81 protein-coding genes are annotated in these 86,838 nt (G+C 54.4%); 35 read left to right on the top strand and 46 right to left on the bottom strand.

Translation table 11 applies throughout. From position 1 onward, the window contains the following. The first annotated feature begins 102 nt into the window (after positions 1–102). On the top strand, positions 103–3,702 hold the full coding sequence (gene uca / locus SPV1_RS12145; protein WP_009851516.1) for an urea carboxylase: 3,600 nt from the start codon (positions 103–105) through the stop codon (positions 3,700–3,702). After that, positions 3,699–5,033 carry an allophanate hydrolase gene (gene atzF, locus SPV1_RS12140; protein ID WP_009851515.1) on the top strand — a complete coding sequence of 445 codons (1,335 nt, stop codon included), beginning with the start codon at positions 3,699–3,701 and terminating at the stop codon, positions 5,031–5,033. Before uca ends, atzF begins: the two co-directional genes overlap by 4 nt. Positions 5,034–5,086: 53 nt before the next feature. Here atzF and SPV1_RS12135 read toward each other — a convergent pair whose 3' ends face one another. After that, positions 5,087–5,491: an allophanate hydrolase-related protein gene (locus tag SPV1_RS12135; RefSeq protein WP_009851514.1), complete on the bottom strand. Its 405-nt coding sequence runs from the start codon at positions 5,489–5,491 to the stop codon at positions 5,087–5,089. A 299-nt stretch (positions 5,492–5,790) separates the two neighbouring features. Between SPV1_RS12135 and SPV1_RS12130 the strand changes: the two genes are divergently transcribed. The 7 genes from SPV1_RS12130 (at position 5,791) to SPV1_RS12100 (ending at position 12,501) form a co-directional block, all read left to right on the top strand. Continuing rightward, a complete protein-coding gene (locus SPV1_RS12130; protein WP_009851513.1) occupies positions 5,791–6,495 on the top strand; it encodes a phosphatase PAP2 family protein in 705 nt (234 codons plus the stop codon). Further along, positions 6,485–6,925, top strand: coding sequence for a DNA polymerase III subunit chi (locus SPV1_RS12125; RefSeq protein ID WP_009851512.1), 441 nt, complete (start codon positions 6,485–6,487; stop codon positions 6,923–6,925). Before SPV1_RS12130 ends, SPV1_RS12125 begins: the two co-directional genes overlap by 11 nt. 2 nt (positions 6,926–6,927) lie before the next feature. Continuing rightward, a complete protein-coding gene (locus SPV1_RS12120) occupies positions 6,928–7,353 on the top strand; it encodes a PilZ domain-containing protein (RefSeq protein ID WP_152909266.1) in 426 nt (141 codons plus the stop codon). After that, positions 7,353–8,036: a DUF2461 domain-containing protein gene (locus SPV1_RS12115; protein WP_009851510.1), complete on the top strand. Its 684-nt coding sequence runs from the start codon at positions 7,353–7,355 to the stop codon at positions 8,034–8,036. The genes SPV1_RS12120 and SPV1_RS12115 overlap by 1 nt, the downstream gene beginning before the upstream one ends. A gap of 265 nt (positions 8,037–8,301) precedes the next feature. Further along, positions 8,302–10,950, top strand: coding sequence for a valine--tRNA ligase (locus SPV1_RS12110; protein WP_009851509.1), 2,649 nt, complete (start codon positions 8,302–8,304; stop codon positions 10,948–10,950). A gap of 136 nt (positions 10,951–11,086) precedes the next feature. Then, positions 11,087–11,683 (top strand): porin family protein, encoded by a 597-nt coding sequence (locus SPV1_RS12105; protein WP_040881981.1) that lies wholly within the window; start codon positions 11,087–11,089, stop codon positions 11,681–11,683. A 227-nt stretch (positions 11,684–11,910) separates the two neighbouring features. Next, positions 11,911–12,501, top strand: coding sequence for a porin family protein (locus tag SPV1_RS12100; RefSeq protein WP_009851507.1), 591 nt, complete (start codon positions 11,911–11,913; stop codon positions 12,499–12,501). A 65-nt stretch (positions 12,502–12,566) separates the two neighbouring features. Here the strand turns inward: SPV1_RS12100 and SPV1_RS12095 are convergent, their stop codons facing one another. The 3 genes from SPV1_RS12095 to SPV1_RS12085 all read right to left on the bottom strand — a co-directional run bounded on the left by SPV1_RS12095 (position 12,567) and on the right by SPV1_RS12085 (position 15,230). Next, positions 12,567–13,091 (bottom strand): glycine zipper domain-containing protein, encoded by a 525-nt coding sequence (locus tag SPV1_RS12095; RefSeq protein WP_040881870.1) that lies wholly within the window; start codon positions 13,089–13,091, stop codon positions 12,567–12,569. 118 nt (positions 13,092–13,209) lie between these two features. Next, positions 13,210–14,511, bottom strand: coding sequence for an ATP-binding protein (locus tag SPV1_RS12090; protein WP_231288395.1), 1,302 nt, complete (start codon positions 14,509–14,511; stop codon positions 13,210–13,212). Between the two features lie 35 nt (positions 14,512–14,546). Continuing rightward, entirely contained in the window at positions 14,547–15,230 is a 684-nt protein-coding gene (locus SPV1_RS12085) for a response regulator transcription factor (protein ID WP_009851504.1), read from the bottom strand. Between the two features lie 167 nt (positions 15,231–15,397). On the opposite strand from SPV1_RS12085, the gene SPV1_RS12080 reads away from it, so the two are divergent. Continuing rightward, on the top strand, positions 15,398–15,898 hold the full coding sequence (locus tag SPV1_RS12080; RefSeq protein ID WP_018294929.1) for a Spy/CpxP family protein refolding chaperone: 501 nt from the start codon (positions 15,398–15,400) through the stop codon (positions 15,896–15,898). Between the two features lie 91 nt (positions 15,899–15,989). Next, positions 15,990–17,924 carry an ATP-binding cassette domain-containing protein gene (locus SPV1_RS12075; RefSeq protein WP_009851502.1) on the top strand — a complete coding sequence of 645 codons (1,935 nt, stop codon included), beginning with the start codon at positions 15,990–15,992 and terminating at the stop codon, positions 17,922–17,924. Positions 17,925–17,965: 41 nt separating this feature from the next. Here SPV1_RS12075 and SPV1_RS12070 read toward each other — a convergent pair whose 3' ends face one another. From SPV1_RS12070 to rpsF, 8 genes are all read right to left on the bottom strand, one after another. Beyond that, positions 17,966–18,877 carry a hypothetical protein gene (locus SPV1_RS12070; RefSeq protein WP_009851501.1) on the bottom strand — a complete coding sequence of 304 codons (912 nt, stop codon included), beginning with the start codon at positions 18,875–18,877 and terminating at the stop codon, positions 17,966–17,968. 5 nt (positions 18,878–18,882) lie between these two features. Next, positions 18,883–19,803 (bottom strand): hypothetical protein, encoded by a 921-nt coding sequence (locus SPV1_RS12065; protein ID WP_231288394.1) that lies wholly within the window; start codon positions 19,801–19,803, stop codon positions 18,883–18,885. 160 nt (positions 19,804–19,963) lie between these two features. After that, positions 19,964–21,346 carry a replicative DNA helicase gene (gene dnaB / locus SPV1_RS12060; protein WP_018294925.1) on the bottom strand — a complete coding sequence of 461 codons (1,383 nt, stop codon included), beginning with the start codon at positions 21,344–21,346 and terminating at the stop codon, positions 19,964–19,966. Then, the gene (gene rplI / locus SPV1_RS12055; protein WP_009851498.1) at positions 21,343–21,792 is read right to left on the bottom strand and encodes a 50S ribosomal protein L9; all 450 of its coding nucleotides are present in this window, start codon (positions 21,790–21,792) and stop codon (positions 21,343–21,345) included. Before rplI ends, dnaB begins: the two co-directional genes overlap by 4 nt. 2 nt (positions 21,793–21,794) lie before the next feature. Further along, positions 21,795–22,796: a DUF2232 domain-containing protein gene (locus SPV1_RS12050; protein WP_009851497.1), complete on the bottom strand. Its 1,002-nt coding sequence runs from the start codon at positions 22,794–22,796 to the stop codon at positions 21,795–21,797. A 19-nt stretch (positions 22,797–22,815) separates the two neighbouring features. Beyond that, on the bottom strand, positions 22,816–23,175 hold the full coding sequence (rpsR, locus tag SPV1_RS14820) for a 30S ribosomal protein S18 (protein ID WP_009851496.1): 360 nt from the start codon (positions 23,173–23,175) through the stop codon (positions 22,816–22,818). A gap of 12 nt (positions 23,176–23,187) precedes the next feature. Next, on the bottom strand, positions 23,188–23,553 hold the full coding sequence (locus SPV1_RS12040; RefSeq protein WP_009851495.1) for a hypothetical protein: 366 nt from the start codon (positions 23,551–23,553) through the stop codon (positions 23,188–23,190). Then, positions 23,528–23,995: a 30S ribosomal protein S6 gene (rpsF, locus tag SPV1_RS12035; RefSeq protein WP_018294924.1), complete on the bottom strand. Its 468-nt coding sequence runs from the start codon at positions 23,993–23,995 to the stop codon at positions 23,528–23,530. The genes SPV1_RS12040 and rpsF overlap by 26 nt, the downstream gene beginning before the upstream one ends. Positions 23,996–24,208: 213 nt before the next feature. Here rpsF and SPV1_RS12030 point away from each other — a divergent pair, with 213 nt between their 5' ends. After that, positions 24,209–25,498 (top strand): chloride channel protein, encoded by a 1,290-nt coding sequence (locus SPV1_RS12030; protein WP_152909299.1) that lies wholly within the window; start codon positions 24,209–24,211, stop codon positions 25,496–25,498. Between the two features lie 174 nt (positions 25,499–25,672). On the opposite strand, the gene SPV1_RS12025 is transcribed toward SPV1_RS12030, so the two are convergent. Continuing rightward, the gene (locus tag SPV1_RS12025) at positions 25,673–26,920 is read right to left on the bottom strand and encodes a hypothetical protein (protein ID WP_009851492.1); all 1,248 of its coding nucleotides are present in this window, start codon (positions 26,918–26,920) and stop codon (positions 25,673–25,675) included. A 404-nt stretch (positions 26,921–27,324) separates the two neighbouring features. Between SPV1_RS12025 and SPV1_RS12020 the strand changes: the two genes are divergently transcribed. The 5 genes from SPV1_RS12020 (at position 27,325) to pepN (ending at position 33,428) form a co-directional block, all read left to right on the top strand. Beyond that, complete coding sequence (locus tag SPV1_RS12020; RefSeq protein ID WP_009851491.1) at positions 27,325–27,621, top strand: hypothetical protein; 297 nt, start codon at positions 27,325–27,327, stop codon at positions 27,619–27,621. Further along, positions 27,618–28,493, top strand: a complete 876-nt coding sequence (locus tag SPV1_RS12015; protein WP_009851490.1) for an NAD(+)/NADH kinase — start codon at positions 27,618–27,620, stop codon at positions 28,491–28,493. The genes SPV1_RS12020 and SPV1_RS12015 overlap by 4 nt, the downstream gene beginning before the upstream one ends. Positions 28,494–28,504: 11 nt before the next feature. Then, positions 28,505–30,181 (top strand): DNA repair protein RecN, encoded by a 1,677-nt coding sequence (locus SPV1_RS12010; protein ID WP_009851489.1) that lies wholly within the window; start codon positions 28,505–28,507, stop codon positions 30,179–30,181. A 56-nt stretch (positions 30,182–30,237) separates the two neighbouring features. Further along, positions 30,238–30,759: an N-acetyltransferase gene (locus SPV1_RS12005; RefSeq protein ID WP_009851488.1), complete on the top strand. Its 522-nt coding sequence runs from the start codon at positions 30,238–30,240 to the stop codon at positions 30,757–30,759. A 65-nt stretch (positions 30,760–30,824) separates the two neighbouring features. Next, complete coding sequence (pepN, locus tag SPV1_RS12000; RefSeq protein ID WP_009851487.1) at positions 30,825–33,428, top strand: aminopeptidase N; 2,604 nt, start codon at positions 30,825–30,827, stop codon at positions 33,426–33,428. A 12-nt stretch (positions 33,429–33,440) separates the two neighbouring features. Here the strand turns inward: pepN and SPV1_RS11995 are convergent, their stop codons facing one another. From SPV1_RS11995 to SPV1_RS11930, 14 genes are all read right to left on the bottom strand, one after another. After that, a complete protein-coding gene (locus SPV1_RS11995) occupies positions 33,441–33,632 on the bottom strand; it encodes a hypothetical protein (protein ID WP_040881869.1) in 192 nt (63 codons plus the stop codon). Between the two features lie 237 nt (positions 33,633–33,869). Beyond that, positions 33,870–34,310 (bottom strand): alternative ribosome rescue aminoacyl-tRNA hydrolase ArfB, encoded by a 441-nt coding sequence (gene arfB / locus SPV1_RS11990; protein ID WP_009851485.1) that lies wholly within the window; start codon positions 34,308–34,310, stop codon positions 33,870–33,872. Beyond that, a complete protein-coding gene (locus SPV1_RS11985; RefSeq protein ID WP_009851484.1) occupies positions 34,285–35,796 on the bottom strand; it encodes a bifunctional aminoglycoside phosphotransferase/ATP-binding protein in 1,512 nt (503 codons plus the stop codon). The genes arfB and SPV1_RS11985 overlap by 26 nt, the downstream gene beginning before the upstream one ends. A 70-nt stretch (positions 35,797–35,866) precedes the next feature. Then, complete coding sequence (locus SPV1_RS11980) at positions 35,867–36,316, bottom strand: CBS domain-containing protein (RefSeq protein ID WP_018294917.1); 450 nt, start codon at positions 36,314–36,316, stop codon at positions 35,867–35,869. A 142-nt stretch (positions 36,317–36,458) separates the two neighbouring features. Then, positions 36,459–36,746 (bottom strand): EscU/YscU/HrcU family type III secretion system export apparatus switch protein, encoded by a 288-nt coding sequence (locus SPV1_RS11975; protein WP_009851482.1) that lies wholly within the window; start codon positions 36,744–36,746, stop codon positions 36,459–36,461. Next, positions 36,743–38,434, bottom strand: a complete 1,692-nt coding sequence (fliK, locus tag SPV1_RS11970) for a flagellar hook-length control protein FliK (RefSeq protein WP_009851481.1) — start codon at positions 38,432–38,434, stop codon at positions 36,743–36,745. Before fliK ends, SPV1_RS11975 begins: the two co-directional genes overlap by 4 nt. Positions 38,435–38,527: 93 nt before the next feature. Continuing rightward, positions 38,528–40,810 carry a hybrid sensor histidine kinase/response regulator gene (locus SPV1_RS11965; protein WP_009851480.1) on the bottom strand — a complete coding sequence of 761 codons (2,283 nt, stop codon included), beginning with the start codon at positions 40,808–40,810 and terminating at the stop codon, positions 38,528–38,530. A gap of 161 nt (positions 40,811–40,971) precedes the next feature. After that, entirely contained in the window at positions 40,972–42,009 is a 1,038-nt protein-coding gene (gene fba, locus SPV1_RS11960; protein WP_009851479.1) for a class II fructose-bisphosphate aldolase, read from the bottom strand. Between the two features lie 75 nt (positions 42,010–42,084). Continuing rightward, positions 42,085–43,536: a pyruvate kinase gene (gene pyk, locus SPV1_RS11955; RefSeq protein ID WP_040881979.1), complete on the bottom strand. Its 1,452-nt coding sequence runs from the start codon at positions 43,534–43,536 to the stop codon at positions 42,085–42,087. A 9-nt stretch (positions 43,537–43,545) separates the two neighbouring features. Continuing rightward, on the bottom strand, positions 43,546–44,724 hold the full coding sequence (locus SPV1_RS11950) for a phosphoglycerate kinase (protein ID WP_009851477.1): 1,179 nt from the start codon (positions 44,722–44,724) through the stop codon (positions 43,546–43,548). Positions 44,725–44,909: 185 nt separating this feature from the next. Continuing rightward, positions 44,910–45,914, bottom strand: a complete 1,005-nt coding sequence (gap, locus tag SPV1_RS11945; protein ID WP_009851476.1) for a type I glyceraldehyde-3-phosphate dehydrogenase — start codon at positions 45,912–45,914, stop codon at positions 44,910–44,912. A gap of 35 nt (positions 45,915–45,949) precedes the next feature. Next, a complete protein-coding gene (tkt, locus tag SPV1_RS11940; protein WP_009851475.1) occupies positions 45,950–47,938 on the bottom strand; it encodes a transketolase in 1,989 nt (662 codons plus the stop codon). A 119-nt stretch (positions 47,939–48,057) separates the two neighbouring features. Then, the gene (gene glpX, locus SPV1_RS11935) at positions 48,058–49,011 is read right to left on the bottom strand and encodes a class II fructose-bisphosphatase (protein WP_009851474.1); all 954 of its coding nucleotides are present in this window, start codon (positions 49,009–49,011) and stop codon (positions 48,058–48,060) included. A 120-nt stretch (positions 49,012–49,131) separates the two neighbouring features. Continuing rightward, entirely contained in the window at positions 49,132–49,938 is an 807-nt protein-coding gene (locus SPV1_RS11930; protein ID WP_009851473.1) for an inositol monophosphatase family protein, read from the bottom strand. A gap of 258 nt (positions 49,939–50,196) precedes the next feature. Between SPV1_RS11930 and carA the strand changes: the two genes are divergently transcribed. From carA to SPV1_RS11910, 4 genes are all read left to right on the top strand, one after another. Next, positions 50,197–51,321, top strand: a complete 1,125-nt coding sequence (gene carA, locus SPV1_RS11925) for a glutamine-hydrolyzing carbamoyl-phosphate synthase small subunit (protein WP_009851472.1) — start codon at positions 50,197–50,199, stop codon at positions 51,319–51,321. Between the two features lie 593 nt (positions 51,322–51,914). After that, entirely contained in the window at positions 51,915–53,117 is a 1,203-nt protein-coding gene (locus SPV1_RS11920) for a hypothetical protein (protein ID WP_009851471.1), read from the top strand. A 195-nt stretch (positions 53,118–53,312) separates the two neighbouring features. Further along, the gene (locus SPV1_RS11915) at positions 53,313–53,591 is read left to right on the top strand and encodes a hypothetical protein (protein WP_009851469.1); all 279 of its coding nucleotides are present in this window, start codon (positions 53,313–53,315) and stop codon (positions 53,589–53,591) included. 70 nt (positions 53,592–53,661) lie between these two features. Further along, on the top strand, positions 53,662–54,153 hold the full coding sequence (locus SPV1_RS11910; RefSeq protein WP_009851468.1) for an asparaginase domain-containing protein: 492 nt from the start codon (positions 53,662–53,664) through the stop codon (positions 54,151–54,153). Between the two features lie 262 nt (positions 54,154–54,415). Here the strand turns inward: SPV1_RS11910 and SPV1_RS11905 are convergent, their stop codons facing one another. The 3 genes from SPV1_RS11905 to SPV1_RS14030 form a co-directional block, all read right to left on the bottom strand. Next, on the bottom strand, positions 54,416–55,690 hold the full coding sequence (locus SPV1_RS11905; protein WP_009851467.1) for an O-acetylhomoserine aminocarboxypropyltransferase/cysteine synthase family protein: 1,275 nt from the start codon (positions 55,688–55,690) through the stop codon (positions 54,416–54,418). 68 nt (positions 55,691–55,758) lie between these two features. Next, positions 55,759–56,790: a homoserine O-succinyltransferase MetA gene (gene metA, locus SPV1_RS11900; RefSeq protein WP_009851466.1), complete on the bottom strand. Its 1,032-nt coding sequence runs from the start codon at positions 56,788–56,790 to the stop codon at positions 55,759–55,761. Between the two features lie 89 nt (positions 56,791–56,879). Further along, complete coding sequence (locus tag SPV1_RS14030; protein ID WP_009851465.1) at positions 56,880–57,437, bottom strand: GNAT family N-acetyltransferase; 558 nt, start codon at positions 57,435–57,437, stop codon at positions 56,880–56,882. 321 nt (positions 57,438–57,758) lie between these two features. Between SPV1_RS14030 and SPV1_RS11890 the strand changes: the two genes are divergently transcribed. Both SPV1_RS11890 and hrpB read left to right on the top strand, forming a co-directional pair. Continuing rightward, on the top strand, positions 57,759–59,456 hold the full coding sequence (locus SPV1_RS11890; RefSeq protein ID WP_009851463.1) for a cation:proton antiporter domain-containing protein: 1,698 nt from the start codon (positions 57,759–57,761) through the stop codon (positions 59,454–59,456). A 194-nt stretch (positions 59,457–59,650) separates the two neighbouring features. Next, positions 59,651–62,236 (top strand): ATP-dependent helicase HrpB, encoded by a 2,586-nt coding sequence (gene hrpB / locus SPV1_RS11885; RefSeq protein ID WP_009851462.1) that lies wholly within the window; start codon positions 59,651–59,653, stop codon positions 62,234–62,236. A gap of 560 nt (positions 62,237–62,796) precedes the next feature. Here the strand turns inward: hrpB and SPV1_RS14540 are convergent. The 16 genes from SPV1_RS14540 to SPV1_RS11810 form a co-directional block, all read right to left on the bottom strand. Further along, positions 62,797–62,946 (bottom strand): hypothetical protein, encoded by a 150-nt coding sequence (locus SPV1_RS14540; protein ID WP_009851461.1) that lies wholly within the window; start codon positions 62,944–62,946, stop codon positions 62,797–62,799. A 9-nt stretch (positions 62,947–62,955) separates the two neighbouring features. After that, the gene (locus tag SPV1_RS11880) at positions 62,956–63,489 is read right to left on the bottom strand and encodes a gamma-glutamylcyclotransferase family protein (RefSeq protein WP_009851460.1); all 534 of its coding nucleotides are present in this window, start codon (positions 63,487–63,489) and stop codon (positions 62,956–62,958) included. Positions 63,490–63,629: 140 nt separating this feature from the next. Continuing rightward, the gene (locus SPV1_RS11875; RefSeq protein WP_009851459.1) at positions 63,630–64,757 is read right to left on the bottom strand and encodes a M24 family metallopeptidase; all 1,128 of its coding nucleotides are present in this window, start codon (positions 64,755–64,757) and stop codon (positions 63,630–63,632) included. A 12-nt stretch (positions 64,758–64,769) separates the two neighbouring features. Further along, positions 64,770–66,122: a YihY family inner membrane protein gene (locus SPV1_RS11870; protein WP_040881868.1), complete on the bottom strand. Its 1,353-nt coding sequence runs from the start codon at positions 66,120–66,122 to the stop codon at positions 64,770–64,772. 147 nt (positions 66,123–66,269) lie between these two features. Next, a complete protein-coding gene (fliW, locus tag SPV1_RS11865; RefSeq protein WP_231288393.1) occupies positions 66,270–66,710 on the bottom strand; it encodes a flagellar assembly protein FliW in 441 nt (146 codons plus the stop codon). Further along, positions 66,670–66,927: a carbon storage regulator gene (locus SPV1_RS11860; RefSeq protein ID WP_009851456.1), complete on the bottom strand. Its 258-nt coding sequence runs from the start codon at positions 66,925–66,927 to the stop codon at positions 66,670–66,672. Before SPV1_RS11860 ends, fliW begins: the two co-directional genes overlap by 41 nt. 4 nt (positions 66,928–66,931) lie before the next feature. Further along, positions 66,932–67,813, bottom strand: a complete 882-nt coding sequence (locus SPV1_RS11855) for a flagellin N-terminal helical domain-containing protein (RefSeq protein WP_009851455.1) — start codon at positions 67,811–67,813, stop codon at positions 66,932–66,934. Beyond that, the gene (gene flgK, locus SPV1_RS11850; protein WP_009851454.1) at positions 67,810–69,537 is read right to left on the bottom strand and encodes a flagellar hook-associated protein FlgK; all 1,728 of its coding nucleotides are present in this window, start codon (positions 69,535–69,537) and stop codon (positions 67,810–67,812) included. Before flgK ends, SPV1_RS11855 begins: the two co-directional genes overlap by 4 nt. Next, entirely contained in the window at positions 69,534–69,986 is a 453-nt protein-coding gene (flgN, locus tag SPV1_RS11845; RefSeq protein ID WP_231288392.1) for a flagellar export chaperone FlgN, read from the bottom strand. The genes flgK and flgN overlap by 4 nt, the downstream gene beginning before the upstream one ends. Further along, positions 69,983–70,276: a flagellar biosynthesis anti-sigma factor FlgM gene (gene flgM / locus SPV1_RS11840; RefSeq protein WP_009851452.1), complete on the bottom strand. Its 294-nt coding sequence runs from the start codon at positions 70,274–70,276 to the stop codon at positions 69,983–69,985. The genes flgN and flgM overlap by 4 nt, the downstream gene beginning before the upstream one ends. Then, the gene (locus SPV1_RS11835; protein ID WP_009851451.1) at positions 70,266–70,748 is read right to left on the bottom strand and encodes a rod-binding protein; all 483 of its coding nucleotides are present in this window, start codon (positions 70,746–70,748) and stop codon (positions 70,266–70,268) included. The genes flgM and SPV1_RS11835 overlap by 11 nt, the downstream gene beginning before the upstream one ends. Continuing rightward, entirely contained in the window at positions 70,748–71,866 is a 1,119-nt protein-coding gene (locus SPV1_RS11830; RefSeq protein WP_009851450.1) for a flagellar basal body P-ring protein FlgI, read from the bottom strand. The genes SPV1_RS11835 and SPV1_RS11830 overlap by 1 nt, the downstream gene beginning before the upstream one ends. Beyond that, positions 71,854–72,549: a flagellar basal body L-ring protein FlgH gene (locus SPV1_RS11825; RefSeq protein WP_009851449.1), complete on the bottom strand. Its 696-nt coding sequence runs from the start codon at positions 72,547–72,549 to the stop codon at positions 71,854–71,856. The genes SPV1_RS11830 and SPV1_RS11825 overlap by 13 nt, the downstream gene beginning before the upstream one ends. Continuing rightward, a complete protein-coding gene (gene flgA, locus SPV1_RS11820) occupies positions 72,546–73,250 on the bottom strand; it encodes a flagellar basal body P-ring formation chaperone FlgA (RefSeq protein ID WP_009851448.1) in 705 nt (234 codons plus the stop codon). Before flgA ends, SPV1_RS11825 begins: the two co-directional genes overlap by 4 nt. A 3-nt stretch (positions 73,251–73,253) precedes the next feature. Further along, positions 73,254–74,042: a flagellar basal-body rod protein FlgG gene (gene flgG, locus SPV1_RS11815; protein WP_040881867.1), complete on the bottom strand. Its 789-nt coding sequence runs from the start codon at positions 74,040–74,042 to the stop codon at positions 73,254–73,256. Between the two features lie 47 nt (positions 74,043–74,089). Continuing rightward, a complete protein-coding gene (locus SPV1_RS11810; protein ID WP_009851446.1) occupies positions 74,090–74,833 on the bottom strand; it encodes a flagellar hook-basal body protein in 744 nt (247 codons plus the stop codon). A 277-nt stretch (positions 74,834–75,110) separates the two neighbouring features. Here SPV1_RS11810 and SPV1_RS11805 point away from each other — a divergent pair, with 277 nt between their 5' ends. The 12 genes from SPV1_RS11805 to bamA all read left to right on the top strand — a co-directional run. Continuing rightward, on the top strand, positions 75,111–75,683 hold the full coding sequence (locus SPV1_RS11805) for a LexA family protein (protein ID WP_009851445.1): 573 nt from the start codon (positions 75,111–75,113) through the stop codon (positions 75,681–75,683). 51 nt (positions 75,684–75,734) lie between these two features. Beyond that, the gene (locus SPV1_RS11800) at positions 75,735–76,967 is read left to right on the top strand and encodes a DNA polymerase Y family protein (protein WP_009851444.1); all 1,233 of its coding nucleotides are present in this window, start codon (positions 75,735–75,737) and stop codon (positions 76,965–76,967) included. Positions 76,968–77,196: 229 nt separating this feature from the next. Further along, complete coding sequence (locus tag SPV1_RS11795) at positions 77,197–77,547, top strand: hypothetical protein (protein ID WP_009851443.1); 351 nt, start codon at positions 77,197–77,199, stop codon at positions 77,545–77,547. A 261-nt stretch (positions 77,548–77,808) separates the two neighbouring features. Next, positions 77,809–78,582 (top strand): 30S ribosomal protein S2, encoded by a 774-nt coding sequence (rpsB, locus tag SPV1_RS11790; protein ID WP_018294889.1) that lies wholly within the window; start codon positions 77,809–77,811, stop codon positions 78,580–78,582. Between the two features lie 96 nt (positions 78,583–78,678). Beyond that, positions 78,679–79,557, top strand: coding sequence for a translation elongation factor Ts (gene tsf / locus SPV1_RS11785; protein WP_009851441.1), 879 nt, complete (start codon positions 78,679–78,681; stop codon positions 79,555–79,557). Between the two features lie 7 nt (positions 79,558–79,564). Then, positions 79,565–80,332, top strand: coding sequence for a UMP kinase (pyrH, locus tag SPV1_RS11780; protein ID WP_009851440.1), 768 nt, complete (start codon positions 79,565–79,567; stop codon positions 80,330–80,332). Positions 80,333–80,334: 2 nt separating this feature from the next. After that, entirely contained in the window at positions 80,335–80,880 is a 546-nt protein-coding gene (frr, locus tag SPV1_RS11775) for a ribosome recycling factor (protein WP_009851439.1), read from the top strand. Continuing rightward, complete coding sequence (gene uppS / locus SPV1_RS11770; protein ID WP_009851438.1) at positions 80,880–81,629, top strand: polyprenyl diphosphate synthase; 750 nt, start codon at positions 80,880–80,882, stop codon at positions 81,627–81,629. Before frr ends, uppS begins: the two co-directional genes overlap by 1 nt. Beyond that, positions 81,626–82,411 (top strand): phosphatidate cytidylyltransferase, encoded by a 786-nt coding sequence (locus tag SPV1_RS11765; protein ID WP_009851437.1) that lies wholly within the window; start codon positions 81,626–81,628, stop codon positions 82,409–82,411. The genes uppS and SPV1_RS11765 overlap by 4 nt, the downstream gene beginning before the upstream one ends. 47 nt (positions 82,412–82,458) lie before the next feature. Continuing rightward, on the top strand, positions 82,459–83,547 hold the full coding sequence (gene dxr / locus SPV1_RS11760; protein ID WP_009851436.1) for a 1-deoxy-D-xylulose-5-phosphate reductoisomerase: 1,089 nt from the start codon (positions 82,459–82,461) through the stop codon (positions 83,545–83,547). Then, a complete protein-coding gene (gene rseP, locus SPV1_RS11755; protein WP_009851435.1) occupies positions 83,544–84,902 on the top strand; it encodes an RIP metalloprotease RseP in 1,359 nt (452 codons plus the stop codon). Before dxr ends, rseP begins: the two co-directional genes overlap by 4 nt. A gap of 1 nt (position 84,903) precedes the next feature. Then, on the top strand, positions 84,904–86,838 hold a 1,935-nt coding region (gene bamA, locus SPV1_RS11750), incomplete at its 3' end, for an outer membrane protein assembly factor BamA (protein ID WP_009851434.1).

Raw genomic sequence — 86,838 nt, 5'->3', positions numbered from 1 at the left:
TGCCGCTTCGCAGTAATCAAACCTATGGCCCGGGCGGGACGACCGACGGAGCCCCGTTGCTACCCGGGACGACCCGCAGAATAAATTTCGTGGGAGTTTCACATGTTCAGTAAAGTCCTGATTGCAAATCGCGCAGCCATAGCCTGCCGGATCGGACGCACACTCAATCAGATGGGTATTGAATCCGTCGGCCTGTATACCCGGGCCGATTCAACCTCTCGCCATGTTGCCATGCTGGATGAGGCGATCTGCATCGGTGAGAGCAGTGCCTCTGATACATATTTGAATATCGATAAGGTCATTCAGGCAGCACTGGATACAGGTGCACAAGCCATCCATCCGGGCTATGGTTTTTTAAGCGAGAATGTCGCCTTTGCCGAAGCCTGTGAGAAAAACGGTATCCGCTTTGTCGGGCCGACTCCTGAACAGCTGAGCTGTTTCGGTCTGAAGCATACGGCAAGGCAGATTGCCAAAGAGCAGCAGGTGCCGTTATTGCCCGGTACGGAGTTGCTGCTGGATCTCGATGAGGCGGTAGCGGCGGCGGAATCAATCGGTTATCCGGTGATGCTGAAAAGTACGGCAGGCGGCGGCGGAATCGGTATGCAGCTGTGCTGGAAAGCGGAGGATCTGGTCAGTGCCTTCGAGTCGGTAAAGCGGCTGGGGCGCAGCAACTTCAGCAACGACGGCGTATTCCTGGAAAAATATATAGAACATGCACGCCATATCGAGGTACAGATTTTCGGTGACGGCAAGGGTTTCGTAACAGCGCTGGGAGAACGGGATTGCTCGACGCAGCGGCGTAACCAGAAGGTGCTGGAGGAGAGTCCGGCACCCAATATCAGCGATGCTGTGCGTGCAGCGATGATGGACACGGCGGTCCGTCTCGGCGAAGCGGTAGAATACCGCTCGGCCGGCACAGTTGAATTTATTTACGATCCCAACAGCGAATCATTCTACTTTCTTGAGGTCAATACACGCCTGCAGGTGGAGCACGGTGTTACCGAAGAGGTGACAGGTGTGGATCTGGTCGAGTGGATGATACGGCTGGCAGCCGGTGAATCGGCGTTTATCAGGGATTACCGGCATGCGCCCGTGGGCCACGCCATCCAGGCGCGTATTTACGCCGAGGATCCGGGCAAGGAGTTCCGCCCTTCAGCCGGTATGATTAATCATGTGGTGCTGCCCGGGAAGACCCGATTCGATACCTGGATTGCCGCCGGAGTCGAGGTGCCGCCCTATTATGATCCGATGCTGGGCAAGCTGATCGTCAAGGCGGCATCGCGCGAGGAGGCTGTAGAGCACCTGTCCGCAGCCCTGCACCACACCGCAATTGCCGGGGTTGAAACCAATCTGAACTACCTCAGGCAGGTGGTCGTGGATGACCAGTTCATCGAAGGCCGGGCCTATACCCGTTATCTCAACAGTTTTGTTTATGAAGAACACTCCATTGAGGTGCTCAATGCAGGTACGCAGTCGATGCTGCAGGATTACCCGGGACGACTCGGTTACTGGGATGTTGGCGTGCCACCTTCCGGACCGATAGATAATTATGCCTTCAGGCTTGGAACCCGCCTGCTGGGTAACGATGAGAATGCGGCGGGGCTGGAGATTACCGTTTCCGGTCCTACCCTGAAGTTCAATGCCGATTCGGTGTTTGCCCTGACCGGAGCCCGGATGAAAGCAACGCTGAACGGGGCAGCTGTACCATTCTGGCAGGCTGTTGCAGTCAAGGCGGGGGACGTACTGAAAATCGGGGCAGTAGAGGATGCCGGGCAGCGCAGTTATCTCTGTGTGGCGCATGGCTTTCAGGTGCCGGATTATCTGGGCAGCAAGTCGACCTTTACGCTCGGCGGTTTCGGTGGCCATTGCGGCAGGGCGCTGAGGGTGGGGGACAAACTGCATATCAAGCCGGCTCTGCCTGCGGGTGATGAACCGGCACTGCCTGCCGCTCTGATTCCGGGGCAGGATGAACATCTTCATATCCGTGTGCTCTATGGACCGCACGGGGCGCCTGACTTCTTTACCGATGCCGACATCGAGATGTTTTTCGCCACCGACTGGGAGGTACACTACAACTCCAGCCGTACCGGCGTTCGTCTGGTCGGCCCGAGACCTGCATGGGCAAGAAGCGATGGCGGCGAGGCTGGCCTTCACCCATCGAACATTCACGACAATGCCTATGCCGTGGGTACGATTGACTTTACCGGCGACATGCCGATTATCCTCGGTCCGGACGGGCCCAGTCTCGGTGGCTTCGTCTGTCCTGCCACCATCATCAAGGCCGATCTGTGGAAGATGGGGCAGCTCAAGCCTGGCGACAGGGTGCGATTTATTGCTGTTGATGAGGCTACGGCCGTAGTGCTTGAAAAAGAGCAGCTGGCTCAGATCGAGCATCTGCAACCTGTTTCATCACTCTGGCAGCCGCTCGAAGAGCCGGGTACGCCGGTTTTGAGGCGGGTTGAGGGGGAAGGGGACCGCGTTGCCGTAACCTATCGTCAGGCCGGTGATGACAATATTCTGGTTGAATTCGGTGAGGCAAAACTGGATCTGGAGCTACGCTTTCGCGCTCATGCCCTGATGCAGTGGATACGGATGCGCAATGTCGAGGGGATTATCGACCTGACTCCCGGCATCCGTTCACTGCAGATCCATTTCGATAATCTGCGCCTGCCGAGGGAAAAGCTGCTGGCATTATTGCAGCAGGCAGAAGTCGAACAGACCGATATTGAAAATCTGGAACTGCCGTCACGCATTGTTCATCTGCCGCTATCCTGGGATGATGAGCAGACTCGACTGGCTATTGAGAAGTATATGCAGTCGGTGCGCAAGGATGCGCCGTGGTGCCCGAGCAATATCGAGTTTATCCGTCGTATCAACGGTCTGGACAGTATTGACGAGGTTAAGCGCATCGTTTTTGATGCCAGTTATCTGGTGCTGGGACTGGGGGATGTCTATCTGGGGGCGCCCGTGGCGACGCCGCTTGATCCGCGCCATCGGCTGGTGACGACCAAATACAATCCGGCCCGGACCTGGACGCCGGAGAATGCCGTCGGTATCGGCGGCTCTTATATGTGTGTTTATGGCATGGAGGGACCGGGTGGTTACCAGTTTGTCGGGCGTACAACCCAGGTTTGGAACACCTACCGGCAAACGGACGCCTTCATCGAACAAAAGCCATGGCTGTTGCGTTTCTTTGACCAAATCCGCTTTTATCCGGTGACACATGAAGAGCTGATGCAGATGCGCGAGGATTTTCCGCTCGGTCTCTGCCAGCTCAAAATTGAGCCGACGAGCTTCAGCCTGAAACAGTACAAGGCATTTCTGCAGGAGAATGATGCAGGTATCCGCAGCTTCAAACAGCGTCAGCAGCAGGCATTCGATGAGGAGCGCGCGCGCTGGGAGGCCAGCGGGCAGTCGAATTATGCCAGTGTTACGGCAGAAGAGGAGAAGCCGGCTGAGCAGCTGAGTCTGCAATCAGGGGAAGAGGCTGCAGCCAGCCCGGTACACGGTAATATCTGGAAGGTCGTGGTGGAAGAGGGGCAGGAAGTAGAGGAGGGGGATACGCTGATTATCGTCGAATCAATGAAGATGGAAGTACCTGTCCCGGCGCCCTGCAGCGGCACGGTGAGCCGGGTTCTGGTCAACAGCGGTCTGGTAGCGGCCGGGCAGAGCCTGATTGTTATTGCCGGGGAGGCATCATGATTGACCTCTCTATAGCCAGCCTGCTCTCCCGCTACCGTCGTGGTGAGATAACGCCTGCATCGGTGATGGCTGAAATCCGCAGGCGTAGCGAAGCGTGCCGGGGTGACAATATCTGGATTCACCCGCTCTCTGCTGACGAAGTGGAGCCCTGGCTGCAGCGGCTGGAAGGGCAGAGTCCGGATAGTCTGCCGCTTTACGGTATTCCATTTGCCATTAAGGATAATATCGATCTGGCCGGTATCCCTACCACGGCGGGCTGTCCCGAGTACGCCTATATCCCGAAAAATTCCTCGCTTGTGGTACAGCGGCTGCTTGATGCAGGTGCGATTCCGGTCGGCAAGAGCAATCTGGATCAGTTTGCTACCGGGCTGGTTGGAACGCGATCGCCCTTTGGCGCGACACGTAACAGCATGGATCCGACCTATATCTCCGGCGGCTCCAGCTCCGGTTCGGCCGTCTCAGTGGCCAAAGGTCTGGCTTCCTTTTCGCTGGGAACCGATACAGCCGGCTCCGGTCGGGTGCCGGCAGCCTTCAATAACCTGATCGGCATCAAGCCCACCAAGGGCTTACTCAGTACCAGTGGCGTCGTACCCGCATGTCGTTCGCTCGATTGCGTATCCATTTTTGCGCTGAACCTTAAGGATGGGGAAACGTTGTTGAAGATTACAGAAGGTTACGATGCCGCGGACGCTTACTCACGCAAAAATCCGGTGATTTCAGAGACCGTTGTTGATAGCGAAAGCTTTACGTTCGGTGTGCCGCAAGCTTCGACACTTGAATTCTTCGGCAACAGCCATGCCGAAGCCCTGTACTACCGGGCTGTAGAGAAACTGGAGGCCGACGGAGGCAAACGCGTCGATATCGATTTTGCTCCATTTCTTGAGACTGCCCGACTGCTCTATGAGGGTCCGTGGGTGGCCGAGCGCTATGTTGCTATCGAGGATTTCATCGAGACACATGCGGATGCGCTGTGGCCGGTCACGCGTGCGATTATCGAACCGGGCAGGGATATCGGGGCGGTCGATGCCTTCAAGGCGATGTACCGGCTTGAGGAGCTGAGGCAGGTTACGGCGGAGATTCTGGCTGCGGTGGATTGCGTGGTAACCCCGACAGCCGGCACTATCTATACTCTGGCCGAAGTTGAGGCCGATCCGATCCGTCTTAATTCAAATCTCGGTTACTATACCAATTTCATGAATCTGCTGGATCTGAGTGCTCTGGCTGTGCCGGCAGGTTTTCAGCCCGACGGTCTACCCTTCGGCATCACGTTGTTTGCACCGGCATTTCACGACAGGGCGCTACTCGCACTGGGTCGCAGAGTGCTGGAGTAATGGCGCAGGGATGAGAAAAGCCGGCACTTACGTATGCCGGCTTTCCAGGCTTGTCATTGCAGGGTGTTCAGATAGGTGCGCCAGCTTGCCATATGGGTAATCTCCGTGGCTCCCTGAATGCCGATTGGCTCGCAGAGAAAGCCCAGCGCGCTTTCTCCGCCTTGCAGGTATACGGTGCCCAGACATAGCGGCGACGGAATCAGCATGGCAAAAGCGCCGAGATTTGCTGAGGGGACCAGCCAGACCTCGACCTTGATGGCATGACCATCCTTCTCTCCCGTCCTGATCAGGCCCGGCCGTTTGGGCTCTCCTGCCAGAGCATAAAATCGGTAAACGGGAGCGGTTTCGGTGGCTGTTTCCAGCCTCGCCCCGAGGTTTGTGAGCTGACTGTTCAAGCCCATGCCACTCATATGTGCCCCGCATACAACCAGCCTGATCATCCGAGTTTCGTCCTGCATGACATGCGCCCCTGTATTTCCAAATAGTGTTGAGGTTAAAGCCTCTCTCGGGAGCATGCTTGAGGCACCAAACGATGGCAAGTCGCGGGTTTTCGGATCCATTCAAAGGCCGGAGATATGTGCGCAATCACTCTTTGCTGCCAGCCAAGCTGTTTTCTTGCAACGCGGGATGAAGCGATGGTGATGCCATTTTCGCTAGCGGGCACAGCAGTAGCATTTGCTTCTGCGTTGCATCGGCGGGGTGATTGATAGCCGGGTCTGTGTTGCCCTGCGTTCGACAGGCTTCTAGTCTCCACCCTATGCAAACTGCCAGCGATCCATATCCGTTGTTTCACATGATCAATAATGCTCATACGCCTGCCGGCGACCTCTTCTTCGGTGTGCTCAGCGGGCTGGGGGATGGTCTGGTCGTGGCACTGTTATGCTCGCTGCTCATGCTGTTTCGCCTGCGGCTGGGGATTGCCGCCCTGATTGCCTACCTGTTATCCGGCCTGATTACGCAGGTAATTAAACATATGTTTGATATGCCGCGTCCGCCTGCACTGCTGGAGCATGTACATGTATTGGGCTCAACGCTGACATCGCACAGCTTTCCATCCGGTCATGCGACCTCCGACGGAGTAATGCTGCTGGTGGCTTTTTTGCTCTGGTCGGTGAAATCGTGGCGCAGCTGGAGTGTGGGTGGGCTGTTCGTGCTGGCGGCTATCGGCAGAGTGTATGGCGGTGTTCATTTCCCGACCGATGTGATGACAGGCCTCGGCATCGGTGTAGTGACGATGTGGATACTGTGGCGCTGGTCGGGCTCCTGGCCCGTCGAACGCTGGCTGCAATCGCAGTGGGCCTGGAAGATTCCCGGTTTGATTGTGGCGGTGGAGGCGGCCGTGCTGGGGCTGGGCTACCATATGCAGCCGTCTACGGCTCAGCCGCTGGCCGTGGCGCTACCGGTGGCGGCGCTGATGGTGCTGATGCATGTGTGGAAGGAGCGGCTTGCCCATGAGCAGTGATATGCGCGTGCATTTTGAGTTGCTGGAAAATCCGGATCGGGTGGAAGGAATTGCCCGGCTGCTGCTCCGACGCAACCGTCTGACGCCATCCTTGCTGGTGCTCTGTCCGGATCCCGGTTTTGCAGCCCAGTTGGATGAGCGCCTCTGGACGATCCATCCAGAATCCTTTCTGGCCCATGCCGTGGCCGGCAATGATACTGCACAGAATGCCCGGCAACCGATCCTGCTGGCGACCTCGATCATTCGTGATAACAATCCCGCGGTGCTTATTAATGGTGGACTGGAAGTGCCGCCTGATATATCCGGCTTTGCCCATCTGGTTGATTTCGTCGATGGCTGGGACGAAGGATTGAAACAGGCGGCACGCGAGCGTTTCCGCACCTATAGCCAGATGGGGCTCGACCCGAAATATCTGGGTAGCAAAACATGACCATGACCAGGCAGGAAGATCGCCGCTCCTTTATCCGTCATCCGGTGGAGATACCGATACAAATCTATCCGCAGTCCAGTCCGTTATTATCGGATGTGCAGGTGAGGGATGTCGGTAAAGGTGGCATCTCATTCCGGACCAATGTAGCTCTGATGCCCGGTGCGATGTTGATTCTCGCCATTCCGCATGTCCATCCTCCGTTTAAAGAGACATGTACGGTGTGCTGGAGCCAGGAGGAGGCAGATGGTTTTGAAGTCGGTGTCAGCTTCAAGGATCAGCAGGGCTTGTTCAAGGCCCGGCTGGTGGAGCAGGTCTGCCAGATTGAAAACTATCGCAAGCAGGAGGTGAGCCGTGGGCGGCAAATCACACCCGAAGAGGCCGCAAGAGAGTGGATTGCTAAATATGCAGTAGAGTTCGGTTTGAACTGATGGCGGAGAGTTTCAGCCCGGACACCATTGCTTATCTGGAAGCTTTGGCGGCGAACAATAATCGCGACTGGTTCAATGAGAACAAACAACGTTATGAACAGCACGTCAGGGAGCCGGCGCTCAGTTTTATCGAAGCGGTGGGCCAACGCCTGCCTGAGTTTTCGCCGCATTTCAGAGCGGATGCCCGCAAGATGGGTGGATCCCTGATGCGGGTTTATCGCGACAGCCGCTTTTCCAAAGACAAGACACCGTACAAAACCAATATCGGTATCCAGTTCCGCCACGAAGCGGGCAAGGATGTGCATGCTCCCGGCTATTATATGCATATCAGCCCGAGCGAATGCTTTATCGGAGCCGGTATCTGGCACCCGCCGGCCGATGCCTTGTTGAAAATCCGGCAGTTTATTGCCGATGAGCCCGATCTCTGGTTGGCTGCACGCGATGATGAAGCGTTCAGCCGCTGGTTTTATCTTGATGGTGACAGTCTGAAAACGGCGCCGCGGGGATTCGATAAAACCCATCCGCTGATCGAGGATATCAGGCGCAAGGATTTTATCGGTATCAGCGATATTGCGCCGGTACTGATCGAGCAGGCGGACCTGGCCGATATCGCCTGTGACTACTTCATTGCTGCTGCACCGTTAATGCAGTTTCTCTGCCGGGCGTTGCGCCTGCCGTATTAGGCTACGTCAAATGCTGTATTTTCTTTGTTTTTATCAATTGTATAATGAAGAACCTGTGTCAGGCATTGGCATATATATAATCCGGATATTCATCATATATTTATTAGGGATAAGATTCACGCGGTTGCTGAGAGGTATCGACATTTCTGCCGGGCAGGCAATCAGCGACGGAGAAAGCAGTTGTGAGTGTTGGAACTAAGCGGTTGCCCGGCTGACGGCAGCACGTAGCATGGCGAACTCTATTTCGTTATCCAAAGGAAACCACATGAGTCAGCATGAGCTTGCCAAAACCTACGACCCACAGGCGGTTGAGCCTGCCATCAATGACCAGTGGCTTAGCTCCGACGCATTTCGGCCCAAGGCTGATGGTGATGATGCCTACTGTATTGTGATTCCGCCGCCGAATGTCACCGGCAGCCTGCATATGGGTCATGCCTTTACCTTTACCATTCAGGATACGCTCATTCGCTGGCAGCGAATGCAGGGGAAATCCACTCTTTGGCAGCCGGGTACCGATCATGCAGGTATTGCCACCCAGATGGTGGTGGAACGCATCCTGGATAAAGAGGGGGTACACAGGCGCGATCTGGGCCGCGAGCGATTCCTTGACCGGGTCTGGGAGTGGAAAGAGCACTCCGGCGGCACGATAGTCAATCAGCTCAAGCAGCTGGGCGCATCGTGCGACTGGTCGCGCGAGCGATTCACCATGGATGAGGGGCTGTCGCATTCGGTGCGTGAAGTATTTGTCCGGCTCTATGAAGAGGGGCTGATCTATCGCGGCAAGAGGTTGGTGAACTGGGACCCGGTGCTGGAAACGGCGGTTTCTGATCTGGAAGTGGAACATGTCGAGGAGCAGGGACACTTCTGGCATATGTGTTATCCGTATGCCGATGATCCGTCCAAACATGTGATTGTGGCTACCACGCGTCCGGAAACAATGTTCGGTGATGCGGCCGTGGCCGTGCATCCGGATGATGAGCGGTATCAGGCACTGATCGGTAAGGAGCTGATTCTGCCGCTTACCGGTCGCACGATCCCGGTGATTGCCGATGACTATGTCGATCCGGAGTTTGGAACCGGCTGCGTGAAAATCACGCCGGCGCATGATTTCAACGATTACGACGTCGGCAAACGGCATGATCTTCCACTGATCAATATCCTGACTGCTAAAGCGCATATGCTCGATGATGAGCATGTGCCCGAGAAATATCGCGGTATGGAGCGCTATGAAGCGCGCGAGCATGTGGTGGCTGATCTGGATGCCGAAGGGCTGCTGCACAAGGTGGAAGATCATACCCATCAGGTCGGGCGTGGCGACCGCTCGCATGCGGTGCTGGAGCCGTATCTGACCGATCAGTGGTATGTCGATATCAAGCCGCTGGCTGAGCCGGCGATCAAGGCAGTAGAAGATGGCGAGATCCGTTTCGTGCCACAGTACTGGGAAAAGACCTATTTTGAGTGGATGCGTAACATCCAGGACTGGTGCATCTCCCGCCAGCTCTGGTGGGGGCATCGGATTCCGGCATGGTATTGCAGCGATTGCGATCATATCACCGTTTCCCGCGCGACCCCCGAGTGCTGCGAGGGCTGCGGCTCGGCATCTGTTCGTCAGGATGAGGATGTGCTTGATACCTGGTTCTCATCCGGCCTGTGGCCCTTCTCCACATTGGGCTGGCCGGATAAAACGCCTGAGATGGATCAGTTTTATCCGACCAATGTGCTGGTCACAGGCTTTGATATTATCTTCTTCTGGGTTGCCCGCATGATTATGATGGGCATGAAGTTCACCGGCCAAGTGCCGTTCAGGGATATCTATATCCATGCGCTGATTCGCGATGCGGAAGGGCAGAAGATGTCCAAGTCCAAGGGCAATGTGATTGATCCGCTGGAGATGACCGGTAAATATGGTGCGGATGCGTTGCGCTTTACGCTGGCACATATGGCGACACCGGGTCGTGACGTAAAACTGGATGAGACGCGTATCGAGTCCAACCGTAATTTCATGAACAAGATCTGGAATGCAGCGCGCTTCGTCTTCATGAATCGGGCTGATGCGGTTCCGGATGCAAGCCTGCGTCCGCAGCTGGATGCAAACCGCTGGATTCTGGCCGAGCTGGATACAACTGCAGCCGAGGTGCACAAGGCGCTGGAGGAGTATCGTTTCAATGAGGCGGCCGGCGCCCTCTACAGTTTTATCTGGGGTACCTACTGCGACTGGTATGTGGAGGCGGCCAAGGTTGCTCTGTGGAGCGATGATGAAACCATGATATCAGAGACCCGCACGGCGATGCTGACGGCGCTGGAGGGGTGGTTGAAGCTGTTGCATCCGATCTGCCCGTACATCACCGAAACGCTGTGGCAGGAGCTGCACGGGGCGGATGCACGTCTGGTCACTGCCAGTTGGCATACACCGCGTTCAGATCACGATGCTGATGCCGTGCGTCGCATGACCAAGGTGATTGAAGTGGTATCGGCAATCCGATCCATTCGTGGTGAGATGAATGTGAACCCCGGCAAGCGTATTGCCGCTGTTATTGCAGCGAGTGATGCCGTACGTACGGATTTGGCAGGGCAACAGCAGTTGATGATGAGTCTGGCCAGACTAGAGAGTCTGGAGTGGTTAGCTGCCGACGGTGAACTTGACGGAGCCGCAGTGGCGCCACTGGCAGGCGCGCGCGTATTCCTGCCGCTGGCCGGACTGATTAATGTGGATGAAGAGATGGCCAGACTGGAAAAGAATATGACTCGCCTGCAGAAGGATATCGCGATGGGAGAGGGGAAGCTGAATAATCCGAAATTCCGCGATAATGCACCGGATGCGGTCGTGGCCAAGGTGCAGGCGGATCTGGATGAAAGCAGGACCAAACATGCCGATATGGCTGCCGGCCTGGAGCGCTTGCGCACGCTTGGCTGAGGCTGTGCGTAATTGACACACAATAGCTCAATAAGTGTGTGGCTTTTTTGACAAGTGTTGAATATATAGCTATAAATCAAGCCCGTAGCTGAATAGCACTTTGTTCAGGCGGATGAAGGTAAATATCGGAGGTAATATGAAAAGGGTACTTGTTGGTGCAGCAATGATCATGGCAGGTAGCGTCACTGCTCAGGCTCAGGATTTCAAACCGTATGCCGGTGTTGGTATCGGTGCATTTGGTCTTGAGATGAAGGACACTAGTATCAACTTTAAACAAAAGAACACCGTATTAGGCGGCTTTGCCAAGTTCGGTGTCGATGTCAATGACTATTTCGGCGCTGAGTTACGTGTCGGTACAACTGCCAAGGGTGATAAAACGTATGGCGTAGGTGGCGTTGCTGCTGGTTCACCAGCTGGTACAATAGGGCAGAAGGCTGATTATTTCGTTTCTTATTTGGCCAAGTTGCAGTACCCGGTATCTCAGGACTTCCGCCTCTATGCCATGCTGGGTGCTACGACGGCAAAGTCTAAAATAACAATGACACCTGCTCTCGGTACAGGTAGCTCGAAAACCAAAACGGGTTTCAGTTACGGTGCCGGTGGTGATTTTACCGTTAACGATCAGTTGTCAGTCGGTGCTGAATGGATGCAGTACTGGACTAATGTGACTGTTACGACAAACGGAAAAGTTAAGATTTGGGGCGCAGTCGGTACGTTAACGATGCACTTTTGATCAACAGGATACATTAGGTTTATCGCGAGGGGGCTTTAAAAGCCCCCTCTTTTTTTGTCTTCTACAATAACTGAGCGGCATGGCTGATGCCGAGATGTAAGCATTGCTGGTAGCCATGTCTGGATTAGAGCGAGGGTAGTTTGACAAGTCTGGTTTATCGTCTATAACCCAGCGTCAAAACTGTTAATAACAATCAGGCAGTTAATTTAATCATTTCTGGAGGGAAAATGAAAAGAGTGCTTATTGGCGCTACAATGATCATGGCAGGCGGTGTGACAGCTCAGGCGCAGGATATAAAGCCGTATGCAGGTATTGGCATAGGCGTATTTGGCTTGGAATACAAAGAGCCGGGCTTCGCTCAGAAAAATAACGTTTTTGGCGGTTTCGGAAAATTTGGAGTAGACATAAATGACTATTTCGGTGGCGAATTACGTCTTGGAGCAACTGGTCAGGGTGATAAAACCTATCCAACCGGAACACTTGGGGCACCTGCACCGTTTACGGTCGGTTTGAAGAGTGATTATTTTATTTCTTATTTGGCAAAGTTTCAATACCCTGTATCACCGGATTTTCGTTTGTATGCTCTAGCAGGTGCTACAACAGGTAAATTTTCAAGGCCGATAACATTGGGAGTCCTGACATTGCACTCTGCGGCTACGAAAACCGGCTTCAGCTACGGTTTTGGCGGTGACTTCACCGTCAACGACCAAGTATCGGTTGGCGCGGAGTGGATGCAGTATTGGACCAATGTCGAGGTCGGAGCCAATATGAAAGCCAAGCTCTGGGGTGCAGTCGGCACGCTAACCATGCACTTCTGATCAATCTGATATATTTAGATTCACCGGGAGGGGGCTTGTTTAAAGCCCCTCTTTTTTTGATGCGCTTATAACCGGGCCAGATTATCCCGTGCAATCTGATAGTCCGGATTAATACGCAAGGCGCTATTAAATTCATCACGGGCACGATCTCTGTCAAAGCGACCATTGCGCTGGTAGTAGGCTACGCCAAGGTCGTTGTGAATGCGGGCATAATCAGGGCAGAGACCGGACGCTTTCTCCAGCAGATAGATCTTGGTGTCATTATCCCGGCTGCGATCAGCCTGATCCAGCAAATCATTGGCTCTGCCGCAATTGGCAGTGGCTGGGGGGATGCTGGCAGATTTTGCAGGGCTGGCGGGTGGTTGTGCCGACTGTTCTGCGGATTTATCCATCTGGTTGCCGATGACATAACCGCCTACGGCACCAATGAGCGCACCGGTGCCTGCTCCACCTCCTCTTTTGACGGAATGACCGATAGCGGCACCGGCACCGGCGCCAATCAGGGCTCCGAGCAGAGCCTTGTCAGCGGCCTGTGCTGCCGGCATGCAGAATATCAATGATAGTAGAAGCGCTGTGAATTGCAGGAACATGATAGCCTCCTTCTTGCGTTATTCACTGTTGATTATAGATAGATTGAACCGAAGTTTCTGATCCTGCGTGTACAAATCAGCCGGATTACCTGCCTGATCTGAGTGATCCATGTATCTGCTAGACGAGAGGCAGACCGATATCCACCTGCAAACCGCCATCCGGATGATTGCGAGCCAGAATGCTTCCTCCGTGCAATTCAACCGCCCGTTTTGCGATAGCCAACCCGAGCCCGTAGCCAGAACCATCATGCTCCCGTGCCTCACTGATGCGAAAGAAGGGATCAAACAAATGAGCCAGCTGCGTTTCCGCCACCCCTTCGCCGTGATCACGGATACCGACGCATGCCCGGTTCTCCTGCACGGTTAAGGTGACCTCTATACTGCTGTTGGCAGCTGTATGCCGGATGGCATTGCGCATGACATTATCCAGAGCTCGGCTAATCCACAGTTGATCGGCCATGATATAGCAAACAGCAAAGTCGGTAGTGACAACGATTTTTCCTGCAGGCTCGGCTTCAAAGGTCGCATCGGCAGCGATTTCACGCAGCATATCATCGAGTTTCAGCCGACTCATTCTGGCCTGAACAGCGCCCTCTTCAAAACGGGCCAACGCCAGCACTTCGCCGATCAGTTCGTTCAGTCGTTCAGCCTCCATATCGATTCGGTCCAGCTCAGCACCAGCTTTACCACCGGCATCATTACGTGCCAGCTCAAGCGCAACCTGCAGACGAGCCAATGGTGAGCGCAGCTCGTGAGAGATATCCCTCAGCAGTTGTTTGTGGCTGTTGATCAACGTATCCAGCTGAACTGCCATGGCATCGAAGCTGCGGCCCAGATCGCCGAGTTCATCTTTACGTGTGGAGATATTTTCCGGCGATCTTGTTGACAGGCTACCCTGACCCAGTAGTACGGTACGCTCCTGCAGCTGTCGTATAGGGCGGGTGAACATGCGCGTCAGCAGCCAGCTGACGATGCCGATTGCCAGTAATACAATGGCAATGCGCATGTAGATCTCTTCCCGCATATGCTCAGGAGAGAGGTGGGAGGATGCAATCCAGTAATAGTGTTTTGATTCACCTTGCACAGGCGTGGCAACGGCCAGTAGTGGCGATTGCATAATTGTGACCCTCTTTTGCTGTGCTGCAACCTGTTGAGCCAGATGCTGCAACCGCGGCGGCAGCGGGCGGGAGAGCAGAGGTTTGCCTGTCGCATCAATGAGGTTACCGCGAAATTTCTGGCTTCGCATGGTATGCCTGAGCCAGCGGTGATAATCGGCAGGACTTTCCTGCTCATACAGGCTGACTGCCGTCTCACCGAGGCTCGCAAGTGTCATCAGGCGCATCTCAATCGCCTGATTTTCCAGTAACCATTTCTGACTCAGCCATGTCGACATGGCTGCAGTTAGCAGCAATGTCAGCATCAAGGCTAAAAATACCTTCCAGAACAGCCGCATTGCTATTCGGGCACAAACAGCCAGCCGACGCTGCGCACGGTTTTGATGCGCGCTTCGGTGTTGTCGGCGGCAGATATTTTTTTACGCAGATGTCCGATATGCACATCCAGCGTGCGATCGAACGGGCCGTGCCGTTTGCCCAGAGCAGCCTGACTTAATTCATATTTGCTGACGACTTCACCGGCATGTTGCATTAACACGGTCAGAATATTGTATTCTGTGGCAGTGAGATCCACCGGCTCGCCGTGTTCGGTAATGGTACGGGATTGCGGATGCCACTCGAGACTGCCAAAGCGGGTCTCCTGTTTATCATCGCTCTCCTGCTGTGTGTCGCTGCGACGCAGCACAGCCCGGATGCGTGCAGCCAGCTCTCTGGGGTTGCATGGCTTGGGCATATAATCATCGGCGCCCAACTCCAGCCCCAGAATGCGATCCATCTCCTCACCGCGCGCGGTCAGCATAATGACCGGCAGTGACGAGCTCTGGCGCAGCTCACGCAGCAGGTCCATGCCGTTTTTTCCGGGCATCATAATATCGACTACCGCCAGCTCGAACTGATCCTGTTTGAGCCTGGCCAGACCCGAGATACCATCATGCTCGCAGCAGACATCAAAGCCCTCACTGCTGAGAAAGCGGCTCATCAGTTCGCATAACTCGCGATCATCATCAATTAATAAAATTGCCATAACGGTATCTTGCCATGCAAATGGTTCAGTGGAAGTCTATTTTACGTATTCTTTACATCTTATTGCACAACTGTTGCAAAGCGCATGTTCAACTTTGCAGTGCCGTGTACAGTATTCGATCTGCGCATTGGTAGGCGTGTAAGAAGATGGAATATAAGGAGCATACGATGACTCAGGTAAACAGAGAAGTCTCAAACTGGAGAAGCACACTGATCTTTGGCGTGGCAGCGCTGTTGGCGGTTGGATGCGCGAATATCGCTACCGCGAACCCTGTCGGTGGCGAAGGCGGGCGGCACATGCAACGTATGGCCGATGATTTAAATCTGAGCGCTCAGCAGCGGCAACAGTTTAAACAGATTCACACTGACAGCCGTACTGCCGGTCAGTCGATTCATGAAGCCATGAAGAAGAATCGGGACGCATTGCGGATGCTGGATCCGGGGGCAAAGGATTACAGCGCGCAGGTCGCCAGACTGGCGGATGAGAAGGCGGAACTGGTCAAACAGATGGTGATCCATCATAGCGAAGTGCGGGCGCAGATATATGCGATCCTGACACCTGCGCAGCGGACAAAGGCTGCGGAGATGAAAAAGAACTTCCGCAAGGGCGGTAAACCCGGACGCGGAGGTATGGATCGAGGTGGTCGGGGCCACTGCGGCAGACAATAAACGGCTCAAAGCAAAGTTGTGTGATGAAGCGCCCCGCATCTGCGGGGCGTTTTTTTTGCTCTGAGCGGTTATGCTTCCGGGCATGCCTATAATGACTTTGAATCATCTGGATAAAGCTTTCGGATCGCAGGTGTTGCTGGACGATGTCAGCATCTCCATCGGACGCAGCGTGCGTATCGGTCTGATCGGCCGTAATGGTGAAGGTAAATCGACGCTGCTGAAAATTATGGCGGGTCTTGTTGAAACAGATTCCGGCAATATCGGTATACGCAGCGGGGCGACGGTTGCCTATTTGCCGCAGGATCCGCATTTTGATGCCGGCCAGAGTGTATTCCATGTTGTGGCCGAAGGACTTGGCGATGTGGCCGAAACGCTGGAATCCTATCATGCGGTGTTGCGCCGGCTTGAAGAGGATGCCGATGATGCCGCCGCATTCAAAAAGCTTGAAGTGTTGCAGGCGGAGCTGGATCGCATCAATGCCTGGCAGTTCCATAACCGGATTGAAACGGCCATTTCGAAGCTGCATTTGGATTCCGATCGCGATGTGGGCGAGCTCTCCGGCGGTTGGCTCAGGCGCGTGGCGCTGGCACGTGCCGTGGTTGCCGAGCCGGACCTGTTGCTGCTGGATGAGCCTACCAACCATCTGGATATCGAATCGATAGACTGGCTGGAAGATTTTGTTGCCGGCTTCCCAGGCTCAGTACTGTTTATTACTCATGACCGCTATTTTCTCGATGCGGTGGCTGAAGAGATTATCGAGCTTGATCGCGGCAAGCTTACGCATTTCCCCTATAGCTATGCGGAGTATCTGGACAAGAAGGCCGAGATGCTTGCCATTGAATCGTCGCAGCATCGTAAATTTGATCGTTTGCTGGCCGGTGAAGAGCGCTGGATCAGGCAGGGCATTCCGGCAAGGCGTACGCGCAATGAGGGGCGTGGTCGTGCGCTCGAGGAGCTGCGCAAGCAGCGTGCCTCACGGCGCTTGCGCAGCGGTGATGTGGAGTTGCGTGTCGCCAGTGGTATCAAGGCCGGTAAAATGCTGATGGAGGCGGTTGAGGTGTCGCATCGGTTTGGTGATACGGTGATCTGTAATAAATTCAGTCACAAAATCATGGCCGGCGACCGGGTTGGCCTGGTCGGCCCCAACGGTATCGGCAAGACCACGTTGTTAAAGATGTTGCTCGGTGAGCTTAAACCCGATAGCGGGCGGGTCCGCCACGGTGCGCGGCTGGCGCCGGCATTTCTTACCCAGATGCGCGAGCTGAATCATAAGCTGAAGCTCAGGGATGTGCTGTTGCCGATGGGCGGCGATTATGTGCATATCGGTGGCCAGGAGCCGCGCCATATTGTTTCTTATATGCAGGACTTTCTGTTCGATAAGGAGCGTTTGAATGCGCCGGTTGCCGCGCTCTCCGGTGGTGAGCGCGGGCGCCTGATGCTGGCCAAGCTGTTACTTGAGCCGGCCAATGTGCTGGTGCTGGATGAGCCGACCAATGATCTGGATATCGGCACACTGACGGTGCTGGAGCAGGCGCTCTCCCGTTATAATGGCACGGTGATTCTGGTATCCCATGATCGCGCTTTTATGGACAGGGTCGCCTCCCGTGTGCTGGCGTTTGAGGGCAATGGCGAGATTGTGCCTGTAGAGGGCGGTTATTCCGATTACCTGGCATGGAAAACCCGGCGAGTGCAGGAGGTTGAGGCGCAGAAACAGGTTGTGAAGCAGTCGCAGCCTGTAGCAACAACGTCGGTCAAAACAGAAAAAAAACAGCGCAAGCTGGCCTATAAGGATCAACGGGAGCTCGACGGTTTGCCGGCTGCTATTGAAGCAATGGAAACGGAAAAAGCGGCGATCGAAGTGCGCTTTTGCGATACGGATTACTTCTCGCGTGATGCCAAAGCTTTCCAGCAGGATCAGCAACGCCTGAGCGAGTTGGAAAATGCGCTGGCCGCAGCCTATCTGCGCTGGGAAGAGCTGGAAGCGTTGCAGGAGCAGTTACAAGTTGAACGTTCCGGTCACGAATGATGAACTCTGAAGCGCTCAAGCTGTAACTTGTTACCGCCCTGTCACTCCTGATAGTAGTAATCGTACATGCGCAGCAGTGACTCGGTCAGGTTCCATGCCTCGCTGTAGGAGAGGCCGCTGTCATCCGGGAAAATAATGCGGACATACAGTTTCTTGCCATACTTTTTCTGCAGTTCGTCCAGGCGTTTATGCAGCTCGACGCCGCTGACGGTGACATAGGCATCATCGGTCGCTGACTTGATCTCCATGATCAATTTCCCGTTCTGTTTGTGGTAGCGAACCAGTACCACCTGTTTACCCAGCGGGGAGCGGGCAGGGCGAATTAGTTTGTTATATTTGCTTTCCAGTGTGGCGTATTCACTCTCCAGCCTGCTCAGACGATCAAGTTGTGTATTGTTGCTCTCTTTCAGGCTGGCGATTTCCGCCAGGCGGAGCTGATACTGTTGCTGCTGTGCAGCCAGTTCCTGTTGACGCTGTTGCAACTCCTGCTCACGTTGCTGCAATGTGCTCTGCAGCTCCGCGCGACTGGTTTCCAGCACGCTCTTCTCCGACAGGGCGGCATCTCTCTCGCTGGTCATGCTGTGCAGACTGGCTTTTAACTGTGCATTTTCCTGCTCACTGTTTTTGAGTTGCGCCAGAGAGCGACTGTGCTCTTCACCCAGATCAATCAGGCGCATGCGCAACATCGCAGCTTCCTCTTCCAGATGCTGCAGACGCTTATTCAGCCGGGCATTGATATCGCTGGCGGAGTGAGCCTGCATGGTGGCTGCCCGCTCTGCAGCAAGCGAGGTGCGCAACTGATGCACCAGATCCATATTTTTCACCAGCAGCGTGACCATGGCCAGCATAAAGATCAGCACAATCACCATCATGATATCGGTAAACGAGGGCCAGAAGCTCTCGTCGCCGGAGTGCTCGCCGTTCAAGCGCAGATCGACAAATCCCTGTTGCATGCCAGTCAGTCTTTCGGCAACCGGAAGCCGTCTTTGAGTAGTGCCGAGAGTACGCGTAGCTGACCGAGCATCTCTTCATGCTGTAGCCGTCCCTGAGCAGCTGTCTTCTCAATGCTCTCATTGATCGATTGCAGATCAAAGGCGTTTACTTTCTCATTGAGCGACTGCACCAGCAGATGAGCCTCCCTGACCAGATCCAGCGCATGCCCGGTAATCGCCTCTTCGGTCACCTGATACAGCGGCATCAGGCGGGTGGTTGTCAGCTGTTCGATGCGTCCGAGTATGCGGGTTTGCAGGTTTTGCAGAGCTGAAAAGAAATAGGTGATAAACAGATAGCAGATGACAGCCGTCATGGTGGTGGAGAGGGCCGTAGACATGCCGTGAATCACCATGCCCATGCCGGTTGATGAAACAGCCTGCTCCAGCAGGGTGGATGCGCCTAACAAGGCGATGGAGAGTGAAATAATCGTACCCAGTACGCCGCACAGAATCATGATATTGTGAATAAAGCGGATCAGGGCTGTGCGCGTACTCTCATGTGCAACCAGTGTCGCTGCCAGTGCCTGATGATGAATCTCGGTACGTTGCTGACGCATACTTTCCAGCATCTCCACCCGAATGGCGATCATGGATGAGGGCGAGACAAATTCCAGCAAATCCTGCCGGTTCTGATTCAGATTCGTCTGGAAGTGGGAGAGCGCCTGCTCTTCACGATCATAGGAGATGAGCAGCACAACCATGCGGATCAGGGCAAGCAGAAACAGGGCGACAATTAACCCGTTGATGGCATAGCCGGCCGTAGTCTGCTGGTTGGAGAAATAAATCATGCGCAACAGATCGGAGAAGTAGGTGCCGAGTATGAGGACCAGCAGCGTAGCTATAGTCAGTTGAATAAGGATATTCCGGCTTTGACGCAATCCCTGCATGTACATTGCTTGCCCCCGTCAATCTGTTATTGCATAAGAACAGGCTCAGCAGAATGACGTTTCGTTATACAATCATCAAGTGACAGTAGAGAGCCGGTTTCAACCCGGCAACAGGATAAGGCGTTGGCAATGATGAGAAGGGCGGTTTAAGCCCCGGATATCAGTGGTCGAAGTCGCCGCGGGCCAAATTTTCGAAACGCGTATATTTGTTCAGGAAAGCCAGCTTTACGATACCGGTCGGGCCGTTACGTTGCTTGGCGACAATGATCTCGGCAATGCCTTCGGTTTCCGGCTTTTTGTTGTAGACCTCATCACGATAGATGAACATGATCACGTCGGCATCCTGCTCAATGGCGCCTGACTCGCGCAGATCCGACATCATCGGTCGCTTGTCAGCGCGTTGCTCCAGTGAGCGGTTAAGCTGGGAGAGAATAATCACCGGGACATCCATCTCTTTGGCAAGACCCTTCAGCGAGCGGGTGATTTCCGAGATCTCCTGCTCACGACGTTCGGAGTCGGAGCGGCCGCTCATCAGCTGCAGATAATCGATGACAACCAGATCCAGCTTTTTCTCCTCGCGTTTCAGGCGGCGGCATTTTGAGCGCACCTCCATCACCGAGATAGAGGGGGTGTCATCCACGAAGATAGCAGACTCAGCCAGTGAGCCGCTGGCACCGGCCAGGCGACTCCAGTCGCTGGCGGAAAAGCTACCGGTACGCAGGTGCGACATGTCCACCCGCGCTTCCACGGCCAGCATACGCATGGCGATCTGCTGGGCTGACATTTCCAGTGAGAAGATAGCAACGACACCGGTATCATCAGAGCGGATGGATGCATTCTGGGCCACATTCATGGAGAAGGCTGTTTTGCCCATACTGGGGCGACCGGCTACGACAATCAGGTCTCCGCGCTGCATGCCGGCCATCATGACATCGAGGTCATCAAAACCGGTGGAGACGCCGGTTACCGCTTTCTTTTCAGCGTAGCGGGCCTCCAACTCCTTGTAGCTCTGCACCATCAACTCGCCCATCTTGTTGAAGGCGGGGCGGGCGCGGTTGAAGTTTTCAGCTACAGCCAGGATGTTTTTTTCGGCCAGATCGAGGTGTTCATTGACTTCGCGGCCGCTTTCATCATAAACATCACGGCTGATTTTACTGCATGCGGAAAGCAGTTCACGCAGTACCGAACGCTCGCGCACGATATCGGCGTAATGGCGTACATTGGCTGATGTCGGAACGGCATTGATCAGCTCGGCCAGATAGGCTTCACCGCCACTTCCAGCCAGCTCATCACGTTGTTCAAGGTAATCCTTGACCGTCAGTGCATCAATCGGCTGCCCTTTGGTGGAAAGGTCCAGAATCGCATGGAATATATGACTGTTGGCGCCGACATAGAAATGTTCGGGCCTCAGAGAGCCTTCCAGGCGTTCCAGTGCTTCGGGATCAAGCATGACTCCCCCGAGCACTGCCCGTTCCGCATCATGAGCATGCGGCGGCATACGCTCGCGGAGCGTATCAGTGCGCAGGGGAGTCAGTTGACTCAATGCTGTTCAGCGGAAACCTGAATGGATACTTCAGCCGTAACATCCGGATGCAGGCGTACGCGGAATACCTGTTCGCCGACTTCCTTGATAGACTCATCCAGCAGGATGTGGCGACGCTCAACTTCGTAACCGTTTTCAGCCAGCAGTGTGGCCAGCTCAGCTGTGCCGACAGAGCCGTACAGGTGCTTGCCGTCGGAGGTGGCGCGAACCACTTCCAGGCTCAGGCCTGCGAGTTTGTCGGCAGTCTCTTTCGCTGCGGCCAGAATCTCAGCCTGCTTCTGCTCAAGCTGTGCACGGCGACGCTCGAAAATTCTGCGGTTGCCGTTTGTCGCCGGAGAGGCTTTTCCACGGGGGATCAGAAAGTTGCGGCCATAACCCGGGCGGACGCTGACTTCATCACCGACGTTTCCAAGTCCTTCAACGCGTTCCAGTAAAATCAATTGCATATTTATCCTCCAACAGCCGGAATTTTCCGGCGAAAATCAAACCATATATCCATCAGACCGACAATCACGAACGGAACGATCATGAACGACCAGATAAACAACATTAAATACATCATCGAGATGGACAGCATCATACCCTTGGCTTTTAACCAGCTGTGTCCAACTGCAATGCCTTGTGCCGCCATCAACCCGCCCACCATAATGGATGCATTGATAGCAACATACTGCACATCTCCTGCGGCCAAATTGGCCAGCAGCAGTAATACAAGAAACAGATATGCCGCAGATTTACCGAAGCTCAGTGCCAGCGGACTGGTCGCATCACCACGGTAAAAACCATAACGGCTGGCAAAATTTCTTGCCAGCACTAAATCCCCCCACCATGCAAACCACATGCTCAGGGCGACCAGGCCGGGCAACATCGATATCATCATCTGTTGCGCCTGGTTCAATACCTGCAAGGTATCCACCTCGGAGGCAGGTACCTGTTTCTGCGTTTCATCAAACACCGGCAACATCAGCTGAGCGACAAACTCGCGCAGACCTGTATGCTGCATGATTGCACCTGCAATCATGCCTGCCAGTACCGTGAGTCCCAGTCCGACAGCCAGATAACGGGCACTTTGTTGCATCCCCTGTTGCCGTGCCAGAGCCGCTGCCGCCAGTAGTGGCAGTAGCCCGTAAACAATCAATGTGACCAGACCGGGTAGCAGGGAAAACCCGGACAGGACAGACGCTCCTATGGCCGCCAGAACCACCACCTGACCGGCAAAGACAATACCGCCGCCCAGAGTAATGATGCCGACCAGTGCCGGTGTCAGTACATGCAGTGAAAGCCCTATCAGTGCCGAGAGCACGATAATGAATGAAGGCATGCCCTGTAGCAGTACCGGCATCCAGATCGCTGTCGACAGCATGACCAGTATCAATGCTGCACATGGCAGACGGTGCGTCAGCAGCAGTGATGCTACAGGTGGCAGTGTCTGCGGAGCTTGCTCCTGCATCAGATCAGCAATCTGTTAATCAGTCGTGATGCAGCGGGGTGAACGGAATCAGAGCCAGCACACGGGCGCGCTTGATAGCTGTGGTCAGTCTGCGCTGGTGTGAAGAACAGGTGCCGGTCACGCGTGAAGGCAGAATCTTGTAACGCTCAGTAATAAAGCCACGCAGCAGATCCGGGTTTTTGTAATCAATCGTTACGTTCTTTTCTGCACAGAACTTGCAGAATTTACGACGGCGCTGAAAACGACCGGCGGCGGGGCGGCGCTGCGGGCGATCACCCTGTGGACGCTGTGGACGGTCGCCCTGCGGACGATCACCCTGTGGGCGTGCTGCCTGTGGACGTGGTGCTGCTGTTGCTTCGGTTTTTGTTGCTTCAGTCATCTTGATATCTCCTCAATCTCTAGTCTGGTGCGATTCCGCGGCCTGCTCAATGCGCTGGCAACGATCCACCCAAATTTCCATCTGACCCCAGCAGGGCTGTCCTTCCCGGCTGTAAAATCTCCTGCGCAGGCAGCCTTCAATGGTCACCAGTTGACCATCGAGGGCGAGCATCTGGCTGACGATATCGCCTGCGGCGCGCAAAGGCAGTGGCTGTTCATCCTGAACACCTGCCCGAACAGGACCCAGTTCCGGGCGGCGGGTTACCAGTTCTGCAATCAGTGCTTTACTGCCATCCGGCATCCAGCGATCACGAATCTGTTGCAACCGGCCGGTGATCCGGGCCCGATTGAATTCAGGCTGCTGCTTCGGCTCCGTCACTCTTGGCTGCTCCATCATCGCTGTCAGAGGCTGCTGCTGTTACGCTATCATCGGCGGCGGTATCGGTTGCAGTATCATTAGTTGCAGCTGCTTCCGGAGTAGCTTCTTCCGACTCGGCAGGTTTCTTGCGACGTGCCAGTGGAGACGGCTCATCAGAGAGTTCGGTGAGTTTGACGGTCTGTGAACGGATGATGCGCTCTTCCAGGCTGATTGCGTGCTCGAGTGTCTTAAGGGCTTCAGGTTCACCATCGGTGACCAGCAGGACATAATTACCGCGTTTGCGATTGGCTATGGAATAGGCCAGAGGACGTGATCCCCAGTTTTCGCGTTTTACAATGCGGCCACCGGATTTTTCCACTTTGCCGATCAGTTCATCGGTCATCGCTTCGGTGTTTTCCTGAGAGATGTCAGGGTTGACTATAAAAATAGTTTCGTAATACAAACGGCGCTCCTTTCGGTGTACTTTCGTACGCCCCGGCCACTATGCGCGTCCGGAGCAAGGTATGTTACTGCAACAATGGCTGCAGTGGCGCGGCATGATAGTGATGCGGCTCTCCGTATGCAAGCGCGCCTTGTCACTCCCGGATTTGAGAGCTTTATTTGGCTGTGTTTATAAAAGCATGCATTCATAGCGTTTGCTGTCTAAACTGGTCTGATGTCCACTCCTGTTGCGCGAAGTGCGTTGATTCGGTTGACCATGCTTGGTACTTGTGCCGGGGCATTGGCTGGTTTGGGCGTATTGTTATTCCGCTGGTGTATTGAGTTGAGTCAGACCCTGTTTTTGCCCGGAGCACAGGTTGGCAATTATGAGGGCCTGTCCGGCTGGGAACAATTTTTGCTGCCGGTGGCAGGCGGTCTGCTGCTGGGGGCGGTTTTCTCACGTATTCCCAAGCATTATCTACAGATAGGCGTGGTGCATATTCTGGATCGTATCCATCTTCCCGGCAAAGAACGCTTACCTCTCGGCAATACGCTGGTGCAATTCTTTGGCGGCTTAGTTGCTATCGTCAGTGGCCAGTCCGTGGACAGGGAAGGTCCCGGCGTACATATCGGTGCGGCCAGTGCCAACCTGATCGGGTCTGTTATACCGACCAGTGCCGAGGAAAATCATACCCTGATAGCCTGTGGTGCTGCGGCATCAATTGCGGCAGCATTTAATACGCCGCTGGCGGGCGTGGTGTTCGTGATTGAGGTGTTGCAGGTCAAGTATCGCATTATCCGGTTTTTTCCGGTGATTATGGCGGCGGTCGTCGGAGCCATTATCAGTCGTGGAATCTACGGGCAGCATCCGGCCTTTACGATCCCGAGCATGAATATGGGCTCACTGCTGGAGCTGCCCTTCATCGCCGTGATGGGTTTTGTGATTGGTCTGTTTGCCATGCTGTTTGTCAGTATGAGCGAGATTATTCTGCGTACGACCCGGAGATGGCCGCTGACCCGCTGCTATGTGCTGGCCGGACTATGTACGGGAATTCTGGCGCAGTGGACACCCCAGATCATGGGCATCAGTTATGATACACTGGAATTGATGTTACACGGACAGGCCGTTGTGACGCTGGTACTGGCTCTGATCTTCACCAAACTGATTGCCACAGCTACTTGTATTGGTCTGCGCATTCCCGGTGGCCTGATCGGCCCGATGCTGGTGATTGGTGGTGCGATTGGTTCCGTCTCCGGTTTTGTCGCCGATGGTCTGTATCCGGCTTATGCCGGTTCCATTGGTTTTTATGCCATATTGGGCATGGTGGCCATGCTCGGCGCCGCCTTGCGCGCACCCTTATCCGCACTGATCGCCCTGCTGGAACTGACAGCCAACCCCAATATCATCCTGCCCGGTATGCTTGCCGTGGTCAGTGCCAACGTTGCCAATCTGCTGCTGCTCGGCAAAGACTCTGCTTTCTCCACGATGTTGCAGGTGTTTAAGGATACACCGGATAAACCATGATGCGTGGTAACATTGGCAGTGACATTTCTTTTTCCCTGCCGATCGCACGCAATTGATGCTGCTGATGCAGGAAAGGTGAAGCCTGCTCTCTCTAAACTCCCTGCGTAAATCCGAAGTATGCAAACAGCAGGCCTAGCAGTAGCGCGAGGTTAGGGGAGGATCTGTTCGTAAAGGTTACGCCTTCGAGTCGGCCTGCAGTCCGAGCAGTTCTTCCTCGACGCCGGCTGCATGAGTGAGCTCGGCAACGTTGTCCTTGGTAAAGAAGCCGTCGAAATCGCCGAATCGCTGCACGTATTCGATGATTAGCGAGGAGTGCTCCGATGCGCTGGAGAAGATCTGTTTCAGACCGTCTTCCTTGGAGCCGATGACGTCGAGCAGGAAGTTGCGTCCCTGCGATGCAATCTGGCTGACCACGAAATCGATATTGTCCAGTCCACCCTGATCCCGCTCCGATGCCTCATCACTGACCGCGACGGCAAGATGGTGCAGGCGCGGGCCGTAGTTGCGAACGAAGGTTTCAGTCGGCGAGGGCAGCTTCTCCAGGTGGTTGACGAAATAGGGCGTGTTGTTGGCAGTGAATACCTTGGCAGGGCTGTGCCTCTCGTTTTCGTAATGCACACTCTTGGTCACGTTGGTCGATGAGTTCTGATCCGCGATATTGTAGGAGCCCCAGTAGTAGTAACTCGACAGGGAGAGGTATTCGAGGATGGCAACCTCGCGATTCTGGCTGTAGACCCTTGTTGCGAGGTGGTCGATGGGCAGGATGAGCTTGTCGATGCCCAGCTCGCTCTGTGCCTGTTTGGCAGCCAGATAAGCCTCCTGCACATCATCGCGGATGGTGCTGGTGCCGAGGGCATAGGTTCGCAGCTGGCCGGGCTGGCGTTCCATGTAGCCGACGATGTTATGCGTGTAGGGTGATGGTTTGCTGATAGCGAGGTTGTCCGGCATCTCCAGCTTGCGGACTTCGTCCCGGGTGAAGAAGCGGAATTCGCGCTCCTGCTGGCACTGCACGACATTGTGCAGGTCATTGACGCGCAGAATTTCGCCCATATAGCGGCTGTTGGGCTTGTGTCGGCCTATCGGGTAGACCTCGTTGAGGCTGCGAAATATGCCTCGGGTATTCGGGTCCTTCACCTCGCGCACGAGGAAGTCGGGCGAATTCATATCGATGCGCAGGACATGCGTCCAGTGACTTTCGCTCTCCAGAGTTACCAGATAATGATAGGGCGTCATCAGGGCGAGCTCAGCGATATAGCTGATCGAGCGTCCCGGATCGACGGTGAGCATAATGGCGTCGATTTCATGGATATTGTCGGTCAGCCCCGAGCGGTCGCGCTCTTCGAGTAGTTTGACCAGATATTCTTCGAAAAATTCGGAGTTAAGTTTGTCGCCGTGCCGTGCAAATGAAAGTGACTGGCTCATGTTGATCACCACCCTGGTACATCAAAATCAATATATCGAGATATGCTGCCAGCATACATAAGTTGGAACCAGTAGTTTAATAATGAGTCTCTGCAAAAAAACAGGCATGGCAAACAGCGCGGTGCCTCCTTTTTTTTGTGCCAGGTAGTCATTTCAGCATGCTGCTGAAAGAGTCCTGTTCGACACATGCGCAGATGCAACCAACAAATAATGCAGTTCTACATCTGTACAATGGAATGGAAGTTTCCATTATCTACCCTCGGTTGTTCCTGCCTATAAGCATGGCTGGAGGGACAGTGATAGGACGTCGGTCGGGTTGAGTGGGTATCGCTGATGGCATCGGCATGGAAATTCATTCATCATTGCCGCATATGCAGAGATAACTCCGAAATTGAGGTGATATAATGAGTAACGGACAGAAGCAATCATGGCGGCCGGGTAAGCGCGATGCCGTTTTCTTGGCGATTGTTGCGACGGTTGTCCTGGTGCTGGTGCTCGGTACCAGCGAGCGCACGACCAAGGATGTGCCTAATGATGAAACTCACCTTGCTGTTGCCCACCTGAAAAAAGGTCAAACGCAGCGGTGTATGGAGTGTCACGGCGTTAAAGGCATGCGCCCGCAACCGAAGGGTCACATCAAGGGCGGCCAGTGTTTTCAGTGTCATGTCCAGCCGAAAGACTGGAAGGATGCGTCCAGATGAATCGCATTGGTATCACCGTCAAGCCTAATGACGAGCGTGCCTGTAAACTGATGTGCGAACTGCATCGCTGGCTGATTGAAAGGCAGTGTACTGTATATATTGATGAACACCTGCATCAGTGTACTCATTGCAATATAGCCAGTGAACGCTTGCCGATTGGCGAGATGGCTGACAAGGTGGAGTTGATGATTGTGCTCGGCGGTGACGGTACGCTATTGCATGCCGCCCGCCACTTTATGAATTCAGATACGCCGATTCTCGGTATCAATCTGGGACGTCTCGGTTTTCTGACCGATACGCCGGTAGGCAGTATGTTTGACGTGGTTGATGATATTCTGGCAGGCAACCTGAAGACAAAACGCCACTTCTCCCTGCATGCAGAAGTCTGGCGCGGCGATGAGAAGCGCGCTGAAGGGATCGCCATGAATGATGTAGTGCTCGAGCGCAGCGCGCATCCTCGACTGATCTGCTTCGAGATGGCTGTGCGTGAGCAGTTTGTATTCCGCATGCGGGCCGACGGTTTGATTCTGGCTACCCCTGCCGGCTCCACCGCCTATGCACTCTCTGCCGGCGGCCCGATTGTGCATCCGGAAATTCAGGCGATCAGCGTGGTACCTGTCTGCCCGCATACCTTGTCTAACAGGCCGATTATCGTGCCGGCAGATGATGTGATCCAGCTGCGTCTGGTCGAGTCACAGGTAGAAGCCGCAGTGAATCTGGACGGTATCGAATTGCTCAAGGTAGAGGAAGGGGACCGGGTTGTCGTGCGCAAGGGAGAGAGTATCTCTCTGGTCTATCTGCCTCATCGTCACTATTTTGAAGTGCTCAGAAGCAAGCTGAACTGGGCCGGTCAACCTGAAGATCGTGAGTAGGTCGTAAATCCATGCTTGTATCGCTGATTATCAAACAATTTGCTTTGATTGAACATGTGCAGCTGCAGCTGGACGCCGGCATGACGGTGTTTACCGGTGAAACAGGTGCCGGCAAATCGATGCTGGTGGATGCACTCGGTGCCGTATTCGGCACCCGTGCCAGCGCGGACTGGGTGCGCCATGGTGCGGAACGGGCCGAAGTGATGGCTGTGTGGCAGGGCGGTGAAAAGCAGATCGCAGCGCTGCTGGCCGAGCAGGATATTGATGTTGAGGATGAACTGATTTTACGTCGTATCATCAACAGCGATGGTCGTTCGCGCGCGTATATCAATGGTGTGCCGGTGCCATCCAGGGTATTGCAGCAGCTCGGTCGCGTGTGCCTGGATCTGCATGGACAGCATGAGCATCAGGCGCTGTTACAGCCGGATTTCCAGCGACGGCTGCTTGATATTCGAGTGACCGGCCCGCTGCTGAGCAATGTGAAGACCGCCTTTGCGGATTGGCAGCAGGCGCGCAGAGCCCTGCAACAGTTGCAGCAGCAGCGTGGTGATACCGAGCAGCAGGTCGACTGGATGCGTGAGGAGTTGGCACGGCTGCAGGCGCTGGAAATCGAGCCGGGTCTGACGGATCAATTGCAGGCGGAGGTGGAAGCAGGGCGTCATCATGCGCAGATTCATGCTGCGGCGGGATTGTCGATGGCGCTGCTGGATGAGGCGGAGCCGAATGCGCGTGAGCTGATCGCGCGCGCCGCTCATGAGTTGGCCGGCGTTCAGGATTACCATGCCGGTTTGAAGGGCGGTCTTGATCTGCTGGAGCAGGTGGATGCTCTGCTGGGCGAAGTGGTGCCGGAGCTCGCGGCTGCACTGGACTCCTCTTTCGATGAGCGTGAGTTGCAGGCTACAGAAGAGCGTTTGATGCGCCTGCAGGAGGCCATGCGCCGGCATGATTGCGATGAGTCCGGTCTGCAGGCTTTGATGGATGAGTGGCAACAGAGATTGTCCGCACTGGATACGGCAGGCTGGGATGAGGACGCGGCACAGAGTGCGCTGGATGATGCTGCCGAAAAATACAGAGTGCATGCGGCTGCACTGACCGAGGCGCGCAGACAGGCGGGTGAATCACTCTGCACAGCGCTACGGCCTCTGCTTGATCGTCTGGCGCTGGCAGGTATGCAGGTGCGTTTTTGTCTGACAGATGAGAGCCGTACAGGGGCGGCTGCCGAAGCCTTCTCCGCTACGGGTATGGATCAGGTACGCATGCAGGTGATGAGTAATCCCGGCGAACCGTGGCGCGATCTCTCTGCGGTTGCATCCGGTGGCGAGCTCTCTCGCATGGTGCTGGCCCTGAAGGGGTGCGGTGCGATGGAAGGGGCTCCGGGGCTGGCTGTCTTTGATGAGGTGGATACCGGTATCGGCGGAGAAACGGCATGGTGTGTGGGCGAGCTGCTGGCATCAATGGGTCGCGAGCGACAGGTGCTGGTGATCTCACATCTGCCGCAGGTGGCCGCCTGTGCGGATCGGCAGGTGGTGATCAGCAAGAACGAGCAGGACGGGCGTACGCTCAGCTCGTTGCAGCAACTGGATGCTCCGGCGCGCAAACTGGAGATCGCCCGTATGCTTGGTGATGCGCAAGGGCTGGAACATGCCGAGAGCATGCTCAATCGAGGTCAGGCACTTGCCGCAGCGTGAGACCCGGCGACACTGCACTGGGTTGTGAAGATTTTTGAGCAGTTGAGGAGCAGAGGATGAGTCACCGGATAAGCGTTCGCAACGCCGGCGTCGATGATGTTGAGGCGATTTATACACTGCTTCAGCCGTTCGTCGTCAAAAACATCATTCTTGCGCGTGATCGCGATAATATTTTTCAGCATCTGCAGGAATTTCTCGTTGCCGATTATGATGGTGAGCTGTGCGGTGTGGTCGCCGTGCATATCTATGGGGAAAATCTGGCTGAAGTCCGTTCACTGGTAGTCTCTCCGGCACATCAGAAACACGGCATCGGTCGTCTGCTGGTGGAGGGTTGCGAACAGTGGCTGGCAGCACTCGGTGTGGCACGTGTATTTGCTCTGACCTATGTGACAGGCTTTTTCGAGCGTATGGGCTATGCCGTGGTATCCAGAGAGAGCCTGCCACACAAGGTCTGGACGGTATGCGTGCACTGCACACGCTTTGCCGATTGCGATGAAGTGGCCGTAGAAAAACGTTTGAGCGATGCGCCGATCAAACCGATGCGCATATTGCCCATCATCGAAATCAACGAGGCCTGACCGGCCTGAGCCGGGAGTGAGCTTGTCTCCGCCTCTTTTTACTATCTGATCATCAAGGAGCTTCAATGCAACAGACTGTCTATCTGAAAGATTATCAGCTGCCGGCGTATCTGGTGGATACCGTGTATCTGGATTTCTCACTGCAGCCCTCGGCAACCGGGGTGGTATCCAGTGTACGCTACAGGCGCAATCCGGCGGCAGCGGCAGGTGAGAGTTTATGGCTGGACGGGCAGGATATGGAGCTGCTCAGCGTGGCGCTGGACGGGCAAGAGCTGACTACGGATGACTACAGTGTGAGTGAGAGCGGCATGCGCATTGAAAACGTGCCGGAGTGCTTTGAATTAACCATTGCAACGCGTATCAATCCCGAGGCCAACAAATCGCTGGAAGGGTTGTATCGTTCCGGAGGCAACTACTGCACCCAGTGCGAAGCCGAAGGCTTTCGAAAAATCACCTATTACCCCGACCGACCGGATGTGATGGCACCCTTCACCGTACGCATGACGGCAGATAAGGCTGAAAATCCGGTGCTGCTCTCCAATGGTAATCCGGTGGCACAGGGTGAGCTGGATGGCGGCCGCCACTGGGCCGAGTGGCGGGACCCGTTTGCCAAGCCGGGTTACCTGTTTGCGCTGGTGGCAGGGGATTTGCAATGTGTGGAGGATCAGTTCCACACATCAGACGGACGCGATATTACGCTGCGCATCTATACAGAAGCGCACCATATCGATCATTGTGCGCACGCGATGGCCTCGTTGAAACGCGCCATGCGCTGGGATGAGCAGCGTTTTGGCCTCTGCTATGATCTGGATCTGTTCATGGTTGTCGCTGTCGATGATTTCAACATGGGTGCAATGGAGAACAAAGGGCTGAATATTTTTAATTCGCGACTGGTTTTCGCCAGCCCCGAAACGGCCACCGATGATGACTATATCGCCATTGAAGCGGTGATTGGTCACGAATATTTCCATAACTGGACGGGTAACCGGGTGACCTGCCGCGACTGGTTCCAGCTCAGCCTGAAAGAGGGGCTGACTGTGTTCCGCGATCAGGAGTTTACCGCCGACCTGCACTCAAGGGCGGTCAAGCGCATTGAGGATGTGCGTCTGCTGCGCAGCCATCAGTTTGCCGAGGATGCAGGTCCCATGGCCCATCCGATACGCCCGGCCTCCTATATGGAGATTAATAACTTTTATACGGTTACCGTCTATGAGAAGGGGGCGGAGGTGGTGCGCCTGTATCATACACTGCTGGGAAGCGACGGTTTCCGGCGTGGCATGGACCTCTATTTTCGCCGTCACGACGGGCAGGCGGTCAGCACCGAGGATTTCCTCGCTGCGATGCGTGATGCTAATGATATCGACCTGGCACAGATGCAGCGCTGGTATGATCAGGCCGGTACGCCGAAGCTTGTCGTGCGCATGGCGTATGATGAGCAGGATGCAACCTGCACGCTGCATGTAAGCCAGAGTTGTCCTGCGACACCCGAATCGAGCGAGAAGCAACCGTTCCTGATTCCGCTGACGCTGGGGCTGTTGTTGCCGGATGGGAAAGCCGTGCCGCTGCAGTTGGCCGGTGAAGAGGTAGCCTCAGGCAGTAGCCGCACGCTGTTAGTACGTGAAGCAGAGCAGGAGTTTGTATTTACAGGGGTGCGTGAGCAGCCGTTGCCATCGCTGTTGCGCGGTTTTTCCGCGCCGGTGGAGCTTGATTATCCCTACACGGCTACCGATGACGCATTCCTGATGCGCCATGATGAGGACTCCTTCAATCGTTGGGCGGCGGCACAGCGCCTGGCCATGCGTACCATGCAGGCGTTGTTGGCCGGAGATACATCATCGGAGGTGGTATTGATTGATGCGCTGCATCATGTGCTGACCGATGCAGGGCTGGGTGCAGCACTGAAGGCCGAAGCCCTGCTGTTGCCGTCGGAGGCCGATATTGCCGAAGCCTGTAGCGCAGCCGATCCGGGACTGATCCATCAGCTGCGTGAGCAGCTGCGCGTCAATATTGCAGCGGCACTGCGTAGCGAGATGGAAGCGCTCTACCGACAACTCTCCACTGTTACAGGTTTCTCTGATGAGGCCATGCAGGCGCGCAAGCTAAAGAATGTCTGCCTCTCTTATCTGGTCCGGCTGGGCGACAAGGCGGCATGCGCGCTTGTCTATGCGCAGTTTGAACAGGCCGATAATATGACCGATCAGTATGCGGCGCTGGCGGCACTGGCTGATTGCGACTGCCCTGAGCGTGAGCTGGCGCTGGCTGCATTTGAGGCGCAGTGGCGGCATGAAGCTAATGTGATGGACAAGTGGTTTGGTGTGCAGGCTGCATCATCGCTGCCGGGCACATTGGAACATGTGCAGTCACTGATGGCGCACCCCTGTTTTGATGCGCGTAATCCGAACAAGGTGAGGGCGTTGATCGGTACGTTTGCCATGCGTAATCCGTCGGTATTCCATGCCGCTGACGGTAGCGGTTATGCATTTGTGGCCGAGCAGGTCTTGCTGCTGGATGCGTTTAATCCACAGGTGGCCTCGCGCATGGTGCGTGCACTGATGAACTGGAAACGGATCGAGCCAGCGCGCAGCGCACTGATGCGAGCACAACTGCAGCGTATCAACGATGCCGAGTTATCGCCCGATGTCAGGGAGATTGTCAGCAAGAGTTTATAAACTACCGCCTGCTCAGCTGTTAAAGGATTGCGGAAAGTCTGCGGCAAAGCGGGCGATCCACTCGGCAGCCGCCTCATCGCGACCGGGCATGCGACCGGTAGCAAAAAACTGCTGCAGGCGGTATTGCTCGATCAAATGCACCTGGGCTGCCATGCGATGGCTGAAAGTAACCTGCTCACTGGTCGGTTGTTCGTCCGCGTTCATATCAATCACCTCGCATACATGATGCCAGAATCGGTGAGGGCAACGTACGCTGTGAAATTCCCCCTGTGGGGCCAATTTGTACGCCTGTAAGAAAGCCGGAGACCGGGTTTGATGCTCCGGCAAGGGGAATGAATGGCAGAACTACCCGGCATATTTTACCCGATCTGATAACTGTATCCGGGAAGCGAGTTTATGTGTCGGGTCAGTGCGTTAAATTAGAAGTGGGGGCCGCTCTCCCTATTCGATCACTTTCTTTCTCAGTGATTTGATTTCGGCGCGTTTGTTTTTGCCTTCCAGGCGACGCTTGATCGAAGAGCGGGTTTTACGGGTCGGACGGCGTTTTTTTGCGACGGTGGTAGCGGCTTTAATCAGCTCCTGCAGGCGGGTGAGTGCATCGGCCCTGTTTTGCTCCTGACTGCGGAACTGCTGGGCCTTGATGATTATAATGCCTTCCTTGCTGATGCGCTGATCCTGCCGCGCCAGCAGGCGCTGCTTGTACGCATCCGGTAGCGATGATGCGTGAATATCAAAGCGCAGATGAATGGCACTGGCTACCTTGTTGACGTTCTGACCGCCGGCGCCCTGTGCGCGGATGGCGTTGATCTCGATCTCATCATCGGCGATAGAGACGGTGTTTGAAATCTCCAGCACGTTATCTCTGCCTGCCCGGCCAGGCATCGCTGGATGAGATATGCTCAATCCAGGGTTCGCTCGGGCGTTGATATGCGGCCAGCTGCAGATCCAGTACGGCCAGATCGGCATCGGAGAGATCGCTGCCGGCTTGCTGACGGCGGGCGACGCGTGAGCGCAGTACCTCTGTTTCGATCTCCAGCCAGTAGAAACAGAGCGGGGTCTCAGACGTATCGGCCAGCTTTTTGACCGCCAGACGCTGATCCGGATGCAGGAATGCCGCATCGAGTATAACCGGGCGGCCGGCGGCAAGTGCCGTAGAGGCGGCCGCCAGCACGGTGTCATAGGTGAGTTGGTTCATCTTGCTGCCGTAGAGCGCCAGCTCCGGATGAGTGTGGGCAAGACGCTTGCGTGTGGCGTCCGAGCGGATGATGACGGCATGCTCCACTCCGCAGCCCAGCAGGGCCAGATGGCTTTTACCCGAGCCGGACAGGCCGCCGATGGCAAACAGGCGCGGGGCGGGTACAGGGCAATAACCGGCAGCCAGTTCAAAGTAATGGCGGGCCTCATGCAGTGCAGCTGCATGCTTGTCCGAACCCTGCTCCAGTTCTTCCGCCAGCAGGCAGGCCACCTTGCCGCGCACGCCGGCCCGGTAGAAGAGGTAGAGGGGCAAGAGCGGCAGACCGTCGTAATCAGCGCTCTGCTCCAGATAGCGGGAGAGAAAGCGCATGCCCAGCTCACCGTGTCCATGTGCATCGCAGTCCATAACCAGAAATGCAATATCGTTCATGGTATCGATGGTGGCGAATTCATCGTTGAATTCGATGCAATCGAATACGCGGGGATGTCCGTCAATCAGTGTAATGTTTTTCAGATGCAGGTCACCATGGCAATGGCGTACATGCCCCGCAAGCTGCCGGGCGATCAGTAGCGGGGAGAGCTTGTATTGTGCGGCTGCTGCATATTCAGAAACAAGCGTCCACCTGCTTTGATCCATCACGGCAGGCATATGCGACGCGGCAATTTCAATATTGGCACGGATATGTTCATCCAGTAGATGTACATGATCGATATCTGCTGCATAGATGCTCTCTTGCTCGCGGTGAAAGCGGGCCATCTCTTCGGCCAGCGAATCCATCCAGCAGGCATCGAACCGGCCGGAGAGCAGTTTGTTTTCAAGCAGTGCCGATTGCTCGAAACGGGCCATTTTCAGACAGTAATCGATAATGGTGCCGGGAGGCGAAAGGGCGTATCTGTCACCATGCTGATAAACGGGTAACACATCCAGATAAATTTCCGGTGACAGCCTGCGATTGAGCAGCAGTTCCCGCTCACAATAGTGACGACGATCGGCCAGTGTGGAGAAGTCGAGAAAGCCGAAGTTGACCGGTTTTTTCAGTTTATAGGCATAGTCGCCGGCGAGGAATACCCACGATATATGGGTCTGGATCATATCGACAGTGGCAGAGGTATGAGGATACAGGTCCGGTGCGAAGAAGGCTTTTACATGCGGCGGAAGGAGTGAGCTGTTCATGGCGTTTTAGGCAAGGAGAGGCTCCGGCATGATGCCGGAGCCTGCTTGTAGTAAGTCATCCATGTCTGTTTTAACCCAGCTTGATAAACATACCCCTGTTGATATCACCGATACTGACCATGCCGATCAACTTGCCATCGTCAACGACAGGCATGCGGCGGAGGTTTTTCAGTCCCATGAAGGATGCAGCTTTCAATACCGGCATCTCTGAATCGACGCTCATCGGATTTGGTGTCATCACATCGCGCACTTTCATGCGCATGACGCGCTTGTAGTTCTCTTCCATATCTTCGAAATCGCGGGCGGTTTTTGCATCATGGATATATTCGCCGAAGTTGGGGTAAAGAGGCAACATCGTATCGCGGATGGTAATAACGCCCACCAGTTTGGTGCTGTCATTGTCGTCGACAACCGGCAGGGAACCGCAGCGGCGCATGACCATTTTTTGTGCAGCATCATGCAATGTATCGTCAGCTTTACAACTCAGACTGCCGTGTGACATTACTTCTGAAACTTTCATGATTCACTCCCTGAATAGCAAAATAGTGTAGTACCAGGCCGATCCATACCCTGAGCATAGCACGCGCCGTTTCTCTTTTGCATCTGTTTTTGTCGTCCGGCAGCCTTTGTTGCCACAGTGGATGCGGAATAAGGAGACAGGTTTACTTGTCGGCATCGAAAATGTCGGTGTATTGCTGATTGGTCCAGTAGATGAAGGCCAGAATCTCTGCAATAGCCGTGTGTACTTCCGGCGGAACGGAAGCTCCGATATCCAGTTGCGAGAATATCTGTACCAGATCCCTGTCCTCCCTGATCGGGATATTGTTTTCACGAGCCAGCCGAATGATTTCATCGGCCAGCTGACCGCTGCCCTTGGCTGTTATTTTTGGTGCTGCATCCAGATAGGGATCCCAGTTCAGGGCGATAGCCTGATGCTTGCGCTCGCTCATATCCGGATATCCAGCAGGGTGGATGATGCAGGTTTTGCCTGCTCCAGCTGTTCAAAACGCTCCTGGACCTGCTGCTCAGGCTGGGCCGGGGTGGCCAGCAGGTATACCTCTTTAAAGCCGAGATTCAGCAGCCGGCTTTCCAGTCGTTCAATGTGCGACTGCATCAGCGACCTTGCTTCATGGCTGGTATGATGAATGCGGGCATGCACGGACATCTCCGAGATGCTGGCATCCACGCGCAACTTGCCCAGTCCGCTCATCTCCAGTGCGATCAGTACCTTGCAGGGTGCCTGTTCACCCTGTCCACCACTGGTCTCATTCCCGGAGTGACTATGCTGTTCAAGCGATAGCTGAACATTAACCATCTGCTGATTGACGAGCATCGGCAGTTCAATGCGCGTGGCATCGGCATGTTGTGCATGGGTCAGCACATTCAGCGCCTGTGTGGATTCAATACGGGATGAAGCGCTGTGTCCCAACTCGCTGAGCAGCTGTGTCAAATGATGCATGTTGCTGATTTTCGCCTCGCCGGAAGCCATCGACAGCATAATGCTTTTGAGATCGTGCAGGGTAGCTGCGGGGCTGGCGCCTGAGTGTAGCAGGTTGCGTAACTTGTGCTCCAGCAGTTGGCCGGAGTGTTGTATCATGTTGGACAGGCGCTCACCATTTAAGGATGTATCGTGATCGACGGTCACACTGCTCAGCCAGTTCTGCAGCTGTGACAGAACCGGGATTGTGTGCAGCGATTCGGCGGGTAACGGGGCGAGCAGGTTGCGGATAGCGGTCAGGGTTTCGGTTAGCGGCATGTTACTGGCTGCCTGTTGACGTAACAGGGCGTGTGCCTTGCCGATGACATTCTGGTGGACTGACAAGACTTCCAGGGAGGTCGGCTTGTCACCCACCCTGATGATCAGCCCGTCACCGGCTGCAACAGATGGCGGGGCAGGAGTCTCAATGTGGTTGCCCTGCAGACTGAGTTGAGCACGGCCATTGCCCAATGTTTTTTCAACGATGGCGAGTGTGGTTGTACCCGGACGCGTGTTGGCCAGATTGAAGTTCTCGCTACTGGTTGCCGGCGTTAAGCGGGGAGCTTGATCGGGCAGTGAAACATGGGATTCCGATCGCACCTGCGGCCGGGACAGCAGTAATGCCGGCTTGCCGTCGACATGCTGCAATACCCCGTTGAGCATCTGTCCTGTCTTCACGTTTGCAGTCGTTGTGGTGATAAGGGGATGGTTATGTGCCGCTCCGCCTGCGATGCGCAGCTGCATTTGTCCTGCCCGAATCACTTCGACACGAGCTGAAACCCGATTGCCGGTTTGCAGCGCCTCAGGCAGAGGTGAGCGGATAGCCAGATGGGTACCTGCAGCTTTTCGACCGATGCCGGCCCGGAATAGTTGTGTAATGGTTTTTCCGCCGCTCTTGCTGTGCTGGGCAATAAAATCCACCTGTTTGCCAATCAGTGAGGCAGGCAATCCTTTGAGTGTAAATGTTTCGCCATTAAGGGTCACCTTGAATCCATTGTTCCTGGCTTTGCTGACCATCGCGGTGATGACTTCACCTGTTGGCAGATTGCCGGGCTGGCCGGTCAGAATACGTAGCGGAGCGGCTGCATTTCTGGAGGGGCCAGCCGTTGACCAGCCGGTAGCCTCGCTTCTGGCGATGCTGTCGACCCGCTGTTCAGGCATGGTGGTTTCGGCTTTTCTGTATGATTACACTCATCTGGAAATAGCCAGCAATTCTTTTGCCAGAATCAATATTTGCAGGCAATGAATAGAGGATCACTCCTGCGATTTTCCCAGATTTCCTGCGAGAGCCTGCTGAATAGAGTCACTGAGCATGGATATACGGAACGGTTTGTTGATCAGCTCGGTATTCTCGGCATAGACCTCCGGCTCCAGTGGCTGGGTACGATCATAGCCGGTCAGAAAAATGACAGGCATATCCGGTGAGAGTTTGCGGATACGGCGAGTGGCTTCAATGCCATTGATGCCGGGCATCAGGATATCCATGAATACCAGCCTGATTTCAGCCTGTCTCCGGGTGAATATTTCTACAGCCTGTTCGCCGTTTTTGGCCGGAACAGGTTGATAACCCATGCGCTCGAGAATAGAGCAGGTGGACTCCCGTACCATTTTATCGTCATCGACGACCAGAATGGTTTCGTTATGGCCGCGCAATATTGTGCTGTCCGAAGGCGATACGTCTGAGTGATTAATGATTGCAGGCAGGTAGATATGAAAGGTTGTGCCGATACCGGTGTGACTGTCAAAGTCAATGTCGCCACCAATCTGATGGATATAGCCATGTGCCATGGAGAGGCCCAGGCCGGTTCCCTCTCCGATTTCGCGGGTGGTGAAAAAGGGCTCGAATACCCGCCTTTTGATCTCGTCGGGAATGCCGTTGCCATTATCTTCAATAGTCAGGTGAAGCAGCTCTCTGGATGAGAGACCGGCGTGATGGCGCAGGAAATCATCATTCGCCACCATATATTCCAGCGCCACATCAATACGCGGTGCGATGGCGTGCCTGGTGGCCAGACGTGCATTGTCGATTAACTGAAACAGGACCTCCTGCAATTTTTGCATATCGGCCAGAATAAGCGGCCGCTCTGATCTCTGACGTTTCCTGATGGCATCCAGATGCAGTTCAAAACGGAGTGTTTCAGGCAAGGCGGGCAATACGCTTATGCGGAAGCTTTCCAGAAATTCGATCAAATCAATGGATGATGGGTGTGTGCTGCACTGCCTGGAGAAAGCGAGCATGCGCTCAATCATGGTTGCTGAGCGATTAATCAACTGCTCAATGCGGTTGATCCGGACCAGAGCTTGCTCATCGGTGACAGCCTGCCTGATCAGAAACAGGTTACCGTTCATGCCTGCCAGCGCATTGTTGAATTCATGTGCTATACCGCCGACCAGCGTGGATGTGGCCTGCAGGCGATGCTGTTCCTCAAGCGCTTCAGCCTGTTGTTGTTGACTGTTTTTGCGTTTGCTGATGTCATTGATAATGCCGTAGATGACACTCGGCTGATCCTGTTTATCGTAACAGATTGTGATGTTTTCACCGAACCAGCGTGTGTCTCCGTCGCTGGTGACCTGATAGGCAAAATCGAGTCGTGTACGTTTTTTCGCAATACCTTGTTGCAGCAGCCTGTGATTAACCGCAATCTGTTCCTGGTTGCCGGTCCACGCCCATAGTGGATGACCCATTAATTCCGACGATGGAACTCTAAGGATATCGACAGTTCTGTCAGATGCGCCCGTATAGGTTTTGCCATCATTCGAGCACCAGAAACAGCTGGGCATGGTAGCCACCATCGTTGTGATTTGAGCGCGCATATCTGTATGGGCATGCTTTAAATGATCAAAAATATCAAGAATTTCCGAGGCTTCATCGGGGAGTGTCTGCTCCAGGGCCATGATAGCCTGTTGATCCATCTGTCCATCGTTGATGGCATGACGCAATTTTTCAACGGGTATGACAAGGCTGCGTCTGAGCGAGATATGCAGTGCCTTGATGGATATCAGGACCAGAGCAAGTAGTAGCAGGGCGGTCCATGTCGTAGCCGAGAAGAGGGCGATTTCAATCGGTCGATCATCCATGATCAGAGCGAGTGTGGCATGATGGCCCGGAATTTTCCGCTTGAACAGATGCAAATGCCCATGGTTTTTCACCTGTTTCTGCAGGCTCTCCATGTTGACCGGTTGGGTCAGGACCAGGGCAGGAATGCTGTTTTTATTCATAGAGAGGTGCAGCAGTTCACCGCTGGCATCAACCATCAGAATGGCTGAAATGATATCACCCTGAGCGAGCGTATCGCCTTCCTGCTGGATGGTGCGATTATCCTGCTGGTCCAGATGTTTGGCGAATTCTCTGGTTTGATAGCTGAGCCGGTGATCGGCCACCAGCCCCAGCATATAGTGCTCGATCTGGTGAAATGAAAACAGAAACCCGACAACCAGCAGGGCAAAGAAGGCCGTACTCCAAATCAGTAGGGTATTTGTCAGATCCCGTTTCAATGTATGGTGCAGTTGATGCATAGGCCCCCACTGCTGATCCATCAGTCAAGGTTTAGAGTATAGAAGGGGAGTTTATAAAAATAAAGGCGGATAACCGATGCGCCGATTGTGGTTTTTCAGATATTTCCTCGCAAAGCTATGCGAAATAAAAAAGGCGGACTCTCACGAGCCCGCCTTTTTTGTTGTGACGTGATACTACTTAATTAGCTGTAGTAGCTGATCATGCTCTCCAGAGAGCGTGGCTTGATCTTGGAAGCATTGCCGGCAGAACCGAATGCTTCGAAGCGAGCCTTGCAGATACCCTGCATGGCTGCGGTGGAAGCCTTGAGGAACTTGCGCGGGTCGAAGTTCGATGGATTTTCAACCAGGAACTTGCGAACTGCACCGGTAGAGGCCATGCGCAGGTCGGTATCGATGTTTACCTTGCGTACGCCGGACTTGATGCCTTCAACGATCTCTTCAACAGGTACGCCGTAGGTTTCGCCCATGTCGCCGCCGTACTCATTGATGATAGCCAGCCAGTCCTGAGGTACGGATGAAGAACCGTGCATGACCAGATGGGTGTTTGGCAGTTTGGCATGGATCTCACGAATGCGATCAATACGCAGTACTGCGCCTGTCGGTGGCTTGGTGAATTTGTAAGCGCCGTGAGAGGTGCCGATGGCAATCGCCAGTGCGTCACAGCCGGTTTTCTCTACAAAGTCAGCGGCTTCGTCCACGCCGGTCAGCAGCATGTCCATATCCAGCTTGCCTTCCGCACCGTGGCCGTCTTCCTCGCCCATCATGCCGGTTTCCAGAGAACCCAGGCAGCCCAGCTCGCCTTCAACGGATACGCCGCCGGCGTGAGCCATCTCCACCACTTTTTTGGTAACTTCAACATTGTACTCGTAAGTAGCAGGTGTCTTGGCATCAGCCATCAGCGAGCCGTCCATCATGACGGAAGAAAAACCGGACTGGATAGAGCGCAGGCATACTGCAGGCTCTGAACCGTGATCCTGATGCATTACCACAGGGATATGCGGATACTGCTCAACCGCAGCTGCGATCAGGTGGCGCAGGAATGCCTCACCGGCATAACCGCGAGCACCGGCAGAACCCTGCATGATGACCGGAGAATCGGTTTCATCAGCAGCCTGCATGATTGCATGCACCTGCTCCATATTGTTTACATTGAATGCTGGCATGCCGTAGCTGTTTTCAGCTGCATGATCCAGTAGTTGTCGCAATGAAATGAGTGCCATTTCCTTCCTCCTTGAGATTTTAAAGGACTTTCGTCCGATAGTTGGCTCTTTCGAGCCTGAGTTTTCAACCTCAAATTAACTGAGGTTATCCCCGATACGAATGATCTTTAACGCATTGGTGCCGCCCGAATGGCCCATCGGCGTACCGAAGGTCATGATGATCAGGTCCTCTTCGTTCACAATACCCTTTTCGAGCATCATCTGTTTTACGTCAATGGTAGCCTGCGGTGCTTCAGTTGGTCCGTAATCCACCGGCATGCACAACGGGGTGACATTGCGGAACAGCGTTACCCGACCCAGTGTTGACTGCTTTGGTGTCAGTGCATAGATCGGCACATCACCCAGGTGACGGGACATATAGAGCACTGTGTTACCGGTGTCGGTGAATGCGGCAATCGCACGGATCGGCATGGAGTGAGCTGTTTCCATCGCCTGACGGGCAATGCATTCATCAACCGAGTGAGGAGGGAAACGCGGATCGCGGGTTGCCGATGAAGGCAGTACGCGCTGCTTTTCCGTCTCGATACAGGTGCGATGCATCGCTTCCACTGCTTCCACCGGGTATTTGCCGGCTGCAGATTCGCCGGAAAGCATGACAGCATCAGTGCCGTCGAGAACGGCATTGGCTACGTCATTTACTTCAGCACGCGTCGGGATGGGGTTGCTGCACATTGACTCCATCATCTGCGTAGCCACGATCACCGGACAGTTGTACTTGGGCGCCATACGCAGCATCTTTTTCTGAATAGGCGGTACAGCGGCATCGCCGACTTCCACACCGAGATCGCCACGGGCAACCATGACTGCATCGGATGATTCCATAATAGATTTCAGATTTTCATCTTCAACCGCTTCAGCACGTTCAACCTTGGCCACCAGACCGGCATGGCCACCTGCAGCGCGAACCAGCGAGCGGGCATAGTCCATATCCGCACCATGGCGAGGGAAGGAGATGGCGATATAATCGACGCCGATAGAGCAGGCGGTAATGATGTCTTCCTTATCCTTCTCGGTCAGGGCTGCGGCAGAGAGTCCGCCGCCTGCTTTGTTGATACCCTTGTTATTGGAGAGTTCACCACCGAGAATTACCGTGCAGTGAATTTCCTGTCCAACGACACTATCCGCATCCATGACAATCAAACCGTCATTGAGCAGTAGCCGGTCGCCCGGTTTAACATCATCAATCAATTCCTTATAGGTGATACCGACGCGCTCGTCGTTGCCGGCATCCAGATCCATTTCTGCATCAATAATGAACTTCTGACCGGGAACCAGTTCGGTTTTGCCGGTGATGAATTTGCCAACGCGGATTTTCGGGCCCTGCATGTCAGCCAGAATACCTACAACGACGCCGTTATTTTTGGCTGCAGCGCGCACACTTTCTGCCCGCTGACGGTGCTCTTCCGGTGTACCGTGGGAAAAGTTCAGGCGTACGACATTGACGCCTGCTTTGATTAATCGATCCAGTACCGCAGGAGATTCCGAGGCCGGACCCAGTGTTGCTACAATTTTGGTTCTACGAATAATTTTACTCACTTAAGCTGCTCGCTCCTCTAACATGGTTACAGCTGGCAGCTTCTTGCCTTCCAGGAACTCGAGGAAAGCGCCGCCGCCGGTTGAAATATAGGAAACTTTGTCTGCAATGCCGTATTTATCCACTGCAGCCAGAGTGTCGCCGCCGCCCGCAATGGAAAATGCGGATGATTCGGCAATGGCCAGGGAAATAGCCTTGGTGCCTTCGCCAAACTGGTCGAATTCAAATACGCCGACCGGGCCGTTCCAGACTATGGTACCTGCATTCATGATGATCTCGGCCAGTGCTGCTGCGGAATCCGGACCGATATCGAAAATCATGTCATCATCAAGCACTTCAGTAGCACCTTTCAGTGTTGCTTCAGCATCAGGTGCGAATTTCTTGGCGCAGACCACATCGGTAGGTACAGGAATGCTGCCGCCACGCGCTTCGGCATCGGCAGTCAGCTTTTTGCATGTATCCACCAGATCGGCTTCGTACAGAGACTTACCGACAGGATTGCCTGCTGCGGCAATAAAGGTGTTGGCGATACCGCCGCCGACAACCAGCTGATCCACGATGGTAGAGAGTGACTCCAGTACGGTCAGCTTGGTAGAGACCTTGGAACCACCGACGATGGCAACCATAGGACGGGCCGGATTGTGCAGTGCCTTGCCGAGTGCTTCGAGCTCACCGGCCAGCAGCGGGCCTGCACATGCAACCGGTGCGTAAACGCCGGCGCCATGGGTGGAAGCCTGTGCACGATGCGCAGTGCCGAATGCGTCCATTACGTAGATGTCGCAGAGTGCGGCATACTTTTTCGACAGCGACTCGTCGTTCTTGCCTTCGCCGGCATTAAAACGGACGTTTTCAAGCAGTACGACTTCACCGTCGGCAACATCAAAGCCGCCATCCAGATAGTCGCGAATCAGGCGTACCGGTTTACCCAGCAGGGAAGAGAGGTGATCTGCAACCGGTTTGAGAGAGTTCTCTTCGCTGAATTCACCCTCGGTTGGACGACCGACATGAGACATCAGCATTACCTTGGCTCCGGCATTCATCGCATGCTCAATCGTTGGCATGCTGGCGCGGATGCGCGCATCAGAGGTTACCTTTCCATCTTTAATCGGCACATTCAGGTCTTCGCGGATCAGTACGCGCTTGCCAGCCAGATCAAGGTCGGTCATTTTGATTACAGACATTCTCTTTCTCCTTTAGAAGTTAAATACATCTGGTGTTATGACAGTCTGCACCGGATCAGAGGCAACTGTGTGACATCAGACAAGGTCAACAACGTGTAAACGTTTGTCACTGCCGGCTTGCGTTCGTTGTTTATGCAAACGGGCAATGAAAAACGTGGGAGCTAAAAGCTCCCACGTTATGTTGCTTAGTTGGCTGCGACGTGACGCACGAAGCGCATCATGTTGCAGGTATAGCCGTACTCATTGTCATACCAGGCAACCAGTTTGACGAATGTGCCATCCAGTGCGATGCCGGCGCCGGCATCAAAGATGGATGAGTAGCTGCATCCGCGGAAGTCAGTGGAAACCACTTTATCATCGGTGTAGCCCAGTGTGTCGCCGATACCAGGCGTGCCTGAAGCTTCCTTTACCGCAGCGCAGATGTCTGCATAAGATGCGTCTTTATCCAGCTCAACAGTCAGGTCAACCACAGATACGTCGGAGGTCGGCACGCGGAATGCCATGCCGGTCAGTTTGCCATTGAGCTCAGGCAGTACAACGCCGACCGCTTTTGCAGCGCCGGTAGAGGAGGGGATGATGTTCTCCAGAATGCCGCGACCACCGCGCCAGTCTTTGTTGGACGGACCATCCACAGTCTTCTGTGTTGCAGTGGCAGCATGAACGGTTGTCATCAGGCCGCGCTTGATGCCGAACTTGTCATTGATGACCTTGGCAAGCGGTGCCAGGCAGTTGGTCGTGCATGACGCAGCGGAAACGATGGTCTGGCCGGCATAGGAGTCGTGGTTTACGCCGTAGACGAACATCGGGGTAGCATCCTTGGACGGAGCGGACTGAACAACCTTCTTTGCGCCGGCATCAATATGAGCCTGGCAGGAATCTTCAGTCAGGAAGAAGCCGGTGCATTCCAGCACGATATCGACATCCACTTCGTTCCATTTCAGGTCGGCAGGGTTGCGCTCAGCGGTCAGGCGGATGGATTTACCGTTGACTACCAGGTTGTTGCCGTCAACAGCAACATCACCGTTAAACAGGCCGTGTACGGAATCATGTTTGAGCATGTATGCCAGATAATCAGGCTCGAGCAGGTCGTTGATTGCCACGACTTCCATGTCGGTGAACTCTTTAGCTATTGCGCGAAATGCCATACGGCCAATGCGACCGAAACCATTAATACCAATTTTAATTGTCATATTTATTTAATCTCCTCTTTCCGTATTTATATGATTTAAGCTATTTCGTTTACTGCCGCGATAACTGCGTCAGTGGTGATGCCGAACAGCTTGAACAGTTCACCGGCAGGAGCCGACTCACCGAAGGTGTCGATACCGATCACCTTGCCGTTCAGGCCGACATATTTGGCCCAGAAGCCGGTAACACCGGCTTCAACAGCCACGCGTGCAGAGACAGATGCCGGCAGTACCGACTCTCTGTACGCAGCATCCTGCTTGTCGAATGTGTTGGTCGATGGCATGGAAACCACGCGAACCTTCTTGTCTGTCAGTGCAGCTGCAGCTTCCATAGCCAGTGACACTTCGGAACCTGTTGCAATAATAATTGCATCCGGTGTGCCTGCGCAGTCTTTCAGGATATAACCGCCACGCTCGATCAGTTTGATCTGCTCAGCCGTACGTGCCTGATGTGCCAGGTTCTGACGGGAGAAGATCAGTGAGGTCGGACCGGTTACATTCGTGATCGCTGCCTTCCATGACACAGCGGATTCAACCGCATCACAAGGGCGCCATACATCCATGTTCGGGATCATGCGCAGGGTTGCAGTCTGCTCTACAGGCTGATGGGTCGGGCCGTCTTCACCAAGACCGATAGAGTCATGGGTGAATACTTCGATATGACGAACCTTCATCAATGCAGCCATGCGCAGTGCATTGCGTGCATATTCGGAGAACATCAGGAAGGTAGCGCCGTAAGGTACGAAGCCGCCATGCAGGGCGATGCCGTTGATCATGGCAGCCATGCCGAATTCACGTACACCGTAGTTGACGTAGTTGCCGTCATCATTGTTGGTGACCGGTTTCGCGCCGGACCACAGGGTCAGGTTGGAGCCGGCCAGGTCGGCTGAGCCGCCCAGGAATTCAGGCGTGATCTTGGCCAGACCTTCAATGGCATTCTGTGAAGCCTTACGGGAAGCGATGGTTTCAGCTTTCGCATCAACTGCTGCAATGAATGCATCGGCATCAGCTTCCCAGTTTGCGGCCAGCTCGTTGTTAATACGACGGGTGAACTCGGCTGCTTCGGCAGGGAACTCGGCTGCGTAGGCGGCAAAGCGGGCGTCCCAGTCGGATTCTGCGGCAGCGCCGGCATCCTTGGCATCCCATCCTGCGTAGACATCTTCAGGAATAACAAACGGCTCATATTCCCAGCCCAGTTCCTTGCGAACCAGAGCAATCTCTTCGTGACCGAGGGCTGCGCCATGGCAGTCATGGGAACCGGCCATGTTCGGGGAACCGAAGCCGATAACCGTCTTGCAGCAGATCATGGTAGGCTGATCGCTGTTTGCTTTGGCAGTTTCGATAGCTGCCTTGATCTCGTCTGAATCGTGACCGTTGACGTTGCGGATCACCTGCCAGCCATAAGCTTCGAAGCGGCCCGGGGTATCGTCGGTAAACCAGCCTTCAACATGGCCGTCGATGGAGATGCCATTGTCATCCCAGAATGCAATCAGCTTACCCAGACCCAGTGTACCGGCCAGTGAGCATGCTTCGTGAGAGATGCCTTCCATCAGGCAGCCGTCGCCGAGGAATACATAGGTGTTGTGATCAACAATGGTGTGACCCGGTTTGTTGAACTGGGCAGCCAGTGTCTTTTCTGCCAGTGCCATACCAACGCCGTTGGTGATGCCCTGACCCAGCGGGCCGGTTGTGGTCTCAACGCCCGGTGCATAACCGTACTCCGGGTGACCCGGTGTGCGTGAGTGCAGCTGACGGAACTGTTTCAGATCTTCAATGCCCAGATCGTAACCGGTCAGGTGAAGCAGGGAGTAGATCAGCATGGAGCCGTGTCCGTTGGACAGAATAAAGCGATCGCGATCAGCCCATTTCGGGTTGGTCGGGTTGTGCTTCATGTAGTCGTTCCACAATACCTCGGCGATATCTGCCATGCCCATAGGCGCGCCCGGGTGTCCTGAATTGGCTTTCTGTACAGCGTCCATGGCCAGCGCACGAACGGCGTTAGCCAGATGTCTGCGATTGTTGCTCATATGCTTTTCCCCTTTTAATGGTGGTTCCGATGAACCCTATTTTTTATTACTATAAAATCTAATCACGATTAATTATAAAATCCATAAGCCCGGTTGATGAGGGCGCGCGTGGATTTCGCCTAGACGTGAATTGTAGTCTGTACGTGCCGGATGTTGCCGATGCCGCCGTCAAGGACCACGGTGTCGGTCGTCATGAACTTGCCGTAAGTGTCATGGCCGGTTTTCACATGGCGCACATAGGCGCCGGAAGTCAGGCCGGTGGCAATAAACAGGCAGTCGTCGGAGGTGACCAGCTCATCGCGTGTGATGATGCGTTTGGTGTCGATGCCTTCTTTCTTGCACAGCTCGATCTCAAAATCCTTCTGTGGAGCCATGCGGCCAAACATTTCCGCACCCATGGCGCGAGCTGCACAGGCGGTCACAATGCCTTCAGGCGTGCCGCCGATGCCGAACAGTGCATCAGAGCCCATATTCAGTACTGCCTGGATAGCGCCGTTGACGTCGCCGTCCGTAGCCAGGCGTACTTTGGCGCCTGTAGCATAGACCTCTTTCATCATTTGCTGATGGCGAGGTTTGTCGAGGATGAAGATCTTCAACTCGGCAACGTCTTTGCCGAGTGATGCAGCCAGCTGCTTCAGGCGGTCTGCAATCGGTGCTTCCGGGTCAATCCGGCCGCGCGCGGCTTTAGGATAGACCTGCTTGTCCATATAGAAGCAGGAGCCGGGACGGTACATAGAGCCGGCAGGTGCTGCCGCCAGCGTTACGATGGAGCCGGGCATATCTTTGGCGAACAGGTTGGTTCCCTCAATCGGGTCCACGGCGATATCCACGCCGATGCCTTCGCCGGTGCCGACCTTCTCATCGTCATACAGAGCAGGAGCCTCGTCCTTGGCGCCTTCGCCAATAACAATCACGCCATTCATCTTGACCTGGTTGATGCGGGTACGCATGGCGTCAACAGCCAGCCCGTCACCCTCATCTTTCTGGCCTGAACCAACGAACGGGGCACAGGCGCGCGCCGCCGCCTCGCATACTTCTACCAGGTCAATCTTCAGATTGCTAACGTTGCCCATTGGACTATCCCCTCCCTTTAAGTGGTGCACACTTTAAAGGTCATTTAATCAATTGCAGCCGCATCCTAGCGGCTTTGGCAGCAGAAATCGACCACGAACAAGTTGTGACAAAAAAAATCTTTATTTTTCCAGCCTTGCCCGTGTCAGTTGCTGTATCAATGATGCGTGCAGTGCGTTGTTGCAGGCTGCCAGTATGGGGGAAGAGAGCCGGGTGGTGGGGAAAAGATCCTCAGGCGTGAAGTCACTGACGATGCAGCCGGCTTCAGCCGCGATCAGGCTGCCGGCAGCAAAGTCCCATATTTTTTCCTTGCCGTGGATAATGAACTGGCCGCGTCCGACCGCCAGCCAGGCCCATTCCAGAGCGCATGTGCCGATATTTCGCTGGCTGCGATAGAATGGGTTGGCGGCAATATGGCTGGCAACAGCAGGGGGAAGGCGCTTGAAGTCGATAAATCCAACCGATTCAGGCAATGTGCTTACATCGGATGACTGAACAGGTTTGCCATTGAGAAACGCGCCCTGATTGCGTATCGCAGTAAATGTTTCCTGTCTGATCGGATCATGAATACAGGCGATGGAGGGCGACCCCTGTTCGATCAGAGCCAGAGATATGGCGAAACAGGGCAGGTAGGTGGCAAAGTTGGTTGTGCCGTCGAGCGGGTCAAGACACCAGAGACGTTCACTACTCTCTCCAAGCAGTGAGAGTTGTTCGCTCTCGCTCATCTCTTCGCCAAGCATGGCAATCGATGCATCCAGTTGTTGCAGGCGCTCTGTAATAAAAGCCTGGCAGGCGAGATCGGTTGCGGTGAGCACAGAGCCGTCGAGCTTTGTTTCCGATTGCACGGCCTGAGCAAACGCAGGTATGATAATTTCGCGTCCGGCCTGTTGAAGGATATCCGTCAAATCCTGCATGTCGATATGCGCCATGTGCTCTCCTGATATAAAATACTGCAAGGGGAAGACTTTAACCATAAAGGCGGGAAGGTACAAAGTCGGGCTGTCGTTCGCTTACGTGCAGACAACGCATTTTCCGTAACCGGCAAGCGCGCTGTGAAACCGCGCTTTACCGCGTGCTGTTTGTCGTATTATCTCTTTGTAATTAAACCGCCTCTGCTTTTGTAACTCGACTTTATGCGCATGATTTCGTAATCTCCGCGCCGTTCTATATGAGAGGTGCGTGCAGCGATGACAGAAGCGATATTGGCATTGGCGGATGGACGAATTTTTCGGGGGCATGCCTTTGGTGCTGTCGGCCATACTGTCGGAGAAGTCTGCTTTAACACCTCGTTAACCGGTTATCAGGAGATACTTACAGATCCCTCCTATACCGATCAGATTATGACCTTCACCTACCCGCATATCGGCAACGTCGGTATCAACGCTGACGATATGGAATCGGCTGATGTGGCTGTGCGCGGCTGCATTGTCAGGGCGCCGGCGCGGATAACCTCGAACTATCGGAGCGAGGGCGATCTGGCTGAGTGGTTGCAGCAACAGGGAATTGTCGGTTTATCCGGTATCGATACGCGAGCGCTGGTGCGTCACCTGCGTGATCACGGCGCGCAGAATGGTGTGATTGCCTCCGATGGCATGTCCGATGCCGATGCACTGGCTATGGCGCGTGCATGGGAAGGGCTGGAAGGACGCGATCTGGTCGGACAGGTCAGCTGCAAACAGGTTTCAGAGTGGCAGCAGGGTAGTTTCCATCTGGATGATGTCAGCTACCATGAGCCGCGCATGAACTCCCACGTCGTCGCATTTGATTTCGGTTGCAAACGTAATATTTTTCACAAGCTGGCTGATCGCGGCATGCAGGTGAGCATTGTGCCTGCCGGCACAACGGCTGCCGAAGTGCTGGCCATGAACCCCGATGGTATTTTCCTTTCCAACGGTCCGGGTGACCCGTCTGCTGTCGGCTATGCCGTGGATACGATTCGTGAGCTCATCGCCGGCGATATCCCGGTCTTCGGCATCTGCATGGGTCATCAGCTGCTCAGTCAGGCACTCGGTCTGTCCACCTTCAAGCTAAAATTCGGTCACCGGGGCGGCAATCATCCGGTCAAGGATGAGACGACCGGCAAGATCGAGATCACCAGTCAGAATCACGGCTTTGCCGTCTCCGACGATGCCGTCCCCGCAGGTGTGGAGATCACACATCGCTCCCTGTTTGATGGCACCGTGGAAGGATTGCGTGTAACCGGCAAGTCTGTCTTTTCGGTGCAGTATCATCCCGAGGCGAGTCCCGGTCCGCATGATTCGGACTATCTCTTCGATCGTTTTGCCGAGATGGTTAACGCCGCACGCGCCTGATACCGGCAAGCATCACGACGGCCCCGTCCATCTCCCTGAGGGAGGGCGGGGCCGTTTTTTTTGTTCATCGCGGAAGTCCGGAAACTAGTGTTAGTAAATATGAACTGATGACGCTTCCTGTCCTGGTATTGATGAGGAGGGAGGTATTTGTTCATTCTTTGTCCGTACAAAGAACGAACCAAGACAAATGGCAGGAGTCATTTGGACGCCTGAACAGGCGGGGCGTAGCCCTGAGGGCCAGGACAGCCCGAATCAAAAACGCCCCATTGTTTTGAACAAGTCCTGCCGCGCGATAGGCTCTATATTGAATTAGTTTGACGCTGTGATTCGGCACATCCATGTGCCTCACCCTTGCGGGCAAGCTAAAGCTCGTCCAAACGGCTCCTGCCTTTTTGTGCCGCAAAAGAAAGGGGGGTGCTCTGCTTTAGCAGAGTAGTATGTAGCTTTAAAAGCATCTATCGCATGCCGGGAATCAAAAAGCTTTCTTCAGCCATATTTTCCGGAATTCCGCGATGAACTTTTTTGTTGATCCGCAATTTCGACGGTTTTCTGCTACACTCTATTCCGGCTCTTGATGAATCGGGGGTAGGGTGATGTCACTTTCAGAAGTTCTCATTTTTGTCGGTGTTTTATCGGTTCCCGTTGCGATGATGCTGGCGCATGATTATCGGGTTGCCGAAGAGCACGGATTATCGATATTCCGTCTGCCAGCCTGTTTTAACCGTTACTGCACGCTGATTGCGCTGACCAGTATCTTTGGCGGCATCTTTTACGTGCTGCTTTTTTTGTTCACCAATGGTTATCTGGATAATGGTCAGTCACTCAACCTGTACGATAAGCATGACTTTTTTATGCCGACCGTGTGCATTTCAACAATAACGATGCTGCTCTTCGGCTATATCCTGCAAGCGGATAATGCCTTTTATCTCTCATCCCTGATGCATGAATCAGCGCCGGCCTCCGTCAAGCGGGATTTGATAATGAGGACATTCAGGTCCGTCAGTATCGGCCAGATTGCGCCGGGTATCCTGTTCCCGCTGTCGATCCCGTTGTGGGCCCTGTACGGAGCCTGGCTGTATAATATATATAACATCGTCATGCGCGCGAGTAATCAGGATTTGATGCCCAGGGTGTTCTTCTTCGGTGCGGTGCGCATGATCATGGCGCTGTTTGTCTCCGTGCTGGTCTATTGTGTGGTGCAGGCGTTCCTGAAGCCCTACCGTACCGGCGATCATGGCGAAACGCTTGTTGTACAGAACAGCAAGGCCGCATATTTGCTGGTGGCGATCGCATTTTTTGCCGGCCTCTTTCCGATGCAGGCCGCGCAGGCCACATGGCAGAGAGTCAAAAGCTCCGGGTATATGGGCGAGCTGTTTTCACCGGCTACCACGCTGTCGATCGAGTACCTGCAGGGCATGAATGTATTTATGCGGGACAGGCTCTTTGAAGAGGGGGTTGTGGATGTTCATCAACTGGCGACGATCGGTAACCGACGGGACCTGCTGTATAGCCGCATCGAAAACCTGATCTCGAAAGAGCAGCTGAGTGACTGGATTGATCAGGCGCAGTTGATGTTGTTTATTTCCGACAGGGATCTGCTGCAGGCGCTGAGAAGCGCAGGCATTCGCGGCAAGCAGCAGCTGGATGAGATGCTCCGCCCGGAAAACAGCGAGCGGTTGCAGCAGCTGGAGGTTAGCCTCACTGGTGAGAAGGATTCGAAGGTGAAGCGCTTTCTCGAGCAATACAGCCTGACGCATGGAACTGCACCGCAGAATAAGCTGGGCAAGCCAGACTGAGACTGCCCCCGGATCAGTTTGACACCGTCACTTCAACATCAAGGTTCGCGGCAGCAGACATTCAGGTTTCAGCTCATAGTATGCACCGGACAAGAAGATTTTTTCCCTGGATTCCATTTTCGCGAAAAGAAATCAGGTTATATAAAGGAGATTCATAGATGGAAATCCAGCTCATGCTGTTACGGAGTCAGGGATATGAAGGGCGTTCAGTGGTTGGCTTTTTTGTGGGGCTGCCTGGCGGCAGGCGCAATGCTGTTCTACTTTGCCAACTGGTTCATGACTCCTGATGGCCCATTGCGCAATGAGTTGCTTCAGGGCGCGGCAATATGGCTGATTTATGGCGGGCCTGCCTGGATTATCCTGCCGGTGGTGTTGTACTTCCGACGTCCATTTCTAAGTCCCATTGAGCGTGCTATCTTGATATGCCCGTTAGCTGTAGCTGCGTGTGCGAGCGTCTTCTTTACACTGCCGTGAGCTGATAATGAACGCGGGCTGACTGACTTATGGTAATCCGTTCGACAGATGCCCACAGGAGCTGACACTTTTGAAACTAAAATTTTTTATCACCGGTGGAACGATCTGTAAGCGCTATAATGAGATCAGCGGCGCACTGGAGTTCCGTGATTCGTTTATTCCGGGCATGCTGGAGCGGGGCAGGTGCAAGCTGGACTACAGCACCGAGCAGCTGATGCTCAAGGACAGCCTGGAGATGAGTGATGAGGATCGGGAAACCATCCTCGCCAGCTGTCTCGCTTGTAAAGAGTCAAAGATCATCATCTCCCATGGCACCGATACCATGGTTGATACCGCACGGGTGCTGGGGCAGCAGCTGGAGAATAAAACGGTTGTGCTGTTCGGGGCGATGATTCCCTATTCGATCAGCAACTCCGATGCGATCTTCAATCTCGGCTGTGCGGTCACCGCCGTGCAGCTATTGGGTGCCGGTGTCTTCGTGGTGATGAACGGCCACATCTTCCGCTGGGATGATGTCAGCAAAAATCGCGGTGAGGGCGTTTTTCAGCGGGCTGATCTTTGAAGCAGTGGAAAACAACTCAATAACTCACGCCTTGTATCTCGTAAACGCAGTCGAATGAGGCCGCATCAGTCTGCGGCAAGTTCTGAGATTCAAGCCTGTGAGTTGAGCACTGGGGTCGAGAATGGCCTCCTCGACTTTATCGAGACAGTCTTGAAAGTATTCTGGGATTCAATCCCTGATGGCGACCGATAAACAAGAATGCCCCCTGCTTTCGCAGAGGGCATTGAATGAATTACGATATCCCCGGTCTTCCGGAAGCTCTTCAGGCAGTTGCTGTGGCTAGCGCCTGATCGATATCGGCAATGATATCGTCGATATGCTCAATACCGATACATAGACGGATCATATCCGGTGTCACGCCGGCAGTTTTCAGCTCACTCTCGGTCAACTGGCGATGCGTGGTGGATGCCGGGTGCGCTGCCAGAGACTTGGTGTCGCCGATATTCACCAGCCGCTTGAACATGCCCAGTGCATCATAGAACTTTTCAGCTACTTCAAAGCCGCCCTTCACGCCAAAGGTGAGCAGTGCCGACGGACGCCCATTGCAGTATTTCTGCGCCAGCGCGTGATACGGCGAATCGGGCAGGCCGGCATACTGTACCCAATTCACAGCCGGGTGATTCTGCAGGTGTTTGGCGACAGCCATGGCATTGTCGCAGTGACGCTCCATACGCAGGGTCAGGGTCTCAATGCCCTGCAGAATCAGGAAGGCGTTCATCGGGCTCAGTGCCGAGCCGGTGTTGCGAAGCGGCACGGTGCGGGCGCGACCGATAAATGCCGCCTCGCCCAGCGCCTCGGTATAGACCACGCCGTGATAGGCTGGTTCCGGCTGATTAAGCATCGGGAAACGCTCGGCATGTTCGGCCCACGGGAATTTGCCCGAATCGACAATCATGCCGCCCAGCGAATTGCCATGACCGCCCATATATTTGGTCAGCGAATAGACCACAATCGCGGCACCATAATCGATCGGACGAATCAGCGAGGGTGCCACGGTGTTATCGACAATCACCGGCACGCCATGCTTGTCGGCCATGGCACAGATCGCCTCCAGATCAACAATATTGCCGGCCGGGTTACCGATCGATTCGCAGTAGATCGCCGAGGTTTTCTCGTCGATCAGCTTCTCCAGCGCCTCAGGGCTGTCGTTTTCGGCAAAGCGGACATCGATGCCCTGACCCGGCAACATGTGGGCAAACAGCGTGTAGGTGCCGCCATAAAGCATCGGCACGGTAACGATATTATTACCGGCTGTGGCAATAGTCTGAATCGCATAGGTAATCGCGGCACTGCCGGCACTGACAGCCAGACCCGCGATGCCGCCGTCGAGTGCGGCCACCCGCTTCTCCAGTACATCGTTGGTCGGGTTCATCATGCGGGTATAGATATTGCCGGGCACGGCCAGGTTGAACAGGTCGGCGCCGTGCTGGGCATTATCGAACTCGTAGGCTACGGTCTGATAGATCGGCACCGCCACCGATTTGGTGGTCGGATCGGTTTCGTAGCCGGCATGGATGGCAATGGTTTCTGTTTTCATGGAACGCTCCTTATAGGTTCGGTGATGGGCTTACGCCTGACTCAGGCGGTATTTTTATAATTCGGGTACTAGGTCGTTGGGCGAAACTGCTCAAGCGATGTGTTTTCATAGACCAGTCCCAGCCAGTTATTGACGATGGACTTGGTCGTATCGCGCCACGTGTTATCCAGCAGAGGCTCGATATGCGCCTCCGGGAATGGCGGTGTTGCAATGCCCTCTCGCATCGCCTTCTGCACATGCAAACGGTGATGCTCGACAATCTCGGCGGCATCTTCACAGAAATAGCTCTCGGGCACGGGCGGATAGTCGGCGCGCTCGCCGCTGATATAGCGGTTCACCTCGCGCTTGTACTCCTTCAGCAGACTGTTGGTGTCGTATTCGGGGTGTCCCTGAAAATAGACCAGACTGTATTGATCGGGGCTGACCGCCATATGTACCCCCGCAACATCGCTCTCGATCAGGATCGTCAGACCCGCCCGCTCAAGCTGCTCCCTGTGGATCGCGTTAAAGCGGGAGTGCGGTACATCGAAGCGGGTATTGATATCGCGCAGCAGCGGATGTTCGTTATGGGTCACACGATGCGGATAAACGCCCCACAGCTTGGCAGGCATCGGTTGCCGCTCGATATTGTAGAGCTGTTTGACCAGTGCATGGGTCGCCAGACACGAGCAGAGCACCGAGGTGACATTCTCCCGGGCCCAGCCGATCACCTCTTTCAATGGCTCCCAGAACGGCTCCTGGTCCAGCGACGGGTTGGAGACATTGGCGCCAGTGACGATCAGGGCATCGAGTCCCATCGTCTTGATCTGCTCGAAGCTGCTGTAATAGCTGTCGATATAGGCTTGCGTCTCTTTGCTGCGTGGCAGCCCTTCGACGGTAAACGGATGCACATAAAACTGGGCGATCTGGTTGCAGCTTCCCACCAGGCGCATGAACTGAATCTCCGTGGCGATCATGGCGGCGTCGGGCATCATATTCAGCAGGCCAACATGCAACTCGCGAATATCCTGATGCAGTGCCTGCTTGTGCGTCAGCACCTTTTCACCGCGTTGACGTAATTTTTCAAATGCAGGCAACGGTGTGTGCTCAACCAACGGCATGAATGCAGCTCCTTCCTTCTTCTCTGCCGACCAGGCAAAAGGTGAAGAGGAACAGTAGTTTATTTTAATCCTGAAAGAAAGGAACCCGGTTACTCGGTGGGGGCATCATGGGCGGCAAGCTCGGCGCACATCAGAACGACGGGGTTGGGCGTCTCACCGATAAAATAGGGTTCGCTGCCGACAATCTCGAAACCGTGGCGGCGATAGAATCGGATCGCACCTTCATTTTTCTGCCATACCCGCAGCCATAATCCACGATGCCCGGCCTTAACAACCCTCGAACAGATTTCACTCAACAGCTTTTCGCCGATTCCCCGGCCATAGTAGCGATGATCAAGGTAGAGGCGCACCAGCTCGATCGGATAGCCTGCCGGAACCATTTCCGGTGTCTCTGTCATGGCGAGTTTGGCATAACCGACGATGCCTGATTCGGTTTCGGCAACCAGATAGACGCTATCGGAGGCTCCGATCTCTTCGGAAATTCGCGATGGCGCAAAGATATCTGCCACATAACCGGCCATGTCCTCCGGCCGCACAATCGCGCCATAGGCGCTGGCAAAGGTAACCCCGCCAAGATGACTGATCGCCTCTGCATCACAGGCTTTTGCCTGACGAACAGTGGTATTGATCGCGCTATTTCTCAACATGGCGGCAATTATAGGTTTCTCGTACCTGCTGCCAATAGATCTTCCACTATTAAAAGTGATTCTGAGTGCCTGCGACCACCGATTCTGGTTACCTTTAAAACAGCCTGTTACTCATGAACAGGAGGCTAAAAACATGACTACTGTTGATCGCGCTTTTTTGAGCAGTCTGATCCCGGGGCAGGGGGGTAACTCATATACCCATGCCTGACCCAGCTGTCTCTATTAAATTACAGAGCGCGTCCGCATTGACTTGCACGCACTTTGCACAATGATGAGCTTATCCGTTCAGGCGCAATAATTGGTGGTAGGGAGGATACGACTATGAGCTTTGATGCCATCCTTTTTTCCGCACTATTCCTGCTCGTTACCGTCTCGATTACCGTGGGCATATCGAAGAAGCTTGGGGTGGGTTCTGTTCTGGGTTTGCTTATTGCCGGTATTATCGTTGGCCCCTACTCACCGGGTCCGGTACTGACCGATCAGGTGGAGAGCCTTCGCCACTTTGCCGAGATTGGTGTGGTGCTACTGCTTTTTCTGATTGGTTTGGAGATGAGGCCTGGCAAGTTATGGACTATGCGCCGGGAGGTCTTCGGCTTAGGCAGTCTGCAGATTGTATTCTCGGGCATCGTCATCGGCGCATATGCATATTGGTCGATGCCTATGTCGGCAGGTGTAGCAATGTTGATTGGCCTTACCCTTGCGCTTTCATCGACAGCTTTTGTCATTCAGATTCTTCAGGAGCGGGGTGAAATCGCCAGTCGTTATGGGACAGCTTCTTTTGCCGTGCTGCTTATGCAGGATCTGGCGGTTATTCCGCTTCTGGCCATTACGCCGCTTTTCTCCGAAGGTGGTGTTTTACCTGATGATATCCCTGTCTGGGAAGAGGTTCTGTTTGTTGCGGGTATGATCGCCGGGGTCGTTGCTGTTGGGAAATACATTGTGCCATATCTACTCTCCCGTTTTGCCCGGGACCGGAATCGGGAAGCATTTGTCTTCACAGTGATGCTCTCGGTCGTCTTTGCCGTCTGGGCTATGGAGCATGCAGGGCTGTCGATGGCTCTGGGTGCATTTCTGATGGGGATGACTCTTTCCGACTCCAGGTACCGTATTCAGATCGAGGCCAATATCGAGCCCTATAAGGGCATCCTGATGAGTCTCTTTTTTGTGGCTGTTGGTATGTCTCTGGATCTTAATATCGTTATGGAGCATCCGTGGACGATCGCCCGGCATGTCTTTGTTATTATGCTGATCAAGATCCTGGTTGTCTTTTTATTGGCACTGACTTTTGGTTTTTCCAGAAGCAATGCCTTTCGTATGTCTTTTCTTCTTTCGCAGAGCGGAGAGTTCGGCTTTGTACTTTTTGGCGCGGCAAGAGTGCTGGGCGTGATCGGCGATGAAATCTTTGCTGTAGGTATTGCCGTGATTTCTATTACCATGCTACTCACGCCGTTTTGTGTGAAGCTGGGCGAGATGATTGCCGCAAAAGCACCTGCAGGGCGTGACTTGATTGGAGAGATTCCCGATGAAGATAATTTCGCACCTGTAGTGATTGCCGGGTTCGGCAGGGTAGGGCAGGTGGTTGCAAATATGCTTGAGCTCAGCCAGATCCCTTATATGGCTTATGACAGTGACCATGATCTTGTTCTGAGAGAGAGGAAAAAGGGCAAGTCTGTTTACTATGGAGATATGAGTGACCCGGCACTGCTTTCGGCCATTGGCCTCGGAAAAGCAAGGCTGGTGATTGTTACGGTTGATTCTCCTCTGCATGCTGTACGGGTAGTTTCACATATCAAGGATATTTATCCGGGGCTGAATGTTTTTGCCAGAGCCAAGGATGTGGATACAAAGCACCTGCTTATTAAATACGGCGCTACATGGGCTATCCCTGAGGCGCTGGAGGCTAGCCTGTTGATGGGCTCAGAAACACTGCTGGCGATGGATATTGATAAAACTACAGTTGATGCGCTGCTGGATGCCTTAAGGAAGGACGATTACAAACTGCTCGTGCCAGAAGAGTAAAGTGCCCCCCAACAAAAGAGTCCCCCTGCTGATGCGATCTTCAATCTCGGCTGTGCAGTCACCGCCGTGCAGCTCTTGAAGTAGGCGGGGCCAAGTCTTGTTTTGCGGATTTCCCTTAAAAAAATAAAGGGACAGTTTGAGCCTGATCTAATCATTGAAAGTGTTTTTGTTTTGACTTAAGTTATCATCTGCGCATGCCGTTGCTTCCCATCCATGATGTTCTGCCGGAGATCAAAGAGAAATTAACCACGCACAATCGTCTGGTACTGCAGGCCCCGCCGGGGGCAGGAAAAACCACCGCTGTACCCATCGCCCTGCTGGGTGAGGGCTGGCTGGGTGACAGACAGATCATCATGCTTGAACCGCGCAGGCTCGCGGCACGCAATGCGGCGGCGCGTATGGCATTTCTGCTCGGTGAGAAGGTTGGTGAAACCGTCGGTTACCAGATTCGTCAGGATAGCTGCGTTAGCGATAAGACAAAGATACTGGTGGTCACCGAAGGCATTTTAACGCGCAAGTTGCAGGCTGACCCGGAACTGACAAACACGGCGCTGGTGATTTTTGATGAATTTCACGAACGCAGCCTGCATGCTGATCTGTCGCTGGCACTCTGTTTGCAGAGCCAGCAGATCCTGCGCGAGGATCTGAAAATACTGGTGATGTCGGCAACACTGCATACCGATGCTGTTGCGAGCCTGCTGCATCACGCACCGATCATTGAGAGTGAAGGTCGCAGCTTTCCTGTTGAGAACAGGTATCTCGATCACGCAATCCGTCAGCGCAACAGTAATCCACAGCAGCAACTGATGATCGACCTGACCAACACGGTCAACACATTCATCCATGAACACGAGGGCAACTGCCTGGTATTTCTGCCCGGTGTCAAAGAGATCAATCAGTTGGCCAGACAGATCAAACAGCTCCTTGATCGCGAATCGATCAGGCACATTGTGATTGCACCGCTACATGGCAGCCTGAAGAAGCAGCAACAGGATCTGGCTATCGCAGCACCTGCCGATAAAGGTATGCGTAAAATTGTGCTGGCCACCAATATTGCAGAAACCAGCATCACCATTGAAGGGATCAGCTGTGTGATTGATTCAGGACTGGAGCGCGTGCTCGATTACAGCCCGGCCTCGGGCATGAACAGGCTTACCACCCGCGCCATTTCACAGGACTCGGCCGTGCAGCGCAGCGGACGCGCCGGAAGGCTCTCCGCCGGCACCTGTTATCGTATGTGGAGCGCGACGCAGCAGTCACGTCTGCTCAAACATGCATCGCCTGAGATCCTGCACAGCGATCTTACTTCGCTGGTGCTGGAGCTGGCCAACTGGGGCGTGACTGATGTTAATGAACTGCAGTGGATGGATTTGCCGCCTCACGGTGCGATAGAGCAGGCAAAAACGCTGCTGCAACAACTCGGCGCAATCGATGGGCTGGGGACCATCACTGCGCACGGTCGCGATATGCTCAGGCTCGGCACGCATCCGCGTCTGGCGCACATGATGCTGGCAGCTGTTAAACTGAATCAGGCTTATCACGCCTGCCTGATTGCCAGCCTGCTCAGCGAGAAAGATATCTTTCTCGCTAATGCAGATAAATCTGCCGACATCCATGACAGGCTGAATGTGCTGCTGCATGGAAAATCAAACCATCACGGCATCGATCACCAGCAGTGTAAACGCATCATGCAGAGCGCCGATGATTTTTTCAGGCGCGTGAAACAGTGCAGCAAAGCAGGCTTAAACAAGGAGCGACCGGATCATCACTATAGCGGCGTACTGCTGGCCTATGCCTATCCCGACAGAATCGCCAAACGCCGCAATCCCAATGAAGCACGTTACCTGCTTAGTAACGGTAAGGGCGCGGTTATTCCGCCCTATATCCAACACCACCTGCATGAATACCTCGTGGTCGCCAATCTGGATGCCAGACAGGGAGAAGCCAGTATCTATCTGGCGGCAGATATCAGCGCCGAACAGCTGCAGACCTGTTTTTCCGGAATCATTGAGCAGGAAGAGCGGGTGGAGTGGAATGACGAGGCACAACGCGTTGAGGTCAAACAGGTCAGCCGCATCGGTAAAATCATGCTGCAGGAATCCACTGTTCATCACAGCGACAGCAGAGAGGCGGTGCAACAGTGTTTGCTGCAGGCCATCAGAGAGCAGGGAGTGGGGTGTCTGAACTGGAGTAGTAAGGCACGCAGCCTGCAACAGCGCGTGCAATTTATTCATCATCATCTGGATAAGAGCGCAGCTGTAAAAAATATGTTTGCCGAGCAGCCGCTGCCCGATTTTTCAGAGCAGGCGCTGAGCGACAGGCTGGAGGATTGGTTGCAGCCTCACTTAAACCATGAGAACAGCCTCAAACAGTGTTTCAATCTGGATCTGCATAGCCTGCTGTTGAATCAGCTCAGCTGGCAACAGCAGCAGCTGATCAAGCAGTTGGCGCCGGAGCGCATCAGCGTGCCCAGCGGCTCCGCGGTCACGATTGATTACAGCGATCCCGAACAACCGGTACTTGCCGTCAGACTGCAGGAGGTGTTTGGTCTGTTTGATACGCCCACGCTGCTAAACGGAGCGTGCAAACTGACGATGCATCTACTCTCACCGGCGCGTAAGCCCATGCAGGTTACGCAGGATTTGAACAGCTTCTGGCAAACCACCTATCACGATGTGAAAAAAGAGCTGCGCGGAAAATACAAACGCCACTACTGGCCGGATGACCCATTCACCGCAGAGGCCACCAGCAAAACCAAAAAACAGATGCATCGTGGTTAACGGGACAGTTTACCTGACTGTTTCACTTTATCTCTCTGTCTGGCTGAACGGTTACAGTGAGTTGGGATGTTTATGATCGATATTCGTACTTTCTTGCGTTCCCAAGAAAGTACCAAAGAAGGGAACCCCGGAACCAGCTTGCCCTGCGGGTCCCCGATCCAGCGTATAAAATCACGGTCGCGCTTACACGCTCCAGCTCGTGATTTTATACTTGTCTCGGCAACCTGCTAGCGGGGGGAACAAGCGGCGCTGTCCCGCCGCGCGATAGGCTCTATATTGAATTAGTTTGACGCTGTGATTCGGCACATCCATGTGCCTCACCCTTGCGGGCGAGCTTTTAGCTCGTCCAAACGGCTCCTGCCTTTTTGTGATTAGGCACATCCATGTGTCTCACCCTTGCGGGCGAGCTAAAGCTCGTCCAAACGGCTGTCCTGCCTTTTTGTGATTCGGCACATCCATGTGCCTGCCTGATGCAGTCCAAATCAGCTATCGCAAACCGGGGATCCAAAAGCTTTCTTTAGCCATATTTCCCGCAAATACGGGATAAACCATAAAATGAATCAGCTGGTTTTAGCAACGGCATCGCCAAGTTGAATATAGGTCTCAATGTCTGCGCAGGTGGCGCCGACTTCAATATAGGTCAGCTTGCCGAAATGGTCAGTGTCCAGGATCGAGACAGGTCTCTCATTTTTGATGAAAATTACTGCCAAACCTTGCGATCATCTGCGGGCCGGTTTCGTCATCCGGGTGCTTCCGTAGATGTTCAGCTCGCGCTCATGGCGTTCATTGTCGGGATCGTCAATCGATTCAAAACTGTCGATAAAAGCCAGATACGCATCCGGCAGCCGGTTCTCCCGGGCGCCATGGATCACATGCTGCTTGTACCAGTGGAACGGCTTGACCGCATCATCAATGCGGGTGGCGGTATACATGAATGCATCGACATGGCCATCGCTGCCATGCACCCGAACCTGTTTCTCATCATAGCCGATGCCCAACCCTTCGACCTTGTCCAGCGCCGGTTTTTCGGCGCGCGGCAGATGATAGAGCACACCGATCACGCGGTCCGTATCATCGGCCGATTCGCATGCATCGCACTTGGCGGAGAGATCGACATGGCTGAACTTGTGAAAGGCGAGCCGGTGACCGGTAAGGGTGGCGGTGCCGATGAGCCGGGCGGAAGGCACGCGCGCCTGCAATCGTTTGCTGGACATGTTCGAGCCGTAGGCAAAGTAGGTCAGGGTCTCACTCATAGAGATGTAATGGTGCCAGATCGGGCAGAATTTTTCCAGTTAGCCTGGCCGTGTGAGTCGGTTTACGCTATCAGGGGAGCTGCGCGTCACCCTCTTCACCCGGGAGCTTCATTTGCCCAACGCCTTGCCTGTCTGCTGATTTATGCGATTTCCAGGCGACGCTTGTAGCGGGTCAGGTTGTCGCAGCCGCCGTCGCGGATGACGACCATATCTTCCAGACGCACGCCGCCGATATGGGCGTAGTAGAGGCCGGGTTCGCAGGTAACGACATGGCCTGCCTTGAGGATTTCGCCGCGCGTGGAGACGCGCGGACCCTCATGAATTTCCAGGCCGACGCCGTGGCCGGTGCCGTGGAAAAAACCGCCCTGTTTGCCGCGCACCATGCCGGTTTTAAAGCCCTGTGCATCGAAGTGGGCGGTAATGGCCGTGTGTATTTGTACACTGTCGACACCTGCGGCCATCATCGAGAGGCCGATGTCCTGACCTTCGCGCACGGTGTTGTACATCTTCTTCTGCTCCGGCGTTGCCTTGCCTTTGACATAGGTGCGGGTCATATCACCCCAGTAGCCGGTAGAAAGGACGCGCGGAAAGATATCGATAATAATCAGCTCATGCGCACGGATATAACCGCTGCCGGTATTATGCGGGTCCGATGACTGGCGACCGCAGGCCACAATCGTATGGGCCGGCATCGCGCCCTTGCCGATCAAAAAGGTTTCAATCGCCCGGCGTACATCATCCGATGTCACTTTCTTGCCGGTCTCCGGATCGCGCAGGATGTTGTCATGGCCGATGCTGCAGCGGCCCAGATATTGCTCGCCTCGCTGCATGGACTGGCGTGTCAGCCGTTCGGCCTGCGCCAGATATTTGATTTCGGTGGCGGTTTTGACAGCCCGCTCGGGAAAGAAGGCGCCGGCTGATGCCGTGACCTCAAAACCCCAGCTGCGCAGCTGATCGGCATAGCGTAGCGGAAATGATGCCGGCACGCTGATGCTTCGGGTGTTGTGTGAGGCCAGAAAGGCCGCCGCGCAGCCGGCAAGCCCCGGCCACTCCCTGATCTCGGCGGCGTTGCGCCACGGGGTGTCCAGATGCACACCGGCAAAACGCGATACTTTGGCGGCGCGATCCACTTCCAGTGGCGAAAAAAGGCCATGCCACTCTCCATCCAGTGCAATGGCGATAAACGGGTCGGGGACAAACATGCCGCTGGCATAGAGCATATCGGCATCATGTTCGGAATCGGCGATGATCAGGTGGGCATGTGTCATGCGCGCATGCTGTCATTTGCCAGCGGCATCGTCTTCCTCTTCTTTACTCAGCGTCATCACCTGCCTGAGCGTGACCTGCTGCAGGATATCGGCATGCTCGCGCTGCATGCGAAAATAGAGCCCCAGCAGCTGGCGGCCAAGTGTGCTTTCAACCCACTCTTCGGGCACCTGCATCGGGGCATCATTGAGCCGCTTGAATACGGTCATCAGATTCAGCTGGTCGGGGGTCTGCGCCAGTACCCACGCCTGCTTGCCGTCGGTGTCCGTGCGCCGGAGCAGCTCCAGCTCGCTCAGTCGATCCAGCCACTCCTGCAGGATATTTTCCGGCACTTCCGTTTCATCAAGCAGTGTGGCCAATGACAGGGTTTCGCCACGCTCCAGAGACTGGGCCGCGCGCAACAGGATCAGATGTGAATAAAACTGTTGCAGCCCCGGCTTGATAAAGCGGTTTCTCTGTCGGGTCGACTGCTCCGGATGTTGCATGCAGAAGGCTATTTCCGACCCCAGCAGCACCACAACCCATGTCAGATAGAGCCAGATCAGAAAAACCGGCAGTGTGGAGAGGGCGCCGTAGAGCTTTTCGTAGTCGGCAATCTCGGTGATATAAAAGGTGAAGCCGATCTTGGTCCACTCAAACAGTGCGCCGCCAACCAGACCGCCAACCACGGCATAGCGGAAGGGGACAGTAGTGTTCGGCAGCACCACATAGAGTGTGGTCAGCGCCAGTGAAGAGAGTATCCACGGCAGCAGAAAGGGGATATGACTGAGGTAACCGGCGCCCTCGGCCACATGCTGTAACAGCGGCATGGCGGCGAAATAGGAGGTGATACTCAGCGATGCACCGATGAGGATCGGAGTCAGTGTCAGCGTGGCCCAGAAGGTGATGAACTTGGAAAGCCAGGCGCGGGCGCGGGTAATGCGCCAGATCGTGTTAAATGCCTCCTCAACTGTGTTCAACAGGGCGGTGGCCGTGAACAGCAGGCCGAGTACGCCGAAGATGGAGATGGCCGTGGTTTTGTCTGTAACGGTTCCCAGATAGTTCTCAACAGCCTGCTGACTGGTGGGGATCAGGTATCCCAGCAGGGCGTCCCGTACATGACCGGAGATCGCATCAAAGGCCTGAAAACTGGTGAAGATCGAAAAGCCGAGTGCCACCATCGGCACAATGGCCAGCAGCGAGGCATAGGCCAGCGCCGATGCGCGCTGGATACATTTGTCGACGATAAAGCGTTCGGCCACCCGATAGGAAAAACGCAGCAGATGGGTGGCATGGCGGTAGAGTGCCGGCAGGCTGGCAATGTCGGCCACGTCCATTTCCAGCAAGTGGGAGAGTTGGTCAGTCCACGACGGGTTCTTTTTTCTCAATCTTGCTCCTGACGCTGTTTCGCTGATTTACTGCAGTGTAGGAGTAAATTCAGACAATGGAAAGGGGTGGGGCTGATTGATTGCGGCTATGCCGGAAAGTGGCCGCTTTTCGGGCGCAGCCTATTGATAACTGATGAAAAGCGGTGATCAGGCCGGCTGAGGCATCCAGTGAAAGCGCAGATCCAGTTCAGGTTCGGAGCGAATACACTGCAGGCCGATGCGTTTTTCCGTGTTAACGGCAACCGGTGCTTTCAAGTTGGCGGTGACCCACTGTTTATCTGCAAACGGATTGAGTACCAGCATCCACAGCACGCTCTCTGCATCCTCTGCATCGATGCACTGGATCTGCTCCCTGTTTAGTTCGGGCTGCGGGCCCAGACGGGACTCATCCCATGGTGTGAGCAGGAAGGCTGCCTCTGGGTGATCTATCGACTGCAGGCAGGCAATCTTGCCGACACCTTCGTAGATCAGACCGAATTCATGAGCACCGCCGAAGCCGATCATGCCCTGCGGAAAATAAAATGCCCCGCTGTTACGCGGCATGATATCACTCATCTGCTGTTTTCTCGTCATCACTGCTGGACTCATGGGTTACTCCTTTCAGCCACTGTAGCGCCCCGGCACTGGCAGCAGCTTTATTTTCCTGCTGGATAAGGTTGTAAATCTCCATCCGATGCACCGGGATTTCGGGGGGCGCCTCGATACCGATGCGTACGATGTGCTCGTTTTGCACGTCCTGAATAATGATGCGGATGTTGTCATTGATTTGAATGACCTGTCCGACTTTTCTACGTAATACCAACATCCGCTTATCTGAGGAAGTTGGTCAGAGTGAGGGACTTGATCTGGTTAATTTGGCTGTAGGCTGCCTGCAGTGCGATGCTCGATTGCTGCATGCGGGCGACAACGGATGGAATATCTACCGCTTCATTCGTATTGAGCTGGGTCGCCAGATTCAGCTGTCGATCCTGAATGGCTGTTTTATTCAATCGTACGCCGTTGAGTCTGGCACCGACATCACTGGTCATGTTGATGACCCCGTCGCTTGCACTGGTCAGTGCGCCCACCGCATTCTGTACTCCGGCCGTATCGTTATTCTGCAGTGCTGTTTTGAAGTCCTGCAGGGCGGAAAAGGCGGCAGCGAATGCGGGATTATCACCGCGTATATTAGTGATGACCTGTTGCCCGTCGCTGGTGACGATGGTGCGATCCTGGGCATTGCCGTTATAGACGATATTTCCCAGTGTATCGGTCACAAATGCCGCTTTGTCTGTTGCCGTGCCGGCAAACAGCGACTGCCCCTGCCATTGCTGGTTGGCATCGTTGAATGCCTGATTGAGCAGTTGAGTGGCCTCCTGGGCGGCGCTCAGTCGTTCGGTGGCGCTGGTGGACGCTGTTGCCATCTGTACAGCCACGGTTTGCGCTCTTTTCATGATATTGGTCATATCATTGAGCATGGTCATACTGTTGGCGAGGCGTGAGTCGGCAGTGGTGATGGAATCCAGGTCCCCCTGCAGGCCGACCTGGGCATGCCTGATATCCAGCGAGGTTTTATAGGCTATGCCGGCCTGATCCGGTGTCTGAAACTTGGTGCCGGAGGCAATCTGGGCATTGCCCTGGTTCAGAATATCCTGTTGCTGTTTTACCCCGGTGAGCAGGGTATTATACATCTGGGCGCTGGTAATTCTCATCGGATCAATCCTAGTAACGAATCCATCATCTGATTCGTTGTGGTTATGATTTTGGCCGATGCCTCATAGGCGCGCTGGAACTTGATCATCGAGACCAGTTCCTCGTCCGTATTGACACCGGAAATGGCCTGGCGCTGAGCGTTGAGTGAATCGGCTTCGGCTGTGCGGTACTGCCGTTGCTGAAGCGATGTGGCGACATCGTTGCCATACTGGGTGGATACAGCTGTGGTACGGTTATGCAGGCTGGAGCTGAGGCTGCCGTCAAATGACACAGCCTGATTCTGCAGTTGCATGATCGCGATCGCAGCGCTGTTGTCAGAGCTGGAGATGGTCGATGTCAGCGGATCAACACGGCCGGTATGAATGGCGGCAGGACTCGCCTGGATTGATGTCGACAGGTTCAGGGTGGCCGCACTCGAGCCGGTGAAGTAGCTGTTTACTTCATAGGCAGCGAGCGTGTTGCTGGTGTCATTGGACAGGGCAAAGCTGCTGCCTGTTGCTGCGGTGATATTGAGGCGGCTGCCTGCATCCATGCTGGCGCTGATTCCGGTTACTGCATTCAGGCTGGTGATGACATCGGCCATTGTTGTCGTGCCTGCAGTGATGTTGATGGCAGTGCCGCCAGCTGGTGTGGCTGTGCCGGTTGCATTGTAAACGTGTATTTTGAAGCTGCCTGACACGATTTGATTGGCAAATGCGGCAGACTGAGCCGGGTCATTCAGTGCCAGCGCGACATTACTCGGCTGACCGGCTGTCATTGTTGTATCCGTAGTGGCGGAAGCCGCGCTGGCATGGATCTGGTTGACTGAAAATGCGAGATTGGCTGCCAGACTGTTTATCTGGGACATATAGCCGCCAAGTTTGTTATCACGCAGATCAATCAGTCCGCCGATGCTGCCGCTCTGGCCGATGTTGACCGCTTGCCCGGTTTGGGCGATCACCAGGCCTGCAAAGCCGCCACCGATCGCCGTGCCGCGAGCCAGGTGACGGGCTACGCCATCCTGTGTTAACAGATCTCCACTGGCAGTCTGTAGCAACAAGCCGCCATTATTGTCGCTAATTTGCTGCACCGGCAGCAGGTTGGCCAGAGAGCGTACGGCTTGATCGCGCTGATCGCGCAGGTCATTGGCTGTACCTGCACTGCTCGACAAGGCATTTTCCTGTTTTCTGATCTGTGTGGAGAGTGCGGCGATGGTGTCGATGAGCTTGTTGGCCTGTTGAATCTGGCTGTCAATCTGGCCGTCGGCGCTGCTCTGAGCAGCGCTCAGTTGCTGACTCATGCTTCCCAGGTTGGTAATCAGGGTTTCGCCTTTGGTGCGCACATTGAACTGCTGGGCACTGTCCTGCGGATTGTTGGCCAGCTGTTGCCAGGAGAGGAAAAAGTTATCCAGAGCCGAAGCGAGGCCTGTGTTCTGCAGGCTGCCGAATACATTTGCCACGCTATTGAGGCCGGTATTTTGCGTGGTCCAGTAGTTCATCTGGCTGCCGTTGTTGCTTAATGCGCTGTTGATCATCGGATCGACTATCCGACTTATGCCGGTCACATTGACGCCGCGCCCAAGACTGAGCCCGCCGACGCTTTCAGGCGTAAGTGTCGCAATGTCAGCCACCTGTCGTGAATAGCCGGCGGTGTTGGCATTGGCAATATTATGTGACACGACATTAATGGATTTTTGCTGAGTCTGCAGGCTGGACGCGGCAATATTAAGACTGTCGAAAATCATCGAACAGCTGTCCTGCCGTAAGGCTGTTCCTTCTGAACCAGTCCCAGATGCTGCAGAATGGTTGAAGAGACATTGTAGGCTGCGCGCAGGCGCAGACTGTTTTCCTGACTCTGCCGGTCGATGTAGATCATGCGTTCATAGAGGTTGCGCCGCAGCGCCTGAAATTCGCTCGCCTGATTGCCTGCAAACAGGTCGATCAGCACCTCCATTGTCATCTCCTCGGGAATGCGCGCACGCGTACGCAGTGCCCTGCCGTCCTCTTCAAGTTTGGCCAGACACTGGTGGATAATGATGCGCCGGTCCGTCAGGGCCATAATCTGATCGCCATCAAGTATTCTGATCGCTTCATATTCCGCGTTGGCGACTGATTCAAGCTCGCGTGCGCATGCATCCATTCGGGTCAGCAGCGCATGCAACTCGGACATGGTGTGCGGGGGTAGCTGTGTCATGACCATGGGTGCTCCGCCAGTGCATTGGCAACAATTTGAGTGGCAACCTTGTGGCTGTCCTGAGGATATGTCCCGTTTTCGAGTGCATCGCGAATTTCCTCGATCCGCTCCATACGTACCGGAGACATGTCTGCGAGCATGACCTGCGCTTTCTCGCGCAGGCTGGCCGAGTCGGTGACTTGTACCGAGTCACGGCTTTTGCCGGTTGATGCAGTGGCTTTATCTTTAGCTTTACCTGTGCCGCTGCTTTTGTGGATACCGGTTGCGGTACCGGAGTTGTTAACGCGCATGTCGGATTGCCTCCATCGTCAAATCAGTGGTCATATCCGTTTTATCGGCAGGATTCGGAATTGCTTGAGTCTTGTTGCCGGCTTCCAGTTGTCGATAGACGGCATTGGCGATACCGATGCTCCCTTGTTGCGTGCTGGCCTGCGCAATGGCCTCATCCATCATCGAGGCATGTACATCTTCGGCAAAGCCGTGCGGCATGAAGTCGGACTTTGTGACGGTACTGCGCATCTCACTCATCATCTGTTGCAGAAAGATGGCTTCGAACTGTTTGCTGGCCTTCCAGAGAGCAGGATCCTTTTGCTGCGGATCGGAAACAGGTACCTGATAGCCAACGCTGTGCAGGGCCGCGTGGCCTGGCACCTGTGCCGCGGGTTTGGCCGACCTGTTTATCTGTTGCGTCTGGCCATGCGACTGCTGCATGCGCTCCCGTTGCATAATGCCGCTGATGACGGTTTCGACGAGATCACGCATTACATGGTCCTTAGCTCGGCATGCAATGCGCCAGCAGCCTTGATGGCCTGCAGTACTGCAATCAGGTCGCTGGGGGTTGCTCCGACGGCATTGAGTGCTGTGACCAGCTTGGACAGCGATACCTGCTTGGGCAGCACGACAAGCTTGGCTTCATCTTCCTGCACATTGACTTTGCTCCGATCCACCGTCGTAGTTTGACCGCCGCCAAAGGCGTTAGGCTGTGATACCTGAGGGTTCTCGGTGATGCTGACGCTGATGTTGCCGTGCGCCACGGCCACGGTGTCGATGCGTACCTCCTGGCCCATAACGATGGTGCCGGTGCGTTCATCCACGATGACTACGGCGGCATGGTCCAGAGGGATGTCAATCTGTTCGAGCCGGGCGATCAATTCAACGGCATTGCTGTTCGGATTCCAGACCTGCACCGTGCCGGAATCGATAGCGCGTGCCATACCATTACCCAGTCGGGCGTTGATGGCATCCTGCATGTTTTTAGCGGTGGTGAAGTCGGGGTTATGCAGATTCAGTGAAATCTTGTCCTGGTCGGCAGACAAGCCGCGTGGTGCGGCGCGCTCAACGCGAGCCCCGTTGGGCACGCGGGCTGCGGTCGGATGACCTTTGGTGGTGCTGGCGCTCTTGCCGGCAATGCTGAAGCCACCGGTAGAGAGGCCCCCCTGAGCGACGGCATAGGGGCGACCATCGCCGCCGAGCAGTGGTGTTACCAGCAGGGTTCCGCCTCGCAGGTCCTTGGCATCGCCGATGCTGGAGACGGTGACATCCAGCTGTTGACCGGGACGAGCGAATGCAGGTAACTCGGAAGTCACCATGACGGCAGCAATGTTCTTTGGCTTCATCTTGGTGATGTCGGCTCTCACATTGACACCGAGGCGTTCCAGCATGGCTGTGATGCTGCTGATGGTGAACGGTGATGACGTGCCGGAGTCACCGGTGCCGTTTAAGCCGACCACAAGGCCATAACCAACCAGAGCGTTGCCGCGTACGCCTTCAATATCAGCCAGATCCTTGATGCGTTCGGCCTGGGCCATCAGCGGCATCATTAGCATAGATAATGCAATAGCAGGCAGGAAGAGGGGGCGAAAACTCATCAGAATGGCCATATGTTATCGAGTGTTTTGGATAGCCAGCCTTCATGAGCGGTATCGGCCAGTGAACCTGTACCGCCATAGCTGATATCGGCCTGCGCTACCTTGGCGGATGTGATGGTGTTATCCGGTGCAATGTCGACGGGGCGAATGACACCCGAGAAGGTGATCTCCTGCGGTTCATGGTTGATGACCAGCTGACGTTTGCCGATGATGCGCATATTGCCGTTGGGATAGACCGTGGTGACCACGGAGGTGACGCTGGCAGTCAGTGTGTCCGAGCTGTTGGTTGAACCGGAGCCGTCAAAACTCTTGGAGTTGGTCATGCCGATGCTGCCGGAAGGATTGACATCGGCATTGCCGAGCGCGCCGCCATATTTAATGTTGGCGGTCAGGCCGGTGTCGCGAGCAGACTTCTTGCTCTGTTTGCTGCCGAGCGAGCGCGTGGCCGAGGCGCTTTCGGAGACCAGTACCGTCACCAGATCGCCGACGCGTGAGGCTTTGGAGTCGGAGATCAGACCTGCGCCGCCACCGGCCCATAATGAACCGCTGGAGGATGTGTCCTCGCTGGGCGTAGCCAGGGCCTGATTCACAACTTGCTTTTGTTGCGCATCGGCAACCTTATCTACCCGCGGCATACAGCCACCGAGGATGACCGGGGCGATGCAGAGCAGGCAGATAGCAGTTCGGATGTTCATCCGGGACCTCCATTTAATGACACGCGTACCAGACCTGTTTGTTCAACTACGGCCTGAATCATCTCATGGCTGCGCATATTCCTGACCGGAATGCTCTCACCCTTGCCGGCGCTGCGCATGGCTTTGCCTTCTGCGCGGATATGCAGGCCACCTACATCCAGCAGAATGGAGACGAGGTCTCCGCGTTTGACCAGTGGCGGTTGTTTGACATAACTGCTCAGGATTACATCGCCTGCTGCGAGCGGGCGGGTCGTGCGCATGCCGACCAGTGTGGAGCTGTTTTGCCACCATGCACCATGGTGGCCGGCAATATCGGTACGTCTGTTTGTCATCATATCTCGTGTGAGCAAGCTTCGTGCCGAAATATTCTGACGCATGACGATGGCAGTAGCCATCCAGCGAACCTGTACAGGTACGTACCAGCGCCGATTACCCTGTTCCGCAATCAGTGAAAAACGGCCGGGGTGGTTCCGCAGAGAGGCAGGCAGCGACCAGCGCAGACTGCCGCTTGCATCCGGCCAGTGCCGAACGTTAACCAGTTCGGCTGTTGCTCCCCGCAGTGTCACGCCATGTTTGAAAAAACGTGTCAATGACTGCTGCATTGTAACGTCGGCTGTCGTATCTGCCTGCTCGGACAGGGCCAGGGTAGGCAGAAGCAGCGCGATCAGCAGCAGTGCAGAGTGCGGAGTAAAATGACGCATCACTTACCTCTTGACGTTGTTGGCGGTCTGCAGCATCTCATCGGATGCCTGAATGGCCTTGGAGTTCATTTCATAGGCTCTCTGTCCGGCAATCAGGTTGACCATCTCTTCAACCATGCTCACGTTGGACATTTCTAGCGTACCCTGAGTCATGGAGCCCAGACCATTTTCAGTCGGATTACCGATAACGGCAGTGCCAGAGGCATTGCTGGGCTGAAACAGGTTGCCGCCCAGCTTGGCCAGGCCTGCCGGGTTGAGAAAGTCGGCAATCTGAATCTGGCCCAGCACAGTCTGCGTGGCGTTGGCCTGTGTCACCGATACGGTGCCATCCTGTGCGATCTGAATAGATTGTGCATCGGCGGGGATGGTGATGCCCGGCTGCAGTACATCACCGTTCTGGGTGACGATCTGTCCTGTCGCATCGAGGCTGAAAGAGCCGGCGCGTGTATAGGCTGTTTCGCCGTTAGCCAACTGAACCTGAAAAAAACCGCGCCCCTGAATGGTCAAATCGAGCGGGTTGTTGGTCTGCTGAAAGCTGCCTTCGGAGAAGATGCTGTCGACACTGGCTGTGCGTACGCCGAGACCTACCTGAATGCCGGTCGGCAGCTGCGTGCCGGCGGCGCTGGCCTCTGCACCGGGCGCCTTGATCTGCTGATACATCAGGTCCTGGAAATTGGCACGGCCGCGTTTGAAGCCATTGGTGTTGACGTTGGCAATATTATTGGAAATGACATCCACATTGAGGCTTTGTGCGGCCATGCCGGTGGAGGCCGTCCATAGAGATCGCATCATGATAAAACTCCCTTATCTGTTGTCTGTTTCAGGTCTGTTGACATATTTTAACCCTGTACCATGCCGACGCGGTCGCTCAGCTGGGATGAGAGCTGGTTGTACTGTTCCGCCACCTTCATCATCGATTGGTAGTTGCGCATCGTGTCGACGATCTGGGTCATGGCCAGTACGGAATTGACATTGGCATCTTCCAGCTCCCCCTGATGCACGCTGATACTGCCATTGGCCGGCTGAATGTTGTCCTGTCCGGTACGAATCAGCACGCCGGCGACCTTTTGAATCTGCCTGGAATCCTTGATCATGGAGATGCCAAGCTCGGCAACCGGCTGGCCGTTGACATACAACGAGCCGTTGTCGGTGGCGCTGATTTTGCCGACAGGTAGTTGGATTGGGCCTCCATTTTTATCCAGTACCGCCAGACCACTCTGATTTAACAGGTTGCCTTCTGCATCCAGCTTGAAATTGCCTGCGCGTGTCAGCGCTTCCGTGCCATCTTTCATCTGTATGCGAAAATAGCCGTCACCATGGACGGAAAAATCGAGGTCGTTGTTTGTCTGGCGGATGTTGCCGGCCTGCGTGCTGACATATTGGGTGCTGGCGGTGAGGTAAGCTGCAGATGTTTTACTCGGCACACCTTCGCGGGACATTTTTCCTGAGAACATGGAGGAGAAAGAGGTGCGATCCTCCATATAACCGACGGAGTTCACATTGGCCAGGTTATGGGCGATGCCATCAAGTTTGTTCTGGGCCATCTGACCTGCCACGCCTGAGATATAGTAACCGAGATTCATATGTTGCTCCTGCCTGTTTCAATCTTCCGCTGTACAACTTAATGCAAGAACGTTGCCAACAGGAATGTTTTTAAAAGCCTATTTATATCAATGTGTTGGCTTGTCTATGTGCAGAGTGTATCCGTTGCGGGCGGAATTTTCTGCCGCTGAACAGGGGAGTTTTTTCCGTTTATGCCGGGATGTAAGTCGCCTCATTTGACCCTGCCGTATTCGTGTATCATGGATGTTTTCATATTCGCGCTTGCCTAGTGTACGAGCGTATACCATACTGCGCTCCATGGTGAATAAAGATCATATCTATCTGGGTCGGTTGCAGGATTACTATGCCCTCTACCGATTGATCCCCTCCTATGCGGATATCGCGGCACTGGTTGGTGTGAGCAAGCAGGGGGCGGTGAAGTTTGTCGATCGCATGGTGTTTGCCGGCTATCTGCAGAAGGCTCCCGGCGGGCGAGTGGGGCCGGCTAATATGTTTTTTGCCCGTCCGCATGTGGGGCAGGCGCCGGCCGGCTTTGCCAGCCCCGCCACCGAGGCGTTGGGTGATGTGATTACCATTGATGAATATCTGGTGGAGCATCCGTCCAGTACGGTGCTGGTGGCGGTCAGTGGTGACTCAATGATCGGCGCAGGTATTCACGATGGCGATTTTCTGGTGGTTGAACGTAAACAGAATCCATCAATCGGTAAGATTGTCGTAGCCATTGTTGATGGTGATTTTACCATCAAATATCTGCGCGGCGATAGTCGCGGCCCTTACCTGGAGCCGGCCAATGCCGACTATCCATGCATTTATCCGGAGCAGTCGCTGGATATTTACGGCGAAGTTGTCGGCCAGTTCCGTAAATTCTAGAGGTATTCACAGGCGCTTGCTTCTCTGCGGCGCAAAGGTTTTTGAATCTATATGTCTATAGCCGACTGGCCGAGTGCGATTGCACATGTTGATTGCGATGCATTTTATGCCTCCTGTGAGGCGGCGCGCCATCCGAAGTTGCGTGGTCGTCCGATCTGCGTGCTCTCCAATCACAATGCCATGGTCATCGCCAAAAGTTATGACGCCAGGGCATTGGGTATACGTACGGGTACGCCGGTGTGGGAGGCTCGCCGCATGGCACCGCATGCCGCGTTTCTGACGCCCGATTTCCGTTATTACGGTCAGATTTCACAGCAGATGTTTTCGATACTCAGGCGTTACAGTCCGGTGGTTGAGGTCTACTCGATTGATGAAGGGTTTATCGACTTTAACGGTATCCGCCAGCTGTGGAAGAAAACGTACCGGGAGTTGGCTGATGAGATTCGTCATGCTGTCTGGCATGAGCTTGGTATCACGGTTTCGGTCGGTGTAAGTGTCAGCCGTACGCTGGCCAAGATGGCATCGGAGCATCACAAGCCGAACGGGGTGACAGTGGTGCCGGTGCAGGCCATCGCCACCTTTCTGGCTGAGTTGGGCGTGGGCGAGATTCCCGGTATTGGACGCAGCCGTGCTGCACTGCTCTGTCGCAAGGATATACGCACAGCACTGCAGTTTGCCCGTGCCGATGAGAGGCTGCTACAGCGCCTCATCGGTCGTCATGGTCAGATGCTCCGGCATGAGTTGAACGGGCGTGCGATACTAACGCTGGAATGTGAGCCGCCGCTGCCCAAAAGTATGGCCAAAACCGCGTCAATGGGACGCATCAGCGAAAAACGACGCGTTATCGCTGCATACCTAGGCTATCATGCCCTGCGTCTGGTCGCCGATCTGGTGGCAAAACAGCTGCTGGTCAGTCGGCTCTATCTGTTTCTGACGCTCGAATCTTTTGAATGTCGGGGTCTGGAAGTAGGTCTGGATCTGCCGACCAACAGTCTCAAGCGTATCAATGGTGCGGTGCACCATGCGTTGGGGCGTCTGTTTATCGAGGGTGAGAGGTATCGTGGCTGCGGTGTTGTGGCAACACAGCTGCAGCGCGAGGCGCATGCGCAGCCGGATCTGTTTGGTCTGATGCGGGAAGATCTGCGTCAGCAGCAGCTGATGCAGGCCGTGAATGCCATCAACAGGCGTTTTGGTGAGCAGGCTATATCGACGGCACAGGTGCGGACGGTTAAAGGGTGCAGCGTCGGCCCCCGTTTCCGTTATCCGCTGCTGCTCGCCAGCTGAGATAAGAGCTGGCTGGCAGTACATCCTGGTTACTGACGCAGGGAAAAGAGAGGGTAGTTGCTTCACTTTGCTTGCAGGATAGTGAAAGTAACCTGTATCCTTTGCTGTAATCAATGGGGTTGGGGAAGCGATGTCTATCAAGAGAGTATATTTTGAGAACCATAACCTGCTTCTGTCAGTTTTCTACGGCAAGTTGACCAATGTAGAGCTGGGGCAGCATGTTTGAACGTTGAACGAAGCCTATAAAGACAAGGGCACTGTGCATGAACTTGCGGATTGCAGGTATTTAACGGATGTCAGTGAAATGACCGGAGGCGGTGCTGCTTTTGCTGCCGGCATGGGAGCAGGGCAAAAGAGAACATTTAACAGTAAAGGTGCGATTGTTGTTGCTTCAGATGCGGTGTACGGTCTGGCTAGGGCATATACCACCTTTGCTCGTGAAACGAGGATCGACTCCAGAGTGTACCGCTCCATCGATGAGGCTATCGAATGGCTGGGCGCGGGTATCCTGCGAAGTGAGATCATTGCGTTTTCAGATAAAACAGCCGACTTGTCACCGGGGTTGCCCGATCTGTGTTAATTGTGGCGCTCTGGTGGCTGAAGCGGAAAGTGAGGGGGCAGGCGGGCAATGGCAGACCCATGATAGTGAACGGAGGTGTTCTGTCTGCTGTTTTGCTGTGCAATATACGACATCCAAAGCTTGCTATTTTCTCTGCTTTTAGCTAGAAAGCGCGCCGCTCGAGAGGGCTAATTCGCACACGGACTGATCCGTTGTGTCCCGCTTTGTGTAAGTGGCGGGGTGTCAGACCGTGGAGGAACTTAAAAACAAACTGGAGTATATATGTCTCAATTTACCATGAAGCAGCTGCTGGAAGCAGGTGTTCATTTCGGTCATCAGACCCGCCGCTGGAATCCAAAGATGGCTCCGTACATCTTCGGCAAACGTAACGGCATTCACATTATCGATCTGCAGAAAACCCTGCGTATGGCCAATGAGGCCTACACATTTATGCAGGAGCTGGCCACTGCCGGCGGCCGCGTGCTGTTTGTCGGCACCAAGCGCCAGGCGCGTGATGCAATCAAGGAAGAAGCTTGCCGTGCCGGCCAGTTCTATATCAATCACCGCTGGTTGGGTGGTACGCTGACCAACTTCGCTACAGTGCAGCAGTCCGTACGCAAGATGAAAGATCTGCAGCGTCAGAAAGAAGAGGGCGTGTTTGAGTTGCTGACCAAGAAAGAGGCACTGCAGATGCAGCGTGAGCTGGAGAAGCTGGAGCGCTCACTGGGTGGTATCAAGGAGATGGTGAATCTGCCTGACTGCCTGTTCGTCGTGGATGTGCGCAAGGAAGAGCTGGCTATCAAGGAAGCTCAGAAGCTGGGTATCCCTGTCGTGGCAGTAGTCGATTCCAACTGCAACCCGACCGGTATTGACTACATCATTCCGGGCAATGACGATGCAATTCGTGCTGTTCGTCTGTTCTGCAGCAAGATTGCCGATGCGCTGATGGAGGGTGCAGAAGCCTGGCACATGGAAAATGCCGAAGACGGCGCGGATCTGGTTGAGGCCATGTCTGTGTCTGTTGAAGAGACACCGTCTGAAGAAGAGGCTGCCTGATAATTTGAGTTAATAGCAGCGCTTGCGACAGTGGTGACGCTATCGCAAGTGCTGCAAAAACTGAGTGAACCAATACGATAAGATACGGAGAGTGGAATGAGCCAGATTACGGCTGCAGATGTAAAGAAGCTGCGTGAAATGAGCGGCGCAGGTATGATGGATTGCAAAAAAGCACTGACTGAAACCGCTGGTGATATAGATGCCGCAGTAGATTATCTGCGCAAGAAGGGGTTGTCGGCCGCTTCCAAGAAAGCCGGCCGTGTTGCTGCCGAGGGCGTGGTAGTCAGTGTTACTCGGGGTAATGTAGGTGTGGTGCTGGAAGTCAATGCTGAAACCGATTTCGTCAGCAAGAATGATCAGTTTGTCGGTTTTGTGAATAAGCTGGCCGATATTATTGTTAATCAGAACCCGGCTGATGTTGCAGCACTTGGCGCACTGGCTTTTGATGCCGAGTTTACTGTGGATCAGGCACTGTCGCAGTTGATTGCCACGATCGGTGAAAATATGAGCGTTCGCCGCTTTGAGCGCGCGGAAGTGGATGGCGGTACGGTTGTCGCTTATGTGCATGGCGGCGGCAAGATCGGTGTGCTGGTTGGTCTGGACAAGCCTGTGGCTGAAGAGCTGGCTCGCGGTGTGGCGATGCATGTGGCAGCGGCTAATCCGCGGTTTATCAGTCGTGACGATGTTGATGCGGCCAGTGTCGAGCGTGAGCGTGCTGTGCTGACTGATCGCGCGATTGCCAGTGGCAAGCCGGAAGCGATTGTGGATAAAATCGTTGCAGGTCAGTTGAGCAAGTTCTACTCCGAGGTGTGTTTGCTGGAGCAGGATTTTGTCATGGATACCGACAAGAAGGTCGGCAAGGCGCTTGGTGATGCAACTGTTATCAGCATGGCTCGTTTCCAGCTGGGTGAAGGTATCGAGAAGAAAGAAGATGATTTCGCGGCTGAAGTAGCGGCTCAGATCAAGGGCAGCTGAACGCGTGATGCCTTCTGCCGATCATGAGTCTGTCGAGAATGCCTCTCTGAATGGACTGGAGCAGCGCCCGTATAAGCGGGTGCTGCTCAAGCTCTCCGGCGAGGTTCTTATGGGCGATACGGCATTTGGTATTGATACGAATACCATTAACCGTCTGGCCAGGGAGCTGATTGAAGTTCAACAGAGCGGCATAGAACTGGCGATCGTGATCGGCGGCGGTAACATATTCCGTGGTATGAGTGGCACAGCTTCCGGTATGGATCGCGCCAGCGCCGATTATATGGGTATGCTGGCCACGATGATGAACTCGATTGCCCTGCAGGACGCCATTGAGCGTCAGGGCGCAACAGTGCGAGTGATATCCGCACTGCATATCAAGGAAATCGCCGAGCCCTATATTCGTCGCAGGGCTGTACGCCACCTGGAAAAGGGGCGTATTCTGGTGTTTGCTGCGGGTACGGGTAATCCCTATTTTACCACGGATACTGCGGCCAGTCTCAGGGCTATGGAGATTCAGGCCGATGCCGTGCTTAAGGGTACGAAAGTGGACGGTGTTTATACCTCCGATCCAGCCAAAGATCCGTCGGCCAAAAGGTATGAGACATTAACCTTTACAGAAGCATTGGCCAAACGCCTCGGTGTGATGGATGCTACGGCCATGTCCTTATGTCGTGACAATCATATGCCGATTGTAGTTTTTGATGTAACGACGCCGGGCCAGCTGCTTAAGGCGATATCCGGTGAAGCAGTCGGCACACTGGTTCAGGAGAGTTGAAGATGTTTGATGCATTGGAAGAAAGAATGAAAAAGTCGGTTGTGGCACTCAGGTCGGAACTGGCAACCATCCGCACAGGTCGTGCCAATGCAGCCTTGCTGGATCAGGTGACGGTCTCTTATTACGGCTCTGAGGTGCCGTTTAATCAGGTGGGCAATATTTCCGTACCTGAACCACGTATTTTGATGATTACACCTTGGGAAAAATCGATCATAGGTGATATTGAGAAGGCTATTCTGAAATCCGACCTTGGCCTGAATCCGACCAGTGACGGCGAAGTGGTACGTATCATGTTGCCTGAGCTGACCGAGGATCGTCGCAAGGAGCTGGTCAAGAAAGCCAGAACCATTGGCGAGAAGGCGCGTGTGTCGATTCGTAATATCCGTCGTGATGCCAATGATGAAGTGAAGAAGCAGGCGAAAGATGACAACTTGCCCGAAGATGAGAGCAAGCGTCTGCAGGATAGAATCCAGAAAATTACCGACAAATACATCGCTGAAGTTGATCAGGTTATCGAGCACAAAGAACAAGATATACTGACTGTTTGATGACTACATCCACACCGATGGGTAAGCCGGCTTTGCCAAAACATGTCGGCATTATCATGGACGGGAATGGTCGCTGGGCCAAGGCCCAGGGTAGTGCACGACTGGAGGGGCATCAGAAAGGCGCCGAGGTCGCACGAGATGTGGTTAAATGGGCAAGGAATATAGGTATCAGGCAGCTCTCTCTCTATGCCTTTTCAACCGAAAACTGGGATAGGCCGAAGTTGGAAGTGCGTGGCCTGATGAGTCTGCTGGCCATGATGTTGCCCCGAAGTTTGCCGGATATGCAGCAGAACGGTATCCGTTTTCGTGTGCTGGGCGATATTGCACCATTACCGGGCAGTGCCAGGCGCGCAGTCGAGAAGGCTTGTGCAGAAACAGCAGCGAATACAGACCTGGATTTGATTCTATGTCTGAACTATGGCGGCCAGCAGGAGATTCTGGCTGCAGTGAAAGATGTCATGCGCTGGGCTTTGCAACAGCCGGATTGTGATCAGGCATTGAACTCGCTGACCCCCGAAACATTCCGTAGCATGATGTGGCGCCATGATGTGGCCCCTCTGGACCTGATGATCCGAACGGGTGGCGAAAAACGTATATCAAACTTTCACCTGTGGGACGCCGCTTATGCCGAACTCTATTTTACCGATGTATTGTGGCCTGATTTTTGCGAACAGGATTTGCAGGCGGCACTAAGCGAATATGCCGGTCGCGAACGCCGTTTTGGCCTGACCAGTGAACAGGTGATATGAGCGAGCTGACCAAGCGAATTATTACTGCATTGCTGTTGATTGTGCTGGTCTGGGGTTGGTACTTTCATTCGGTTTCGCCGTGGTTTGAGCGTTTTCTGGCTCTGGTCGGTCTGCTTGCCACAGGTGAGTTGGTATTGTTGATGAAGTTGCGTTGGCCGCTGGTATTTATCGGTTCGTCACTGCCACTGTGGTACGCTTTCAGTTTGCATTCCGATCCCCGTTATTTCCTGTTGATGATGCTGGCCTGGTTTGCGCTGTATGTATTTTCCGCTCGCCTTCAGCAAGCCTCCTTTCCACATTTTGTTGCCGCGGTATGGCTGTTTTTCTGGCTGTATATGTTCGCCGTGGCAGTTGCTGTAACGCACACAAGCACGCTTGGCCAGTATCTGGTTATCGGCGCCTGTCTGGCTGTCTGGGCATCTGATACGGCCGCCTACTTTGCCGGCCGCAAACTGGGTAAACATAAATTATGTCCGGCGATCAGTCCGGGTAAATCCGTCGAGGGCAGCATTGCCGGTCTTGTGGCAGGTGTCAGTGTGGCCATGGCATGCTGGATACACTGGCAGGTGCTGGATGTGTTGCCGGCCCTGTTGCTGGCTGTGATCGTTGTGGCGGCAGGTATGCTGGGTGATCTCTCAGAGTCCGCGGTTAAACGTACGATCGGAGCCAAGGACAGTGGCAAGTTGCTGCCCGGACATGGCGGTATACTGGACCGGGTTGATGCGATGATCATGGCGCTGCCGGTCAGTTGGTTGTTGTGGGAGATGCTGTGTTACGCGTGACCATACTTGGAGCAACCGGTTCTATCGGGTGCAGTACTGCTGATGTGATGTTACGGCATCCGGACAAATTCACTGCGCACGCACTGGTTGGGCATCGTAATAGTGATAAAATGCTTTCACTGGCCCGTCAGTTGCGTCCGTCATGGGTTGTGATGACGGACGAAGGTGCTGCGGCAGCGCTTAAAGGGCAACTGCCTGCGGGTGTGCGTCTGGCCTGCGGCATGGATGCTGCTATCAATCTGGCGAGCGATGTTGATACGGATATGGTCATGGCGGCCATGGTCGGTTCTGCCGGCCTGCCCGCGACGTTGGCAGCCGTACGTGCAGGTAAACGCGTGGGGCTGGCGAACAAGGAGTGTCTGGTCACGGCCGGACGCATTTTTATGTCTGCAGCTGAAGCATCCGGGGCCGTTGTGGTGCCTGTCGATTCCGAGCATGCCGCCGTTCATCAGTGTCTGCAGGGTCATGAGCGTGGTTCGGTGAAGCAGGTGGTTTTGACCGCCTCCGGCGGTCCTTTCAGGGACAGAGACCCGGCATCGTTGCATGCGGTGACGCCGGCACAGGCAATAGCGCATCCGAACTGGGATATGGGTGCGAAAATCAGTATCGATTCTGCAACGATGATGAACAAGGCGCTGGAACTGATAGAGGCCCGCTGGCTGTTTGATCTGCCGCCGGAGAAACTCTCGGCTATTATCCATCCGGAAAGCATCGTGCATGCGATGGTTGAATATCAGGATGGCTCTGCACTGGCGCAGCTGGCAATGCCGGATATGCGCATGCCGATTGCCTATGCCATGCAGGCGGAGCCGCGACTGGATACGGGCATCTCCTGGCTGGATCTGGCCAAAACCGGCACACTGCATTTTCATGCTGTGGATCATCTGCGCTTTCCTGCCATGGCACTGGTTCAGCAGGTGCTGCGCGGCGAAGATAGCCTGGCCATTACACTGAATGCAGCCAATGAGGTCGCTAATGCCGCTTTCCGGGACGGGCGAATCGGCTTTATGCAGATTGTCACGACTGTTGAGCAGGTGCTGGCCCGTGTGGATGACCGTGCAGTAGTTACACTGGATGAAGTGTGGCAGATAGATGAGCATGCCAGATCTCTGGCGGAAGAGGTGATTGGCGCATGATCGAGATTCTACATACATCGCTGGCATTTGTTGTGGCCATTGCGCTGCTGATAGCAGTGCACGAGTACGGTCACTTCACTGTGGCGCGCAGGTTGGGTATCCGGGTGGAGAAATTCTCCATTGGTTTCGGTCCTGCCCTGTTTTCATGGCGCAGCAGGGATGGCGAGGTGCTGTATGTGATTGCAGCCATTCCTCTGGGCGGTTATGTAAAAATGCTGGGTGAAAATCCCGATGAACAGGCTGAGGAATTTGAAAACAAGCTGTCTGCGGAAGAGCGGGCCAGAAGCTTTAACCTGCAGCCTGTATGGAAACGCGCGGCCGTGGCTGTAGCTGGTCCCGGCTTCAATTTTGTGTTTGCAATATTTGCCTTTATGCTGGTGGCATGGCTGGGTCAGTCGGTATTGCCAACGATTGTCGGTCATATTGCTCCGGCATCGATTGCCGAGCAGGCCGGTCTGCAGGTGGGGGACCGCATCCTCGCTGTGAACCGTAGCTCGGTGCATTCATGGCAACAGATGGAAGAGCAGCTGAAAGACCATGTTGGTGGACAGGTGCAACTGCGTGTGCAGCGCGATGAGCGTCCTGTAACGCTGGATATGACGCTGCCTCGTCAGTCAACAGATCCGCTGATGTTGAACGTGGCTGATTCGGTGCTGGGTTTTGACCCGGGGCTGACCATCAAGGTGGATGATGTGATGAGTGGCTCTCCTGCCGAGAGGGCCGGCCTTAAGCCGGGGGATATTATTCGTCAGATTGACGGATGGCCGGTGGCAAATGTGAATCAGTTCATTGAGCGAATCAAGGCCAGCGCCGGGCATGATGTGTCCGTTGTGGTCCTGCGTGACCAGACGCTACTGCAATTGCAGGTGACGCCGGTGTCTGATGATCATCAGCAGGTGCGTATAGGTGTGCGTCTGGCATCGCATGCCATGCATAAAGCAGAGCTCTATCGTATGGGGTTATTTGACGGTATGAGCTATGGTTTTGTCCGTACCTGGCAGATGACTCGTATGACGCTGTCTGTGTTTGGTAAAATGGTGACAGCCGCTATTTCTCCCGATAATCTCGGCGGCCCTATTGCCATAGCGCAACTGGCAGGCAGGACTGCTGATCTTGGACTGGTTTATTTTATCGGTTTTCTGGCACTTATTTCGGTGAATCTGGGTGTGCTGAATTTGTTACCTGTTCCGATTCTGGATGGTGGCATGTTGCTGTACCTGGGGTTGGAAAAGTTGCGGGGGCGGGCGCTGCCGCCAAAATTTTTGGAAATCACGCAAATGATCGGTTTGATGCTGATTATCGGTTTGATGGTGTTTGCATTTTATAATGATATTTCGCGTTTATTCAGGGGATAAGATGACAGGCTTTGTTCGATTGCTGTTCGTGATGCTGGTACTGGGAACAGGTATCAGTTGCTTGCCTTCTTTATCGTATGCCGCTGATGATTCATCTGTGATTCTGTCTATAGATGTTGAAGGCAGTAAATTTGTTGAAAAGCAGGCCGTGCTTGCCCGTATGAGTACCCGGGTCGGACAGAAGCTGGATCGCAAACGGCTTAGCCGGGATGTGCGCTCGCTGTATAAATCGGGCTTCTTTTCAGATATCAGTTTTACCGGTGTGCGCGGCGCACATGGCATCAAGCTGGTTTGTCACGTTAAGGAATACCCACTGATTGCCAAGTTGAGTATTGAGGGCAACGATGAGCATTCAACCAAAGACCTGAAACGAAAAATGAAGCTCCATGAGGGAGGCTTTTTTAATCCCAAAAACCAGCAGGCAGATCGCAATATGTTTCGTAAGGGCTACCTGAAAGACGGTTATTACCAGAACAGTGTGCAGTTTATCAGTACGCCGACGAAAGATGGACGCGTTGATGTCGTAGTCAAGATTCATGAAGGCAAGGTAACGCGTATCAGTCGTGTCCGCTTTATCGGTAACCATGCTTTTTCCGATAGCCAGTTGCGCGGAGCTATTGCTTCGCGCCAGACTGATCTTGTGAACACGCTGATGAAAAAGGATGTATTCAACAAGCAGCGGTTTGGCGCAGATGTGCAACTGTTGCGGCAGTATTATCTGAATAACGGCTACCTGGATATGAAGGTGGATTCGGAGCAGTTGGCGCTGTCGGCGGATAAAACCAATTTCACTCTCACCTTCAGTGTGCATGAAGGGGTTCAGTATACGGTGGATCAGCTGGATGTTCAGGGTGATATCGTGCCGGATAAAGCAACTCTGATGAAGCTGATTGAGCTGGAGAAAGGGGAGCATTATTCGCTGGAGAAGATGCGCAACACCATTCAGTCTATTACGGACAGGGTAGGTGATGAGGGCTATGCCTTTGCCAGTGTTACTCCGCTGCTTAAGCGTGACCTGGATGCTCACACCGTGTCGGTTGCTTTTGATATCGACAAAGGCAAGAAAGTTTATGTCGAGCGGATTGAAATAACAGGCAATGACAAGACCGATGATATCGTATTGCGTCGTTTGATCCGGCAGTCAGAAGGCTCTCTCTATCAGGGTACGCAAGTCAAACATTCCAAGGAGCAGCTGGGGCGTGCCGTGATGGTGGACGATGCACGTGTGTCACTGGATAAAGCCACTGATGCATCTGATCAGGTGGATATGAAGGTGAAGATCAAGGAGAAGAAAACCGGATCGATTACCGGCGGTATCGGCTTTTCTCAACGTGAGAAGGTGATTCTCACCGCCAAAATTGCCGAGAGTAATCTGTTCGGCAAGGGTTATCAGGCCAATATTAACGGCCAGTATGGCCAAGTGACACAGAATATCACCGGCAGCTTTGTCGACCCCTATTTTCTGGACAGTGATATCTCAGCCTCCGTAAACTTTACCAAAGTAAAAACAGACCCGCTTACCACTGTTACCTACAAGACAGACAAGAGTGCCGCCGGTTTCGGCTTTGGCGTGCCGATTACACTGAACATGTCTTACGGCATCAATTACAACTTCAGTAAAACCAATCTCACCGGCGTGCCTGCCAATGCATCCAATATCGTCAAGGCACAGCAGGGAAAGACGACGATCGGTGAGTTGTCGCAGTCGCTCTCATGGGACTCCAGAGATCGTCTTATGAGTCCTCGCAGCGGGCACTTTGACATGGTTCGATTCTCGGTGGCGGGCCTTGGCGGCCAGAGCAAGTTCTGGGAGGCCGCAGCTTCCAGTGCACTGTATGTACCGATTGATAAGGACAAGAATTATGTGCTGAATCCTTCATTTCAATACATGATGATCCGACCTTTGAGCGGACGCAGCATCCCATTATGGCGACGT

Source organism: Mariprofundus ferrooxydans PV-1, assembly GCF_000153765.1.
Lineage (GTDB): Bacteria > Pseudomonadota > Zetaproteobacteria > Mariprofundales > Mariprofundaceae > Mariprofundus > Mariprofundus ferrooxydans.
The sequence above is the reverse complement of the archived record's forward strand: the minus strand, read 5'-3'. Positions and strand labels throughout refer to the sequence as shown.

What these genes read in the sequence shown, in the direction of transcription:
- metA (WP_009851466.1), bottom strand. Translation starts at nt 56,790, where the DNA reads ATGCCGTTGGTTGAGCACACACCGTTGCCTGCATTTGAAAAATTACGT.
- SPV1_RS12070 (WP_009851501.1), bottom strand. Translation starts at nt 18,877, where the DNA reads ATGCAACAGGGATTTGTCGATCTGCGCTTGAACGGCGAGCACTCCGGC.
- SPV1_RS11995 (WP_040881869.1), bottom strand. Translation starts at nt 33,632, where the DNA reads ATGAACGCGGACGAACAACCGACCAGTGAGCAGGTTACTTTCAGCCAT.
- SPV1_RS12030 (WP_152909299.1), top strand. Translation starts at nt 24,209, where the DNA reads ATGTCCACTCCTGTTGCGCGAAGTGCGTTGATTCGGTTGACCATGCTT.
- SPV1_RS11930 (WP_009851473.1), bottom strand. Translation starts at nt 49,938, where the DNA reads ATGGCGCATATCGACATGCAGGATTTGACGGATATCCTTCAACAGGCC.
- SPV1_RS12105 (WP_040881981.1), top strand. Translation starts at nt 11,087, where the DNA reads ATGAAAAGGGTACTTGTTGGTGCAGCAATGATCATGGCAGGTAGCGTC.
- carA (WP_009851472.1), top strand. Translation starts at nt 50,197, where the DNA reads ATGACAGAAGCGATATTGGCATTGGCGGATGGACGAATTTTTCGGGGG.
- SPV1_RS12065 (WP_231288394.1), bottom strand. Translation starts at nt 19,803, where the DNA reads ATGCAGGGATTGCGTCAAAGCCGGAATATCCTTATTCAACTGACTATA.
- atzF (WP_009851515.1), top strand. Translation starts at nt 3,699, where the DNA reads ATGATTGACCTCTCTATAGCCAGCCTGCTCTCCCGCTACCGTCGTGGT.
- SPV1_RS12135 (WP_009851514.1), bottom strand. Translation starts at nt 5,491, where the DNA reads ATGCAGGACGAAACTCGGATGATCAGGCTGGTTGTATGCGGGGCACAT.
- SPV1_RS11810 (WP_009851446.1), bottom strand. Translation starts at nt 74,833, where the DNA reads ATGAATCTCGGTTACTATATCTCAGGCGTGGCAGGTCAGATGGCCCAG.
- SPV1_RS12080 (WP_018294929.1), top strand. Translation starts at nt 15,398, where the DNA reads ATGACTCAGGTAAACAGAGAAGTCTCAAACTGGAGAAGCACACTGATC.
- frr (WP_009851439.1), top strand. Translation starts at nt 80,335, where the DNA reads ATGTTTGATGCATTGGAAGAAAGAATGAAAAAGTCGGTTGTGGCACTC.
- SPV1_RS12010 (WP_009851489.1), top strand. Translation starts at nt 28,505, where the DNA reads ATGCTTGTATCGCTGATTATCAAACAATTTGCTTTGATTGAACATGTG.
- rseP (WP_009851435.1), top strand. Translation starts at nt 83,544, where the DNA reads ATGATCGAGATTCTACATACATCGCTGGCATTTGTTGTGGCCATTGCG.
- SPV1_RS11855 (WP_009851455.1), bottom strand. Translation starts at nt 67,813, where the DNA reads ATGAGAATTACCAGCGCCCAGATGTATAATACCCTGCTCACCGGGGTA.
- hrpB (WP_009851462.1), top strand. Translation starts at nt 59,651, where the DNA reads ATGCCGTTGCTTCCCATCCATGATGTTCTGCCGGAGATCAAAGAGAAA.
- SPV1_RS11980 (WP_018294917.1), bottom strand. Translation starts at nt 36,316, where the DNA reads ATGAAAGTTTCAGAAGTAATGTCACACGGCAGTCTGAGTTGTAAAGCT.
- arfB (WP_009851485.1), bottom strand. Translation starts at nt 34,310, where the DNA reads ATGCCTGGCCGGGCAGGCAGAGATAACGTGCTGGAGATTTCAAACACC.
- SPV1_RS12075 (WP_009851502.1), top strand. Translation starts at nt 15,990, where the DNA reads ATGACTTTGAATCATCTGGATAAAGCTTTCGGATCGCAGGTGTTGCTG.
- SPV1_RS11800 (WP_009851444.1), top strand. Translation starts at nt 75,735, where the DNA reads ATGTCTATAGCCGACTGGCCGAGTGCGATTGCACATGTTGATTGCGAT.
- gap (WP_009851476.1), bottom strand. Translation starts at nt 45,914, where the DNA reads ATGACAATTAAAATTGGTATTAATGGTTTCGGTCGCATTGGCCGTATG.
- SPV1_RS11915 (WP_009851469.1), top strand. Translation starts at nt 53,313, where the DNA reads ATGAAGGGCGTTCAGTGGTTGGCTTTTTTGTGGGGCTGCCTGGCGGCA.
- SPV1_RS12020 (WP_009851491.1), top strand. Translation starts at nt 27,325, where the DNA reads ATGAGTAACGGACAGAAGCAATCATGGCGGCCGGGTAAGCGCGATGCC.
- pyrH (WP_009851440.1), top strand. Translation starts at nt 79,565, where the DNA reads ATGCCTTCTGCCGATCATGAGTCTGTCGAGAATGCCTCTCTGAATGGA.
- SPV1_RS12015 (WP_009851490.1), top strand. Translation starts at nt 27,618, where the DNA reads ATGAATCGCATTGGTATCACCGTCAAGCCTAATGACGAGCGTGCCTGT.
- SPV1_RS11765 (WP_009851437.1), top strand. Translation starts at nt 81,626, where the DNA reads ATGAGCGAGCTGACCAAGCGAATTATTACTGCATTGCTGTTGATTGTG.
- SPV1_RS11965 (WP_009851480.1), bottom strand. Translation starts at nt 40,810, where the DNA reads ATGGATCAGCAGTGGGGGCCTATGCATCAACTGCACCATACATTGAAA.
- dxr (WP_009851436.1), top strand. Translation starts at nt 82,459, where the DNA reads ATGTTACGGCATCCGGACAAATTCACTGCGCACGCACTGGTTGGGCAT.
- SPV1_RS12120 (WP_152909266.1), top strand. Translation starts at nt 6,928, where the DNA reads ATGACCAGGCAGGAAGATCGCCGCTCCTTTATCCGTCATCCGGTGGAG.
- SPV1_RS11975 (WP_009851482.1), bottom strand. Translation starts at nt 36,746, where the DNA reads ATGAGCGAGCGCAAGCATCAGGCTATCGCCCTGAACTGGGATCCCTAT.
- uppS (WP_009851438.1), top strand. Translation starts at nt 80,880, where the DNA reads ATGACTACATCCACACCGATGGGTAAGCCGGCTTTGCCAAAACATGTC.
- SPV1_RS12100 (WP_009851507.1), top strand. Translation starts at nt 11,911, where the DNA reads ATGAAAAGAGTGCTTATTGGCGCTACAATGATCATGGCAGGCGGTGTG.
- SPV1_RS11860 (WP_009851456.1), bottom strand. Translation starts at nt 66,927, where the DNA reads ATGTTGGTATTACGTAGAAAAGTCGGACAGGTCATTCAAATCAATGAC.
- SPV1_RS14030 (WP_009851465.1), bottom strand. Translation starts at nt 57,437, where the DNA reads ATGTTGAGAAATAGCGCGATCAATACCACTGTTCGTCAGGCAAAAGCC.
- tsf (WP_009851441.1), top strand. Translation starts at nt 78,679, where the DNA reads ATGAGCCAGATTACGGCTGCAGATGTAAAGAAGCTGCGTGAAATGAGC.
- uca (WP_009851516.1), top strand. Translation starts at nt 103, where the DNA reads ATGTTCAGTAAAGTCCTGATTGCAAATCGCGCAGCCATAGCCTGCCGG.
- flgK (WP_009851454.1), bottom strand. Translation starts at nt 69,537, where the DNA reads ATGATTTTCGACAGTCTTAATATTGCCGCGTCCAGCCTGCAGACTCAG.
- SPV1_RS12095 (WP_040881870.1), bottom strand. Translation starts at nt 13,091, where the DNA reads ATGTTCCTGCAATTCACAGCGCTTCTACTATCATTGATATTCTGCATG.
- SPV1_RS11875 (WP_009851459.1), bottom strand. Translation starts at nt 64,757, where the DNA reads ATGACACATGCCCACCTGATCATCGCCGATTCCGAACATGATGCCGAT.
- SPV1_RS12050 (WP_009851497.1), bottom strand. Translation starts at nt 22,796, where the DNA reads ATGCAGGAGCAAGCTCCGCAGACACTGCCACCTGTAGCATCACTGCTG.
- flgA (WP_009851448.1), bottom strand. Translation starts at nt 73,250, where the DNA reads ATGCGTCATTTTACTCCGCACTCTGCACTGCTGCTGATCGCGCTGCTT.
- SPV1_RS12085 (WP_009851504.1), bottom strand. Translation starts at nt 15,230, where the DNA reads ATGGCAATTTTATTAATTGATGATGATCGCGAGTTATGCGAACTGATG.
- SPV1_RS12115 (WP_009851510.1), top strand. Translation starts at nt 7,353, where the DNA reads ATGGCGGAGAGTTTCAGCCCGGACACCATTGCTTATCTGGAAGCTTTG.
- SPV1_RS12090 (WP_231288395.1), bottom strand. Translation starts at nt 14,511, where the DNA reads ATGCTGACATTGCTGCTAACTGCAGCCATGTCGACATGGCTGAGTCAG.
- flgG (WP_040881867.1), bottom strand. Translation starts at nt 74,042, where the DNA reads ATGATGCGATCTCTATGGACGGCCTCCACCGGCATGGCCGCACAAAGC.
- SPV1_RS12110 (WP_009851509.1), top strand. Translation starts at nt 8,302, where the DNA reads ATGAGTCAGCATGAGCTTGCCAAAACCTACGACCCACAGGCGGTTGAG.
- rpsB (WP_018294889.1), top strand. Translation starts at nt 77,809, where the DNA reads ATGTCTCAATTTACCATGAAGCAGCTGCTGGAAGCAGGTGTTCATTTC.
- SPV1_RS12125 (WP_009851512.1), top strand. Translation starts at nt 6,485, where the DNA reads ATGAGCAGTGATATGCGCGTGCATTTTGAGTTGCTGGAAAATCCGGAT.
- glpX (WP_009851474.1), bottom strand. Translation starts at nt 49,011, where the DNA reads ATGGGCAACGTTAGCAATCTGAAGATTGACCTGGTAGAAGTATGCGAG.
- fba (WP_009851479.1), bottom strand. Translation starts at nt 42,009, where the DNA reads ATGGCACTCATTTCATTGCGACAACTACTGGATCATGCAGCTGAAAAC.
- SPV1_RS12025 (WP_009851492.1), bottom strand. Translation starts at nt 26,920, where the DNA reads ATGAGCCAGTCACTTTCATTTGCACGGCACGGCGACAAACTTAACTCC.
- fliW (WP_231288393.1), bottom strand. Translation starts at nt 66,710, where the DNA reads ATGAGTCCAGCAGTGATGACGAGAAAACAGCAGATGAGTGATATCATG.
- SPV1_RS11950 (WP_009851477.1), bottom strand. Translation starts at nt 44,724, where the DNA reads ATGTCTGTAATCAAAATGACCGACCTTGATCTGGCTGGCAAGCGCGTA.
- pepN (WP_009851487.1), top strand. Translation starts at nt 30,825, where the DNA reads ATGCAACAGACTGTCTATCTGAAAGATTATCAGCTGCCGGCGTATCTG.
- SPV1_RS11985 (WP_009851484.1), bottom strand. Translation starts at nt 35,796, where the DNA reads ATGAACAGCTCACTCCTTCCGCCGCATGTAAAAGCCTTCTTCGCACCG.
- SPV1_RS11825 (WP_009851449.1), bottom strand. Translation starts at nt 72,549, where the DNA reads ATGAACATCCGAACTGCTATCTGCCTGCTCTGCATCGCCCCGGTCATC.
- SPV1_RS11880 (WP_009851460.1), bottom strand. Translation starts at nt 63,489, where the DNA reads ATGAGTGAGACCCTGACCTACTTTGCCTACGGCTCGAACATGTCCAGC.
- flgM (WP_009851452.1), bottom strand. Translation starts at nt 70,276, where the DNA reads ATGCGCGTTAACAACTCCGGTACCGCAACCGGTATCCACAAAAGCAGC.
- SPV1_RS12005 (WP_009851488.1), top strand. Translation starts at nt 30,238, where the DNA reads ATGAGTCACCGGATAAGCGTTCGCAACGCCGGCGTCGATGATGTTGAG.
- SPV1_RS11890 (WP_009851463.1), top strand. Translation starts at nt 57,759, where the DNA reads ATGAGCTTTGATGCCATCCTTTTTTCCGCACTATTCCTGCTCGTTACC.
- SPV1_RS11920 (WP_009851471.1), top strand. Translation starts at nt 51,915, where the DNA reads ATGTCACTTTCAGAAGTTCTCATTTTTGTCGGTGTTTTATCGGTTCCC.
- SPV1_RS11805 (WP_009851445.1), top strand. Translation starts at nt 75,111, where the DNA reads ATGGTGAATAAAGATCATATCTATCTGGGTCGGTTGCAGGATTACTAT.
- tkt (WP_009851475.1), bottom strand. Translation starts at nt 47,938, where the DNA reads ATGAGCAACAATCGCAGACATCTGGCTAACGCCGTTCGTGCGCTGGCC.
- SPV1_RS11905 (WP_009851467.1), bottom strand. Translation starts at nt 55,690, where the DNA reads ATGAAAACAGAAACCATTGCCATCCATGCCGGCTACGAAACCGATCCG.
- SPV1_RS11835 (WP_009851451.1), bottom strand. Translation starts at nt 70,748, where the DNA reads ATGCGTGATCTCGTCGAAACCGTCATCAGCGGCATTATGCAACGGGAG.
- rpsR (WP_009851496.1), bottom strand. Translation starts at nt 23,175, where the DNA reads ATGACTGAAGCAACAAAAACCGAAGCAACAGCAGCACCACGTCCACAG.
- fliK (WP_009851481.1), bottom strand. Translation starts at nt 38,434, where the DNA reads ATGCCTGAACAGCGGGTCGACAGCATCGCCAGAAGCGAGGCTACCGGC.
- SPV1_RS12130 (WP_009851513.1), top strand. Translation starts at nt 5,791, where the DNA reads ATGCAAACTGCCAGCGATCCATATCCGTTGTTTCACATGATCAATAAT.
- flgN (WP_231288392.1), bottom strand. Translation starts at nt 69,986, where the DNA reads ATGACACAGCTACCCCCGCACACCATGTCCGAGTTGCATGCGCTGCTG.
- rplI (WP_009851498.1), bottom strand. Translation starts at nt 21,792, where the DNA reads ATGCAATTGATTTTACTGGAACGCGTTGAAGGACTTGGAAACGTCGGT.
- SPV1_RS11830 (WP_009851450.1), bottom strand. Translation starts at nt 71,866, where the DNA reads ATGGCCATTCTGATGAGTTTTCGCCCCCTCTTCCTGCCTGCTATTGCA.